The 109,357-nt window shown below is 68.2% G+C and carries 121 protein-coding genes and 1 tRNA gene (2 of these 122 only partly in view); 77 read left to right on the top strand and 45 right to left on the bottom strand.

Features of this window, described 5'->3' with window-relative positions; genetic code table 11:
- From ABD206_RS10700 to ABD206_RS10680, 5 genes are all read left to right on the top strand, one after another.
- A protein-coding gene (locus ABD206_RS10700; protein ID WP_344072363.1) for an amidohydrolase family protein crosses the window boundary here: on the top strand, positions 1 to 835 show its 3' portion. Its footprint begins 20 nt before the window's first position; the window shows 835 of its 855 coding nt (coding positions 21-855); its start codon lies beyond the left edge, outside the window; it ends in the stop codon at positions 833 to 835.
- Between the two features lie 109 nt (positions 836 to 944).
- The gene (locus ABD206_RS10695) at positions 945 to 2,303 is read left to right on the top strand and encodes an ABC transporter substrate-binding protein (RefSeq protein WP_344072361.1); all 1,359 of its coding nucleotides are present in this window, start codon (positions 945 to 947) and stop codon (positions 2,301 to 2,303) included.
- A 246-nt stretch (positions 2,304 to 2,549) separates the two neighbouring features.
- Positions 2,550 to 3,263: a carbohydrate ABC transporter permease gene (locus ABD206_RS10690; RefSeq protein ID WP_344072359.1), complete on the top strand. Its 714-nt coding sequence runs from the start codon at positions 2,550 to 2,552 to the stop codon at positions 3,261 to 3,263.
- Positions 3,250 to 4,206 (top strand): carbohydrate ABC transporter permease, encoded by a 957-nt coding sequence (locus ABD206_RS10685; protein ID WP_344072357.1) that lies wholly within the window; start codon positions 3,250 to 3,252, stop codon positions 4,204 to 4,206. Before ABD206_RS10690 ends, ABD206_RS10685 begins: the two co-directional genes overlap by 14 nt.
- Positions 4,203 to 4,544: an L-rhamnose mutarotase gene (locus ABD206_RS10680; protein WP_344072355.1), complete on the top strand. Its 342-nt coding sequence runs from the start codon at positions 4,203 to 4,205 to the stop codon at positions 4,542 to 4,544. Before ABD206_RS10685 ends, ABD206_RS10680 begins: the two co-directional genes overlap by 4 nt.
- Positions 4,545 to 4,635: 91 nt before the next feature.
- Here ABD206_RS10680 and add read toward each other — a convergent pair whose 3' ends face one another.
- From add to ABD206_RS10635, 9 genes are all read right to left on the bottom strand, one after another.
- On the bottom strand, positions 4,636 to 5,673 hold the full coding sequence (add, locus tag ABD206_RS10675) for an adenosine deaminase (protein ID WP_344072353.1): 1,038 nt from the start codon (positions 5,671 to 5,673) through the stop codon (positions 4,636 to 4,638).
- Between the two features lie 94 nt (positions 5,674 to 5,767).
- Positions 5,768 to 7,276 carry an aldehyde dehydrogenase (NADP(+)) gene (locus tag ABD206_RS10670; RefSeq protein ID WP_344072351.1) on the bottom strand — a complete coding sequence of 503 codons (1,509 nt, stop codon included), beginning with the start codon at positions 7,274 to 7,276 and terminating at the stop codon, positions 5,768 to 5,770.
- Entirely contained in the window at positions 7,276 to 8,466 is a 1,191-nt protein-coding gene (locus ABD206_RS10665) for a fumarylacetoacetate hydrolase family protein (RefSeq protein WP_344072349.1), read from the bottom strand. The genes ABD206_RS10670 and ABD206_RS10665 overlap by 1 nt, the downstream gene beginning before the upstream one ends.
- A 46-nt stretch (positions 8,467 to 8,512) precedes the next feature.
- Positions 8,513 to 9,298, bottom strand: a complete 786-nt coding sequence (locus ABD206_RS10660) for an enoyl-CoA hydratase/isomerase family protein (protein WP_344072348.1) — start codon at positions 9,296 to 9,298, stop codon at positions 8,513 to 8,515.
- Positions 9,295 to 10,431 carry a hypothetical protein gene (locus tag ABD206_RS10655; protein WP_344072346.1) on the bottom strand — a complete coding sequence of 379 codons (1,137 nt, stop codon included), beginning with the start codon at positions 10,429 to 10,431 and terminating at the stop codon, positions 9,295 to 9,297. The genes ABD206_RS10660 and ABD206_RS10655 overlap by 4 nt, the downstream gene beginning before the upstream one ends.
- On the bottom strand, positions 10,428 to 11,648 hold the full coding sequence (locus ABD206_RS10650) for a CaiB/BaiF CoA transferase family protein (protein ID WP_344072344.1): 1,221 nt from the start codon (positions 11,646 to 11,648) through the stop codon (positions 10,428 to 10,430). The genes ABD206_RS10655 and ABD206_RS10650 overlap by 4 nt, the downstream gene beginning before the upstream one ends.
- Before the next feature lie 16 nt (positions 11,649 to 11,664).
- Positions 11,665 to 12,717 (bottom strand): Gfo/Idh/MocA family protein, encoded by a 1,053-nt coding sequence (locus tag ABD206_RS10645; protein WP_344072342.1) that lies wholly within the window; start codon positions 12,715 to 12,717, stop codon positions 11,665 to 11,667.
- Entirely contained in the window at positions 12,714 to 13,673 is a 960-nt protein-coding gene (locus ABD206_RS10640; protein WP_344073540.1) for an MBL fold metallo-hydrolase, read from the bottom strand. Before ABD206_RS10640 ends, ABD206_RS10645 begins: the two co-directional genes overlap by 4 nt.
- Position 13,674: 1 nt before the next feature.
- A complete protein-coding gene (locus tag ABD206_RS10635) occupies positions 13,675 to 14,826 on the bottom strand; it encodes a mandelate racemase/muconate lactonizing enzyme family protein (RefSeq protein WP_344072340.1) in 1,152 nt (383 codons plus the stop codon).
- Positions 14,827 to 14,936: 110 nt separating this feature from the next.
- On the opposite strand from ABD206_RS10635, the gene ABD206_RS10630 reads away from it, so the two are divergent.
- Both ABD206_RS10630 and dnaB read left to right on the top strand, forming a co-directional pair.
- A complete protein-coding gene (locus ABD206_RS10630) occupies positions 14,937 to 15,683 on the top strand; it encodes a FadR/GntR family transcriptional regulator (protein ID WP_344072338.1) in 747 nt (248 codons plus the stop codon).
- 543 nt (positions 15,684 to 16,226) lie between these two features.
- Complete coding sequence (gene dnaB / locus ABD206_RS10625) at positions 16,227 to 17,594, top strand: replicative DNA helicase (protein WP_344072335.1); 1,368 nt, start codon at positions 16,227 to 16,229, stop codon at positions 17,592 to 17,594.
- Between the two features lie 48 nt (positions 17,595 to 17,642).
- On the opposite strand, the gene ABD206_RS10620 is transcribed toward dnaB, so the two are convergent.
- Entirely contained in the window at positions 17,643 to 18,161 is a 519-nt protein-coding gene (locus tag ABD206_RS10620) for a Type 1 glutamine amidotransferase-like domain-containing protein (protein ID WP_344073538.1), read from the bottom strand.
- Here ABD206_RS10620 and ABD206_RS10615 point away from each other — a divergent pair.
- Positions 18,114 to 18,326 carry a hypothetical protein gene (locus tag ABD206_RS10615; RefSeq protein WP_344073569.1) on the top strand — a complete coding sequence of 71 codons (213 nt, stop codon included), beginning with the start codon at positions 18,114 to 18,116 and terminating at the stop codon, positions 18,324 to 18,326. The genes ABD206_RS10620 and ABD206_RS10615 overlap by 48 nt on opposite strands.
- 30 nt (positions 18,327 to 18,356) lie before the next feature.
- Here the strand turns inward: ABD206_RS10615 and ABD206_RS10610 are convergent, their stop codons facing one another.
- From ABD206_RS10610 to ABD206_RS10600, 3 genes are all read right to left on the bottom strand, one after another.
- Positions 18,357 to 19,226 (bottom strand): alpha/beta fold hydrolase, encoded by an 870-nt coding sequence (locus ABD206_RS10610; RefSeq protein ID WP_344072333.1) that lies wholly within the window; start codon positions 19,224 to 19,226, stop codon positions 18,357 to 18,359.
- Between the two features lie 67 nt (positions 19,227 to 19,293).
- Positions 19,294 to 19,689 carry a hypothetical protein gene (locus ABD206_RS10605; protein WP_344072331.1) on the bottom strand — a complete coding sequence of 132 codons (396 nt, stop codon included), beginning with the start codon at positions 19,687 to 19,689 and terminating at the stop codon, positions 19,294 to 19,296.
- Positions 19,690 to 19,728: 39 nt separating this feature from the next.
- Positions 19,729 to 20,118, bottom strand: coding sequence for a pyridoxamine 5'-phosphate oxidase family protein (locus ABD206_RS10600; RefSeq protein WP_344072329.1), 390 nt, complete (start codon positions 20,116 to 20,118; stop codon positions 19,729 to 19,731).
- Between the two features lie 53 nt (positions 20,119 to 20,171).
- Here ABD206_RS10600 and ABD206_RS10595 point away from each other — a divergent pair, with 53 nt between their 5' ends.
- The 5 genes from ABD206_RS10595 (at position 20,172) to ABD206_RS10575 (ending at position 23,067) form a co-directional block, all read left to right on the top strand.
- On the top strand, positions 20,172 to 20,399 hold the full coding sequence (locus ABD206_RS10595) for a hypothetical protein (RefSeq protein WP_344072326.1): 228 nt from the start codon (positions 20,172 to 20,174) through the stop codon (positions 20,397 to 20,399).
- A 37-nt stretch (positions 20,400 to 20,436) separates the two neighbouring features.
- A complete protein-coding gene (locus ABD206_RS10590) occupies positions 20,437 to 20,559 on the top strand; it encodes a hypothetical protein (RefSeq protein WP_344072324.1) in 123 nt (40 codons plus the stop codon).
- A gap of 45 nt (positions 20,560 to 20,604) precedes the next feature.
- Complete coding sequence (locus ABD206_RS10585) at positions 20,605 to 21,078, top strand: acyl-CoA thioesterase (protein ID WP_344072321.1); 474 nt, start codon at positions 20,605 to 20,607, stop codon at positions 21,076 to 21,078.
- A 41-nt stretch (positions 21,079 to 21,119) separates the two neighbouring features.
- The gene (locus ABD206_RS10580) at positions 21,120 to 22,124 is read left to right on the top strand and encodes a tocopherol cyclase family protein (RefSeq protein WP_344072318.1); all 1,005 of its coding nucleotides are present in this window, start codon (positions 21,120 to 21,122) and stop codon (positions 22,122 to 22,124) included.
- A gap of 97 nt (positions 22,125 to 22,221) precedes the next feature.
- Entirely contained in the window at positions 22,222 to 23,067 is an 846-nt protein-coding gene (locus tag ABD206_RS10575; protein WP_344072316.1) for a PhzF family phenazine biosynthesis protein, read from the top strand.
- Between the two features lies 1 nt (position 23,068).
- On the opposite strand, the gene ABD206_RS10570 is transcribed toward ABD206_RS10575, so the two are convergent.
- Complete coding sequence (locus ABD206_RS10570) at positions 23,069 to 23,419, bottom strand: metalloregulator ArsR/SmtB family transcription factor (protein ID WP_344072314.1); 351 nt, start codon at positions 23,417 to 23,419, stop codon at positions 23,069 to 23,071.
- An 84-nt stretch (positions 23,420 to 23,503) separates the two neighbouring features.
- Between ABD206_RS10570 and ABD206_RS10565 the strand changes: the two genes are divergently transcribed.
- The 4 genes from ABD206_RS10565 (at position 23,504) to ABD206_RS10550 (ending at position 26,830) form a co-directional block, all read left to right on the top strand.
- The gene (locus tag ABD206_RS10565) at positions 23,504 to 24,817 is read left to right on the top strand and encodes an FAD-dependent oxidoreductase (protein WP_344072311.1); all 1,314 of its coding nucleotides are present in this window, start codon (positions 23,504 to 23,506) and stop codon (positions 24,815 to 24,817) included.
- A complete protein-coding gene (locus ABD206_RS10560; protein WP_425561200.1) occupies positions 24,814 to 25,326 on the top strand; it encodes a GNAT family N-acetyltransferase in 513 nt (170 codons plus the stop codon). The genes ABD206_RS10565 and ABD206_RS10560 overlap by 4 nt, the downstream gene beginning before the upstream one ends.
- 65 nt (positions 25,327 to 25,391) lie before the next feature.
- Positions 25,392 to 26,135 (top strand): alpha/beta fold hydrolase, encoded by a 744-nt coding sequence (locus ABD206_RS10555; RefSeq protein WP_344072308.1) that lies wholly within the window; start codon positions 25,392 to 25,394, stop codon positions 26,133 to 26,135.
- Between the two features lie 32 nt (positions 26,136 to 26,167).
- Complete coding sequence (locus ABD206_RS10550; RefSeq protein WP_344072306.1) at positions 26,168 to 26,830, top strand: hypothetical protein; 663 nt, start codon at positions 26,168 to 26,170, stop codon at positions 26,828 to 26,830.
- 3 nt (positions 26,831 to 26,833) lie between these two features.
- On the opposite strand, the gene ABD206_RS10545 is transcribed toward ABD206_RS10550, so the two are convergent.
- A complete protein-coding gene (locus ABD206_RS10545; protein ID WP_344072304.1) occupies positions 26,834 to 27,739 on the bottom strand; it encodes a LysR substrate-binding domain-containing protein in 906 nt (301 codons plus the stop codon).
- Between the two features lie 125 nt (positions 27,740 to 27,864).
- Between ABD206_RS10545 and ABD206_RS10540 the strand changes: the two genes are divergently transcribed.
- The 13 genes from ABD206_RS10540 (at position 27,865) to ABD206_RS10480 (ending at position 41,131) form a co-directional block, all read left to right on the top strand.
- A complete protein-coding gene (locus ABD206_RS10540; RefSeq protein WP_344072302.1) occupies positions 27,865 to 28,893 on the top strand; it encodes an amidohydrolase family protein in 1,029 nt (342 codons plus the stop codon).
- An 11-nt stretch (positions 28,894 to 28,904) separates the two neighbouring features.
- Positions 28,905 to 29,597: a 4-carboxy-4-hydroxy-2-oxoadipate aldolase/oxaloacetate decarboxylase gene (gene ligK, locus ABD206_RS10535; protein WP_344072300.1), complete on the top strand. Its 693-nt coding sequence runs from the start codon at positions 28,905 to 28,907 to the stop codon at positions 29,595 to 29,597.
- A gap of 2 nt (positions 29,598 to 29,599) precedes the next feature.
- On the top strand, positions 29,600 to 30,535 hold the full coding sequence (locus ABD206_RS10530) for an amidohydrolase family protein (protein ID WP_344072298.1): 936 nt from the start codon (positions 29,600 to 29,602) through the stop codon (positions 30,533 to 30,535).
- Position 30,536: 1 nt separating this feature from the next.
- A complete protein-coding gene (locus tag ABD206_RS10525) occupies positions 30,537 to 31,892 on the top strand; it encodes a protocatechuate 4,5-dioxygenase subunit alpha/beta (RefSeq protein WP_344072296.1) in 1,356 nt (451 codons plus the stop codon).
- 74 nt (positions 31,893 to 31,966) lie between these two features.
- Positions 31,967 to 32,923 (top strand): Gfo/Idh/MocA family oxidoreductase, encoded by a 957-nt coding sequence (locus ABD206_RS10520; protein ID WP_344072294.1) that lies wholly within the window; start codon positions 31,967 to 31,969, stop codon positions 32,921 to 32,923.
- The gene (locus ABD206_RS10515) at positions 32,920 to 33,894 is read left to right on the top strand and encodes an aldo/keto reductase (RefSeq protein ID WP_344072292.1); all 975 of its coding nucleotides are present in this window, start codon (positions 32,920 to 32,922) and stop codon (positions 33,892 to 33,894) included. Before ABD206_RS10520 ends, ABD206_RS10515 begins: the two co-directional genes overlap by 4 nt.
- The gene (locus ABD206_RS10510) at positions 33,891 to 34,592 is read left to right on the top strand and encodes a substrate-binding domain-containing protein (RefSeq protein ID WP_344072289.1); all 702 of its coding nucleotides are present in this window, start codon (positions 33,891 to 33,893) and stop codon (positions 34,590 to 34,592) included. The genes ABD206_RS10515 and ABD206_RS10510 overlap by 4 nt, the downstream gene beginning before the upstream one ends.
- A 77-nt stretch (positions 34,593 to 34,669) precedes the next feature.
- Complete coding sequence (locus ABD206_RS10505; RefSeq protein WP_344072287.1) at positions 34,670 to 36,079, top strand: MFS transporter; 1,410 nt, start codon at positions 34,670 to 34,672, stop codon at positions 36,077 to 36,079.
- 162 nt (positions 36,080 to 36,241) lie between these two features.
- On the top strand, positions 36,242 to 37,744 hold the full coding sequence (locus ABD206_RS10500) for a nucleobase:cation symporter-2 family protein (protein WP_344072284.1): 1,503 nt from the start codon (positions 36,242 to 36,244) through the stop codon (positions 37,742 to 37,744).
- Between the two features lie 467 nt (positions 37,745 to 38,211).
- Positions 38,212 to 39,021, top strand: a complete 810-nt coding sequence (locus ABD206_RS10495) for an alpha/beta fold hydrolase (protein WP_344072282.1) — start codon at positions 38,212 to 38,214, stop codon at positions 39,019 to 39,021.
- A 4-nt stretch (positions 39,022 to 39,025) separates the two neighbouring features.
- The gene (locus ABD206_RS10490) at positions 39,026 to 40,018 is read left to right on the top strand and encodes an aldo/keto reductase (RefSeq protein WP_344072280.1); all 993 of its coding nucleotides are present in this window, start codon (positions 39,026 to 39,028) and stop codon (positions 40,016 to 40,018) included.
- A 130-nt stretch (positions 40,019 to 40,148) separates the two neighbouring features.
- Positions 40,149 to 40,802, top strand: coding sequence for an acyl-CoA synthetase (locus tag ABD206_RS10485; RefSeq protein ID WP_344072278.1), 654 nt, complete (start codon positions 40,149 to 40,151; stop codon positions 40,800 to 40,802).
- Positions 40,799 to 41,131, top strand: a complete 333-nt coding sequence (locus tag ABD206_RS10480; protein WP_344072277.1) for an amino acid transporter — start codon at positions 40,799 to 40,801, stop codon at positions 41,129 to 41,131. The genes ABD206_RS10485 and ABD206_RS10480 overlap by 4 nt, the downstream gene beginning before the upstream one ends.
- Before the next feature lie 30 nt (positions 41,132 to 41,161).
- Here the strand turns inward: ABD206_RS10480 and purB are convergent, their stop codons facing one another.
- Both purB and ABD206_RS10470 read right to left on the bottom strand, forming a co-directional pair.
- The gene (gene purB, locus ABD206_RS10475; RefSeq protein WP_344072276.1) at positions 41,162 to 42,544 is read right to left on the bottom strand and encodes an adenylosuccinate lyase; all 1,383 of its coding nucleotides are present in this window, start codon (positions 42,542 to 42,544) and stop codon (positions 41,162 to 41,164) included.
- Between the two features lie 121 nt (positions 42,545 to 42,665).
- Entirely contained in the window at positions 42,666 to 43,169 is a 504-nt protein-coding gene (locus tag ABD206_RS10470; protein WP_344072274.1) for a low molecular weight protein-tyrosine-phosphatase, read from the bottom strand.
- A 155-nt stretch (positions 43,170 to 43,324) separates the two neighbouring features.
- Between ABD206_RS10470 and ABD206_RS10465 the strand changes: the two genes are divergently transcribed.
- Positions 43,325 to 43,573 (top strand): hypothetical protein, encoded by a 249-nt coding sequence (locus ABD206_RS10465; protein WP_344072272.1) that lies wholly within the window; start codon positions 43,325 to 43,327, stop codon positions 43,571 to 43,573.
- Positions 43,570 to 44,970 (top strand): alpha/beta hydrolase family protein, encoded by a 1,401-nt coding sequence (locus tag ABD206_RS10460; RefSeq protein WP_344072270.1) that lies wholly within the window; start codon positions 43,570 to 43,572, stop codon positions 44,968 to 44,970. Before ABD206_RS10465 ends, ABD206_RS10460 begins: the two co-directional genes overlap by 4 nt.
- On the opposite strand, the gene ABD206_RS10455 is transcribed toward ABD206_RS10460, so the two are convergent.
- Entirely contained in the window at positions 44,945 to 45,334 is a 390-nt protein-coding gene (locus ABD206_RS10455) for a phage holin family protein (RefSeq protein WP_344072268.1), read from the bottom strand. The genes ABD206_RS10460 and ABD206_RS10455 overlap by 26 nt on opposite strands.
- 77 nt (positions 45,335 to 45,411) lie before the next feature.
- Here ABD206_RS10455 and hisC point away from each other — a divergent pair, with 77 nt between their 5' ends.
- From hisC to ABD206_RS10420, 7 genes are all read left to right on the top strand, one after another.
- A complete protein-coding gene (gene hisC / locus ABD206_RS10450) occupies positions 45,412 to 46,515 on the top strand; it encodes a histidinol-phosphate transaminase (RefSeq protein ID WP_344072266.1) in 1,104 nt (367 codons plus the stop codon).
- Between the two features lie 10 nt (positions 46,516 to 46,525).
- Entirely contained in the window at positions 46,526 to 47,656 is a 1,131-nt protein-coding gene (locus ABD206_RS10445; protein WP_344072263.1) for a thiamine pyrophosphate-dependent enzyme, read from the top strand.
- 62 nt (positions 47,657 to 47,718) lie between these two features.
- Entirely contained in the window at positions 47,719 to 48,684 is a 966-nt protein-coding gene (locus ABD206_RS10440; RefSeq protein ID WP_344073534.1) for an alpha-ketoacid dehydrogenase subunit beta, read from the top strand.
- A 36-nt stretch (positions 48,685 to 48,720) separates the two neighbouring features.
- On the top strand, positions 48,721 to 50,142 hold the full coding sequence (locus ABD206_RS10435; protein ID WP_344072260.1) for a dihydrolipoamide acetyltransferase family protein: 1,422 nt from the start codon (positions 48,721 to 48,723) through the stop codon (positions 50,140 to 50,142).
- An 89-nt stretch (positions 50,143 to 50,231) separates the two neighbouring features.
- Positions 50,232 to 51,218 carry a metal ABC transporter solute-binding protein, Zn/Mn family gene (locus ABD206_RS10430; RefSeq protein ID WP_344072258.1) on the top strand — a complete coding sequence of 329 codons (987 nt, stop codon included), beginning with the start codon at positions 50,232 to 50,234 and terminating at the stop codon, positions 51,216 to 51,218.
- Positions 51,215 to 52,060 (top strand): metal ABC transporter ATP-binding protein, encoded by an 846-nt coding sequence (locus tag ABD206_RS10425; RefSeq protein ID WP_344072256.1) that lies wholly within the window; start codon positions 51,215 to 51,217, stop codon positions 52,058 to 52,060. The genes ABD206_RS10430 and ABD206_RS10425 overlap by 4 nt, the downstream gene beginning before the upstream one ends.
- The gene (locus ABD206_RS10420) at positions 52,057 to 52,929 is read left to right on the top strand and encodes a metal ABC transporter permease (RefSeq protein ID WP_344072254.1); all 873 of its coding nucleotides are present in this window, start codon (positions 52,057 to 52,059) and stop codon (positions 52,927 to 52,929) included. The genes ABD206_RS10425 and ABD206_RS10420 overlap by 4 nt, the downstream gene beginning before the upstream one ends.
- Positions 52,930 to 52,939: 10 nt before the next feature.
- On the opposite strand, the gene ABD206_RS10415 is transcribed toward ABD206_RS10420, so the two are convergent.
- Complete coding sequence (locus tag ABD206_RS10415; RefSeq protein ID WP_344072252.1) at positions 52,940 to 54,007, bottom strand: hypothetical protein; 1,068 nt, start codon at positions 54,005 to 54,007, stop codon at positions 52,940 to 52,942.
- Positions 54,008 to 54,076: 69 nt separating this feature from the next.
- Between ABD206_RS10415 and ABD206_RS10410 the strand changes: the two genes are divergently transcribed.
- The 7 genes from ABD206_RS10410 to rpsN all read left to right on the top strand — a co-directional run bounded on the left by ABD206_RS10410 (position 54,077) and on the right by rpsN (position 58,628).
- On the top strand, positions 54,077 to 54,484 hold the full coding sequence (locus tag ABD206_RS10410; RefSeq protein ID WP_344072250.1) for a Fur family transcriptional regulator: 408 nt from the start codon (positions 54,077 to 54,079) through the stop codon (positions 54,482 to 54,484).
- Entirely contained in the window at positions 54,474 to 55,499 is a 1,026-nt protein-coding gene (locus ABD206_RS10405) for a permease (protein ID WP_344072248.1), read from the top strand. Before ABD206_RS10410 ends, ABD206_RS10405 begins: the two co-directional genes overlap by 11 nt.
- 10 nt (positions 55,500 to 55,509) lie before the next feature.
- Complete coding sequence (locus tag ABD206_RS10400) at positions 55,510 to 56,274, top strand: TIGR03943 family putative permease subunit (RefSeq protein ID WP_344072246.1); 765 nt, start codon at positions 55,510 to 55,512, stop codon at positions 56,272 to 56,274.
- A complete protein-coding gene (locus tag ABD206_RS10395; protein ID WP_344072244.1) occupies positions 56,264 to 57,715 on the top strand; it encodes a hypothetical protein in 1,452 nt (483 codons plus the stop codon). Before ABD206_RS10400 ends, ABD206_RS10395 begins: the two co-directional genes overlap by 11 nt.
- A gap of 198 nt (positions 57,716 to 57,913) precedes the next feature.
- Positions 57,914 to 58,150: a 50S ribosomal protein L28 gene (rpmB, locus tag ABD206_RS10390; RefSeq protein WP_228179498.1), complete on the top strand. Its 237-nt coding sequence runs from the start codon at positions 57,914 to 57,916 to the stop codon at positions 58,148 to 58,150.
- The gene (gene rpmG / locus ABD206_RS10385; protein WP_005051772.1) at positions 58,150 to 58,320 is read left to right on the top strand and encodes a 50S ribosomal protein L33; all 171 of its coding nucleotides are present in this window, start codon (positions 58,150 to 58,152) and stop codon (positions 58,318 to 58,320) included. The genes rpmB and rpmG overlap by 1 nt, the downstream gene beginning before the upstream one ends.
- Before the next feature lie 2 nt (positions 58,321 to 58,322).
- The gene (gene rpsN, locus ABD206_RS10380; protein ID WP_344072240.1) at positions 58,323 to 58,628 is read left to right on the top strand and encodes a 30S ribosomal protein S14; all 306 of its coding nucleotides are present in this window, start codon (positions 58,323 to 58,325) and stop codon (positions 58,626 to 58,628) included.
- 90 nt (positions 58,629 to 58,718) lie between these two features.
- Here the strand turns inward: rpsN and ABD206_RS10375 are convergent, their stop codons facing one another.
- Positions 58,719 to 59,555 carry an alpha/beta hydrolase gene (locus ABD206_RS10375; protein ID WP_344072237.1) on the bottom strand — a complete coding sequence of 279 codons (837 nt, stop codon included), beginning with the start codon at positions 59,553 to 59,555 and terminating at the stop codon, positions 58,719 to 58,721.
- Positions 59,556 to 59,740: 185 nt separating this feature from the next.
- Between ABD206_RS10375 and ABD206_RS10370 the strand changes: the two genes are divergently transcribed.
- From ABD206_RS10370 to ABD206_RS10340, 7 genes are all read left to right on the top strand, one after another.
- Positions 59,741 to 60,334, top strand: coding sequence for a TetR/AcrR family transcriptional regulator (locus tag ABD206_RS10370; protein ID WP_344072235.1), 594 nt, complete (start codon positions 59,741 to 59,743; stop codon positions 60,332 to 60,334).
- A gap of 246 nt (positions 60,335 to 60,580) precedes the next feature.
- Positions 60,581 to 60,868: an HU family DNA-binding protein gene (locus ABD206_RS10365; protein WP_344072233.1), complete on the top strand. Its 288-nt coding sequence runs from the start codon at positions 60,581 to 60,583 to the stop codon at positions 60,866 to 60,868.
- 230 nt (positions 60,869 to 61,098) lie between these two features.
- Positions 61,099 to 62,070: a phosphate/phosphite/phosphonate ABC transporter substrate-binding protein gene (locus ABD206_RS10360; protein ID WP_344072231.1), complete on the top strand. Its 972-nt coding sequence runs from the start codon at positions 61,099 to 61,101 to the stop codon at positions 62,068 to 62,070.
- 76 nt (positions 62,071 to 62,146) lie between these two features.
- Positions 62,147 to 62,923 (top strand): phosphonate ABC transporter ATP-binding protein, encoded by a 777-nt coding sequence (phnC, locus tag ABD206_RS10355; protein WP_344072229.1) that lies wholly within the window; start codon positions 62,147 to 62,149, stop codon positions 62,921 to 62,923.
- A complete protein-coding gene (gene phnE / locus ABD206_RS10350; protein WP_344072227.1) occupies positions 62,920 to 63,726 on the top strand; it encodes a phosphonate ABC transporter, permease protein PhnE in 807 nt (268 codons plus the stop codon). Before phnC ends, phnE (ABD206_RS10350) begins: the two co-directional genes overlap by 4 nt.
- Entirely contained in the window at positions 63,723 to 64,589 is an 867-nt protein-coding gene (gene phnE / locus ABD206_RS10345; protein ID WP_344072225.1) for a phosphonate ABC transporter, permease protein PhnE, read from the top strand. Before phnE (ABD206_RS10350) ends, phnE (ABD206_RS10345) begins: the two co-directional genes overlap by 4 nt.
- A gap of 42 nt (positions 64,590 to 64,631) precedes the next feature.
- Positions 64,632 to 66,608 (top strand): bifunctional copper resistance protein CopD/cytochrome c oxidase assembly protein, encoded by a 1,977-nt coding sequence (locus tag ABD206_RS10340; protein ID WP_344072223.1) that lies wholly within the window; start codon positions 64,632 to 64,634, stop codon positions 66,606 to 66,608.
- 6 nt (positions 66,609 to 66,614) lie between these two features.
- Here ABD206_RS10340 and ABD206_RS10335 read toward each other — a convergent pair whose 3' ends face one another.
- Positions 66,615 to 67,718 carry a hypothetical protein gene (locus ABD206_RS10335; protein WP_344072220.1) on the bottom strand — a complete coding sequence of 368 codons (1,104 nt, stop codon included), beginning with the start codon at positions 67,716 to 67,718 and terminating at the stop codon, positions 66,615 to 66,617.
- 56 nt (positions 67,719 to 67,774) lie between these two features.
- Between ABD206_RS10335 and ABD206_RS10330 the strand changes: the two genes are divergently transcribed.
- Entirely contained in the window at positions 67,775 to 69,148 is a 1,374-nt protein-coding gene (locus tag ABD206_RS10330) for an ATP-dependent DNA helicase (protein ID WP_344072217.1), read from the top strand.
- 14 nt (positions 69,149 to 69,162) lie between these two features.
- Here ABD206_RS10330 and ABD206_RS10325 read toward each other — a convergent pair whose 3' ends face one another.
- Together ABD206_RS10325 and ABD206_RS10320 are read right to left on the bottom strand one after the other, a co-directional pair.
- Entirely contained in the window at positions 69,163 to 69,813 is a 651-nt protein-coding gene (locus ABD206_RS10325) for a biliverdin-producing heme oxygenase (protein ID WP_344072215.1), read from the bottom strand.
- A 143-nt stretch (positions 69,814 to 69,956) separates the two neighbouring features.
- Positions 69,957 to 70,268, bottom strand: coding sequence for a DUF2470 domain-containing protein (locus ABD206_RS10320; RefSeq protein ID WP_344072212.1), 312 nt, complete (start codon positions 70,266 to 70,268; stop codon positions 69,957 to 69,959).
- 77 nt (positions 70,269 to 70,345) lie between these two features.
- On the opposite strand from ABD206_RS10320, the gene ABD206_RS10315 reads away from it, so the two are divergent.
- The gene (locus ABD206_RS10315) at positions 70,346 to 71,641 is read left to right on the top strand and encodes a serine hydrolase domain-containing protein (RefSeq protein ID WP_344072210.1); all 1,296 of its coding nucleotides are present in this window, start codon (positions 70,346 to 70,348) and stop codon (positions 71,639 to 71,641) included.
- Positions 71,638 to 72,540 carry an EamA family transporter gene (locus tag ABD206_RS10310; RefSeq protein WP_344072208.1) on the top strand — a complete coding sequence of 301 codons (903 nt, stop codon included), beginning with the start codon at positions 71,638 to 71,640 and terminating at the stop codon, positions 72,538 to 72,540. Before ABD206_RS10315 ends, ABD206_RS10310 begins: the two co-directional genes overlap by 4 nt.
- Before the next feature lie 4 nt (positions 72,541 to 72,544).
- On the opposite strand, the gene ABD206_RS10305 is transcribed toward ABD206_RS10310, so the two are convergent.
- Positions 72,545 to 73,504 (bottom strand): nucleoside hydrolase, encoded by a 960-nt coding sequence (locus tag ABD206_RS10305; protein WP_344072206.1) that lies wholly within the window; start codon positions 73,502 to 73,504, stop codon positions 72,545 to 72,547.
- 113 nt (positions 73,505 to 73,617) lie between these two features.
- On the opposite strand from ABD206_RS10305, the gene ABD206_RS10300 reads away from it, so the two are divergent.
- Positions 73,618 to 74,454: a ribokinase gene (locus tag ABD206_RS10300; protein WP_344072203.1), complete on the top strand. Its 837-nt coding sequence runs from the start codon at positions 73,618 to 73,620 to the stop codon at positions 74,452 to 74,454.
- 3 nt (positions 74,455 to 74,457) lie between these two features.
- Here the strand turns inward: ABD206_RS10300 and ABD206_RS10295 are convergent, their stop codons facing one another.
- Genes ABD206_RS10295 through ABD206_RS10285 form a run of 3 tightly spaced genes read right to left on the bottom strand, consistent with a single transcriptional unit; the run spans position 74,458 to position 76,827 of the window.
- Positions 74,458 to 75,246 carry an ABC-2 transporter permease gene (locus tag ABD206_RS10295; protein WP_344072198.1) on the bottom strand — a complete coding sequence of 263 codons (789 nt, stop codon included), beginning with the start codon at positions 75,244 to 75,246 and terminating at the stop codon, positions 74,458 to 74,460.
- 10 nt (positions 75,247 to 75,256) lie between these two features.
- Positions 75,257 to 76,183 (bottom strand): ABC transporter ATP-binding protein, encoded by a 927-nt coding sequence (locus tag ABD206_RS10290; RefSeq protein ID WP_344072195.1) that lies wholly within the window; start codon positions 76,181 to 76,183, stop codon positions 75,257 to 75,259.
- On the bottom strand, positions 76,180 to 76,827 hold the full coding sequence (locus ABD206_RS10285; protein ID WP_344072193.1) for a TetR/AcrR family transcriptional regulator: 648 nt from the start codon (positions 76,825 to 76,827) through the stop codon (positions 76,180 to 76,182). The genes ABD206_RS10290 and ABD206_RS10285 overlap by 4 nt, the downstream gene beginning before the upstream one ends.
- Positions 76,828 to 76,938: 111 nt before the next feature.
- On the opposite strand from ABD206_RS10285, the gene ABD206_RS10280 reads away from it, so the two are divergent.
- From ABD206_RS10280 to ABD206_RS10270, 3 genes are read left to right on the top strand one after another with little or no spacing between them, the layout of a single operon-like run.
- Positions 76,939 to 77,493 carry a TetR/AcrR family transcriptional regulator gene (locus ABD206_RS10280; protein WP_344072190.1) on the top strand — a complete coding sequence of 185 codons (555 nt, stop codon included), beginning with the start codon at positions 76,939 to 76,941 and terminating at the stop codon, positions 77,491 to 77,493.
- On the top strand, positions 77,490 to 78,206 hold the full coding sequence (locus ABD206_RS10275) for an ABC transporter ATP-binding protein (protein WP_344072188.1): 717 nt from the start codon (positions 77,490 to 77,492) through the stop codon (positions 78,204 to 78,206). Before ABD206_RS10280 ends, ABD206_RS10275 begins: the two co-directional genes overlap by 4 nt.
- A complete protein-coding gene (locus tag ABD206_RS10270) occupies positions 78,203 to 78,949 on the top strand; it encodes an ABC transporter permease (protein ID WP_344072186.1) in 747 nt (248 codons plus the stop codon). Before ABD206_RS10275 ends, ABD206_RS10270 begins: the two co-directional genes overlap by 4 nt.
- 32 nt (positions 78,950 to 78,981) lie before the next feature.
- Here ABD206_RS10270 and ABD206_RS10265 read toward each other — a convergent pair.
- Positions 78,982 to 79,055, bottom strand: a tRNA-Gly gene (locus ABD206_RS10265).
- A gap of 59 nt (positions 79,056 to 79,114) precedes the next feature.
- On the opposite strand from ABD206_RS10265, the gene dcd reads away from it, so the two are divergent.
- Entirely contained in the window at positions 79,115 to 79,720 is a 606-nt protein-coding gene (dcd, locus tag ABD206_RS10260; RefSeq protein WP_344072184.1) for a dCTP deaminase, read from the top strand.
- A 3-nt stretch (positions 79,721 to 79,723) separates the two neighbouring features.
- On the opposite strand, the gene ABD206_RS10255 is transcribed toward dcd, so the two are convergent.
- Together ABD206_RS10255 and ABD206_RS10250 are read right to left on the bottom strand one after the other, a co-directional pair.
- Positions 79,724 to 80,545 (bottom strand): fumarylacetoacetate hydrolase family protein, encoded by an 822-nt coding sequence (locus ABD206_RS10255; RefSeq protein ID WP_344072181.1) that lies wholly within the window; start codon positions 80,543 to 80,545, stop codon positions 79,724 to 79,726.
- 13 nt (positions 80,546 to 80,558) lie between these two features.
- Positions 80,559 to 81,002: a cupin domain-containing protein gene (locus tag ABD206_RS10250; protein ID WP_344072179.1), complete on the bottom strand. Its 444-nt coding sequence runs from the start codon at positions 81,000 to 81,002 to the stop codon at positions 80,559 to 80,561.
- Between the two features lie 130 nt (positions 81,003 to 81,132).
- On the opposite strand from ABD206_RS10250, the gene ABD206_RS10245 reads away from it, so the two are divergent.
- Positions 81,133 to 81,900, top strand: coding sequence for an IclR family transcriptional regulator (locus tag ABD206_RS10245; RefSeq protein WP_344072177.1), 768 nt, complete (start codon positions 81,133 to 81,135; stop codon positions 81,898 to 81,900).
- A 110-nt stretch (positions 81,901 to 82,010) separates the two neighbouring features.
- Here the strand turns inward: ABD206_RS10245 and ABD206_RS10240 are convergent, their stop codons facing one another.
- Entirely contained in the window at positions 82,011 to 82,346 is a 336-nt protein-coding gene (locus tag ABD206_RS10240) for a hypothetical protein (protein ID WP_344072174.1), read from the bottom strand.
- Between the two features lie 134 nt (positions 82,347 to 82,480).
- On the opposite strand from ABD206_RS10240, the gene ABD206_RS10235 reads away from it, so the two are divergent.
- On the top strand, positions 82,481 to 83,023 hold the full coding sequence (locus ABD206_RS10235) for a MarR family winged helix-turn-helix transcriptional regulator (RefSeq protein WP_344072172.1): 543 nt from the start codon (positions 82,481 to 82,483) through the stop codon (positions 83,021 to 83,023).
- On the opposite strand, the gene ABD206_RS10230 is transcribed toward ABD206_RS10235, so the two are convergent.
- Complete coding sequence (locus ABD206_RS10230) at positions 83,020 to 84,453, bottom strand: MFS transporter (protein WP_344072169.1); 1,434 nt, start codon at positions 84,451 to 84,453, stop codon at positions 83,020 to 83,022. The genes ABD206_RS10235 and ABD206_RS10230 overlap by 4 nt on opposite strands.
- Positions 84,454 to 84,514: 61 nt before the next feature.
- On the opposite strand from ABD206_RS10230, the gene ABD206_RS10225 reads away from it, so the two are divergent.
- Both ABD206_RS10225 and ABD206_RS10220 read left to right on the top strand, forming a co-directional pair.
- The gene (locus ABD206_RS10225; protein ID WP_344072167.1) at positions 84,515 to 85,003 is read left to right on the top strand and encodes a cation:proton antiporter regulatory subunit; all 489 of its coding nucleotides are present in this window, start codon (positions 84,515 to 84,517) and stop codon (positions 85,001 to 85,003) included.
- A gap of 3 nt (positions 85,004 to 85,006) precedes the next feature.
- Complete coding sequence (locus tag ABD206_RS10220; RefSeq protein ID WP_344072165.1) at positions 85,007 to 86,209, top strand: cation:proton antiporter; 1,203 nt, start codon at positions 85,007 to 85,009, stop codon at positions 86,207 to 86,209.
- A gap of 13 nt (positions 86,210 to 86,222) precedes the next feature.
- On the opposite strand, the gene ABD206_RS10215 is transcribed toward ABD206_RS10220, so the two are convergent.
- Positions 86,223 to 87,035 (bottom strand): response regulator transcription factor, encoded by an 813-nt coding sequence (locus ABD206_RS10215; RefSeq protein ID WP_344072163.1) that lies wholly within the window; start codon positions 87,033 to 87,035, stop codon positions 86,223 to 86,225.
- A gap of 278 nt (positions 87,036 to 87,313) precedes the next feature.
- Between ABD206_RS10215 and ABD206_RS10210 the strand changes: the two genes are divergently transcribed.
- From ABD206_RS10210 to ABD206_RS10200, 3 genes are read left to right on the top strand one after another with little or no spacing between them, the layout of a single operon-like run.
- A complete protein-coding gene (locus tag ABD206_RS10210) occupies positions 87,314 to 88,978 on the top strand; it encodes a GspE/PulE family protein (RefSeq protein WP_344072161.1) in 1,665 nt (554 codons plus the stop codon).
- Positions 88,965 to 90,200 (top strand): type IV pilus twitching motility protein PilT, encoded by a 1,236-nt coding sequence (locus ABD206_RS10205; protein ID WP_344072158.1) that lies wholly within the window; start codon positions 88,965 to 88,967, stop codon positions 90,198 to 90,200. The genes ABD206_RS10210 and ABD206_RS10205 overlap by 14 nt, the downstream gene beginning before the upstream one ends.
- A 1-nt stretch (position 90,201) precedes the next feature.
- Positions 90,202 to 91,431 carry a type II secretion system F family protein gene (locus tag ABD206_RS10200; protein ID WP_344072156.1) on the top strand — a complete coding sequence of 410 codons (1,230 nt, stop codon included), beginning with the start codon at positions 90,202 to 90,204 and terminating at the stop codon, positions 91,429 to 91,431.
- A gap of 16 nt (positions 91,432 to 91,447) precedes the next feature.
- On the opposite strand, the gene ABD206_RS10195 is transcribed toward ABD206_RS10200, so the two are convergent.
- From ABD206_RS10195 to ABD206_RS10160, 8 genes are all read right to left on the bottom strand, one after another.
- Complete coding sequence (locus ABD206_RS10195) at positions 91,448 to 92,110, bottom strand: hypothetical protein (RefSeq protein ID WP_344072153.1); 663 nt, start codon at positions 92,108 to 92,110, stop codon at positions 91,448 to 91,450.
- The gene (locus ABD206_RS10190; protein ID WP_344072151.1) at positions 92,107 to 92,760 is read right to left on the bottom strand and encodes a hypothetical protein; all 654 of its coding nucleotides are present in this window, start codon (positions 92,758 to 92,760) and stop codon (positions 92,107 to 92,109) included. The genes ABD206_RS10195 and ABD206_RS10190 overlap by 4 nt, the downstream gene beginning before the upstream one ends.
- Positions 92,757 to 93,815: a type IV pilus biogenesis protein PilM gene (gene pilM, locus ABD206_RS10185; RefSeq protein WP_344072149.1), complete on the bottom strand. Its 1,059-nt coding sequence runs from the start codon at positions 93,813 to 93,815 to the stop codon at positions 92,757 to 92,759. Before pilM ends, ABD206_RS10190 begins: the two co-directional genes overlap by 4 nt.
- Position 93,816: 1 nt before the next feature.
- A complete protein-coding gene (locus tag ABD206_RS10180; protein ID WP_344072147.1) occupies positions 93,817 to 94,635 on the bottom strand; it encodes a prepilin peptidase in 819 nt (272 codons plus the stop codon).
- Positions 94,632 to 96,257: a hypothetical protein gene (locus ABD206_RS10175; RefSeq protein WP_344072145.1), complete on the bottom strand. Its 1,626-nt coding sequence runs from the start codon at positions 96,255 to 96,257 to the stop codon at positions 94,632 to 94,634. The genes ABD206_RS10180 and ABD206_RS10175 overlap by 4 nt, the downstream gene beginning before the upstream one ends.
- On the bottom strand, positions 96,248 to 96,874 hold the full coding sequence (locus ABD206_RS10170) for a type IV pilus modification PilV family protein (RefSeq protein WP_344072144.1): 627 nt from the start codon (positions 96,872 to 96,874) through the stop codon (positions 96,248 to 96,250). The genes ABD206_RS10175 and ABD206_RS10170 overlap by 10 nt, the downstream gene beginning before the upstream one ends.
- Before the next feature lie 20 nt (positions 96,875 to 96,894).
- A complete protein-coding gene (locus tag ABD206_RS10165; RefSeq protein WP_344072142.1) occupies positions 96,895 to 97,338 on the bottom strand; it encodes a type IV pilus modification PilV family protein in 444 nt (147 codons plus the stop codon).
- Positions 97,339 to 97,414: 76 nt separating this feature from the next.
- Complete coding sequence (locus ABD206_RS10160; RefSeq protein WP_344072138.1) at positions 97,415 to 97,801, bottom strand: prepilin-type N-terminal cleavage/methylation domain-containing protein; 387 nt, start codon at positions 97,799 to 97,801, stop codon at positions 97,415 to 97,417.
- Between the two features lie 543 nt (positions 97,802 to 98,344).
- On the opposite strand from ABD206_RS10160, the gene dnaK reads away from it, so the two are divergent.
- The 6 genes from dnaK (at position 98,345) to ABD206_RS10130 (ending at position 104,525) form a co-directional block, all read left to right on the top strand.
- Positions 98,345 to 100,210 carry a molecular chaperone DnaK gene (gene dnaK / locus ABD206_RS10155; RefSeq protein WP_344072136.1) on the top strand — a complete coding sequence of 622 codons (1,866 nt, stop codon included), beginning with the start codon at positions 98,345 to 98,347 and terminating at the stop codon, positions 100,208 to 100,210.
- A gap of 12 nt (positions 100,211 to 100,222) precedes the next feature.
- Positions 100,223 to 100,816 carry a nucleotide exchange factor GrpE gene (locus ABD206_RS10150; protein WP_344072133.1) on the top strand — a complete coding sequence of 198 codons (594 nt, stop codon included), beginning with the start codon at positions 100,223 to 100,225 and terminating at the stop codon, positions 100,814 to 100,816.
- Positions 100,817 to 100,831: 15 nt separating this feature from the next.
- Positions 100,832 to 101,818, top strand: coding sequence for a DnaJ C-terminal domain-containing protein (locus ABD206_RS10145; RefSeq protein ID WP_344072130.1), 987 nt, complete (start codon positions 100,832 to 100,834; stop codon positions 101,816 to 101,818).
- Between the two features lie 35 nt (positions 101,819 to 101,853).
- On the top strand, positions 101,854 to 102,315 hold the full coding sequence (locus ABD206_RS10140) for a heat shock protein transcriptional repressor HspR (protein WP_344072129.1): 462 nt from the start codon (positions 101,854 to 101,856) through the stop codon (positions 102,313 to 102,315).
- A gap of 78 nt (positions 102,316 to 102,393) precedes the next feature.
- Entirely contained in the window at positions 102,394 to 103,488 is a 1,095-nt protein-coding gene (locus tag ABD206_RS10135; protein WP_344072128.1) for a DUF998 domain-containing protein, read from the top strand.
- Complete coding sequence (locus ABD206_RS10130) at positions 103,485 to 104,525, top strand: DUF998 domain-containing protein (RefSeq protein ID WP_344072127.1); 1,041 nt, start codon at positions 103,485 to 103,487, stop codon at positions 104,523 to 104,525. The genes ABD206_RS10135 and ABD206_RS10130 overlap by 4 nt, the downstream gene beginning before the upstream one ends.
- On the opposite strand, the gene ABD206_RS10125 is transcribed toward ABD206_RS10130, so the two are convergent.
- Complete coding sequence (locus tag ABD206_RS10125) at positions 104,512 to 105,807, bottom strand: ion channel protein (RefSeq protein WP_344073532.1); 1,296 nt, start codon at positions 105,805 to 105,807, stop codon at positions 104,512 to 104,514. The two genes, ABD206_RS10130 and ABD206_RS10125, sit on opposite strands and share 14 nt — an antisense overlap.
- Before the next feature lie 32 nt (positions 105,808 to 105,839).
- Here ABD206_RS10125 and ABD206_RS10120 point away from each other — a divergent pair, with 32 nt between their 5' ends.
- On the top strand, positions 105,840 to 106,625 hold the full coding sequence (locus tag ABD206_RS10120) for a potassium channel family protein (RefSeq protein WP_344072126.1): 786 nt from the start codon (positions 105,840 to 105,842) through the stop codon (positions 106,623 to 106,625).
- A complete protein-coding gene (locus ABD206_RS10115; protein ID WP_344072124.1) occupies positions 106,622 to 107,725 on the top strand; it encodes an AI-2E family transporter in 1,104 nt (367 codons plus the stop codon). Before ABD206_RS10120 ends, ABD206_RS10115 begins: the two co-directional genes overlap by 4 nt.
- Here ABD206_RS10115 and ABD206_RS10110 read toward each other — a convergent pair.
- The 3 genes from ABD206_RS10110 to ABD206_RS10100 are packed head-to-tail and all read right to left on the bottom strand — an operon-like array spanning position 107,718 to position 109,204.
- Positions 107,718 to 108,065: an SHOCT domain-containing protein gene (locus tag ABD206_RS10110; RefSeq protein ID WP_344072122.1), complete on the bottom strand. Its 348-nt coding sequence runs from the start codon at positions 108,063 to 108,065 to the stop codon at positions 107,718 to 107,720. The genes ABD206_RS10115 and ABD206_RS10110 overlap by 8 nt on opposite strands.
- A 17-nt stretch (positions 108,066 to 108,082) precedes the next feature.
- Complete coding sequence (locus tag ABD206_RS10105; protein ID WP_344072120.1) at positions 108,083 to 108,511, bottom strand: DUF6325 family protein; 429 nt, start codon at positions 108,509 to 108,511, stop codon at positions 108,083 to 108,085.
- 21 nt (positions 108,512 to 108,532) lie between these two features.
- On the bottom strand, positions 108,533 to 109,204 hold the full coding sequence (locus ABD206_RS10100) for a GAP family protein (protein WP_344072117.1): 672 nt from the start codon (positions 109,202 to 109,204) through the stop codon (positions 108,533 to 108,535).
- 110 nt (positions 109,205 to 109,314) lie between these two features.
- Between ABD206_RS10100 and ABD206_RS10095 the strand changes: the two genes are divergently transcribed.
- On the top strand, positions 109,315 to 109,357 hold the 5' portion of the coding sequence (locus ABD206_RS10095; protein WP_425561191.1) for a glycosyltransferase. Its footprint extends 1,181 nt past the window's final position; the window shows 43 of its 1,224 coding nt (coding positions 1-43); it begins with the start codon at positions 109,315 to 109,317; its stop codon lies off the right edge, out of view.

Below are 109,357 nucleotides of genomic sequence, written 5' to 3'. Positions count from 1 at the left end.
CCACGTCTGGGACCCCTCCCGCAGCCCGTACAGCTGGCTGCGGGGGTCGGATGCCATCGATCGCACCTTCACGCTCGAAGATCTCTCTCCCGACCTGGATGCTTGCGGCATCGGTGACCTGGTCCTCGTTCAGTCCGATGACACCGCCGGCGACACCGATTTCATGCGCGAGCTCGCCGCCGTCGACCCTCGGGTACGCGGCATCGTCGGGTATGCCCCTCTGCACGAACCGCAGATCGCCGCCGCCACCTTCGCCCGGTGGCGGGAGGACCCGCTCATGGTCGGTGTCCGCAATCTCATCCACATGCGACCCGAACCCGACTGGATGACCCGGCCCGCCTATGTGGAGGGGCTGAAGGCCGCCGGCGCCGCCGGGATCGCGGTGGACGTCATCGCGGTGACCGAAGCGCACCTGGAGCAGTTGGTGGCGCTTGCCGGAAAGCTCCCCGACGTGACCTTCGTGCTCGACCACCTCGGTCAGCCGCCCGTGACCGAGCCCAAGGACTACTGGTGGCCGTTGATGCAGCGTCTGGGCGAGCATCCTCGTGTCTTCGCAAAGCTTTCGGGGATGTACATCGGCGGTTCCGTGCTCTCCCCCGTCAGCGTCGACCAGGTGCGGCAGGTGCGCGATCTGGCGCTCGCCGCCTTCGGTGCCGAGCGCCTCATGTACGGCGGGGACTGGCCGATCGCGGTCCTCGCGGGTGGGTACGGGCCGGCCACCGCCGGCATCCGGGCGGCCATCGCAGAGCTCTCCGCGGCAGAGCAGGACGGAATCGGACGGCGGGCGGCCGAGACGGCGTATGCGCTCCCGTTGCGCCGGCAGACAGGTACATGACAGCGCTGTCACAATTTCATTGCTCATAGGTCACATGTATGATCTAATGAGTGTGAGCCGCGACCCGCGCGGCCAGTCGTCAAGGACGTCGACCAGGAAGGCTATGGCAATGGCACCACAGCACCGCAGTCACCTCACCCGAATCGCAGCCGTGGGCTTCACGCTCGCCGGCGTTGTTTCGCTGTCGGCTTGCGCCGGTGGCGGTGGCGAGGTCAACAGCGAATACGGATTCGTCACCGCTGAGCAGGACCCCGAGAGCACCATCACCGTGTGGGTGGATGCCGCCCGCGAGCCCATCGCGACCGCGTTCCAGGAGGAGTTCCCCGACGTCCCGATCTCGATCGAGACCTACGACGGCAACGCCGGCGGCTCCGGATCCTTCCAGACCAAGATGGCGCTGTTCGACCAGTCCGGTGAGGGCTGGCCCGATGTCGTCTTCTCGACGCAGACCAACGACGCGTCGTGGGCCGCCAAGGAGACCAACGGCGTGCAGGCGTTCGCCGCACCGTTGAACCAGGGCTACTTCGACACCGACTTCCTCGACGGATTCACGGACGGCGCGCTCGACCCGATCACGGTCGACGGCACCGTCTACGGTCTGCGCAACGACCTCGCACCCGTCTCGCTCTGGTACAACGAGACCCTCCTCACGGAGTTCGGTTACGACATCCCCACCACCTGGGAGGAGTACGAGGCGCTCGGCGAGAAGCTCGCCGCAGAGCACCCGGGCTACATCCTCGGTTCGGTCGGGGACTCGTTCGTGGGCACCTACGTCTACTACTGGGGCGCCCAGGCACCGATCTTCCAGCTCGATGGCGACACGTTCTCCTCGAACTTCGAGGACGAGCACTCCGTCGCGATGACGACGATGCTCGACAACATGGTCGCCAACGGCACGCTCATCACCGACAGCGTCTTCAGCGCCACCTTCGTCGAGAACTACTCCGACAAGATCGTCGCGATCCCGGGGCCCGCCTGGTACGCCGGTGCGATCTTCCAGAACCCCGACAACGTGAACGCCGACCCGGGCGAGTTCGGCGTCGCCGACCCGCTGTACTGGGAGGGTGAGGACCAGGTCACCGGCAACGTCGGTGGTGGTGTCTGGTATGCCTCGAGCCACTCGACTAACCTCGACGCCGTGAAGACGTTCCTCGAGTACGTCACCGCCTCTGAAACCGCAGCAGCCCTCGCCACGGGACTGCCGGCCTACGACTCGGCCGCGTCGGAGTGGCTCGCCGCCCAAGCGGAGAGCGGATTCTTCGTGGGTGACTTCGAGGGCGCGATCTCGACCGCGGCCGCCAGCATCTGGAGCGGTTGGGGCTTCCCCAACTTCAGCCCCGAGACCGCCTACGCCGAGGTCGTCGTTCCCGCGCTCAGTGAGGGCACCCCGATCGCCGATGTCACCGGCGACTGGCAGCAGAAGTACCTGAACGAGGCTCAGGTCAACGGGTACACCGTCGCACAGTAAGGCAACACCATCACTACGACAGCTGATCTCACGGCTCCCGCCGTCGGCCCTCTCTCCGAGGGTCGGCGGCGGCAGCCGGGGCTGAGGCGGCAGAAGCCCGACCGCAGCCAAGCACGAATCGGATACATCTTCAGCAGCGGCTACACGGTCCTGCTGCTGGCCTTCGGCATCGTTCCGGCGCTGTACGCGATCTTCCTCGCCTTCACCAAGGACGGGCAGTTCGCGGGCTTCGACAACTTCGCGAAGGTGTTCGCCGACTACCGCTTCTGGCCCGCTGTCCAACACGTCGCCCTCTACCTCGTGGTGTGGCTCGTCTCGCTGACGATCCTCGCCGTTCTGCTCGCACTCCTCGTCCACGCCCTGCGCTCGCGGGTGTCGTCTTCGACGGTGCGATTCCTCTACTACATCCCGGGCGCGCTCGCCGGGGCATCCAGCGTCATGCTCTGGCTGTTCCTGCTCGACCCCACCGTGAGCCCCGTCTCCGGCGTGCTGCGGATGTTCGGCTTCGAGACCTTCGTCCAGGTGGTCTCCCTCGACAACCTGCCGATCGTCTTCACCCTGATCGCGTTCTGGGCCGGCGCCGGCGGGTGGATCATCATCCTGTACGGCGCGCTCAACAACATTCCCCAGGAGGTCATGGAGGCCGCCCGCATCGACGGCGCCGGTCCCATCGCCACCGCCTGGCACATCCAGATCCCGCTCATGCGCAAGTGGATCAGCTACATGTTCATCATGGCGCTGGCGGCGGGAACCCAGCTGTTCGTCGAGCCGCGGGTGCTGTCACAGGCATCCAAGGGCGTCGTCCCCCAGGACTACTCCCTGAACCAGCTCGCATATCTGTACGCGTTCAAGCAGAACGACTTCAGCGGCTCGGCGGCCATCTCGCTGCTGCTCCTGTTGGTCGCTGCCGGCCTCTCGGCGCTGTTCGTGTTCCGAGGAGGACTCTTTGAGCGCGACTGAACTCATCGTCCAGCCGTCCGAGGGCCGCAAGTCCCGACGCGGGTACGGACTGCACGATCCCCAGTCTGAGCACCCCAACCCCCGTCGTTGGATGGGCCGGGCGCTCGCCTGGGTCGTGATCGGATTCTTCGTCCTGTTCTTCGTCATCCCCATGGTGTGGCTGGCGCTGGCCCCCACCAAGACGGCGCGAGAGCTGCTGCTGGACAACCCCTTCAGCTTCGGAGGGTTCGACACGCTCGTCTCGAACTGGAACGAGCTCATGGCGTTCCAGGACGGCATTGTCTGGTTGTGGCTGGGTAACGCCAGTCTCTACGTCGGCGTCGCGCTGCTGATCACGCTGGTTGTGAGCATCCCCGCGGGCTACGCGCTCGCGCTCGTGGACTTCAAGGGCCGGCAGCTGCTGCTGATCGTCACCCTCGTGGTCATGCTGATCCCGAACACGGCGCTCGTGCTGCCGATCTTCCTCGAGCTCAGCGCGGTGAAGCTCGTGGGGACGCCGCTGTCGGTGATCCTGCCGTTTTCGTTCTTCCCGTTCGGCGTCTACCTGACCTACATCTACTTCTCCACCGCAGTGTCGAAGGATCTGCTCAACGCGGCCCGCATCGACGGCGCGGGAGAATTCCGGGTGTTCTGGCAGGTGGCGATGCCGCTGGCGACGCCGGTGATCGCCCTGGTCGGGTTCTTCAACCTGGTGACGAACTGGAACAACTACTTCCTGCCCTTCGTCATGGTGCCCGGCCGTAAGGCCCCGATCCAGGTGGGACTCGCCGAGCTATTGTCGAACGTGCCGCTGTTCAACCCGACGTCGGCCGGATCGGTCACGATCGACCTGCCGGTGCTCGCCATGGCGACGATCCTGTCGGTCGCGCCGGTGCTGATCATCTTCCTGTTCTCGCAGCGCTTCCTGGTGTCCGGGCTGACGGCCGGCGGTACCAAGGAGTGACGGCTCCCGAGTCATCCCGTCGCTTCGGGATGATCGCCCGACTGCGGCCGGAGAAGCGTCAGGAGTACCTCGACCTGCACGCCGCGGTATGGCCGCAGGTGGAGCAGACGATCACCGACACCGGCATCCGGAACTTCACGATCTTCGTGACCGGCGATGTCATCGTCGGCTACTTCGAGTACATCGGTGAGGACTACGACGCGGACCAGGTGGTCATGGCCGCCGACGAGGCGACGCAGCGGTGGCGCGAGGCGACCGGTGCCTGCCAGCTGCCGTTCCACGAGGGCTCGACGGCCCCCAACTGGGAAATGCTCGACGAGGTCTGGCACCTGGACTGAGCGCGACCTCCTCTTCCCATCTCGCGGAGGTAGGAGATATCGCCAGAACAGGACCGCGCCGCGGCGTGTCGTCCTCCCTCGGCGATTTCTCCTACGCTCGCGCGGCGGTCAGTGCGAGGACGGCGCCGTCGAAGTCGGCGAGCAGGCGCTGCTTGTGAGCCTCGTCGCACCAGGCGGCCTCGAAGCCGGCGCGGGCGATGCGGACGGCATCCGGGATATCGAACCCCATCTGCGTGAGGGCAACGGTGTATTCGCGCCCGATGTCGGTGTGGAACAGCGTTGCGTCGTCCGTTGCGAGTGTGACGGTGACACCGCCCCGGATCAGCTGGGCGATGCGATGGTTCTCGTCGAAGTCCCAGCCTGAGAGCATCTGCGTCGAGTGGGGCGTGCAAGTGAAGGCCACGCCCGTGGATGCCGCGAGGGCGACCACCTCGGGATCGTCGGCCGCGCGGTACCCGTGGTCGATGCGGTCAACGTGCAGTACCTCGATCGCATCGCGCACGTTGGACGGTGACTCGGGCATCGTCTCCCCGACGTGCGCGCTGCGGCGCAGGCCGTGCGCCTCAGCGAGGGCGTAGGCGTCGCGGAAGCGCAGCGGGTCCTCGGTGAACTCAGGCGTGAGATAGTCCTGACCGATGCCGAGAACGGCAGAGTGCGGGTGCGCGAGCATGGTCTGCACCATTCGCACCGCGGCATCCGGCCCCAGTGAGCGGTTGATCGCGCAGCTCAGACCGTAGCCGACGCCGAAGTCACGCTCGGCTCTGCCGAGGCCGTCCACCAGCGCATCGATGAGTTCGGGGTAGGCGATGCCGAGCTCGGCGAAGTTGTCGGGGTTGACGAAGTACTCGCGGTAACGCAGGTTGCCCTCGCGCACGGCATCCTCGACGCCCTCGTAGGCCACCCGGGCGATGGCCTCCGGCGTCCGCATCACCTGCTGGGCGGCGTGGAAGACGTCCAGGAAGTCCGGGAGCCCTCGGTAGCGCAGCAGCTCGTCCATGTCGCTCGTGCGCAGCGGGACGGCGAACTCGTCGGCCAGCTCCAGCAGCGTTTCCACCCGGACCGTCGCGACGAAGTGGCAGTGCAGCTCAGCCTTGGGTAGCAGCCGCAGGAAATCGGAATCGCTCAGCATGCTCCGATCCTGCCGGGTGCAGGTTTCGGGCATGAAAAACGACGAGATGGGGTGCTCGGTCGCGTCACGCGCAGGGGACGCGACCGAGCAGGGGTCAGGATGCCGCGAGCTGGAAGACCCCGTCGACGCGGCGGGGGATCGACGCGGTGCCGTCGCGCAGCTCCTCGGGCAGGACGTAGTCGGGAGCGTCCTGCCACGCCAGCGGGCGGAGGAAACGGCGGATGGCGGTCACACCCACCGAGGTGTGCTGCGTGTTGGTAGCCGGCCACGGCCCACCGTGGTGCATGCCCCACGAGACACGGACACCGGTCGGGTAGCCGTTGTAGACCACGCGGCCCACGACATCCTGCACCTGAGCGGTCAGCGACGCGGTGAGCTCGACCTCGTCGGCGGCACTGTGGATCGTCGCGGTCAGCGAATCGGGGATCGCGGCCAGGGCGCTGCGGACCTCATCGAGATCACGGTAGCGAGCGATGAGAAGGAGAGGACCGAAGGCTTCCTCGGTGACGGCGGGCGTCACATCGGATGCCGCGATCTCGAGCACCGCGGGCGTCAGCGTGAATCCCTCGGGGCCGGGCTTCGGGGCCACGATGCTGCGGGCACGACCCTCATCGATCAGTCGGGTACGGATCTCGTCGAGCGCCCCGTGGATGCGCGAGTTGAGCAGGGGCTGGGCCGCAGCCGCCTCGGACTTCGCGACGATCTCGGCCACGATGCCCGCCTCGCCCTCGGGCAGGAACGCGATGCCGGGCTTCGTGCACAGCTGACCGGCCGAGCCCGTGAACGACGTGAACAGTCCCTCGGCGATCGCAGCGCCGCGCTCGGCGGCTGCGCCGGGGGTGACCACGAGCGGGTTCACACTCGACAGCTCGCCGAAGAACGGGATCGGACGCTCACGCTTCTCGATGATGTCGAGCAGGATCCTGCCGGTGGACAGTGCCCCCGTGAATCCGACCGCGGCGATCGCCGGATCGGCGACCAGGGCCGCGCCGGCAGCCTGGCCGTAGACGATGCCGAGAGTACCGAGCGGTGCCCCGTAGGCGGTCGCGGAACGCTCGAGTGAGGCGAACGAGAGCTGCGAGGTGACCGGGTGGGAGCTGTGGGCCTTGATGACCACCGGATTTCCGGCCGCGAGCGCCGATGCGGTGTCCCCGCCGACGACGGAAAAGGCGAAGGGGAAGTTGCTGGAGCCGAAGACGGCGACCGGCCCGATGGGCACGAGCATGCGACGCACATCCGGACCGGGACCCATCGGGGTGGGGGCGGCATGGTCGATGATCGCCTCGAGGTAGCCGCCCTCGTCGACGGCTTCTGCGAACAGGCGGAACTGGAAGGCTGAGCGGGTGAGCTCTCCGTTCAGTCGCGCCTCCGGCAGACCGGTTTCGGCCATCGCCGCCGGAACGAGCTCGGCGCGGTCGGCCTCCAGGCCATCAGCGAGGGCACGGAGCAGCCCCGCGCGCCAGAGGCGATCGCGCGTCTTGATGTCGGCGAAGGCCGCGGCGGCCGCCGCGGTCAGGGCGACGACGCCCTCCGGGGAGGTGGGGGTGATGTCGGTGTCGATCGTGACACCGGTGCGGGGATCGGTTGTGGACAGGACGCTCATCAGGATGCCTTTCCCAGGAGGTTGCGAGTGGCGAGATTGGCGAACAGGGCCGCGACCCCGAAGGTCCACGGCGCAACTGTCTCGCTGCGGCGGACGCGGTTGACGAGAGCGCCCAGGTGGGGGCTGGCGATCGTCACGACGTCGTCGATGTGGTGGGTGAAGCCGCGACCGGCCTCATCGCGGTCCTCGATCGGTGCGAACATCGTGCCGAGGTACAGCACGAGCCCGTCGGGGTACTGGTGGTGTGCCCCGAGGGTCTGGGCGACGAGGTCCGCGGGGTCCCGGCTGATGGATGCCATGGGCGAGGTCGCCGACATCTGGAATCCGTCTGCGCCGTCCACGGTGAGGGTCACGGTCTCCTGACGCAGGGTGTCCAGGGTGAAGTGCTCGTCGAAGAGGCGGATGAAGGGACCGATCGAGGCGGACGCGTTGTTGTCCTTCGCCTGACCGAGAAGCAATGCACTGCGACCCTCGATGTCGCGGAGGTTGACGTCGTTGCCGAGCGTCGCGCCCACGATCGTGCCGGTGGAGGAGACGACGAGGACGACCTCGGGCTCGGGGTTGTTCCACTCCGAGTCACCGCGAAGGCCGACATCCACCGCCGAGCCGACGGTCGACATCACGGGGGCCTTCGTGAAGACCTCGGCGTCGGGTCCGATGCCCACTTCCAGATACTGGCTCCACAGACCCTCGCGCAGCAGCACCTCCTTGAGGCGCATCGCCTCGGGGGAGCCGGGCGTGAGGTTCGAGATGTCGGTGCCGAGGGCCTCGAGCACCTGCGCACGAACCCCGTCGGCGGCATCCGCTTCGCCGCGCGCCTTTTCCTCGATGATCCGCTCGAGCATCGAGACGGGGAAGGTGACACCGGCCGCCTTGACCACGTGCAGGTCGATCGGGGACAGCACCCAGGGGCGGGTCTCGTCGCGGGAGTCAGGCGCCGTGTTGGCGAAGATCTCGTCGGCCCGGCCGAGCACCGGGCCCGAGACGGCGGCCACGGCGCGGGCGGGCGCCGCTGTCTCGCTCAGTGCGTGCATCGTCGGGAAGCTCGACGAGACGTCGATGAGATCGTCGCCGCGCAGAGCGACGACGGTGGGACCGCCCACGGCAGGGTCCCACACCCGTCCCACGAGGGTGGCTGTGGCAGCGTCTTCGGGCAGCGCGCGGGCGAGCCCGCCGGTCCAGTCGGTCATGTCTCTCCTGGTGTGGGGTGGTTCGGGGGATGGCCCAGTGGTCTATTCAGCGGCCGGAGAAGACCGCAGGACGCTTCTCGGCGAAGGCCGCGCGCCCTTCTGCGGCGTCCTCCGTGGCGAAGGTGATGCCCTGCATCTCACGCTCGTACGCGATCGCCTGATCCAGTGGCAGGCTGTAGGCGGCGCGCAGATTCGCCTTGGCCGTCTCCGCGGCGATCGGGGGGCGGGAGGCGATCGTGGCGGCGATCTCCTGTGCGCGGGCCAGCAACGCGTCGGGCTCCACGAGCTCGCTGACGATCCCCCAGGCGAGTGCCGTCGGGGCGTCGATCGGGTCGCCGGTCATCAGCATGAGGGCGGCGTTGCTGGCGCCGATGGAGTTGGCCAGCAACACCGACATCCCGCCGCCACCGATCCACCCGAGCTTGATCTCGGGGGCGGCGAAGGTCGCGCCGGTCGACGCGATCCGGATGTCGCAGGTGAGCGCCGTCTCCAGGCCGCCACCGAGAGCGAAGCCGTTGACGGCCGCGACGATGGGCTTGCGCGCCGCGCGCAGGGCGTCGCAGTAGTCGCGGCGGTTGCGGAACTCCCACGGAGTCTCGTACTGATCGAGGGTGCGGATGTCGGAACCGGCGCTGAAGGCGCGCCCCGAGCCCGTGTACACGATCGCCCGCACGGCGGGATCGTCGTTGGTCCGCGCGATGAGTGCTTCGAGGGCGGCCGACATCTCCTGGGTGACCGCGTTGAGCTTCTCGGGGCGGTTGAGGCGGATCGTGAGGACGAATCCGTCGAGGTCGGCGTCGATCAGGTCGATGCCACTGCCATAGTCGGTCATGCGGGGGCCTTCATGTCGTTTGCTGCATGTGAGGGAGTGGGCATATGAGGGAGGGCCGCGAAGCGCTCCTCGATCTCGGCGAGCACGGATGCGGGGCTGCGGCGTCCCGCGATCGCGTCGCGCAGCAGCGCCGACGCCTCGCTCTGGAACGGGATGTAGCCGGGCCGACGCGGGCGAACCCAGGACTGCTCGATCGTGATGCGGGTGCCGCTGTAGAAGCCGTGCGCCGCGGCGTCGACCCGGGGATCCCGCCACGCTGCGCGCGCGCTGGGCTGACCATCGTGGTCCGGGATGAAGGCACGTTGCGTTGTCTCCGACAGCAGCCACGTGAGGTGGGCGAGCAGCTCGGGCGAGGGCACGGAGCGACGGGAGACCGCGATGCCGGTGCCGCCGATCGTCGAGCCGACGCCGGCGGCACCGACCGGGGCATCGGAGAACACGATGTCGCTGGAGGCGTAGTTGACGTAGCCGTAGATCAGCGGGATGTAGCCGATGTCCCCCACGTCACGCATGCGATCCAGCAGCCCGATGGGGTTGAGGTCCGCCGTTCCGGCCGGGGCGCCTGCGCTGAGAGCGGCGAGCTTCTCGTACGCCCGCACCGCGATGTCGGGGGCGAACAGGCCCTGCCCGTTGCCGGGATCGTCTCCCAGTGAGACGGCGATCGAACACATGCTGAGGAAGGCATGTGGCCCCGCCAAACTCATGGCGACGAGGCCCTTCTCCGCGAGTGCGAGCGCCTCGTCCCACGTCGACGGGGGCGAGGCCACACGTGCGGGGTTGCGCACACTCACCTGCGTCGCCGCGTCCAGGGGAAGCGCCCACAGGCGATCACCCACGGTGTAGGAGGCGATGCTCGGGCCCACGGCCGCGTCGCGCCAGGCGGTGACCTGTTCGGCGGGGAACAGGGCGTCGATCGGCTGCAGGCTGTCGGTGGCGATCGCGTCGCCCAAGTGCGGGTGGTCGAGCACGAGCAGGTCGTAGCGGGCGGCGAGCTCATCGATCGGGGCGGATTCGAACCCCTCCAGCGGCTGGACGTCCCATTCGATCAGACCAGGAGCGACCGTGCGGGCCGCCGCCTCGAGGGCGTGGCGTCCGCGCGGGTGATCCCAGGTCAGCCCCCGGAAGACGCTCATGCCGACGCCGTGTCCGTCACACGGGAGGTCACGACGCCCGATGCCGCGAGGGCGTCGACGGCAGTCGTGTCGTAGCCGATCTCGCCGAGGATCTCAGCGGTGTGCTCGCCCGTCAGCGGCGCACCTCGGTCGATACGGGCCGGTGTGCGCGCGAACTTGTAGGGGAATCCGGGCGTCTTCACGAGGCCCTCGGTGGCGTGCTCGTACTCGACGAACGTGCCGTTGTGGATGATCTGGGGATCTTCGACCAGGTCGGCGTAGCCGTACACGGGGCCCGCCCAGATCCCCGCGGCCAGCAGTTCGTCGAGCCACTCGTCGGAGGGGCGGCGCACGAGCGCGGCGGCGGTCTTCGCGTAGAGCTCGTCACGGTGGCTCCAGCCGTGTTCCTCGGCATCCAGCCCGGCGAAGCTCGGCTCGCCGATCACTCGACCGAGGACCTCGAGGTCGGCGAAGCCGAGCGCGATGTAGCCGTCAGCGGTCTCGAAGACGCCGTAGGGTGCGCGGATGTAGACGTGGGCGTTGGGCTCGGTGCCGCGCTCCTGCGGGATGCCGCCGATGGTGTGCACCGACAGTTCCTGCATCTGCAGGGTGGTGAGGGCATCGAGCATGTTGACCGTGACCAGCTGACCCTCGCCGGTGCGCTCGCGATGAAGGAGCGCGGCGAGGACCGCCTCGAACGCGGTGGATGCCGTGACGGCATCCGCGAGGAACTGGCCCGCCGGGCTCGGCGGCTCGCCGGCCCGGCCGGCCGAGAGCATGGCGCCGCTCATCGCCTGCAGCAGCAGGTCTTGGCCGGGGCGATCCCGGTAGGGTCCGTCCTCGCCGTAGCCGGACATCGAGACGTACACGAGCTTCGGGTTGAGCGCGCTGAGGGTCTCGTAGTCCAGGCCCAGACGCGCGGCGACCCCGGGACGGTAGTTCTGCAGGAAGACGTCGGCGGTGGCGACGAGCTCGCGCACGATCTTCTTGCCCTCGGCGGACTTCAGATCCACGGCGACCGAGCGCTTGTTGCGGTTGAGTGAGAGGAACGAGACGTTCACCTCGTTGCCCTGGGCGCCACCCGCCGAGGCATGGCGCTGCCACTCACCCTGGGGCGGCTCGACCTTGATGACGTCGGCGCCGAGGTCTCCCAGGCGCTGCGCGGCGAAGGGGCCCGCCATCGCGATCGAGCAGTCGATCACCCGGTAGCCGGAGAGGATGCTGGGAAGGTCGGTCATGGTGTCCTCGGCAGAGTCAGGCGTGGACGGCGACCTCGGCGCCGTCCTGGGAAGAGGAGCGCAGCAGCGCGTCGACGAGCTCGACGGAGCGGGCCGCGACCTCGACGTCGGAGTTGTTCTCGCTGGAGGCACCGGTGATCAGCTCGATGAAGCGCGCCGGCGGGATCAGGCACTCGTACTCGCCCTCATCGGGGGTGATCTCCAGCTCGGTGCGGGTGCCGTCGTAGCGGCTGAGGGTCACGCGCTCGCGCTCGACGTCGATCATCATGACGCCGTCGGTGCCGAACAGGCGGATGTCGATCTGGTACTTGTCGCCATCGGCGAGCGTCGCAGCGCCCGACAGAGTCCCCAGTGCCCCGTTGTCGAAGCGGATCACCCCGGCGTCGAACAGGTCGACGGGGGCGCCGGCGGTCATGACGCGGCCGGCCACGGATGCCGCACGCAGCCCCGTCAACCAGAACAGCAGCGCCGAGGAGTGGGTCACCTGGCCGTGAGCGTAGCCGCCACCGCGGGCCGGGCTGGACCACGTCGTGGGATTGGGGGCGGTGGCCGAGTTCCAGCGCTCGAGCATGTGCGTGGGGTCGTTGCCGAACAGGCCGCGCGTCGGGGAGGCCATGTGGCAGACCGCGTACTGGATCTCGCCGATCCCGCCCTCATCGAGCATCTTCTTGGCGGCGACGGTGAAGGGCTTGTAGTTCCAGCCATAGGGCACCAGGAAGACCGTGCCGGCCTTCTCGGCCCGCTGCGCCAGGTCCCATGCCTCGTCGGCGTTCAATGTCATCGGCTTCTCGCACAGCACGTGCAGGCCGCGGTCGAGCGCCTTGGCTGCGATCGGGTGGTGCAGGTCGTGCGGAGTGGTGATGACGACCGCGTCGAGTCCGGCATCCAGCAGCTCGTCGGCGTCCTCCGTGGCGAACCCGAACCCGAATTTGTCGCGGATCTCGGTCAGCTCCGGGCCGAGGCCGCAGACGCCGACCAGCTCGACGTCGGGATGGGCGGCGAAGATCGGGAAGTGGTTGCTGGTGGCCCACCATCCCGCGCCGATCGCTCCCAGTCGCACCTTGCTCATCTGTTCCACTCCCATGTGCGGCGCGGCCCCGTGACATCCATCGTCACCCGGCCTCGCGCGACCATTCGCTCGAGGTTCCCCGTCACCGGGAAGATCAGGTATTGCGCCGCGTCCTCACCCCACGGACCGAGGCGCGTGTGGGTGCGCGCGATCAGCTCCAGGGTCGTGAGCGGCGCGGCCGCGGTTCGCAGCTCGGCCTCGACGACCGTGTCGATGAGCTCGACGTACGCGGCCGACTCGTCGAGGAATCCGGTCACGCGGTCGCCCTCGTAGAGCGGGTAGTGCGCGGTGAGCAGCAGTTCGGGCGCCAGCTCTCGTGCGAGCGCGATCGTCGCCAGGTACGGATCGGTGTCTCGGTAGGTCGGGGGGAAAGCCGGCGCGCCGTCGGCGAAGGGCACCGTCTCGCCGAGGATGGCATCCGAGATCACGAGGGCACGGTTGGTCTCATCCCATACCGCCAGATGCCCCGGCGAATGACCGGGCGCCGCGAGGATCCGCACCGTGCGGTCGCCGAGGTCGAACTCCTCGCCGCCGATGACGGCACGGTCGACCGGGCGCAGCCGTGTCGATGCGCGGACCTGGGCGGTCGTCTCGGGCGGGTCGTCGAATCCGTCGGCGTCGGCGAACTCGCCGTAGCGGCCGGCGATCAGCGTCTCGACGTCCTCGGTCATCGCGACGTCGGGACCGCCGGCGAGGAACTGCGCGTTCGGGGCGTGGGCGGCCAGGGCAGCGTTCCCGCCGGTGTGGTCGAAGTCGCAGTGCGAGGAGACGACCCAGGTCAGCTGCGACGGATCGAAGCCGATGCCCTTCAGATAGGGGAGGAGCGTGCCCTCGACACTCTCATCCACGCCGGTGTCGAACAGGAGTGACGCGGCGGGACCCGTGAACAGGTACATCGCGATGAAGCGCTCGCCGAGAGGCGCCTGGATGCGGTGGAGTCCGGGACGAAGCTGCATCTCACTCACCGTCCATGTGCGTGATCATGCGCAGGCCTGCGCGGCTTGAGCGCACGTGCGGCCCTCCGCCGGCGAGCCAGCTCGCATCGCGCTGGTGGGCGAGGATGGCCGACTCGTCGACGCTGACGCCGACACCAGGCAGGTCGCCGAGAAGAACCCCGCCATCGGCGATTTCTTGGTCCACGCTCACACCGAACGGGGCACCGAGATCTTGGATCTCGGCCGAGAGGTGGTTCGGGATGGCGGCGGCAGCGGCGGTGACCGCGTAGTTGGCGGTCAGCCCCACGGGGCTCATCGGCAGGTCGCGGCTGTGTGCGGCCATGGCGACGCGCAGGAAGTGCGTGATGCCCCAGACAGCTCCCGCTTGGACCACGTCGACCGCATTCGCCTCGAAGAGAGGCCGGAACTGCTCGAGCCCGGTGAGGTTCTCACCCGTAGCGACGGCGGCGCGGATCGATCCGGACAGGCGCGCGTGACCGATGGCGTCCCAGCGCCGCAACGGCTCCTCGATCCAGGTGAGGTCCACCTCGCGCTCGATCTTGGCCAGATACCGCACCGCTTGCTTGAGATTCCATGACTCGTTCGCATCGAGCATCACGGCCGGGGCCGGGGCGTTCGCACGCAGCGCGTCGGCGATGATGCCCAGGCGTCGCAGGTCGTGCGAGGCATCCCGACCACCCTTGAGTTTGCCGCTCGCGAAGCCCCGCTCGGCCATGCGCACGTAGAAGGCGTGGAGTTGGGCATCGTCCAGCGCGATGTCCAGGCCCGAGGCGTACCCGGTGACGAAGCGGTCCTTCGCGCCGAGCAGGCGCCACAGCGGCTCGCCGGCGATCTTCGCTTTGAGGTCCCACAGGGCCATGTCCAAAGCTCCGACGCCGCCGAAGGTCGCCCCGGCGTGGCCGCTCTTGAAGACCCGGGCGAGCATGGCGTCGTAGAGGGAGGACACCGCACGGGGGTCTTCGCCCTCGAGCGCGGGGAAGAGGCGCTCGATGTCATGGTGTGAACCCATGCCGACGCCGGTGATGCCTTCGTCGGTCTCGAGCAGGACGAGGGGCACCTCGGTCACTCCTGACGCGACGAATCCGTTCGCGTCGCCGACGGGTCGACCCCAGTCGTGAAAGGTCCGTAGCAGACGGTACCCCGTGATCTTCATATCGTCCTTGACTTTCGATGCCGCGGGTGGTGGAAACAGCATACATCACATGTCTGGTTAGTACAGAGAGTGTGTGCGGCAGCGGTCGCGACAGGCTCTAAGGTGGGCGCATGAGCTCGCAAGGAGGGCGCGACGCTGCGCCGACACCGCGCACGCCGTTCGATCGCATCGGCGTCGCCGTGCTGCGCGAGCTCGTGGAGACGATCGTCTCGGGGCGGATTCCGCAGGGCGGGCTCTTCCCGCCCGAGGCCGTGCTCTCACAGGAGTTCGGCGTCAGCCGCACCGTGATCCGCGAGTCGATGAAGCGCCTCCAGGAGAAGGGCATGGTCACGGTCGCCCAGGGGCGCGGCACGCACGTGAACCCGATGTCGTCGTGGAACCTGCTCGACCCGCTCGTTCTCACCTCCCTCATCGGCCACGACGACGCGCTCGGCATCCTTGACGACCTCAGCGTCGTGCGCGGAGCGCTGGAGGCGGCCATGGCAGCGGGGATGGCGCGGGAGCATGACGAGGACGGTGTCGCACGACTGCGCGCCAGCTTCGAGCTGATGCGCGCCTCGATGGAGGACTCGACAGCTTTCCGCGAGGCGGATGTGCAGTTCCACCTGATCGTGATGGAGCTGTCGGGCAACCTCCTGGCGGAGAACGTCGCGCGCGTACTCTTCGAGCGCGCGCTCGAGAGTACGCGCTACCACGGTGTCGATCGTGCCCGGGCGTTCGAGATGACGATGGCGGAACACGAGCAGATCCTGGCGGCCATCGAAGCAGGCGACCCCGAGGCCGCGAGGGCCGCGATGGATGCCCACATCACCGACTCCTGGGAGCGCCGCCGGCTCCCTACCGCCAAGCGCAGCTGACGCTCACGCGCCCATCCGAACCGCGGACGTGCCGCGCCGGTTCCGCGTGTTCTGCACCCGTGCGCCCGACCCGGTGCGCGAGATTCTGCGGCGCGCCGTGAACGGCCGCTCAACGCTTGCGCACAGCCGTCCATGCTGCTAGGCGGGTCGACGACTTGTACACAGTGACGCCCGTGTTACAGAACCTTCAATGCAAGGTTCAATCACAGCCTTGTCCACAACGTGTGGAACACAGAAATACCTGATCAATTGGCATAAATTCTCCGAATCTCCACGCGTTCGCTCACATTGTCCACAGGCGTTGCTCACAGGCGTCACGGCGTTTCCCGCAAGATGTCCACAGAGTTATCCACAGGCTCCGTTGCGGATGTCGGAGGCCGTCCCTAGCGTGTTCCATGCCCTTCCGGGGGAGGGATCTTCGCCGCCGACGATGACCGCGAAGACACGCAGGCGCCCGTCGCTTTCGCGTGCCCGCGCGAGGCGTGTCGCGCGCCCGCGACACCTGCGGCGGGGTGATGGTGGAGTCAGAGGAAAGGGGAGGGCATGTCGATCGCTGACATTTCGGAGGAGCGACTCGGCGGACCCCGGGAGTCGGAGCGGACACCCCCTCACGACATCCTCGCCGAGCAGAGTGCCCTGGGCGGCATGCTGTTGTCCAAGGACGCCGTCGCCGATGTCATCGAGACCGTGCGCGGGGCCGACTTCTACGTCCCCAAGCACGAGCTGATCTTCGAGGCGATCCTCACCCTCTACTCGCACGGCGAGCCCACTGACGTCATCACCGTCACCGACGAGCTGATCAAGACCGGCGAGCTGCAGCGCGCCGGCGGCGCCGATTACCTGCACACCCTGACATCCATCGTCCCGACCGCCGCGAACGCCGCCTATTACGCGTCGATCGTCGCCGAACGCGCTCTGCTGCGTCGCCTCGTCGAAGCCGGTACCCGCATCGTGCAGATGGGCTACGCCGGGCAGGGTGAGGCGGTCGACCTCGTCAACAACGCCCAGGCCGAGATCTATTCGGTGACCGGCGCCGACCAGGCTGAGGATTACGTGCCGCTGGAGATCGCGGTGGATGCCGCGGTCGAGGAGATCGAGGCCGCTCGAGGGCGCGACGGCAAGATGACCGGCATCCCTACCGGTTTCTCCGGCCTGGACCAGCTCACCAACGGGCTGCACCCCGGCCAGATGATCATCATCGCGGCGCGCCCCGCCATGGGTAAGTCGACGCTCGCGCTCGACTTCGCCCGCGCATCCGCGATCAAGCACAACATGCCGACGATCTTCTTCTCGCTGGAGATGGGGCGTAGCGAGATCGCGATGCGCCTGATGAGCGCCGAGGGCGCCGTGCCCCTGCAGAACATGCGCAAGGGCACGCTGGATTCGCGGGACTGGACGACGATCGCCGCCACCCGGGGGCGCATCAACGATGCGCCGCTCTACATCGACGACTCCCCCAACATGACCCTCGTCGAGATCCGCGCCAAGTGCCGCCGCCTCAAGCAGCGCGCGGGCCTGAAAATGGTCGTGATCGACTACCTGCAGCTGATGACCAGCGGCAAGCGTGTCGAGTCGCGTCAGCAGGAGGTCAGCGAGTTCTCGCGGGCGCTGAAGCTGCTGGCCAAGGAACTGGGCGTGCCGGTCATCGCGCTGTCACAGCTGAACCGTGGTCCCGAGCAGCGCTCGGACAAGAAACCGGCGCTGTCAGACCTGCGTGAGTCGGGCTCGATCGAGCAGGATGCCGACATGGTGGTGCTCCTGCATCGCGAGGCCGCCTACGAGAAGGACAGCCCGCGCGCCGGCGAGGCCGACCTCATCGTCGCCAAGCACCGCAACGGTCCGACCGACACGATCACCGTCGCCTTCCAGGGCCACTACTCCCGCTTCACCGACATGGCGCAGGGGATGTAGTTCGATTCCGTGCGCCGCAGCAGATCGGCGCTGCGGGGAATGCCTCAGTCAGCCGCGCGGAAGGGGCTCGGAATCGACCACTCTTCCCCACCCTGATTGAGTGAGGAACGCCTGGTCGTCACGAAGGGGAAGCAACGCGTATTCGGCACCGTACGTTTCGAGGGTGCGTTCGATAAGTTCCCGAGGATACGGCGGCAGCAGCCCGTCAGCGTGAGGAATGACAACGTGATCGACCAAGCCGAGTGCATCGAAGCTGGTGAGCGTCGGGCCATCGGCGGGATCGTCCATGAGTGACGCCGGAGTAGCGTCGGGACCGGCCACGATAGACCCCGCGCTGGCGCCGATGTATGGCAGACCATTTCGCACGCGCTCACTCACTACCGCTCCGCCGCCTGTCGTCTGCAGCGCTTCAAGTAGCGCGAACGTGCTCCCGCTTGCGACGTACACCGCATCGAGGTCGGCCAACACCCGATCGAGCTCACGCGGGGGCATTGCTCGAACCGTGATGGGGATCAGCTCGTGACCGAGACGTTCCAACGCATCGCGCTCCGCTGTCACGAAAGGCATGTCGGCGAGGGGGATCTGAGCGTCGTCGACATACCCGATATGAAGTGGACGCTGCGCGTCACCAACGGATCTTTCGAGGAACGGTGCGACGGCGCCGATGTGACGAGAAAGCAGAAGGATGTGCACTCCACAAAGCTATGGAGGGCTTCCGACACGCTCGATTGATCGATCGCGTACCAGAACCCCTCCTCTGCATCACTCGGCAACGGGTGCGAGGACTGCGCCCACAGAATCGTCCGCGCTGACGGTGGCCAGCCAGTTCGTGAGCTCAACGGACAATGCTGCTGGTGCGTCGAGCTGAATGAGGTGCCCCGCTTCCGGGATGAGGGTGATCAAGGAGTGCGGAATGAGCTCCTTGAGCCGGTGAGCTCGGTCAGCCGGTATCCAGGCGTCTTCCGTGCCCCAGATGATGTGCACGGGCTCTGTGATGCTGCCCAACCCGGTTTCGATCTCCGTCGTGAATCGCTCGTCCGCTTGCGCAATCTGACGGTAGAAGGCCGATTGGCCTTGCGCGTCCAGCCAAGGTTCGACGAGCATCTGCAGCTCGCTGACACGGAGGCCTTTGTAGCTTGCACTGCCGATGTAGGCCTCAATTGCACCTCGGTGGACTGCTGACGGAAGCTGTTCGAAGACCTCCGAGTGGTTCTGGACAAGTCTGAAGAAGTCCGACCCCCAGGGGGCGAGCGCCACGACATCCACAAGGCACAGTGACGCGAATGTGGCTCCGTGCAAGAGACGCGCTCGCAGCGCAACAGCGCCGCCAAAGTCATGGGCGACGATGTGCGGCCGATCGAGTTTCCAATGCTCAAGGAGCGCTGCGAACAGTGCTCCTTGCACCCCCAGATCGACAGCGTGCGACGGGTCCTTCGATGACGAGCCGTACCCCGGCATGTCCCAGAGGTGGACCGTGAATCGCCGCGCCAGAGCGAGCGCGATGGGACGCCAGAGCGACGATGACCAGGGAGTTCCGTGCAGGAGCACCAGCGCCGGCCCTGATCCGATCCGATCCCACCGGACGGTCCGCCCATGCCAGGCAAATTCTTGAGCCAGCTGCGGACTCTTCATGCCTCTATCGTTTCATGTCACGAGTCTGGGCTCCTGACCGAGCCGCCCCGGCCCGCGGACTGAGCGCTCAGGACAGCACGGGGACCTGCGCCCATCCCATCGCGATGACAAAGGTCAGCACCGACAGCACGATCGAGACCGGAACCATCGTGTAGCGCTCGGCCTTGCTCCGCGAGATCGCGTTCATCAGGATGCCGAGGGTGAGGTACCCGAACACCACCCACATCGCGATATCCGTGAACGCGGTCGGGAAGACGTCGATGAGCCCGACCTTGTCCCAGGCGATGACGACGATCAGCCCGTAGATGAGGATCGACACGACGCTCAGCACCCGCAGTCGTGGGGGGAACACCCGGTGCTGCCCGCCGGCCGAGAAGCGACCGAGCGGTGCGCCCAGTGTCAAGGCCAGTTGGAGCAATGCAAGGACGACCATGATCGCGGTGAGGATGCCGACGAAGATCATGCGGCCACCGTACCGATCGTTTTCGCCGCGGGCGAACCGCTACGGGGCGATCAAGCCCGCCGATCCGAGAACCCGGTCCGGGAAGAGTTCGATCGCGACGCGCTCGGGGTTCGGCTGCGGGGGCCGGTAGCGTCCGGCGTACAGCGCGACCGCCCGTGCGATCGACTCCGGGTCACGGGTGATCCGTGCGCGCCCCGCGAAGCTGATCCACTCGGGGCCGGCGACCTGCGCGACGGTGGCGCGGCCGTCGCGCTCGATGTTGCGCACCTTCTGGCTGCCATCGCGGGTGATCACCCGCACGATGCCGTCGGCCAGGGTGCACCCCACGGCGACCGTGTGGATGAAGCCTGAGGGTCCCAGCGTCGAGAGGGTGGCGAGGTGGTAGTCGGAGACGAATTGGTTTCCGGCGTCGGTGAGCGCGAAGGTCATGCACCGATTCTGCCCGTCCCGTTCGTTGACCCGTGATGCGTGATGCTGGATGCATGCGCACGACACTCACGATCGACGACGACGTCCTCGCCGCGGCCACGCAGTTCGCGGATGCGCGCGGCATCACGCTCGGCGAGGCGATGTCGCAACTCGCGCGTGCGACCCTCACCGAGCGCAAACGCTTCGACACGCGCAACGGCATGGTTCTGCTCCCTGCGCCCCCCGCCGCCGGCCGGGCGAGCATCGACGACGTGAACGCGCTGCGGGACGACCTCCAGTGACAGCATCCACACCGAGCGCCTGCTGGCCAGCACGCAGGTGACGGACACGTATCTGCTGCACCTCGCCGCATCCCATGACGCCCTGCTGGCCGCCTTCGACACACGGCTCGTGACCGCGGCGGTTCCGGGTGGCAAGGCCGTCCTCTTCCCGATCCCGTGACGCGGTCTCATCCGACCCACAGCCGGCACTGGCTACGCTCGAACCATGGCGAGCAGGAGCGACGAGGAGTGGTACTGGTCTGACGAGGGCGTGAACTTCCACACCCGCAAGTGGGTCAGGCCCGAGGACCTCAATGCCAATGGCACGCTCTTCGGCGGGAGCCTGCTGCGCTGGATCGACGAAGAGGCGGCGATCTACGCGATCATCCAGCTCGGCAACTATCGCGTCGTCACCAAACTCATCTCCGAGATCAATTTCGAGGCCTCCGCGCTGCAGGGCGACCTCATCGAGATGGGCCTCACGGCCACCCACTTCGGCACGACGTCTCTGACGATGCGCGCGGTGGTGCGCAACATGATCACGCGCGAGCGCATCCTCACGATCGAGAAGATCGTGTTCGTCAGCCTCGGCGAGGACGGGAAGCCCACGCCCCACGGGTTCCGGGCGATCACCTACGACCGTGATCGGATGCCGCGCGAGCACCCCGGCACCGGAACGATCACCCTCCCCAAGGGCTGACCGACCTTCATCCGCCCGCGCGGCGCCCGTACAGTGGGCGCATGCGATCCCCGGTGGCGTGGCTGAAAGGCGTCCGTCATCCCGAGGCGTTCCACGGCCACGGGGTGCCGCGAGGTTTCTTCGAGGGCTGGTACATCAAGCTCGTCTCCGAAGACCGGAGGCAGCGCTGGGCGGTGATCCCCGGCGTCTTCCGCGGTGAGGCCGAGGGAGGTGCCCTCGACGAGGCGTTCGTGCAGGTGCTGGATGGTCAGACCGGTCGCTCCTGGTACCACCGCTTCGAGCCGGATCAATTCCGCGCGTCTTCGACCGCGTTCCAGGTCGAGGTCGGACCCAACAGGTTCGGACCCGGCGGCGTCGAACTCGACCTCCCACAGCTGCGGGGTCGCCTGCGCTACACGTCTGAGCTGCAGCCGTGGCCGGTCACCCTCCGCGAGCCCGGGATCATGGGCTGGTACGGCCTCGTCCCGTTCATGCAGTGCTTCCACGGCATCGTCTCCTTCGGCCATGGGCTGTCGGGAACGCTCGAGGTGGAGGGCGCACCGCAGAGCTTCGACGGGGGTCGCGGCTACATCGAGAAGGACTGGGGCAAGTCCTTCCCCTCCTCGTACGTGTGGATGGCCAGCAACCACATCGACGCCGAGATCGGTGACGGCACCGATGCCTCGTTCATCGGCTCCGTCGCCGTGATTCCGTGGTTGGGCGGCGCCTTCCGTGGATCGATCCTTGGCCTGCGCCATGGCGGCCGCCTTCACAAGTGGACGACGTATAACGGCTCCGAGGAGCTGCGCCTGACGATCGATGACTCGCACGTCGGGTGGACCGTCACGGGTCCTGACGGCACGCTCGAGCTGGATGCAGAGCGCGTCCGCGGCGGGCTGCTCCACGCCCCGCGGCACGCGTCGATGCATGAGCGCGTGGAGGAGACGCTGGATGCCGACATCCGCCTGCGTCACACCGACGTGTCCGGGAAGGTGCTGCTCGACGGCATCGCCGACTGTGCGGGGATGGAGGTCTTCGGCGACACCGCCCGCATGCTCGCGCTCTGACGCCCAGCCGCGTTTCAGGCGGGCCACCTCGCATCCTGTGGTCTGAATAGCGCCGATATCGCGCTGACTCGCCCGGCGCGCGCCCTAGCGTGTCAGCATGCAGCGTCCTTTCCGCCAGGTCGATGTGTTCGGCCAAGACCCCTACACCGGAAATCCCGTCGCGGTGATCCTCGATGCCGCAGGGCTCGACGACGACGCACTGCGGGCGTTCTCGGTCTGGTCCAACCTGTCCGAGTGCACCTTCGTGCTACCGCCCACCGACCCCGGCGCCGACTACCGGGTGCGCATCTTCAATCTCGCGGTCGAGCTTCCGTTCGCGGGGCATCCGACCCTCGGTACGGCTCGTGCCTGGCTCGACGCCGGCGGCGTGCCGCACACCACCGGCACCGTGATCCAGGAGTGCGGCGTGGGGCTCGTGCCGGTGCGTATCGATGGCGAACTGCTGTCCTTCGCCGCACCGCCGCGCATCCGCTCCGGAGCCGTGGACGCCGAGTTGACGGCGGAGGTGGCAGACATCCTCGGGATCGCGGTCGATGACATCGTGGCCGCCGAGTGGCTCGACAACGGACCGGGATGGATCGGCATCCTGCTCGCCGACGACCAAGCCGTACTGCGGGTCACCCCGGATGCCTCGGGCCACCCGGGCCCGTGGGACATCGGCGTGCTGGGGCCCATCGCGGGCGAGCCCGGAGGCCCGGTCGTCGAGGTGCGCGGATTCTTCACCGACGGGAGGGGACCGCTCATCGAGGATCCGGTGACGGGGAGCCTGAACGCCTCGATCGCACAATGGCTCACCGAGTCGGGCCGCGCATCCGCGCCCTACGCGGCGCGGCAGGGCACGGCGCTTGGACGCAAGGGGCTGATCGAAGTGGTCGCAGCCGACGGCGATCTGTGGATCGGCGGCCGCACCCACGTCGCGCTCAGTGGGATCGCAGACCTGTAGCTCAGGGGAACTGCAGCAGCTCCGCCATGCGGGAGAGCGCTTCGGGGACGAGGCGGTAGTACGCCCAGGTGCCTCGCTTGGAACGGGTGAGAAAGCCCGCTTCGGTGAGCACCTTGAGGTGGTGCGACACGGTGGGCTGGGAGAGGCCGATCGGCTCGATCAGGTCGCACACGCACGCCTCCTGTCCCTCGGATGCGGCGACGATCGACAGCAGTTGCAGGCGCGCCGGATCGGCGAGCCCCTTGAGGAGCGCCGCGAGCGTCTCGGCCTCGGTGCGCTCCAGGGCCGCTTCGGCGAGTGGCGCGCAGCACGCGGCGGCGGAGACATCCGTGAGGGAAAGCGCGGTGGGCATATATCGATGGTAGTCGATATTGACATCCATCGATAGAGCCGTCGATACTGAACATCGACAATCATCGATATCTCGGAGGTCCGCGTGACTCTTCTCACCCTCACCCCGCGCACGGCCGTCTCGGACCGGCTGACCACCCTGCCCGTGGTCGTCATCGGAGCGGGCCCCGTGGGCCTCGCCGCGGCGGCACACCTCGTCGAGCGCGGGATCGATGTCTTCGTCGTGGAGGCGGGCGAGCGTCCTGCGGCCTCCGTGCGACTCTGGGGGCACACGCGCCTCTTCTCCCCCTGGCGGTACCTCATCGACCCGGCCGCACGGCGGCTGCTGGAGGCATCCGGGTGGACCGAGCCCGACCCTGAGACCATGCCGACCGGCGCCGAGCTCGTCGCCGACTACCTCGAGCCCCTTGCGGCACTGCCCGAGATCGGTTCGCGGATTCGATACGGCACGAGGGTCGTCGCGGTCGCCCGCGAGGGCATGGACCGCACCCGCAGCGCAGGGCGGGAGCAGACGCCGTTCCTGCTGCGGCTCGACACCGTCGACAACGCGGTCTCGGAGATCACGGCCCGGGCAGTGATTGATGCGTCCGGCACGTACACGACGCCCAATCCGCTCGCGTCCTCGGGGTGGGAGCCGAGCGGCGCCGGAGTGGTGCAGGACCGCATCACGCACGCGCTGCCGGACGTGAACGGTCTCGAGCGGTCGCGCTTCGCCGGTCGCCATACGACCGTCGTGGGTGCCGGGCACTCGGCGGCGAACACCCTCATCGCGCTGGCCGAGCTCGCCGAGCACGAGCCGGACACCCGCGTGACCTGGCTGATTCGCAACCCGACCGCGGTGCGGGTGTCTTCCTCCCCTGACGACGACCTGCCCGCCCGCGCGGGCCTGGGAGCGCGGATCGACCAGCTGGTGGCATCCGGGGCCATCACGAAGGTCGATGCGTTCGAGATCGGCGCGGTCGAGGCGCTCACCGACGGTGTCCGACTGATCGGCATGCGCCGCGGCGAGCCGGCCGCGCACGACACTGATCTCGTGGTCAGCGCCACCGGATTCCGCCCCGATCTCGGGATGCTGCGCGAGATCCGGCTCGACCTTGACGCGATCGTCGAGGCCCCGCGGCGCCTCGCTCCCCTCATCGACCCGAACGTCCACTCGTGCGGCACCGTCGAACCCCACGGATTCGAAGAGCTGCGCCATCCGGAGCCGGGATTCTTCGTCGTCGGAATGAAGTCGTACGGCCGCGCGCCGACGTTCCTGCTGGCCACCGGCTATGAGCAGGTCAGGTCGGTGGTCGCGTGGCTCGACGGCGACATGCGTGCCGCGACCGCGGTGCAGCTGGAACTCCCGGCCACGGGCGTCTGCTCGACGGGTGACGCATCGGGATCGTGCTGCTCGTGATCTCGATCCGAGCGCTCTGTGCGGGCGACTGGCCTGCTGTCGAGCGGATCTTCGCGGCCGGGATCGCCGCGGGGGAGGCGACGTTCGAGATCTCCACCCCGAGCTGGGAGCAGTTCGATGCGGCGAAGGTCCCCGAGGCCCGTCTGGTGGCGGTTGACGATGCCGGGACCGTGGTGGGCTGGGCCGCGGCATCACCGGTCTCGTCACGTCGCGGGTATCGCGGCGTCGTCGAACACTCGGTGTACGTCGACCCGGGGCATCACGGTCAGGGTGTGGGCACGCAGCTGCTCGCGGCGTTCGTCGAGGTGGCGGATGCGGCCGGGTACTGGATGATCCAGTCCAGCGTTTTCCCCGAGAACACCGCGAGTCTGCGCTTGCACGAGTCCGCGGGATTCCGCGTCGTCGGGCGTCGGGAGCGCATCGCTCGCGCCGAGGTCGGGCCCCGCGCCGGTCAGTGGCGCGACACGGTGCTGATCGAGCGGAGATCGGCGCGCAACGGGCAGGACTGACCGCCCAGAACGCGGTCTTGCGCTGATAGCCTCCACACGTCCACCCGACTCGAAGGAGAGCACCCATGTCCGATACCAAGCCCGCGATCGTCCTCGTGCACGGCGCCTGGGGCGGCGGCTGGATCTGGCGTCGCATCCTCGGCCCACTACGTGAGGCCGGCTACGAGGTCCACGCGGTCACCCTCACGGGAGACGGCGAACGAGCCCACCTGCGTCGGCCCGATATCGACCTGCACACGCACATCGCCGATGTCGTGGGCCTGGTCGAGATGGAAGAACTTGACCGGGTCATCCTTGTCGGTCACAGCTACGGCGGCATGGTAGCCACCGGTGCCGCCGTGAAGCTGCAAGAGACGCACCCGGGCATCCTCGCCGGACTCGCCTACGTCGATGCGATGTTCCCGCACTCCGGAGACGGCTGGGGCATTGCCCACCCGCCGGAGGTCGTCGAGGCGCGCCTGAAGGCCGCCGCCGAGTACGACAACGGACTGCCGGCTCCGGATGCCAGCGAGGGCTTCGCCGTGAGCGCCGAGGATGCCGCGTGGCTCAATCGCCGGCACACCATCCACCCCTTCGGGATGTACCGCCAGACGTTCGACTACGACGAGTCGCTCATCCAGCCCCTGCCGCGTCTGTTCATCGACTGCACCGACCCGGCGTACCCGACGATCGCACCGGTGCGAAAGCTCGTGCGTGAAGAGCCGGGTTGGGAGGTCGTCGAGATCGCGACCGGACACTTCCCGATGATCTCCACCCCCGACGAACTGGTCGCGCACCTGCGTGGCTTCGCTGACCGGCTCTCCGAGTGAGCGCGTCGGCCGACGCGACGGACAATAGACGCATGAGCGATCCAGTTCCCACCGGCGAGACTCCGTGGATGCTGCTGGGGGCGGCATCCACTGCGGACCTTCTCTCCGGCACCGATGTGCGGTGGTGGCTTTCGGGCGGCAGCGCGTACGACCAGTGGCGCGGTGAGCCGCTGCGCGAGCGGGATCGCACGACGATCAGCGTCGTCTACAGCGCACTCCCGACTCTCATCGACGCGCTTCCCGAGGGGATGACCGCGTGGGCGCGGTTCGGCGATGAGTTCACGCCCTGGGCGGATCTCCCCGACGGGGCCGACATCCCCGCGGCGTGGATCTTCGATGCCGACCGCGACGCGTGGGTGCTGCAGGTGAACCTGGAGGACGGCACCGCCGCCCGTTGGGTCTACCGGCGTGATCCGCGTCTGCAGCTGCCGTGGGACAAGGCCGTTCTCGACATCGACGGGATCCCGACCGGCGCCCCCGAGGTGCAGCTGGTCTGGAAGGCGCTGCGGCCGTATCCGGATGACGAGGCCGACAAGGACATCGTGCTGCCCGCGCTGCCCGAAGAGGCGCGGCAGTGGTGGGAGAAGGCGATCCTGTCGATCCACCCGCACTCGACATGGTCGATCCATGTGCGCAGCCCATTTGCGCCGGCCAAGGCGAGCTGGAACCGTACGCGACGAAACCAGGGTCTCTAGGGATCAGACCTCGGTACCCGGTTCGACGACCGCGCCGTGCACCAGTCGACGGAACCAGCGTTGCGCGGGCGTGAGACTCGACTCTCGCCGGGTGAAGATCGCGACGGGCGTGCTCTGCCCCGGCCACGGCAGCTCGGCGATCTGCAGCGTCGGGAACCAGCCGCAGAACACCTCGGCGACGTGCCGGGGCAGCAGCGTCACGAGATCTGTGTCCTTCAAGACGGCGGGGAGGGTTCCGTACTCCTCGACCGTCAGGGCGACCTGAGGCATGAGCCCGTGCTCGAGCAGCAGCTGGAGCGGATGCACGTGACCGCCGCGCGAAGAGACGCGCACGAACCCGCGCCCGTCGAACATGTCGGGACCCGACGGGGGCAGCGGGTGGCGACGGGAGGCGAGCGCCACGTACTCAACGGCGCGCACCGGCGTGCGCCACAGCCGCGATGCATCCATCTGGGCCACCGTGATCGCCAGGTCGAGGTTCCCGCGCACGAGCTCCTCTTCGACCTGGTCGGCATCCAGTCGTCGCACCGCCAGGCGCGCTCGGGAGTGCTCGCGATCGAGAGCGCTCATGATCGGTGGAAGGAAGGTTTGCTCACCGATGGATGTGAGTCCGAGCGAGAGCTCGCCCGTGAACGCCGACGGTTCGAAGGCGATCGAATCGCTGACCGTCGCCTCGATCTGGGCGAGCGCCTCGTGGAGCGGGCCGAAGAGCGCGGTCGCGCGCGGCGTCGGCACCATGACGTGGCCTTCGCGCCGGAACAGGTCGTCGGCGAAACGCTCGCGCAGGCGGGCGAGCGTGTAGCTCACGGTCGGCTGGGTGACGTGGAGGAAGTCAGCGGTCGCGGTCAGCGTGCGCAGCTCGTACAGCACGACGAACGTGCGCAACTGGTTCAGATCGGGGATGGCCATCTATCGAATCCATCTATGAAGAAGTGCTCCAGAATCTATTGGACCACATCGGGACGCCGACCTACAGTCGGAATGTCGGTACAGCACCTCGTTGCCGACAGATCTAGTGACAAGGACGACACTCGGTGATCATCGACATCCACGGCCACTACACGACGGCTCCGGCTCAGCTCGGCGCGTGGCGGGACCTTCAGATCGCGTTCACGAACGGTCAGGGCGAGGCGCCCGACCCTTCGACGCTGCAGATCTCGGACGACGACATCCGGGAGACCATCGAGTCGAACCAGCTGAAGCTCATGAACGAGCGGGGGACGGATGTCACGGTCTTCAGCCCCCGCGCGTCCTTCATGGCGCACCACATCGGCGACTTGGCCGTCAGCCAGACCTGGGCACGGATCTGCAACGACCTCGTCGCCCGCGTGAGCCAGCTGTTCCCCGACCGTTTCATCATGGGTGCGATGCTCCCGCAGTCCCCGGGGGAGGACCCGTCGACCTCGGTCGCGGAGCTCATCCGCGCGGTCGAGGAGCTCGGCGCCGTCGAAATCAACCTCAACCCCGACCCCTCCGGCGGACTGTGGACGGCTCCGGCTCTCACGGACCGCTCGTGGTACCCCATCTACGAGAAGCTCGTCGAGTACGAAATCCCGGCGATGATCCACGTCAGCACCTCGTGCAAGCCGGTGTTCCACACCACGGGTGACCACTACCTCGGCGCCGACACGACCGCGTTCATGCAGCTGCTCAAGGGTGACCTGTTCCGCGACTTCCCGGACCTCAAGTTCGTCATCCCCCACGGCGGCGGCGCTGTGCCGTATCACTGGGGGCGGTTCCGGGGTCTCGCGATGGCCCTCGGCAAGCCCGAGCTCGAAGACCATCTGATGAACAACGTCTTCTTCGACACCTGCGTCTACCACCAGCCGGGCATCGACCTGCTGACCGACGTGATCCCGACCGAGAACATCCTGTTCGCCAGCGAGATGATCGGCGCCGTCCGCGACATCGATCCGCGAACGGGGCACTACTTCGACGACACGAAGCGCTATGTCGAGGCGACGCCCAATCTCACGGATGCCGAGCGCAGCGCAGTCTTCGAGAGCAACGCCCGCCACGTCTATCCGCGACTGGACCGCGCCCTGTCGGCGCGCGGGCTGTGAGAGGAACCACCATGCGTCTGAACAACCTCGGCCTCGTCCGCACGAACATCGAGCGCCCCGATCCCGCCGATGTCGCCCGTCTCTCGCAGTTCGGCGTGGCCACGATCCACGAGGCGATGGGCCGCGTCGGGCTCCTGCGCCCCTACATCCGCCCCGCCTACTCGGGTGCGAAGCTGTGCGGCCCCGCCGTGACGGTGCTGCTGCAGCCCGGCGACAACTGGATGTTCCATGTTGCCGCCGAGCAGGTGCAGGAGGGCGACGTCATCGTCGCCGGGTGCACCACCGAGAGCGAGGACGGCTTCTTCGGAGAGCTGCTGGCGACCTCCCTCACCGCACGCGGATGCAAGGGCTTGGTCATCGACGGCGGCGTCCGCGATGTCGCCGACCTCGAGAAGATGGACTTCCCCGTCTTCTCCCGCGCGATCAACTCCAAGGGCACCGTCAAAGCCACCCTCGGCTCGGTCAACGTCGACGTGGTCGTCGCCAACGCCCTGGTCCACCCCGGCGACGTCGTCGTCGCGGATGTCGACGGTGTCGTCGTCGTGCCCCGCGAGCTCGTGGGCGCAGTCGCCGACGCGAGTCAGAAGCGCGAGGACAACGAAGAGGCCAAGCGTCAGAAGTTCCGCGAGGGCGTCCTCGGTCTCGACATTTACGGCATGCGCGAGCCGCTGGCCGCCGCCGGCCTCGAATATGTGGCGGACTGACGATGGCCCACGGTGACACGAGCGGGGGGTTCGAGAAGACCCCCGGGTGGCTGGACTGGTATGACGGCCCGGCGACGCCGCACTTCCGGATGCCGGCGGGTGCCGTGGACGCGCACTGCCACGTCTTCGGTCCGGGCGCGCAGTTCCCCTATGCGCCCGAGCGCAAGTACACGCCGTGTGATGCCTCCGCCGACCAGCTCTTTGCCCTCCGCGACCAGCTCGGGTTCGAGCGCAACGTCATCGTGCAGGCGACCTGTCACGGTGCCGACAACCGAGCACTCGTCGATGCGCTGCATCGCAGCGGCGGCCGTGCGCGCGGGGTCGCGACGGTGCGCCGCGACGTCACCGAAGAGCAGCTCGCCGAACTGCATGAGGCCGGTGTGCGGGGTGTCAGGTTCAACTTCGTGAAGCGCCTGGTCGACCGCGTGCCGACGGAGTCGCTCGGCGAGATCGTCGAGAAGATCGCACCGCTCGGATGGCACGTCGTCATCTACTTCGAGGCCGAGGACCTGCCCGACCTGTATGACTTCTTCTCCGGTATCCCGACGGACGTCGTCGTCGACCACATGGGTCGACCCGACGTGACGAAGGACCCCGACGGCCCGGAGTTCGGACTGTTCCTGCGCTTCATGCGCGAGAACCCCAACGTGTGGACGAAGGTGTCGTGCCCTGAGCGCCTCAGCGTCACCGGTCCCCGCGCGCTCGATGGCGAGCAGCATGCCTACACGGACGTCGTGCCGTTCGCCCGTCGCGTGGTCGAGGAGTTCCCCGACCGCGTGCTGTGGGGCACCGATTGGCCCCACCCCAACCTGAAGGACCACATGCCCGACGACGGGCTGCTGGTCGACTACATCCCCCAGATCGCGACGTCATCGGACCTGCAGCAGCGGCTGCTGGTCGACAATCCGCGCCGCCTCTACTGGCCCGAAGGAGACTGACATGGCACTCGAAAAGCCCTACAAGAACATCCCCGGCACGACCATCTTCGATGCTGAGCAAGCCCGCAAGGGCTACCACCTCAATCAGTTTGCGATGTCGATGATGAAGCCCGAGAACCGCGAGCGGTATCTCGCCGACCGCGAGGCGTATATCGACGAGTGGCCGCTGACCCCCGCGCAGCGTCAGGCCCTGATCGACATGGACCTGAACGCCATGATGGCCGAGGGCGGGAACATCTACTTCCTCGCCAAGATCGGCGCCGCGCACGGGCTGAGCTTCCAGCAGATGGCCGGGTCCATGACCGGCATGAGCGAGGCCGCTTACCGCGACATGATGATCGGCGGCGGACGCCGCCCCGAGGGCGTGCGCCTGAAGGACCTCGATGGCTGGACCCCGCCGAGCACCGACAAGGCCGAGACGATGCGCGAGGATGCTCCGGCGAAGTTCACCTCCGCGCTCTACACCTCGCACGTGCCCGCGATCGGTGCCGCGATGGACCTCGGCAAGACCGAGGAGCCGTACTGGAAGAAGGTCTTCGACGGCTACGTGTGGACCCGCAAGTGGGCCAAAGAGAACACCCCCGACGTCGTCATCCTGGTCTACAACGACCACGCGACCGCCTTCGACGCCTCGATCGTCCCGACGTTCGTGCTCGGCACCGGTGAGCACTACCCGATCGCCGATGAGGGCTACGGTCCTCGCCCCGTGCCCGACGTCAAGGGCTATCCGGAGTTCGCGTCCCACATCGCGCAGTCGGTGATCCAGGATGACTTCGACCTGACCCTCGTCAACGAGATGGTGGTGGACCACGGACTGACCGTGCCGCTCTCGCTCGTCTACGGCGACGTCGAGGAATGGCCCGTGCGTGTCATCCCTCTCGCGGTGAATGTCGTGCAGTACCCCGTCCCTTCGGGTCGCCGCTGCTACGAGCTCGGCAAGGCCCTGCGCCGCGCGCTCGACAAGTGGGACGGCCCCGAGCTGAACGTGCAGATCTGGGGCACCGGCGGCATGAGCCACCAGCTCCAGGGACCTCGGGCCGGCCTCATCAACGAGGAGTGGGACAACGCCTTCATGGACCACCTCATCGCCGACCCGCTCGGGCTCACCGAGTGGTCGCACATGGAGTACGTCGATGAGGCGGGCTCCGAGGGCATCGAGCTCGTGGACTGGCTGATCGCGCGCGGCGCGATGGACGACCAGTTCGGCGGCGAGGCACCCGAGGTCGAGCACCGCTTCTACCACGTGCCCGCCTCGAACACCGCGGTCGGCCACCTCGTCATCAGCAACCCCGTGGCGCCGTCACTCTCGAAGGCCGTGCCCGCCGACGAGCAGGTTCCGGTCGGCGCCACCGCCTGAGATCCTGAACCCGACACCGCTCCGCGGGGGCCGCTCCCGGTCCCCGCGGAGCGAACCCCTGTGAGGAGACACCCATGAGCAGTGACAAGGTCCGGATCGCCGTGGTCGGCGCCGCCGGCGCATTCGGCATGAAGCATCTGGACGGGCTCGCGAACATCCCCGACGCCGAGGTGACCGTTGTCAGCGGCACCAAGCCGGAGGCGACGCAGGCGGTCGCCGAGAAGTACGGGGTCCCGCACGCGGTCGTCGGCTACGACGCCGTGCTCGATCGTGACGACGTCGACGCCGTGATCCTCGCCACCCCGACCGGGATGCACGCGGCACAGACCCAGGCGGCGCTTGCTGCCGGCAAGCACGTGCAGGTCGAAATCCCGCTGGCGGACTCCCTGGCCGATGCCGAGGCCACCCTCGCCGCAGCCGAGGCGTCAGGCCGGGTCACGATGGTCGGACACACGCGACGCTTCAACCCGTCCCACCAGTGGGTGCACAACAAGATCACGGCCGGTGAATTCGCCATCCAGCAGATGGATGTGCAGACCTACTTCTTCCGCCGCACGAACACCAACGCGAAGGGCGAACCACGGTCGTGGACCGACCACCTGCTGTGGCACCACGCGGCGCACACCGTCGACCTGTTCGCGTACCAGGCGGGCCGCATCGTGCAGGCCAACGCGATCGAAGGTCCGTTGCACCCCGAACTCGGCATCGCGATGGACATGTCGATCCAGCTCAAGGCCGAGTCCGGTGCCATCTGCACGCTGTCGCTCTCGTTCAACAACGACGGTCCGTTCGGCACCTTCTTCCGATACATCGGCGACACCGGCACCTACATCGCCCGCTATGACGACCTGGTCAACGGCAAGGAAGAGCCGATCGATGTCTCGCAGGTCGCCGTGAGCATGAACGGCATCGAGCTGCAGGACCGGGAATTCGTCGCCGCGATCCGCGAGGGTCGTGAGCCCAACTCTTCCGTGCGGCAGGTCTTCGACTGCTACCGCGTCCTCGGGATGCTGCAGGAGCAGCTCGCATGACCTTTCCCCGCTACGGGCTCGGCTGCATGTCCCTCAATCACGCCTATGGCATCGCTCCCTCACCCGAAGACGGACTCCGACTGCTGCGGGAGGCGCTCGACTCCGGTGTTCCGATGTTCGACACCGCCACGCTGTACGGCGGCGGTCGCAACGAAGAACTCGTCGGCAAGGCGATCGCCGGACGACGCGACGAGGTGATGCTGGCCAGCAAGGGCGGCATGGCGATGGTCGACGGCGTCCGCGTGATCGACGGCCGTCCCGAGACGCTGCGTGCGCAGGTGGATGCCTCACTGCAGCGGCTGGGGGTGGATCACATCGACCTGTACTACCTGCACCGCTGGGACAAGTCGGTGCCGATCGGTGAGAGCGTCGCCGCACTCGCAGAGGCCGTCGACGCCGGCAAGATCGGCTCGATCGGTCTCTCCGAGGTGTCGGCGGCGCGCCTGCGCGAAGCGCAGCAGGTCGCCCCGATCGCCGCGGTGCAGAACGAGTACTCCCTCTGGACGCGCAACGCGGAGCTCGGCATCCTCGAGGCGACCCGCGAAGACGGCGTGGCGCTCGTGGCTTTCTCGCCGGTCGGACGCGGCTTCCTCGCCGATGCGGTGCGCGATCCCGACGAGCTGGTCGCGAAGGACATCCGCCGCGCGATGCCGCGCTTCCAGAGCCCGAACTGGGAGGCCAACGCGGCACTTCTGCCGGCCTGGCGCGCACTCGCCGCCGAAGCCGGGATCTCGCCCGCCCAGCTCGCGCTGGTGTGGGTGTCCTCGCGCGGCGAGCACGTGGTGCCCATCCCCGGCACGGCGAACCCGGCGCACCTGCGTGAGATCATCGCCGCCGCGGACATCCTCGTCGACGATGCCCTCCTCGCTCGCGCCGGTGACCTCATCGGAAACGCCACGGTCTCCGGCCCCCGCTACTCGCCGCAGAACAGCGCCGAGGTCGACGCCGAGTCGTTCGAGGATGCGGCGTGAGAGCCATCTCGTCGATGGCGACACGCCTGGTGCTGGCCGATGTCATGGCCGCGGCGGCGGCGCGCGGATTGCCGACGGTGGAGGTGGCGTCGGTCGGTGGCGTCGATGCGGCCGCGCGCGTTGCCGCCGGCGAGCAGTTCGACCTGGTCTTCCTCGCCGAGGGCGCCCTCACGAAGCTCGCCGATGCGGGACATGTCGTCGCGGCATCCGTCACCCCGCTCGCACTTTCGCAGGTGGCGGTCGCGGTGCCCTCGGGTACGGATGAGGGCGCCACCGCTCCGGCTGGACCCGCGTTCACCGACGCCGCCGGCGTCAGGGAGGCGATCCGGGGGGCGGCGAGGGTCGGCTATTCGACCGGACCCAGCGGAACGGCGCTGGTGCGGATGATCGACGAGTGGGGCATGACCCCGGAGATGCACGACCGCCTCGTGCAGTCGCGCCCGGGCGTCCCGGTCGCGAGCGCCCTTGCCGCGGGCGAGGTCGACCTCGGGTTTCAGCAGCTCAGTGAGCTCGTCGGCGCGCCCGGCGTCACGATCCTCGGCACCCTGCCCGCGGACTGCGCGATCGACACCGTCTTCGCCGGGGCCGTCGCGACGACCGCGGCCGACCCGGGCGGGGCGGCAGCGGTTCTCGCGTTCGTGTGCTCAGACGCTGTGCGCGACATCGTGACCGCCCACAGCTTCTCGCCCGCTCGCTAGGTGCTCGCGCGTTCCCGCGCGAGGGATGCATCTTTGTGTGAGGGATCCGACGCGCCGTCTGTGATTGGGTGGGCTCGATGAGCGGGATCGGGTTGCGGTCGGAGCGAGGGCCGATACTTCTCGCGCTCATGCTGGCGATCTTCTTGATCGCCATCGATGCAACGGTTCTGTCGACCGCCGTGCCCACGATCGTCGCCGACCTCGGCGGCTTCGATCAGTTCCCGTGGCTGTTCTCGGTCTACCTGTTGGCGCAGGTCGCCTCGGTGCCGGTCTACGCGAAGCTCAACGACACCATCGGTCGCCGACCGGTGATGTTCACAGGCATCGGGCTCTTTCTCCTCGGTTCGGTGCTGTGCGCGGCAGCGTGGGACATGACGGCATTGATCGCCTTCCGCGGCATCCAGGGTCTCGGGGCCGGCGCGATCCTGCCCACCGCCCTCACGGTCGCCGGTGACATCTACACGGTTCGTGAGCGCGCGAAGGCGCAGGCGTACATCGCGAGCGTCTGGGCCGTCGCCTCCGTCGCCGGACCCACTCTCGGCGGTGTGTTCTCGCAGTTCCTGTCGTGGCGGTGGATCTTCTGGGTCAACCTGCCGCTCGGGATCCTCGCCCTGATCCTCATCTGGCGCCAGTACCGGGTGCCGTTCGAGCGCTCCCGCAAGCGCATCGACATCGCCGGCGCCGCACTTCTCACCGCGGGGCTCGTGCTGCTCGTGCTCGGCGTCCTCGAGGGCGGTGTGTCGTGGGCATGGTGGTCGTGGCAGAGTGCGGCGCTCTTCGGTGGTGCTGCCGTGGTGCTCCTCGCCTTCTCCTTCGTCGAGCGGCGCGCACAGGATCCGGTGCTCGAGCCTTGGGTTCTGCGCAGCAGGGTCGTTCTGACGACAGCCGCCGTGTCCGCGGTCATCGGCGCGGTGCTCATCGGCCTGACCTCCTTCGTCCCGACCTTCGTGCAGACCACCACCGGCGCGACGCCGGTCGTGGCCGGCCTCACCGTCGCGGCGCTGACGATGGGATGGCCGATCACAGGATCCCTCGCGGGGCGGGTGTACCTGCGCATCGGATTCCGGCGTACGGCGATCGTGGGCGCCGGCGGAGCGCTGGTCGGTGCCGGCGTGTTGTCTGCGTCCGCCGCCGTGTCCCCCTCGATCTTGTGGACCGCACTCGGCTGCTTCATCATCGGGCTCGGGATGGGCCTGGTCGCCAACCCGACTCTCATCGCTGCGCAGTCTTCGGTCGAGCTGCGCCGGCGTGGGGTCGTATCCGGGACGAACGCGCTGGCGAGGTCGATCGGAAGCTCGGTGGGTGTGGCCATCTACGGTGCGGTCGCGACGGGAGTCATCGCGTCCGGTGGCGGCCCCGAAGTCGCAGCCGCGGTCCAGGACGGGGCGGTGGCCGTGTTCGTCGGCGTCGCGGTCACGGCGGCTGCGCTGTTGCTGGCGACCATCATGATCCCGCATGTCCCGATCGAGGCGGACGCCGCGGACTGACGTCGGGGACCGGCGGCGGCGGCGCTGGATTGCGCCGATGTTTCCCCGCGTGACGATTGGCGAAAGGATGCCGTCAGGGGGCGCTTTCGCGTGACGCCGACCCCTAATGTCGGCGTCACGGACGGCGCGGAGGGACGGCGCCGCGGAATGGCGGGGGCCACCATGAGTGAGACGACAGCACCGAGCACGGAGTCCAAGGCCGCGAAGCGCGCCGCGCGCGCCACAGCCAACGGTGTGGACACCATCCCGCCCTTGGCCCGCCTCTTCCCACTGGGTCTCCAACACGTCCTCGCCCTCTACGCCGGTGCGGTCGCGGTGCCCCTCATCGTCGGCGGGGCGCTCGACTACAGTGCCGCCGACCTCGCCTTCCTCATCAGCGCGGATCTGTTCATCGCGGGCATTGCGACGATCGTCCAGTCGGTGGGCTTCTGGCGTTTCGGCGTGCGTCTGCCCCTCATGCAGGGGGTCACCTTCGCCGCGGTCGGGCCGATGATCGCGATCGGACTCGAGCACGGCATCACCACGATCTTCGGCTCGGTGATCGCGTGCGGGCTGTTCATGATCCTGATCGCGCCGTTCTTCGCGCAGCTGCTGCGCTTCTTCCCCCCGATCGTCACGGGCACCGTCATCCTCATCATCGGTCTGTCCCTCATGCGTGTCGCCGCCGGGTGGATCATGACCGGATCCACCGCCGAGGAGCCCGGTGCGCCACCGATCAACGTCGCGTTCGCGTTCGGCACCCTGCTGCTGATCGTGCTCATCGAGCGCTTTGCGCCGGCGCCGCTTGCACGCGTCTCGGTGCTGCTGGGGCTTGTCGTGGGAACCCTCGCGGCGCTGTTCGTTCCGGGAATGGTCGACTGGTCGAACGTGGGGGAAGCCGGCTGGTTCGCGATCGTGACGCCTTTCCACTTCGGGCTCCCGACGTTCGAGCTAGCCTCGATCGTCTCGATGATCATCGTCGGCATCGTCATCATGACCGAGACCACCGGCGACATGATCGCGGTCGGCGAGATCGTCGACAAGCCCGTCACGCGGCGTCAACTCGCCGACGGGCTGCGCGCCGACGGGCTCGGCACCGTCCTCGGCGGCATCTTCAACACCTTCCCGTACACCGCATTCGCGCAGAACGTCGGTCTGGTCTCGCTGACCGGGGTCAGGTCGCGCTACGTCGCCACGATGGCGGGCCTCATCCTGGTCGTCCTCGGTGTCATCCCGAAGGTGTCGGCCATCGTCGAGGGCGTGCCCCGCGCCGTCCTCGGCGGGGCGGGCATCGCCCTGTTCGGGATGGTCGCCGCCAGCGGCATCCGGACTCTCACGAAGGTGAAGTTCAACAACCGCAACGTCCTGATCGTCGCGATCTCCGTGGGGGTCGCGCTGCTGCCGACGGTGACGCCGACGATCTACGAACAGTTCCCGTCGTGGTTCCAGCTGATCTTCGACTCGGGCATCTCAGCCGGTGCGATCATCGCCATCCTGCTGAACCTGCTGCTCAACAGCACGGACCTGCGAAAGTCCGCCGAAGGCGATCCCGTTCTCAGCCCGCACGATGCGGTGCGAGGTCCTGCGGCTGCGGCGCTGGCTCATCCGGAGGCGCAGGGGACGGGTCTGATTCCGACGACGGTGCTCGAAGCCGAGAAGGAAAAGCCGCCCACAGACCCAGCGTGAGTGCCACAGCGACGCCGTAGGCCAGCAGCGGCGCGGCCGCGACCGCCTCGAACACCGATCCGGCCGACCCGACCGGCAGGTTCGACCACACGGTCTTCGCCTCGTCATCGGAGTAGTCGTACTGCAGGAGGGCGAGCTGGTCCTCGTCGAGGAGGGCGACGAAGGCCGCGGCGGCCTCCTGGACGGCCTCGGTGAGCGCGGTGCCCGCGTCGCTGGAAGTCGTGGTCGTGGTGGTCGTCGTCGCCGTCGCGGTGGGGGTCGCGGTCTCGGCGGTGCTCACCGTGCCGGCACAGGCTGCCAGAGAGCCGGCCAGGACGAGCGCCGCGGAGGCCCCGGCGATCCAGCGCAGGCGAGGAGAGGAGAGTCTGTTCGTCAGGACATCGATGAAAGGTCACATTCCTATGTGATTTCTATGCGGGGCGTTTCGGGTGGCCCGGAAGATGCCGCGTGAAGAGGAGAATCGAGGCATGGATGCCGCTCCCGCTGTGCTGACGCAGATGCCCGCCCCGCAGTACGTCATGACCGCGGAGGGGTACCGGATCGCGACCTACTCCTGGGGAGATCCGGACGCCGAGACGGTGCTGGCCGTGCACGGATTCTCCTCGAGCTGCCGTGACAACTGGGTGAGCACCGGGTGGGTGCGTGATCTCACCCGCGCCGGCCTCCGCGTGTTGGGCGTGGACCAGCGCGGCCATGGCGCGAGCGACAAGCCCCACGACCGCCGGGCCTACACGATGCGCTCACTCGTCTCGGATCTGTCGACGGTGCTGGACACGTACATGCTCGACACGGTGCAGTACCTCGGATACTCCCTGGGTGCGCGCGTCGGCTGGCAGTTCGCCGTCGACCGCGCGGACCGGGTCACGCAGGCGGTGCTCGGCGGTATCCCGGACGGGACACCGCTGGCCCGGCTGCAGCTGGAGCAGGCGCGCGCCTATGTGACCGAGGGGACCCCGGTGCAAGACAAGGTCACCCACAACTACGTCACCCTGGCCGAGCGCGTCGAGGGCAACGACCTGGGCGCTCTCGTCGCGCTGGCAGAGGGAATGCGGTTCGGGGAGAGCGGCGACCCGGATCCCGCCGACCCGCCGCAGCAGCCGATCCTGTTCGCGACCGGCAGCGAAGACGCGATCATCGAGCGCTCGCGCCGGCTCGCCGAGGCGACACCGAACGGAACTTTCGTCGAGATCCCGGGGCGTCACCACTTCAACACCCCGGGGTCGCGCGACTTCCGCCGGGTGGCGATTCACTTCTTCACCGACGACACGGAAGGCTGAACAGATGCAGCAGCGACCACTGGGACGCACGGGCCGACAGGTCTCGGCGATCGGTCTCGGAACCTGGCAGTTGGGTGCGGACTGGGGAGAGGTCTCCGAGACCGATGCGCTCGCTGTCCTCGAGGCATCCACGGCGGCCGGCGTGACGCTCTTCGACACGGCCGATGTCTACGGCGACGGCCGGTCGGAGACCTTCATCGGGTCTTTCCTGGCGTCCCACCCGGGCATCACCGTGGCCACCAAGATGGGTCGACGCGTCGAGCAGCTCGTCGAGAACTACACCCCCGCGGCCTTCGTGGCGTGGACCGACCGATCCCGCCGCAACCTCGGTGTGGCTGCTCTCGACCTCGTGCAGCTGCACTGCCCTCCGACGGGTGTCATCGAGTCGGATGCCGTCTATGACGCGCTGGACGCGCTGGTCGAGAGCGGAGCGATCCAGGCGTACGGGGTCTCGGTGGAGACCTGCGACCAGGCGCTCGCCGCCATCGCCCGCCCGGGTGTCACCAACGTGCAGATCATTTTCAACCCCTTCCGCCTCAAGCCCCTCGACGAGGTGCTCCCCGCCGCGGCAGCGGCTGAGGTCGCGATCTTCGCCCGGGTGCCGCTGGCCTCAGGGCTGCTGTCGGGGAAGTACACGGCCCAGACGACGTTCGCCGCGAACGACCACCGCACCTACAACCGCCACGGCGAGGCGTTCGACCGTGGCGAGACGTTCTCCGGTGTCGAGTTCGCCGCGGGCCTGGCCGCGGCGCAGGAGCTGGCCGCCGCCCTCCCGGAGTCGGTGCCCCTCCCCGCCGCGACCCTGGCGTGGATCGCCGCGCAGCCGGGAGTCACCACCGTCATCCCCGGTGCCCGCAATGTCGCCCAGGCGGAGGCGAACGCCGCGGCCGCGGCACTCCTCGAGCCGGGATCCGGTTTCGACCTTCCCGGGTTCGACGCCCTCGTCCGAGAGGTTTACGACCGGGACCTGCGCGCCGACATCCACCCGCACTGGTGACGCGGGTGCGAACTCCTCACGAATGAGTGCCGAGCGCTCCGCTGGGCCCCTGATCGCAGGGACCCGCGACGTCCTTGCGGAGTTGCCGACGTAGACTGAGGGGTATCCCCGGCTCTTTCAGGACTTTGTCGTGACCACTGCAACGCCCGCGCGTCCGTTCGAGGTGCGCCACCTTCAGCTCGCCCGCGCGATCTTCGCGGCGCTGGCAGCCGTGATGATCACGTTCTCGACCGATCATTCAGCGGCCGTGGGGCTCTCGGTGTTCAGCGGGTTCGCCATCGCGACCGGGATCATCTGGTTCGCGAGCATCTGGCTGGTCTTCCCCGCGGGGAGCCGATGGCCGTCCGTGCTACTGGGAATCCTCACGATCGTGGCGGGCATGGTGACGGGAATGCCGCCGCTGCGCACGGATGTCATGTTCTTCGTCGTCGTGATCGCCTGGGCGCTCCTCACCGGTCTCGTCGAGATGCTCGCCGGACTGCGCGCCCGCAAAGATGACGACGTCCCGCCCTCGCAGTCCCGGGACGGCATCACGGTCGGCATCCTCACGATGCTGCTGGCGGTCGGCCTTGCGGTTGTGCCGGTGGGCTACTCGCTGCAGTACACGATCGAGGAGGCCGGTCAGACGTTCACCCTGACGGGCATCACGATCGGCGTCGGCGTGTTCGGTGGATACGCCGCGATCGTCGCCGTCTACCTCGCCATTGCGGCGTTCTCTCCTCGGGCGCGGGCCGTCGTCGCCGTCGCCGAGGCTCCAGACCAGGAAGCGGAGGGTCGCTCGTGACCACCACCCCCTCGCGGCGCGAACTGATGCGTCCCGTCCAGCTGCTGGGTCTCGCCTTCGCGGCGGGCCTGTTCGGCGGGATCGTGACGCTCGTGTCGATGGGGTTCTTCCAGCAGGTCACCCCCGCCCAGGCTCAGACGGCCCTCGTGGTGGCCGGCATCGTCGCGGGGATCTCGTTCGTGGCCACCCTCGTGGTGGTCGCGCTGCTGCTTCTGGTCATCGATCCCGCCGACGTGCACAAGACGATCGACCGACCGGTCCTGCTCCCGGACGAGCCCGCAGAACAGCGGGAGTCTGCGGCATCCGACGAAGACAAGCCGTCCGTCTGATCCGCCGCGGATTCGCGGCGAACCGGACGATCAGTCCAGCTGGTCGACGAGCGTCGAGGCGAGCCCGACGTATCCCGCGGGAGTGAGTGCGATCAGGCGCTCTTTCGCGTCCTCGCCGATGTCGAGGGCCCGCACGAACTCCGCCAGCTCGGTCCCGCCGACGCGGTGGCCTCGGGTGAGATCCTTCAGCAGCGCGTACGGGTCGGTGATCTGAGAGCGACCCGCCGCGATCTCCGCGCGGATGACGGTCTGGATCGCCTCGGCCAACACCTCCCAGTTGGTGTCGAGGTCGGCATCCAGCACCGGTTGCGCGAGCGAGATCTCGCCGAGGCCGCGCGTGAGGTTGTCGAGGGCCAGCAGCGAGTGACCCAGACCCACGCCGATGTTGCGCTGGGTCGTCGAGTCGGTGAGATCGCGCTGCAGCCGCGAGGTCACGAGCGTCTGGGCGAGGGTCGAGAGGATGCCGCCGGCGATCTCGAGGTTCGCCTCGGCGTTCTCGAAGCGGATCGGGTTGATCTTGTGCGGCATGGTCGATGATCCGGTCGCCCCTGCCACGGGGATCTGCGAGAAGTACCCGAGTGAGATGTAGGTCCAGATGTCGGTGGCCAGGTTGTGCAGGATGCCGCCGGCGTGACGGATGCGGTCGTAGAGCTCGACCTGCCAGTCGTGCGACTCGATCTGGGTCGTGAAGACGTTGAAATCGATTCCGAGCGATTCGATGAAGGCCCGCGAGAGTTCGGGCCAGTCCACCTCCGGCGCCGCCGCGAGGTGCGCAGACCAGGTTCCGGTCGCGCCCGAGAACTTCGCGAGGTACTCGGATGCCGAGATCTGACGCTCGACACGCTCCAGGCGCCAGACGAAGACACCCAGTTCCTTGCCCATCGTCGTCGGTGTGGCCGGCTGCCCGTGCGTGCGTGCCAGCATCGGCGCATCCCGGTGTTCCTGCGCCAGCTCGCGGAGGCGGGCGATCACGCCCCGGAAGCGTGGCAGCCAGACCTCTGTCACGGCGCGCTGGACGGTGAGCGCGTACGAGGCGGAATTGATGTCCTCGCTGGTGCACGCGAAGTGGGTGAGCTCGGCGATGGCATCCAGCCCGAGGGTGCTCAGGCGATCGCGCACGAGATACTCGACGGCCTTGACGTCGTGGCGGGTGACGGCTTCTTTGGCGGCGAGCCAGTCGATCTCGGCCTGGCCGAAGTCACGGTACAGGCTGCGCAGCTGAGCGCGATGACTCTCGCTCAGGGGGGACGTGCCGAACAAGGATCGGTCGGTGAGGGCGATGAGCCACTCGACCTCGACCTCGACCCGTGCGCGGTTCAGTCCCGCCTCGGAGAGATAGTCGGCAAGTCCTGCCACCGCGGGGCGGTAGCGGCCATCGAGCGGGCTGAGTGGCTGCGGGGGGAGGGAGGTCACGGTTCTCCTGTCGTCACTGCGTCAGTTCTCGGACGCGAGGGGTCGCAACACGCCGCACGATCCCGCTGAAAGGCGACATCTTGTGACCTCTCGCGTGAGGGTGCACGGCGAAATGCGCGTCTCACGGCACGGGGCGAAGGGCGGGTTGAAGCTGCCGGAACAGGCCCCGGCTGGCCCTGTCGATCATACCGAGCACCTCATCGAACATCTGGGCGTCGGCGTAGTAGGGATCAGGCACATCCATCGTCGCCGCGTGGGGGTCGAACGACATGAGCAGTGCGATCTTGTCCGCGTCGGCCTCCGTCCGGGCCCATCCACGCAGGATGCGCTCGTGGCTGCGGTCGAGAGCCAGCACGAGGTCGCTGGCCACGAAGTCGCGGTGCGTGAACTGCCGCGCCCGGTGCTGGTCTCCGGCGTACCCGCGGCGCTGCAGCGCCTCGAGAGTGCGGGTGTCGGCGCGTTCGCCGACGTGCCAGTCGCCGGTGCCGGCGCTGGCGGATGCCACGCGGTCGCCCAGACCCGCCTGGTCGGCCAAAGACCGGAACACGACCTCGGCCATGGGCGAGCGGCAGATGTTCCCCGTGCAGACGAAGACGACGCGAAACGGTGCGACGTTCGTCGTCATGCGCTCGTCCCTACCGTTGTCCGCGCCGGTGCGCATCCGATGCCCCACTCCCCGCTGTCGCATCGCCTCCTCCCCGGTGGGCGGGCTCGCGACGCTGGGAACACGCTACCCCGGTCCGGGCGCGCGAGGGAATGCCGGCAATCCACCCTGTCGTGGTGGATCCTCTCGCCTGCCCGGGACCGCGTGCGGCGCGCACCCTGCTCGCGCAGCTCGAGGTGAGCGCGCGGATCGTCGGCGCGCGTGCGGCAGACCTCGTCGCGGACACCGTGTGGCAGGCGCGGGCGGCGGACGAGTACGTCGCGGCAGCGAGCGCTCTCGCCGAAGATGTGATGGCGCTCGGGCTGTCGGCGGGCTCGCTGTCCGACCAGGTCGGCGCACCCCTTCCGGGATGGTGGGTGCCGTGAGCGATATCGACATCCGCAGCGGCGGCGCGATCTGCGTCGATCCCGCGGCGCTACGAGACGCGGCGGGAAGATGGCGTGGGGTTGCCGTCGAGCTGGACGACCTTGCAGCGCTCGCGTGGCGGGCATCCGCGCTTCTGGTCTCGACGGCGAACACCGCCGCGGAGATCGACACCCTGCGCGCGCGCTGGCTCGGGCTGCGCGGTGAGGATGCCGCGGCCACCGCCCGCCTGCTCGCTGATCGTCTCGACGGTCTGGCGGCGGCCTATGAGCTCATCGAGATCGGCGCTGAGGCCGCGGCGCTGCGAGCGGCCGGGCACCAGGCTGCAGCGGATGTTCTCGAGGCTCGCGCTGCGCTGCTGCGCGCCGAGTTCCCTGATGCGGCCGTCATCGCCGACGACGCACTCGGGCAGTGGCGCTGGGGTGTGCCCGCCGAGATGACCCGGCAGAGCGCGGTCGGTACGGCCTGGATGTCGGCCTTCTGGGCACCGGCGGCGATGATCCCCCTCGCGACCGGCGCACTGTGGCGCGCTGTCGGAGCGAGCGGACTGGGGCGCGTAGCGGCCCCGGCGGCGGAGGCCGGGTCGGGTTCGGCCGGGCCACCGCGCCGCGAGGGTGTGCGTCACGGGTCGACATCCGCGCCCGCACCACCGCGTGGACCGACCGTGGTGCGCCCGCTCGCGCCGCCGGCCGCGGTCGCGGCCGTGTCCTCCCTCGCACAGACCGCGACCCGCATCCCGCGCGACGGCGAGGCGCGGGTGCGCATCGAGCGGTATCGGATGCCGTCGGGCGCGTCCGAGTACGCCGTGTATATCGCCGGCACCCGGACGCTGGTCGGCGGCCCCGACGATCCGTGGGACATGCAGTCCAACCTCGAGCTCTACCGGGGGGAGCGCTCGGCCTCGCTCACGTCGGTCGAACTCGCCCTCGCGGCAGCGGGTGCGCAGCCGGGGGACGTCGTCCATGCGATCGGTCACTCGCAGGGCGGGATGCTCGCCGCTCAGCTGGCGCTGTCGGACCAGTACGACACGCGCACCCTCGTGACGTTCGGCTCTCCGGTCGAGGCCGCCGTCGGGTCCGACGTGCTCAGCGTCGGAGTCCGCCACACCGATGACGCCGTCGCCGCGCTCGCCGGAGCGGGGCATCCCGGTCAGGTGGGAGCCCCCGGCAGCTTCGTCGTCGAACGGGTCGCCGACCCCCGTGCGGGACTCCAGGATGTCGCGCTGGCCGCGCACGGCATCGAGCAGTACGTCGAGACCGGTGCGCTCGTGGATGCCTCGTCCGATCCTCGCGCTCGGGCGCTCGACCAGCTCTGGGAGCACCTCGGCGAGGCCGAGTCGGTCGACGTGACCGAGTACGCGGCCGTCAGGTCGGCTAGTCCTTCTTCGGACGCAGAATGATCCCGAAGATCCAGTTGAGGATCGAGATGATGAGGGCTGCGACGACGCCCCACCAGAAGTCCTCGACACGCAGACCGAACGACCACCATTGTGTGAGCCAGGCCGTCAGCCACAGCAGGAACCCGTTGATCACCAGGGAGATCAGGCCCAGGGTGAGGATGTAGATCGGGAACGCGAGCACCTTGATAACGGTGCCGATGATGGTGTTCACGAGGGCGAAGATCGCGGCCACGAGCAGCAGTGTGAGGATGAACTCCAGCGTCCCGCCGGGTGCGAAGGGAATGACCGTCACGCCGAGCGTGGGCATGAGGGTCACGATCCAGATCGAGAAGGCGTTGACGACGACGCGAACGAGAAAGCCCATGGTGGTGCCAGTCTGACACGCCCCGGGCCCGCCGCCCACCCCGGATTCGGCTGCCCGGCGCGCCGTAGACTCGCAAGATGACACAGCCCGAGCCGATCCCCGTGCGCGTTCGTCCCGAGATCGCCGAGCTCGCGCCGTACCGCCAGGGGCGCCAGGCGGGGGCAGATGCCTTCAAGCTCTCGAGCAATGAGAATCCCTTCGAGCCGCTCCCAGCTGTGCTCGACGCGCTCGCCTCGGCCTCGGCGGTCAACCGCTATCCCGACGCCCTTGCGAACCGGCTGCGTGAGCGCCTCGCGAGCGAGTTCGGTGTTTCGATCGATGAGGTGCACATCGGCGCCGGCAGCGTCGCGCTGCTCTCCCAGCTGATCACCGCGGCCGCGGGGCCCGGTGACGAGGTGCTGTACGCCTGGCGCTCGTTCGAGGCGTACCCCACGCTCGTGACCACGGCGGGCGCGACCTCCGTCACCGTGCCGCTCACCGACGACGCGCGCCACGACCTCCCCGCGCTGGTGGATGCCGTCACCGAGCGCACCCGGGTCGTGCTGCTGTGCTCCCCCAACAACCCGACCGGGACTGTGATCAGCCAGGCCGAGTTCGACGCCGTCATCGACCGATTCCCCGCTGATGTGCTGGTCATCCTCGACGAGGCGTACGCCGAGTTCGTCACCGACCCGGATGCGGTCGACGGCACGCGGGTGCTGGCCGAGCGCCGCCCCAACGTCGTCGTGCTGCGCACGTTCTCGAAGGCCTACGGGCTGGCGGGACTGCGGGTCGGCTACGCGCTGGGTCACGCTCGGGTGCTGGATGCCGCGCGCAGCACCGCGATCCCGCTGTCCGTCACCGCACAGGCCGAGATCGCCGCGCTCGCGAGTATCGATGCCCGGCAGGAGCTGCTGGAACGGGTGGCAGACATCGCCGAGCGTCGGGACGGTCTGGTCGCGGCGCTGCGTGCGCAGGGGTGGCGAGTCCCCGAAGCGCAGGGGAACTTCGTGTGGCTGGCCACCGGCGAAGACACGCTCGCCGTGGCCGACGCATTGCACGAGGCCGGTCTGATCGTGCGTCCGTTCGCGGGCGCCGGCCTTCGCATATCCGTCGGGGAGCATGAGTCTGTGGAAAAACTGCTACGAATCGCGGCTTCCGTTGTGAAAGACCTCCCGGAGGGGCATCCGGCGCGCCGGTAGCGTAGGGATCGTGACCCAGCCAGAAGATCCTGCGCTCGTTCGCGTTCTCGACGTCGACGGGACGTTTGCGCCCTCCGCCGCGGCAGAGCCCTATCTCGACTTGATCGACGCGCTCACCGACGCCCAGCTCGAAACCTTCTACCGCGACATGGTCGTCATCCGCGCGATCGACCAGCAGGCGACCAACCTGCAGCGCCAGGGACAACTTGCGCTGTGGCCGCCGAGCCTGGGGCAGGAGGCGGCGCAGGTCGGATCCGCGCGCGCTGCGCGCACCCAGGATCACATCTTCCCCTCGTACCGCGAGCACGTCGTCACCCGCATCCGTGGCGTCGACCCCGTCGACATCATCAAGATCATGCGGTGTGTCTCGAACGGCGGCTGGGACCCCACCGACCCCGCCAACGGCAACACCCACATCTACACGCTGGTCCTCGGCTCGCAGACGTTGCACGCGACCGGGTACGGCATGGGTCTCGTCTTCGACGAGCGCTGCGGCACGGGCGATCCCGAGAAGGACGAGGCTGTCATCGTCTACTACGGCGACGGTGCCTCGAGCCAAGGGGATGTGCACGAGTCGATGGTGTTCGCCGCGAGCTTCCGCACCCCCGAGGTCTTCTTCCTGCAGAACAACCAGTGGGCCATCTCGGTGCCGGTTGCGACGCAGTCCCCGACCCCGCTCCACCTGCGCGGCGCCGGCTACGGCATGCCGAGCCACGTGGTGGACGGCAACGATGTGCTCGCCAGCTACGCCGTGACCCGTCGTGCCATGGATGAGGCCCGTGCCGGCGCGGGGCCGCAGGCGATCGAAGCGATGACCTACCGCCTGGGTGCCCACACGACCAGCGATGACCCGACCAAGTACCGCACCACCGAAGAGGAGGAGTCGTGGCGACGCCGCGACCCGATCGCGCGCATGCGCGCGTACCTCGTGGGGCGCGGGGCCGCGGCATCCGTGTTCGATGAGATCGACGCCGAAGCCGCCGCTGCCGCGGATGATCTGCGGGTGCGGTCGCGGGACCTCGTCGCTCCGGACCGCGACGTCATCTTCTCCCATGTGTACAGCGACCCGCATCCGCTCATGGATGAGCAGCGGCAGTGGCTCGCCGACTACGAGGCTTCGTTCGAGGAGGGCGCACGATGACATCCGTTGCCAGCACCACCACGTCCTCCGATACCGAGACCGTCGCACCGGCCCCCGGCCCGATGCCGCTGGGCAAGGCGCTGAACGCGGGCCTGCGGGCGGCGCTGGCGGCGAACGACCGTGTCCTGCTGATGGGCGAGGACATCGGCCCGCTCGGTGGTGTCTTCCGCGTCACCGAGGGACTGCAAGCCGAGTTCGGTCCGCGTCGCGTCATCGACACCCCGCTCGCCGAGTCCGGCATCATCGGCACCGCCATCGGGTTGGCGATGACCGGCTTCCGACCGGTCTGCGAGATCCAGTTCGACGGGTTCGTCTTCCCCGGCTTCGACCAGATCACCACGCAGCTGGCCAAGCTCACCTCGCGCACCGAAGGCGCCCTGCAGATGCCCGTCGTGATCCGCATCCCCTACGGCGGTCACATCGGTGCGATCGAGCACCACCAGGAGAGCCCGGAGGCGTACTTCACGCACACGCCGGGACTTCGAGTGGTCAGCCCCTCGACCGCCAACGACGCGTATTGGATGATCCAGGAAGCGATCGCCTCGAACGACCCGGTCGTCTTCCTCGAGCCCAAGAGCACCTACTGGACCAAGGGCGAGGTCGACACCTCGGCGCCCGCGCTTCCCCTGCACGCGAGCCGCATCGTGCGCCGCGGCACCGACGTCACCCTTGTCGGCCACGGTGCCATGGTCGGAACCCTCCTGCAGGCCGCCGCGCTCGCCGAAGCCGAGGGCACCAGCTGCGAGGTTGTCGACGTGCGCTCGCTGTCTCCCATCGACTACGGGCCGATCCTCGATTCGGTCCGCCGCACGGGACGGATGGTCTACGCGCAGGAGGCACCGGGATTCACGAGCCTCGGGAGTGAGGTGGCCGCCACCGTCGCCGAGAAGGCGTTCTTCTCGCTCGAGGCGCCGGTGTTGCGGGTCTCAGGCTTCGACACCCCGTTCCCGCCTGCGAAGCTCGAGGGCCTCTACCTGCCCGACGCCGACCGCATCCTCGAAGCGGTCGACCGGGCACTGACGTACTGACATCGCGACCGGGACATCCGACGAGAGGACTCCTCGATGACGACCCAGACCTTCGCACTCCCCGACGTCGGTGAGGGCCTGACCGAAGCTGAGATCGTGACGTGGCACGTCCGCGCCGGCGACACCGTCGCCGTCAACGACGTGCTCTGCGAGATCGAGACCGCCAAGTCCCTCGTCGAGCTGCCCTCGCCGTATGCCGGCACGATCGGTGAGACCCTCGCCCCCGAAGGCACCACGGTGCTCGTCGGGACCGCCATCGTCACGATCGACACGGTTGCGGCATCGACACCCGAGTCTCCGACCGCTCCGGTGTCGCCCGCGCACGGTGTGAGCGGCGCTGACCGTGCCGACACGACATCGGAGCGGGTCGAGGCAGAGCCCGGAGGGGCCGTGCTCGTCGGGTACGGCACCGGGGGGCACGCCACGTCGCGGCGGCGCAAGCCCGCCGGGCGGCCGGTCGCGGCATCCGTCGGCGTCGTCGCGAAGCCCCCTATTCGCAAGCTTGCGCGCGATCTCGGCGTCGATCTGTCGGCCGTGCACCCCACGGGTGAGGCCGGCGAAGTGACGCGCGATGATGTCGTCAAGCACGCATCGCAGGCCAGCGTCTTCCGCAATATCGAGACACCCGAGTGGGGCTCGGTGCGGGAGGAGACGATCCCGGTCGCGCCCGATGTGGCAGGGGCGGCCGTGGCGCCTCCGGAGCAGGGCCCTGCGCTCTCGGGGCGGCTCCCCCAGATCGCCACGCAGCCCGCGGGCGAGCGCGAAGAGACGATCCCGGTCAAGGGCGTACGCAAAGCGACCTCCTCCGCCATGGTGCGCAGTGCGTACACCGCACCCCACGTATCGGTGTGGACCGACGTGGACGCCACCCGCACAATGGAGCTGGTCAAGCGTCTGAAGTCATCCCCCGACTTCGCCGATACCAAGGTGTCACCGCTGCTGATCATGGCGCGCGCGGTCATCTGGGCCGTGCGGCGGACGCCGATGGTCAACGCGGCGTGGGTCGACACGGAGGACGGGGCGGAGATCCGGGTGCGACACTTCGTGAACCTCGGCATCGCCGCAGCGACCCCGCGCGGCCTGCTGGTGCCGAATATCAAGGATGCCCAGAGTCTGAACACCCGCGACCTCGCGAAGGCGCTGGAAAAGCTCACGCTCACGGCACGCGAGGGCAAGACGCCGATCCCCGACCAGCAGGGCGGCACGATCACCATCACCAACATCGGCGTGTTCGGCATGGATGCGGGCACCCCGATCATCAACCCGGGTGAGTCGGGCATCATCGCGATGGGCGCGATCCGTCAGAAGCCGTGGGTGGTGGACGGCGAGGTGCGTCCCCGGTGGGTCACGACGGTGTCGGGGTCCTTCGATCATCGGGTGATCGACGGTGACGGCATGAGCCGGTTCGTCGCGGACGTCGCCTCGGTGCTGGAGGAGCCCGCGCTGCTGCTCGATTGAGCACCCGCCTTCGGTGCCGCCTCCCCGCTGCAGGAGGGTCCACGCCATCACGATTATGAGAACGATTATCACTCATCTACACTGAGTGCATGTCCACACCGCATCGCCTCCTCACCGTCGCCGCGCTCGGCGCGACATCCGTCCTTGCGCTCGCCGCCTGCTCTGCTACCGCCAGCGACGAGAGCACCGCCAACGCCGACGCAACCATCAACGTCGTCGCCTCGACCAACGTCTACGGCCAGATCGCCGAAGAGATCGGCGCCGACGCGGTGACCGTCACCTCGATCATCGAGTCGGGAGCCCAGGACCCGCACGAGTATGAGTCCACCGCCCAGGACCAACTCGCCGTGTCGGAAGCGGACGTCATCATCGAAAACGGTGGCGGCTACGACAGCTTCATCGACGGCCTGATCGAGTCCACCGGGACGACCGCCCACGTCATCACCGCGGTCGAGTTCAACCATTCCTACGAGGAGCTCGTCGCCGACGGCACCATCGAGGAGGACGAGCATGACCACTCCGAGGAAGAGCACGACCACGTGCACATCGAAGGCTTCAATGAGCACGTCTGGTACGACCCGCACACCATGGAACACCTCGCCGAGGCGATCGCTGCGGAGTTCGCCGAGCTGGACCCCGCGAACGCCGAGGTCTTCGAGGCGAACGCTGCGGAGTTCATCGAGGGCATCGAGGGGCTGGAGGCCAGCCTCGATGAGGTCGCCGCGACGGATGCCGGTGCCGAGGTGTTCGTCACCGAGCCTGTCCCGGTCTACCTCACGGCTGCCGCCGGCCTGGAGAACGTGACGCCTGAGGAGTTCAGCGAGGCAGTCGAAGAGGGGCAGGATGTGCCGGCTGCGACTCTGCTCGAATCGATCGAGTTGCTCGAGTCGGGCAGCGTTCGGGTCGTGATCACCAACGGTCAGGTCGGCGGCGCCGAGACCACGCAGGTCATCGCCACGGCTGAGGAACAGGGAATCCCCGTGATCGAGTTCACCGAAACCCTTCCCGAGGGGGAGACTTACATCTCGTGGATGCAGAACAACATCGCCGAGCTCCAGGCCGCACTGGCCTCGTGAGTTCCGGCACCGACGCCCCGGCGGTCCTCCGGATCGCCGGGGCGTCACTTCGTCGCGGAGACCGGGAGCTCTGGCACGGTCTCGACCTGGAGGTGCAGCCGGGCGAGATGATCGCGGTGATCGGCCCGAGCGGCGTGGGAAAGACCACGCTGCTGCGCACCATTCTGGGGCTGGAGTCGCTGAGTGCGGGCACGATCGAGGTCATGGGCGAGTCCGTGCGCGGCCACGGCAGCCGTCGGGTGGGCTACGTTCCGCAGCATCGTTCCGTCCCCGACGACATCGCCATGCGTGGCCGCGATCTCGTCGCCCTCGGTGTCTCCGGCCATCGTTTCGGGTTGCCCGTGCCTCGTCGCGGCGACAAGGCGCGCGTGGATCGGCTCATCCGTGCCGTGGATGCCACGCCTTTCGCCGATCAACCGCTCGGGCGCTTGTCCGGCGGTGAACTTCAGCGACTGCGCATCGGGCAGGCCATTGCCGACGACCCGCCGCTCCTGCTCTGCGACGAACCTCTCACGAGCCTGGACTTGGCCAACCAGCAGGCGGTCGTACGGCTCATCGACCGCCATCGACACGAGCACAACACCGCCGTCCTCTTCGTGACCCACGACATCAACCCCGTGTTGGAGTCCGTTGATCGGATCCTGTACCTGGCCGGCAAGCGCTTCGCGCTGGGAGCGCCCGCCGAGGTGCTCGACACCGAGGTGCTCAGCGATCTCTACGGTGCGCGGGTGTCGGTCGTCCGCGCCGGCGGGCGGCTCGTCGTTCTGGGGGCACCGGGGATCGACGAGCTCGAGCACGACCACTGCTCGGATCACGAAGCTGAGGGCGGAGGGTTCGCATGAGCTGGTCTGACGTTCTCGATGCGATGTTCGGCGGTCTCCCCGACTACGGCGCCATCCTCGCGCTCGTGAGCAACTCCGTCATCGCCGGTGCGGTGCTCGGATTGGTCGGCGGATTGGTCGGGGTCTTCGTCCTTCAGCGGGATATGCCCTTCGCCGTCCACGGCATCAGCGAGCTCTCGTTCGCCGGGGCCGCGTTCGCGCTGCTGATCGGGTGGGATGTCATCACCGGATCGATCTTCGGATCTGTGATCGCTGCCCTGCTCATGGCGTGGTTCGGGCGGCGTGGGGGCGATCGCAACTCGTTCACGGGGGTGCTGATGCCCTTCGGGCTCGGTCTGGGAATCCTCTTCCTCTCCCTGTACAGCGGGCGAAGCGCGAACCGGTTCAGTCTGCTGACGGGCCAGATCGTGTCGGTGCAGAACTCCCAACTGGGGTGGCTGATCGGCATCAGCGCGATCGTTCTCATCGGCCTGCTACTGATCTGGCGCCCGTTGCGCTACGACTCGCTCGATCCGTATTCGGCGGCCGCACGCGGGGTGCCCGTGCGGGCGCTCTCCTTCGCGTTCATGTTGCTGCTGGGACTCATCGTCGCCGTCGCCGTGCACATCATCGGGGCGCTTCTGGTCATGGCTTTGCTTGTGACGCCGGCGGCGGCCGCGATGCGGGTGGCATCCGGACCACTCAGCGTGCCGCTGCTGGCGGCGACGTTCGGCGTCGTCTCGGCAGTGGGCGGGATCCTGCTCGCGATCGCCGGAGCGCTGCCGGTGAGTCCCTACATCACGACCATTTCGTTCCTGATCTACGTCGTCTGCCGGCTGGTGGGGCGCCGGCGGGGCCGGGTGACGCGCTCCCGCGAGCGCTCCGCATGAGCGACAATCGTCAGCAGGTCCAGATGGCGTACCACCAGACGCCGTACTCGCCGTTGTCGGTCAGCAAAGAGGTCGCTTCCCACGGGTAGTAGATGACGGCATCCCACGCGGCTTCCCGATAGCCGCCCGAGCCCTCGCACGCCATGCCGTAGAGAGGCTGGGGCGCGACGGGCCGAGGGTAGAAGTCGGCGGGCGCGCCGATGAGAACCGGGTTCCCACGGGGTGAGTCCGGTGAGCCGCCCGTGCCCCCAGCGCTCCCGCCGGTTGTCTGCGCGGCCGCTGCCAAGGCTTCCGCTTCGAGGCGTTCCTGTTCGACCGTCGCCTCGTGCGAGAGTCGTGCGTCGACCACGGCGGTGGTGAGCTGCTCGATCGCTGTGCGAGCGTCGCGGACTGCGGCCGCGATGGGGCGTCCGGTGGAGTGGTCAGCATATGTGCCGACCAGGTCCGCTGCCGCAGAGACATTGGCGTGCTCCTCGGGCCCGGCCTTGTCGTAGCCGAGGCTGTTCGGGAGCGATACCGCGGATTCCAGAAACGCGTACCACTGCGCAGTGACCGCTGCGAGCTGGTCGTCCAGGCTTGCGAGTGTGTGTCGGTAGAAGCGCGCCCGCGCCTGCGTTGTTCGGGCGGCAGCATCCAGTGACTCTGCGTGGGCGATGAGGTCATCGATCGTGTCGTCGTGCGGGTCGGCGTACAGGTCGGAGACCGCCGCAAACTGCGTTCCCAGCGAATGGCCTGCATCCACGGCATCGGCGAAATCCCGAACGGCCTGCGTGAACGACGCCTCGACGACCGAAAGCCCGGGTGCCTCCTGCGGTAGCGTGCCCTCGGCGCCGCTGAATGCGGCGAGCATCGAGTCCATTTCGTGGACACGGACCTCCAGTGCCGCATAGGCGGAGAGCTGGCGAAGTCGTTCGTGATCGACGACGCTGCGCGCCGCCTCGACCAGGTCATATGCCTGCTCGACGCGTGCCGTGTGCGCGACCGCGGGGGGAACGAGGATCGCCGTGAGTGCGACAGCGCATGTCGCGCGCACAGCCCACCTCGCGGTGCTGTCACGCCGATTGATCCTCAGTCCCATCCCCCGCATGCTATTCCGTGCGTGCCCCTTCCCATCCGACCCACAGACCGCGCCGCTACACTCCCACCCATGGCTCAACGCAACACCTGGCAGCGCGAGCGCGTCCGTTCCGCGCTCGGCGAGGCGGGAGGCTTCGTCAGCGCCCAAGCGCTGCACGCGACGCTACGTGCGCAAGACACCGGCATCGGCCTTGCCACCGTCTACCGTGCCCTGGCAGGGCTGGCAGAAGACGGTGCGGCCGACTCGCTCCAGAGCCCAGAGGGCGAAGCTCTCTACCGCGCCTGCACCACGGGTGGCCACCATCACCACTTGATCTGTCGAGAGTGCGGTACCGCCGTGGAGATCGCGGCCACCCCGGTTGAGAAGTGGGCGAAGTCGGTCGCCGCCGAACACGGATTCTCCGAGGCTGAGCACGTGATCGACATCTTCGGTAGGTGCTCGTCGTGCACCGCGGCGGCGGAGGCACGTGAGCGCTGATACCCGTCCGAGGACGGTGCGCTCGACCACGGCCGCCTCGCGGACTGCGGTGGCGCTCGGCATCGGCATCCTCGCCATCGGTGCAGTCGTGGCGATCGACCTGTTCGCCCCCACGTTCTTCGAGGATCCGCTGCCGACGCGAGCTCAGGACGGACTCACGCTCGCCCTGAGCGTCCTCATCGAGTCACTCCCCTTCGTGGCCCTCGGCGTCGTGCTCTCGATCGTGGTGCAGGTCTGGGTGCCGCCCGGGGCGCTCGAGCGCTGGATGCCGCGGACGCCGTGGCTGCGGCGGGCGGTGCTGTCACTGCTGGGAATGTTCATCCCGGTATGCGAATGCGGGAATGTTCCCTTCGCGCGCGGCCTGCTCATGCGCGGATTCACCGTTCCCGAGACGTTGACCTTCCTGATCGCGGCGCCGATCGTGAACCCGATCGTCATCATCACCACCCATCAGGCCTTCGGCTTCAGCGACGGCATCCTGGTGGCGCGCCTGCTCGGCGGATTCGCGATCGCCAATCTGCTCGGCTGGCTCTACTCGCGTCATCCGAGCCCGGATGCGCTTCTGACGGAGCGCTTCCGTGACACCTGCGAACTGGTCACGCACGAGCCCGGCGGCAGGATGCGCCGCAGCCTCGCCCAGCTGGTGATCGAACTGCGTGCGGTGATGCCGGCGTTGATCATCGGGTCGGCGATCGCCGGAGCGGTGCAGGTGCTCGTGCCGCGCGATGCGCTCTTGGCGATCGGATCCAACCCCGCGATGTCGCTGGTGGCGATGATCGCCCTCGCGATGGTCGTGTCCATCTGTTCCAACGTCGACTCGTTCTTCGCGCTCTCTTTCGCCTCCACCTTCACGCCGGGGTCGATCGTCGCGTTCCTGCTTGTCGGACCTCTCGTCGATGTGAAGATGCTCGCGCTGTTGCGCACGACGTTCACGACCAGGACGCTCGTCGGCATCGTGGTCGTGGTGGTGCTCTCGGCCTTCGCGATCGGAGCGGGGGTGAACCTCGTTGCGTAGGGCTTCTGCTGTGGGCACCCGTTGGCTCGGGGTCGGGTTGGCATCCGTCCTCGCGATCATCACGATCGTGCTCGCGGTGACGGGTCAGCTCGCGTTGTACATCAATCCAGACTCGGCCTGGTTCGCCGTCGGGATGGCGGTGTTGCTGCTCATCGGCGCCGTGGCGTCGTTCGCGCTACCGCTCGGAGCTGAGGCAGACCACGGACACGATCACGGCGACGGCGCGCACCCCGAGGGGGACATGTCGCACGAACACGCGCCCGCGCAGCGCACCCACCCCGTCGCGGCGGTCGTGAGCGTCACCGGCGGTGTGCTTGCCACCCTGATCGTGGGAGTCTCCCTTGTCGTGCCTGCCGCCACACTGTCGACAGAGCTCGCGGCCTCGCGCGTCAGCGCGGGCGTTCCGCTGTTCGGTGGGACGGATGTCGTCACCCTGGCTTCTTCGGGCGACACCTCCGAATTCGGCGTGGGGGAGTGGGCGACGGTGTTCGCGACCGCGACCAACCCGGCTGCCTTCGACGGCGACCCGATCGTGCTGACGGGCTTCGTCTCGGGCGCCGATGGCGGATTCGACCTGTCCCGCTTCGTCATCACCCACTGCGTGATCGACGCGCAGGCGGCCACCCTTCCCGTGCAGTGGGACGGTGCCGATGCACCCGAGGGCGCGTGGGTCACCGTCACGGGTACGGTGCGGTCGGGCTCCGACGGCGCCCTCACGGTCGTCGCCGACGGGGTTGACGTCATCGACGAGCCCGAGGACCCGTATGAGTACTGACCGCGCGTCCGGCCGCGCACAGGGCCGATCGTCGCGCCGGCAGCGCGCGGTGCGACGACGTCTGCGCGCGTACCTGCTCGGGTTCGGCGCGGTGATCGCGGCCCTAGCGATCGTCGGCGGCCTCGCCGCGGCGGTGAGTGTCGCCGTCGGTCCCCGCGTGACGAACGTGCACGTGGATCCGGCCGCGGCGATCGCCGCGTCGGGAGCGCGCCTGATCATCACGACGTCCCAATCGTTGGCCGAGGTGGATGCCGACCAGGTCACGGTCACCCCCGCCACCCCGTTCCAGGTCGACACCGCCGGGCGCACCCTCGGCATACGGTTCACGGTCCCCCTCGACGACTCCACCGAGTACACGGTTTCGATCGCCGGGGTGACTGGCGTGTCGGGTGATGTGGCGACGACGATCACGGAGACGTTCACCACTCCGGCCAGCGAGATCTTCCTCCTGCAGCGCGGAACGGCCGAGGGCGACACGATCTTCCGCACCGACCTCACCGGCGAGCAGGCCGTGGCTGTGTTCGCCGCCGACCACATCGAGGACTTCCGCGCGACTGCCGAGCACCTGGTCGTGTGGATCGATGACGCCGGAACGAGCAGCCTGATCGTCACCGATCTCGACGGGAACGATCCGCAGGAGCTTCCCCTGCCGGCGGAGGGCTACCTCAGCGGTCTACAGTCGGCCGACCGTGGCGAGCAGATCGGATACCTCTTCACCGACGCCGACCCGAGTGTCGAGGGCGCGCTCGAATCTGCCCTCTTCACCACATCGCTGAACGACCCCGCCGCCGAGCCCACGCGGGTCGCGGTGGCGGGCGTCGACGAGCGCATCGCGCAGTGGTCGTTCGTTCCCGACACCGACAGCATCCTGCTGATGACCTTCGACGGCGCCCTCATGCTGACGCAGGCGGATGGAGCCGACCCCACTGCCTTCGGCTCGGCGCTGGCGATCGACGGCATCGCCGCGGGGACCTCGGAGGCGATCATCGAGCGCCTCGACGGCATCTACGTCCTGGATCTGGCCACCGGCGACGAGTCGGTCCTCGTGCCGGCAGACACCGAGGGGCTCGAAGGTGCGGTGCTGCCGATCCCCGGCGGAGAGACCGTGCGGACGCTGTACCCCGTCACCGCCGAGGGATACCCGACCGGGGCGACCGAGGTCGCCGTCGTCACCGCGGAGGGGACAGCGACCGTCGTGTACTCCGCTCCGGCCACCGACGCGTTGCTGCAGACCTGTGTGTCCCCGAGCGGTCAGTATGTCGCGGTGCTGGTGGCACCGGGCGTGGCGGACAACCCATACGACGGGTATCAGCTACCGCTGCCGGAGACCGTGGAGACGCACATCATCGAGGTCTCACCCGAGGGCGGGGTGGCCCAGGAGGTCGTCGCGCTGACCGGGTTCGCGATCTCGTGGTGCCAGACATCCGTCGCCTGGCGCTGATGCCCGAGATCGGCGCGGCGTGGCATCCATGGTAAAGTCGATCTTTGTCTGCGCGCTCTCCAGCACGCAGTTCGTGTTTCGATTCCCGATCTGATCGCCGACCGGAGCTTCCGGGCGGAGGTTTTTCGCGGGGCGGAACGCAGACAAGGGATCTTGGGTGAGGCCGTCCGGCCTCACGGTATTGAAGGAGTTATCACCATGGCTGCAGTGTGCCAGGTGACCGGAGCGGTTCCCGGCTTCGGTCACAACATCTCGCACTCGCACCGCCGGACGAAGCGCCGCTTCGACCCGAACGTGCAGAAGAAGACCTACTACGTGCCCTCGCTCGGTCGTAAGGTCACCCTGAACGTGTCCGCCAAGGGCATCAAGGTGATCGACGCTCGTGGCATCGAGTCGGTCGTGAAGGACCTGATCGCGAAGGGTGTGAAGCTCTAATGGCGAAGAAGGCTCAGGACGTCCGTCCGATCATCAAGCTGCGTTCGACCGCCGGCACGGGGTACACCTACGTGACGCGCAAGAACCGCCGCAACAACCCCGACCGCATCGTGCTGAAGAAGTATGACCCCGTCATCCGCAAGCACGTCGAATTCCGAGAGGAGCGCTGATCATGGCTAAGAAGAGCAAGATCGCCCGCAACCAGCAGCGCCAGGAGGTCGTGGATCGCTACGCCGCCAAGCGCCTCGAGCTCAAGAAGCAGCTCGTCGACCCGAACGCATCGGACGAAGAGCGCGAAGCCGCTCGCGTCGGCCTGCAGAAGCTGCCGCGCAACGCGTCGCCGGTTCGCCTGCGCAACCGCGACGCGATCGACGGTCGCCCCCGCGGCGTGCTGACGAAGTTCGGCATCTCGCGCGTGCGCTTCCGCGACATGGCGCACCGTGGCGAGCTGCCCGGTGTCACCAAGTCGTCCTGGTAAGCCAGCACTGACGTCCGAGAACGCCCGCCCCCGTCCGGGGGTGGGCGTTCTCGCTTTGTGCCTGCGCGTGTCCGCGCAGTTCAGCTGATTTCAGCCGGCGACCGGGGCCTTCGCATGGGTGGTGGCCCAGTCGAGAGCGAAGTCAGCGACCTCTTCCCAACCGTCTTGGCTGACGATGCGGTGGGTGCGGCCGGCGTACTGCCGGTACTCCACGACGGCAGGGCTGCCGGTGGCGGCATACTTCTTCACGATCGCCGTGGCGATGGCCGGTGGCACGACGTGATCCTTCTCGGCGCCGATGATCAGGAGCGGGGCGCGGTCGGTGCGGCCGAAGTCGACGTGCGACGCGCCCCCCTTCTCGTTGAACGCCGCGCCGACGCCCTGGAAGAACACCTTGTTGTAGGACGGGACCGCGAACTGCGCCCAGAGCTCATCGGATGCCTTGCGGCTCAGGTCGTTGCCGAACGTGAAGTGGAAGTGCGCCTTCGAGAGCTGCTTCGCGCCGTTCTTGCCAAAGGGATTCGACAAGATCGGGGTCCCGGTCCACAGGGTCGTGAGAGGGAGAGTCGTGATGCCCGCGGGCTGAGCGGGGGTGACGGCGACATATGCCGCTCCGAGGTCGCGGTCGGCGAGCATCTGGGTGAAGAGCCCCCCGAAGGAGTGCCCCATGATGATGGGCTTCTCGGGAAGGGCGCGGATGATGCCCTCGTAGTGGTCGACGATCTCGGCGATGCCGATGCCCTTGAGGGCATCGGGGTTGGTGCGGATGTCATCGACCGTGCGGTCATCGATCCCCGGCCAGCCGGGGATGATCACGTCGTGGCCGGCGGCGCGGAAGCGCTCGGCCCAGGTGTCCCAGCTCGTGGGTGTCATCCACAGTCCGTGGATGAGGACGATCGGTGCCTTGTGGGTGGAGGTGGTGTCCATGATGTCTTTCCTTTGTGAGGTGGTGCGTGGGGGAGTGGATGTAAAAACTTCTGTGATCTCGCCCGGTCTGGGCTTCTGTGTGCGATAGTAGACCGAACGTTCTATCTACACAAGATATTCCCGAGAGTCTTTTTCGAGAGTCCCCGGGGCGTCGCTCCGGATGCCACGATGAACAGGGACCCGCCATGAACACCGCCGCACAGCACTCATCCCCCGCCTCGCGCCCCTCATCCGCACGCGCGCGACTACTGGATGCTGCGACCGAACTGTTCTACGGCGAGGGGATCCACGCCGTCGGCGTGGACCGGATCATCGAGACCGCTGGTGTCACCCGCGCCACCATGTACAAGCAGTTCGGCGGCAAGGAGGCGCTCGTCGTCGCCTATCTGGAGGGGGAGGACCGGCGCCTGCGGGAACTGTTCGCCGCGGCCACACACCAGACAGCGCAACCGGCGGCGCTCCTCGAGCTCGCGCTGCAGGGGATCGCCGCCGATATCGCGCTGCGTCACACGCGCGGGTGCCCGTTCATCAATGCGGCTGCCGAGTACCCCGACGAAGGCCCGGTGCGTGACGTCATCGCCGCGCACCGCGAGTGGTTCCGGGGCGGCATGACAGACCTTGCCACCGCGGCCGGCCTGACGGATCCGGATGAGGTAGCGGCATCCCTCGTGCTGCTGCGCGATGCGGCCCTCGTGGGCGGATACCTCGACGGAGTCGCCCAGGTGGAGGAGGCGTTCCTGCGCACCGCCCGGGGCGTCATCGCCGCGCACACCGCATGAGCCCCCTCAGCGAACCATCCCATTTCTGCCGAGGCATCCCGCTATGCGGGCCACGTCGACGAAATCGGGATGCTTCGCAGGAGCAGATACCCCGACACGCCGTCGTATGAGGCCGAATGTGTCCGGAAATCCGCGAAATCACGCGGCTCTCGCGTATATTCGAGCACGGTCGGTCAGACCAGCCGGGTGAATCCACCCGGTCCGTGCACAAGGGCGGAGACTTCACCGCCTTGGAGGACAACCACAATGGCTGAAAAGTCCATCACCAAGACCGAGCTCGTTGCGAGCATCGCCGCCTCGACGGGCCAGAGCCAGGCCGCAGTCTCGGGCGTCATCGACGCGCTGTTCTCGACCGTTGCCGAGGCTGTTGCCAAGGGCAGCAAGGTCTCGATCCCCGGTTGGGTGTCGTTCGAGCAGGTCGAGACCTCGGCTCGCACCGGTCGCAACCCCCAGACCGGCGCCGAGATCCAGATCCCCGCTGGCACGCGCGTGAAGGTCACCGCGGGCGCCAAGCTCAAGGCTGCCGGCAAGTAGTCACCGCAGTTCTCGGAACGGGGCATCGCGTCAGCGATGCCCCGTTTTCTCATGCCCGGAGAGGCCGTGATGTCGCGGCGAAGTCGGCCTGAAGAACAACATGTAAACACGCGCAAGGCGCTCTGATTCACCTCGTAGCCTGGCCGAACGGTTCGGGGGAACGCACCGGTGATCCCGGCCGAACGCATCACATCTGTCGCATCTTCAACACAGCACTAGGAGATATCGTCGTGTTCTCTCGCAAACTCTTCACCGCCGCGGCCGCCGTCGCGGGTCTCGGCCTCGTTCTCGCCGGCTGCGCCGGCACCGATGACGCCGGCGCCGACCCCGAGGCGCTCGTCCTCGGCCTGGTTCCCTCGCAGGATGTCGATCAGCTCGTCACCGACGGCGACGCACTGGCTGACCTCCTCACCGAGCAGCTCGGGATCCCCGTGACCGCCGAAATCACCGACAACTATGCGGGCCTCGTGGTGGCCATGCAGACCGACCAGGCTCAGATCGGCATGTTCGGTCCCATCGGCCTGGTGCAGGCGCAGGACGAGGCGGGCGCCGTTCCGATCCTCCAGTCGGTCCGCTACGGCGACAGCGTCTACGTGACGCAGTGGTTCACGAACGACCCCGACACGTACTGCCTCACCGACATCGTCACCGAGACCGACGACGATGGTGTGGACTACCTCTACTGCAACGGGACCGAAGAGGGCAACGTCGGCCCGCTGGGCGAGGATGCACTGGCTCTCGTCACCCAGGACGAGACGATCGCCTTCGTCGATGAGGGCTCGGCATCGGGCTACTACTACCCTGCGACCCAGCTCGGCCTGCTCGGCCTGGACATCAACGACCTGAGCGGCGCGTTCTTCGCCGGTGGTCACCCCAACGCCGTACGTGCCGTGTACGACGGCGACGCGGTCATCGGGACGAGCTTCAATGACGCACGTACCAGCCTCGCCGAGGAGACCCCCGACATCGGCGAGAAGGTCGTCGTGTTCGCGCACTCGACGCTGATCCCCAACGACGGCGTCGCCGTCAGCGGAACGCTCTCCACAGAGTGGCAGGACAAGATCGCCGACGCCTTCCTCGCGATCGCAGACACCGAGGACGGCGCCGCGGTGCTCGACGCGGTGTACTCGATCGACGGTCTCGTTCCCGCGGACCTCGAGGCACTCGAGAACGCCCGCGCGGTCTACGAGAACTTCGGCTGATCGTTCTTTCTCGCACGGCAGTGATGCCGGGCGGTCGGGATTTCCCCGGCCGCCCGGCATCCGACATGGTGGCACTGTGGTAATTCGCTTCGACAACGTGTCGGTCCGCTACGGCACCGGCACACTCGGTCTCGACGGCATCGACCTGGAGATCCCCGACGGTCAATTCGTGGTGGTGGTCGGGCTCTCGGGTGCCGGAAAGTCGACCCTCGTCCGCACGATCAACGGCCTCGTCCCGGTGACGTCGGGAACCCTCACCGTCGGTGACCAGCAGGTCAGCGGCGCGCGTGCGCGGGACCTCCGGACGCTGCGTGCCAAGGTCGGCATGATCTTCCAGTCTTTCAACCTGGTCTCGCGCACTTCGGTGATGAACAACGTGTTGGTCGGAAGGTTGCACCAGACGTCCACGCTGCGCTCCCTCCTGGGCTGGTGGAAGCCGGAGGACCGCGAGATCGCGTTTCAGGCGCTGGAGCGGGTCGGCATCGTCGAGAAGGCATGGGTGCGTGCCTCGCAGCTGTCCGGGGGGCAGCAGCAGCGTGTGGCCATCGCGCGCGTGCTCGCGCAGGAGCCGTCGGTGATCCTCGCAGACGAGCCGGTCGCCTCCCTCGACCCGCCGACGGCGAACCAGGTGATGCGGGACCTTCGACGCATCAACCGCGAGCTGGGCATCACGACCATCGTGAACCTCCACTTCCTGGACCTTGCGCGCACCTACGGCGACCGCATCATCGGTATGCGCGGCGGCAAGGTGGTGTTCGACGGCACGGGGGCGGATGCCGACGACGCCGTGTTCGAGCAGATCTACGGCCGGTCGCTGAACGCCTCGGACGTCCTGCCCGGCGGCGACGCATGACGACCCTGAGTGCTCCGAGCAGCACGACCGCACGGCCGACGAAGCCGCGGAGGTCATGGAAGACCGCTGCCGTCGTCGTCGTGGTGGTGGGTTTCACGATCTGGGCCGGTGCCGGTATCGGGTTCACGCTGGCGCCGCTGTTCACCGATCTCGGCCGCGGGTGGGTGATCCTCGAGCAGCTGTTGCACCCCAACTGGCTGTTCATCTTCGAGGTCGGCAATGCCTGGCTCGAGACCCTCGCGATCGCGGTCCTCGCGAGCCTGTTCGGCTGCGCGGTCGGGCTCGTCGCCGCAATGCTCGCCTCCAGCGTCACGCTGCCGAACAAGGCGTGGCACCAGGTCATCAAGTGGACCCTGTCGGTGATCCGTTCCATCCCCGACATCGGGTACGCGTTCCTGTTCGTCGCCCTCGTCGGTGTCGGGTCGCTTGCCGGCATCCTCGCCCTGACGATGTTCAACCTCGGTATCGTCGCCAAGCTCACCTCGGAGTCGATCGACGCGGTCGACAGAGGGCCGCTCGAGGCCGCCGCGGCCTCCGGCGCCAATGGCATCCAGCGCGCGCGATGGGCGGTGTACCCGCAGGTGCTGCCGAACTTCCTCAGCTACAGCCTTTACGTCTTCGAGCTCAACATCCGCGCATCGATCGTGATCGGCGCCGCCGGCGCCGGTGGCATCGGAAACGTGTTGCTCGTGCAGCTCGGACGCTTTGAGTGGGAGAACATCTCGGCGCTCGCGATCGCGACATTCGTCGTCGTGCTCGCGATCGACGTCGCCTCACAGGCGATCCGGCGGAGGATCACATGAGCACCGTGCGCCCTCAGCCTCCCAGCAAGACCTGGTCGACGGTCTGGCTGATCGTGACCGCCGCCGTGGTCGTCGTCGCGGTGTGGCTGGTGGACGCGAACTGGGCCCGCCTTCTCGGACTTCCCGGCGCGGTCGGCAACTACGCGGTCCTCATGGGCTCCGGTGTCTTCCAGAACCCGTTCGCCGAGCCCTGGAACGAATACTGGGCCCTGGCGACGAGCCGCATGCTCGAGTCGGTGCAGATGGCGTGGATCGGCACGCTCATCGGCGCGGCTCTCTCGCTGCCGTTGGGCTTCCTCGCGGCCCGCACGATCTCCCCGCCGGGCGTCGTCTTCGTCGTGCGCCAAATCCTCAACGCCATTCGCGCCCTCCCCGAGGTGGTCCTCGCGATCGTGCTGATCATGCCGATCTTCGGTCTGGGACCCCTGACGGGTGCGCTGGCCCTCGGCATCGGATCGATCGGCACGCTCGGCAAGCTCACCGCCGAGGCGATTGAGGCGACGGACCCGGGCCCGGTGGAAGCCGCGATCGCCTCCGGGGCCGGTCCGCTCCAGCGCATCCGCTGGGCGATCGTGCCGCAGGCGCTCCCCGAGATCCTCGCCTTCTGGCTCTACCGCTTCGAAGTCAACATCCGCGCGTCCGCGGTGCTCGGTGTGATCGGCGCGGGCGGCATCGGCTCCCTCCTGTCGCAGCTGTTCAACCGCCGCGAGTGGGCACAAATCGGCGTGACGCTCGTGGTCATCATCGTCGTCACGATCATCGTGGACTCGATCTCGGGAGCAGCGCGAAAGCGCCTCATCGAGGGTTCCGACGTCCGCACGAGCCGCCGCGAGCGGCGAGAGCAGGCCGAAGCGATCGTCTGATCTCCGGATGGGATTCCCGCAACCCGCGCCTAGGCTAGGGGGGTGAATCCCCGCCTTCTGCGAGCCGTCGGTCCCGCGACGCTCGCAGTGGTCGCCCTCGCCGTCATGGTCGTCGCCTTGGCCTACGGCGGCGGCGCGACACCGCTCGTGATCGGCGATGCCGGTCCCGTCGTGCGGTGGGGTCTGCCGGCCATGACGCTCGCGACGAACCTCTCTGCCGCGGGCATGGTGGGTTCGGTGGTGGTTGCGCTCTGGGCTCTCACCCCCGACGAACCCGCGTTCGAGGCGGCGTTGGGTATGACGTCGGCCTCGGCAGCCGTCTTCACGCTCGCCGCCGGTGCGACCGGGTTCCTCACCTTCGTGGATGCCTTCAATGCGGCCATCACGATCGGCCCCGAGTTCGGCGCTCAACTGGGCCGGTTCCTCACCGACACCGACCTCGGTCGCTCGTGGCTGCTGACGACCATCTTCGGCGCCGTCGTCACCGTGCTCTCGTTCGCCGTCCGCGGCTGGACGGGGACCTTCCTCGTCGCGATCGTCGCGGTCACCGCTCTGGTCCCGGTCGCCACCCAGGGGCACTCGGGTGAGGAGGCGAACCACAACGCGGCGGTGATGGCGACGGTCCTCCACGTCGAGGGTGCCGCGCTCTGGCTGGGCGGACTCATCCTCATGGTGGTCGTCCGGCCGCTGCTGGATCGGACCCGTATGGCCAACGCGCTCTCGCGCTATTCGACGATCGCGCTGATCGGATTCGTCGTCGTCGCAGGCTCCGGGCTCGTGCGCGCGGCGATCGGCGTCGTCACTGTGGACGGACTCTTCTCGCCCTACGGCGCGATCCTCATGGTCAAGGTTGTCGCGCTCCTCGCGCTCGGGCTCTTCGGCGCCTGGTACCGCCTGCGCCTCATCGGGCGACTCCGTGAGAGCGGCGCCGCCCGCTCGTTCTGGAGCCTCATCCTCGCCGAGATCGTCTTCATGGGAATCGCGAGCGGCGCCGCTGTGGCCCTGTCACGCACCCCTCCGCCGGTCGACACGACGTTGCCCGAGCTGCGCACTCCCGCCGAGTTCCTCACCGGCGCGGCGCTTCCTGCCGAACTCACTCCGCTGCGCTGGATCACCGAGTGGGAGATCGATGTGCTCTGGGTGTTCGCCTGCGCGTTCGGGGTGTTCTTCTACCTCGCCGGCGTGCGGCGACTGCGAAAGCGTGGCGACAGCTGGCCGCTCTATCGCACGATCCTGTGGGTCGCCGGCATGGCCATGCTCCTCTGGGTCACGAACGGCGCGCACGCCGTCTATCAGGAGTACTTGTTCAGCGTGCACATGCTCGGGCACATGCTCTTGACGATGGCGATACCGCTCATGCTGGTCGCGGGGGCGCCCGTGACGCTTGCGCTGCGGACGATCCGCAAACGCGATGACGGCACGCGGGGTGGGCGCGAATGGATCATGTGGGCGCTCCACACACCGTTCGCGAAGGTCATCACGAACCCGTACTTCGCCGCCGCGAACTTCGTGCTCTCGCTGTGGCTGTTCTATTTCACCGACCTATTCCGGTGGAGCCTGTACGACCACCTCGGTCACGAGTGGATGATCTTCCATTTCCTGGTCACCGGCTACCTTTTCGTCCTGTCCCTCATCGGCATCGACCCCATCCCCTATCGTCTTCCCTACCCGTTCCGCCTGCTCGTTCTCATCGGCGTCATGGCGATGCACGCGTTCTTCGGGATCGCGCTCATGATGAACAGTGGACTCATGGTCGCCGAATGGTTCGGGTCGATGGGGCGCACATGGGGGGCGACACCGCTGGAGGATCAGTACATCGGCGGGGGCATCGCATGGTCGGTGGGTGAGATCCCGACGCTGATCCTCGCGATCACGGTCGCCATCCAGTGGAGTCGCAGTGACGAGCGCCTGCAGCGTCGCGCCGACCGGCACGCGGACCGCACGGCGGATGCCGAGCTCGAGGAGTACAACGCCAAGCTCGCGCGCCTGGCGGAGCGCGACGCGCGAGCGGGCCGCTAGTTCCGCTCAGCCCGAGGCGACCGAGATCGACGCGCTGCCGTCGGGCTGCATCGTGATCGCACCGGTGACCACGAAGGGCACGTCTTGGCTGAGTGTGCTGACAGCGCCGCTATAGATCGAGCGCACGTCCATCTCGATGTGAGCCATGGCTGTCGCTGCGGGGATGTCCCACCCGGCACCGTCGGCGACCAGCGTGACCTCGGGGTAGTCGATGATCGACCATTCCGGGAGCGTGACGATGCGGTCGTTGGTCTCGTAGCCGAACGGGCACGCGGTCGGGAGCAACACCTGCTGGGTGGTGCACTGGTCCAGGAATCCGTCGACCTGATCCTGCACGAGGGAGACGAAGTCCTCGGTGGCTTCGGCGGTGACGGTCACGGGCACGGATGTGAACGCGACATCCGAGAGCATCGCGACGCCGGTCGAGGTCGCGGTCGCGGTATCCACAGTGACCGAATACAGACCGGGGGAGAAGACCAGCAACGACACCGGCGCCGACAGGTCCGCGGCCGAGCCGTCCGCCGACACCTGGCGCTTGTCCACTTCGAAGCCGTTGACGGCGAACGAGGTGGAGCCGTTGACGGTCAGCTCCATGACCGAGATCGGGCTCTGGGCGAACTGCCATCGCGGTGCGATGCCCAGGAAACCTGCCCGTTCGACCTGAAACTGCGACGTCGCCTCATGACCGCCGGCGGTGTAGGAGACGGTCACGGTCACGACCCCGTCGCTCTCCGTGTGAGAGATGGCGTGGATGTCGGTGAGAGAGCCCAATGCGGCGCTGCGCAGCAAGGCATCGGACGCGGAGCTGGGAAGTCCTGCTGCTTCGAGTTCCTCGGAATCGAGTGCGACGCCCGGCAGCGCGAGCGCTTCTGCCGCCCGTCCGTCGGCGAGGAGCGTCAGGTACCGCTCGACGAAGGCCGACGCACTATAGAAGGTCTGAACGATGGTGACGCCGCCTGCGATGAGCGCCAGAACGAGCAGGATCCCGATGCCACCCAGCAACAGCAGGTCGGCGCGGGTGGAGCGCTTGCGGCGTCGACGATCGGCGCGCGAGGGAGTGCGCGGATCGCGCGCCGACGCATCCGAAAGCGTCTCCCCCACGCTGGTCATGACACCCAGCTTAGGAAGCGGTCCTGTGAGAGTGCCTGAGCGTTTACCATGGCTCGGTGGATGCGACCGGGCTGTCGAAGGAGCAGGCCGAGCTGTTCCGTCTGATCGAGGACACCCGAGAGCACGTCTTCGTCACCGGCCGCGCCGGCACCGGCAAGTCGACCTTGCTGCAGTATCTCGCCCACCACACGCAGAAGCAGATCGCCGTATGCGCGCCCACGGGGGTTGCCGCGCTCAACGTCGAAGGGCAGACGATCCACTCGCTGCTGCGCCTTCCCATCGGGTTGATCGCGGATGCCGAACTCGACCATCCTGCCGCGACCCGCAAGCTGCTGAACGCCATCGACACCCTGGTCATCGATGAGATCTCGATGGTCAACGCCGACGTGATGGATGCGATCGACAGATCGCTGCGCCAGGCTCGGGGCCGCCGCTCCGAGCCCTTCGGCGGTGTGCAGATCGTCATGTTCGGCGATCCTTACCAGCTGGCTCCGGTCCCGCCTCGGCGCGGGGACGAACTGCGCTACGTCCACGATCACTACCGCTCGTTCTGGTTCTTCGACGCGCGGGTGTGGGCGGGCTCGGATCCCGAGCTGCCCGGCGCCGAGGGCACCTCCCTGCTCGACCTCGGCCGATACGGCGCTGCGCTGCGCATCCACGAGCTGGTGGACATCCACCGTCAGGCCGACCCTCGCTTCCGTCGCATGCTCAACGCCGTGCGGCACGGTCGGGTGACGTCGGACCTCGCCGAGATCTTGAACGACACCGGCGCGCGTACCCCTCCGGAAGCTGGACCCGGCGAAGTCCCGATCATCACGCTGGCCACACGCAACGACATCGTGTCCTCGATCAACCGACGGCACCTGGATGCGCTGCCCGGGCGCAGCCAGGCGGCGCTCGCGGAGGTCAACGGCGATTTCGGACGCGGAGAGAGCGGCTACCCGGCCGACCCCGAGCTGCACCTGAAGGTCGGCGCGCAGGTCATGTTCTTGCGCAACGACATCTCGAATCCGGGGCAGCCGCCGCGGTGGGTCAACGGCACGATCGGAACCGTCGTGCGGATCGCGGGCGGCAGCGTCCGCGTGGAGATCGACGGGGAAGACGTAGATGTCGAGCCCGCTGTCTGGGAGAAGCTGCGCTACGCCTACGACTCGGTCAACAAGTCGGTGACCCGCGAGGTGGTGGCAGAGTTCACCCAGTTCCCGCTGCGTCTGGCGTGGGCGATCACGATCCACAAGTCGCAGGGAAAGACCTATGACCGCGCGGTGATCGATCTGGGCTCGGGCGCGTTCGCTCCGGGCCAGACCTACGTCGCGCTCAGCCGACTCACCTCGCTCGACGGGCTCTACCTCTCCCGCCCGCTCCGGCCCCGCGACATCCGCGTGGACCCCGACGTCGAGCGATTCATGTCCGCCGCCCAGCGGGGCTGAGGCCAGCGCGTGACTCAGGCCGCGGCGGCCTTGGCTGCGGCGAGATCGACGAACACGTCGGTGTTGAACTGGTACGCGCGCAGCACCTCGTCGATGACGCGCTCCTGCTCGGCCGCGTCCCACGGCGCGGCATCCAGCTGCTCGCGGTAGACGTCCTTGAACGCCGCCGGGTCGGCGATCTCGTCGAAGATGTAGAACCCGATGCCGTTGGTGCCGAACCCGAACCGGCGCGACATGATCTTGCCGATGAACTGTCCGCCCGACAGATCGCCCAGGTAGCGGGTGTAGTGGTGGGCGACGAATCCGCCCGGCCATGACGTGCCGACCTCATCGATGCGGTCGATGTAGCGCTGCGTCGCCGGGAGTGCGGTGATCTGCTCGCGCCAGTCCGGTCCGATGAGGAACTCGAGGTCGGCCTCGATCGCGGGCAGCCGCGTGAGCTTCTCTGTCACGAAGGGGGCGGCGATCGGGTTGTCGCGCATGACCTCGGCGGCGCGCTCGATCGCGTCGTACATGAACCAGTGCTGGGCCACGAGTGCGACGTAGTCCTCGCGCGTGCCCTCCCCCTTCATGAGGTCGGACATGAACCCGGAGTGCTCGCTGCCCGCGTGGGCCTTCTGGGAGCGCTCGCGCAGGAGTGTCGAGAAGGGGATGAGTTCGCTCATACTGCCCAGCATACCTTCAGGTAAGCGGAACCTAACAAGTCCTAGCGCCGTAAATATCCGCCGAAACCAGCTCCTGCGCGCGAAACCAGTGGCTACGTGCGTGCGGAACCACTGGTTTCGTGCGGGACGACTGTTTTCGCTGGTCAGGCATGGGGGCGAGGAGGGATGCCGAGGCGACGGCACGACTCGTCGTACAGGGCGACGATCTCGCGGCGGATCTCGGGGCGCTCGGTGATGGGCCCGCCCGGCCAGGGGACGCGCACCTCGGTCGAGGTGCCGTCTGCGAGGTCGACCTCCCACAGGCCGCCGTCGCCGTCGAAGTCTGTCATCCGCGACGCCGCGACCTCCCCGCCGGCGCCGAAGGCCCGGGCGATGAGGAGGTTGTCGTCGCGGTGATCGTCATTCATGTGTCCGAGCACACCCGCTCGGATGGCGTCGTCGAATCGCAGGGTCATGGTGACAGGCTACGTGCCGTGACCTCGGTGTGATCTTCGTGTGTTTGAATGCAACGGCACAACATCGGGGGTTCGGTATGGCAAGGGCGGTCCGCCGGGCTCGGCACGTCGTGGGGGCGACGGTCGGGATCCTCACCGCGACACTCGCGCTCTCGGCGTGCGCGGGGGCGGATGCGGTTGAGATCGATCTCCCTGCGCAGGTGGAGGCGGCGTTCCCGGCCGACACACAGACCCAGCTCGAGGCCGCCGTCACCGAGGCGATGGCGGCGACGGGCTCTTCCGGGGCGATCGTCGGCGTGTGGGCGCCCTGGAGCGGCGAGTGGATCGCGGGCGTCGGGACTCAGACGGCCACGGGCAGCGAACCGGTCGACGCCGACATGGAGTTCCGCGCGGCGCGCATCACCCGCGCGATGACCTGCGATGTGCTCTACGCGCTCGCAGACGAAGGCGTCGTCAGCCTCGATGATGTGGTCTCGGAGTCAGCACCGGGGGCCGCAGGACTCACGGACATGACCCTCGGCCAGCTCTGCGACAGCACCTCCGGCCTTGGCACCTATGCCGATGTCCTCTGGCCGAAATGGGTCGCCACCCCCGACCGCATCTGGGCGCCCCTTGAGCTGGCTGCCTTTGGAGTCGGCGAGGAGCGCGACACGGTCCCCGGTTCGGGGTTCGTCAATTCGGATGCCGGCTACATCCTGCTCGGGACCGCACTGGAGGCGGCGACCAATCGACCGCTGAGCGATCTCATCGCGAGCTACGTGACCGAGCCGCTCGGTCTGGAATCGACCTGGTTGCCGGGCGATGAGCCGGCGACGCCCGCCGGGGACTCGGAAGCCCTCTCGCTCGTCGGGGGACAGTCGCTTCGCGGCGAGGACGGTCAGTTGCAGTGCACCGAGCCGCGCGATCTCACCGAAGCCTCAGCCAGCATGGGATGGGCCGACAGCGGTGTCGTCTCGACCATTTCTGACCTCGGCCGCTACGTGCAGGCGCTCGCCACGGGGGCTCTCCTCGGCGAGGGGCAGACCCGGTTCGCCAATCCTTTCCCGGTGAGTTCCAGCAGCCCGTCGTGGTACACCTACACCGGCGGGGCGTTCCAGGCGGGTTCGCTCATCGGCCAGCACGGGGCGCTGCCCGGATACATGACCGCCGCGTACGCCGACCCCGAGACGGGGCTCACCGTCGCGGTCGTGCTCAACAACACCGCGGCCAGCAGCCTGGTGGTGCGAGACCTGGCGTGGGAGCTCGCGGCAATCGCCTCGAAGGCGCCTGCGGCCTCCGGTGAGACGGCGCCTGCGGCTGGTCTTCCGTGGACGGCGGAGCAGCAGCAGGAGGCGGTGTTGCAGCGGGCGGTGTGTCCGCTCCCCGCTCCGTGACCCGCGGCGCATCTCCGACAGTCGCGTCGGGCCTGGTCGTCGTCGGTCTCATCTGTCAAGAGGTGGGCGCATCGATTTCGGTGCTGCTGTTTCCTCAGGTGGGTCCGCTCGGGATCGTCTTCCTGCGTCTGGCCTTTTCTGCCATGGTCCTGCTGCTGATCGCGCGCCCCACGCTGCGTGGGCACAGCTGGCCCGCCTGGCGCGGCGTCCTCGTCTTCGGGCTCGTGCTCGCGCTCATGAACGCACTCTTCTATCTGGCGCTCGAGCGCCTGCCGCTCGGAGTCACCGTGACGATCGAGGTGCTCGGACCCCTTGTCCTCTCGGTGGTGGCAGCGCGCCGCGGTGTCGCGTGGCTGTGGGCGCTGCTCGCGCTCGTCGGTGTCGTCGCGCTGGCGGGCGGCGGCTGGGAGCGCCTGGATCCGGTCGGAGTGGCCTTCGCGCTCGGGGCCGCCGCCAGCTGGGCGCTCTATATTCTCTCGTCGGCACGTGTCGGCTCAGACTTCCCGCGGCTCGACGGTCTCGCCCTCGCGATGACGGTCGGCGCGCTCGCGGCAGCGCCGCTGGGAACCTTCGCGGCGGGATCGGCGCTGCTGCGGCTCGACCTGTTGGCGCTGGGTGCGAGTGTGGCCGTGCTGTCGTCGACGATCCCGTACGCGCTGGAGCTGTTCGCATTGCGGCGAGTCGCGGCATCCGCCTTCGCCATCCTGATGAGCCTCGCGCCCGCCACGGCGGCGATCGCCGGGCTCGTGCTGTTGGGTCAGCAGCTCAGCTGGCTCGAGGTGCTGGGCATCGCGCTGGTGATCGCCGCCAGCATCGGGGCGGTGCGCACGGCGCCGGCGCGCCCGCGAAAGGGTGCGGCGGGCGAGCCCGAGCCGCCGACGGCCGCACCCATCGCGTGAGCGCTCAGGCGCCGCGCAGCAGCGTGGCCATGAGATCCTCCGCCAGGGACTCCTCGCCGTCGAAGAGAACGAGCGTGCGCACTCCCGCGTGATCTCGCGGGCCGCGGCGCTGACCGCGCATGTCGACGACGGTCTGTCCGCGCCCCGGGCCCTGCGTGGTGTCGATTTCGACGGGGACGCGCAGGGGGCGCCCGATTCCCGCAGCACCGGCCACGGCCATCGCCGCGAGGGGGTCGTGCAGCGGGCTCAGCCGTTCGCCGAACTCCTCGACGTAGAAGTCGAGGTAGTGGTCGAGGATCTCGCCCACGGCTCGCACGAACGGGTCGTTCGAGGCGAGCAGGCGTTCGCGGTCGCCGTCATGCAGCGTGTGCTGCATGGTGATGTCCAGCGGTACGAGAACGGTGTCCCAGTCCGCGCGCAGCATCACATCCGCCGCCTCCGGGTCGTTGTAGATGTTCGCTTCGGCCACCGGGGTGATGTTCCCCTGTGCGAGCGCGGCGCCGCCCATGGCCGTCACCCCGGCGATGCGGGAGGGAAGCGAGGGGTCGCGCTCGAGCGCGTGCGCGATGTTGGTGACCGGGCCGATCGTCAACACTTGAAGCATTCCCGCATGGGCATGAGATAGGTCGATGAGCAGCTGGACCGCGTCGCGGGCGTCGGGCTCCGCCGCCGCACGCGGCAGTTCGACACCGCCGATGCCGTTCTCGCCGTGCACGTGCTTGGCGCCGCCGCCGTAGGGGTGCGTCACGTGATCGTGCGCGCCGATCGCCACCGGAATGTCAGGGTGACCCGCCAACTCGAGCAGATCGAGGGTGTTGCGCGCGGCCTGCGCGGAGTCGATGTTGCCACTGACGGTGCCGATCCCGACCAGGTCGACGGCATCCGAGCGCAGGAGATAGGCGAGTGCGACGGCGTCGTCGACGCCGGTGTCGCAGTCGAGGTAGACGGGAATGCGGGTGGACATGTCGCTCCAGAAGGTTGCAGGTGGGCGGTCGGGACGGCACTGTCCGGTGCGAAAGCACTCCTTTGGTTATACCCCGTGCCGCGCCGCAGTCGTCGCGTGATGGAATGGTCGCCATGGCACACAGCGCACTCGGGCCCCTCTGCGTGGTCGGCAGCATCAACGTCGACATCAGCGCCACAGTGGCGTCTCTGCCCGTCCCCGGCGAGACCGTCCGCGGCTCTGCGCTTCGCCGCGATGCGGGAGGAAAGGGCGCGAACCAGGCGGTCGCCGCCGCGCGCCTGGGCGCTCAGGTGCGCATGGTGAGTGCCGTGGGCCGTGACGCTGACGGCGAGGCCATGGTCGAGAACCTGCGCGCTGCCGGCGTGGATGTCGCCGCTGTCGCTCCGGTGGATGCGCCGACCGGGACCGCGTTGATCACGATCGACGCCGCCGGCGAGAACTCCATCGTCGTGTGCGCCGGTGCCAACGACAAGGTCACCGGTCGCGTCGACTACGCGGCGAACGAGGTTGTTCTGGCACAGCTGGAGATTCCGGACGCCGCCATCGAGCAGCTGGCTGCGCACGTCGCCGGCTACTTCGTCCTGAACGCGGCGCCCGCCCGCCCGGTGTCGGACGCGGTGCTGCAGCGTGCGGACCTCATCATCGTCAATGACTCGGAGTACGCTGCGCTGCCGTCGCTGGCGCGGGCACGACTGGTCGTGATCACCCACGGCGCGCGCGGCGCGTCCCTCCTGCGAGACGGGGTGGAGGTCGCCTCGGCGCCGTCCCCGCAGGTCGACGCCGTCAGCGCTGTGGGGGCCGGGGATGCCTTCAGCGCCGCGATCACCCTGGCTTTGCACGCCGGTTGGCCGGACGAGGATGCCCTGCGTGTCGCGTGCGCGGTCGGGGCGGATGCCGTCACGCACGAGGGCGCACAGCCTCCGCTGCGCGCCCTCACCGACTACCGCTGACGATCAGCCGGTCACGTCCCGGCTTCGGAGCGCGAGCGCGGCAGCGGCCAGCAGCGCAAGGGACACGCCCCACACGGCGGCGATACCCCAGGTCAGTCCGTTCTCCAGCGGCGCGCCGCTGTAGGCCCAGGCGTACGGGGAGAGTCGCTCGACCCAGGTGAGCTCCTCCGACTGGTTCGCGACCGCCTGCACCGCGTAGCCGTAGACGGCCACACCTGCGCCGGCTGCCACCCCGGCGACGCGCCGACCCGTGAGGGCGCCGGCGAGCAGCCCCGCCGACGCACAGAGCGCGCCGAGCCCGCACAGGGCCACCGTCGCAGCCGCGATGTGCGCGGCATCCAGCTCCAGCTCGGACGGCGCATTGAGCGCACCGATCGTCAAGCCGACGACGAGTCCCAGAAAGAGCAGCCGGATGCCGATCGCGAGCGCCGACTGGAGGGTGTAGGAGACGCGGCCGATGCCGTGGGCCAGGTCGAGCTCGAGGCGCCCACTCTCTTCGGCGCCGCCGATCACCGCGGCGCCCCACGCCGTGGTGGCGATCACGACCAGGGCGAATCCGATCAGACCGAAGAAGGTGGCTTGCGCGTATCCCGCGCCCGTGCCGATCTGGTCATAGCCGAGGGTATCGATCAGCTCCGGCGGGAGGCTGGCCATGATGTCTTGGAGCGAGCCGTTCGTGCCGAAGCTCGGGTACAACGGCAGATAGAGCGAGAGCGCGGCGACGAGGCCGACCGCCCAGGCGAGTGTGCCGCGCCAGCCGTCGCGGAGACCACGCAGTGTCACGGGGAGCATGCGTCGCATCTCAGTCCACCTCCTTCGCGGTCGTACCGTAGAGCCGCAGCACCGACTCCTCGAGATCGGGCTCCTCGATCACGAGCTCGGCGACGTGGAAACGCGCGAGGGTCTTCACGAGCCCGTCGATGTCGCCCTCGATGTCGACGTGTGCCACGACGCGGCCGTCGCGTGCATCGACCTGCGGCGGGGATGCCGGAGCGAGTGGAGCAAGCGCCACACGAACCTCGTCCGCGTTGGTTCCGGCCAGCACCGCCCGCACGCGTCTCAGGGCGCTCAGACGCAGCGCATCGACCGGGCCGGATGCCACGATCGAACCGGCGCTGAGCACCGCGACCTTGTCGGCGGCCTGCTGGATCTCGCTCAGGACGTGTGAGCTGAGCAGAACGGTCTGACCGTTCGCACGAGCTTCCCGCACGAGGCCGAGGAACTCGCGTTGCATGAGGGGGTCGAGTCCGCTCGTCGGCTCGTCGAGCACCAGCAGCGGTGGATCGTGCATGAAGGCCTGGATGAGGCCGAGCTTCTGTTTGTTCCCCTTGGAGAGCGTCCTGACGGGGCGGGACAGATCGCAGCCGAGCCGGTCAGCGAGGCCCGAGATGCGACCGGGTGCGACCGGACCGGAGACGCGCGCGTAGAACTCGAGCAGGCGCGCGCCGGTCACGCGTCCCTCCATCCGCAGCTCGCCGGGGACGTACCCGATGCGTCGGCGGAGGGCCGCTCCGCCCACGCGGGGATCTTCGCCGAGGACGCGCGCCGAGCCGCCGCTGGGACGGATGATGTCCAACAGCATGCGGAGGGTCGTGGTCTTTCCGGCGCCGTTGGGCCCGATGAGGCCGAACACCGTGCCGGGCTCGACCGCCAGGGAGATCGAGTCGACGGCGACGTTGCGCCCGTAGCGCTTGTGCAGATTGGTGAGTTCGAGGGCCGGGCTGTTCATTGCCCGCTCCTTTCGGGGGACGAGGTGTCGAGGGCTTCGCGCGCGGCATCCAGGAGTCGGTCGTCGGCGTAGAGCCCGTGGGTGTAGAGCTCGAGCAGGGGCAGGGTGAGGCGGCGCAGCAGCGTCTCGGTGAACCCGTCTTCACCGAGGGCGCGCGCCAGCTGGTGGCGCAGCAGCAGTGGGGCGAGGCCGTACATCGTCACGACGGCAACAGTGACCTCGGCATCCGACTGCGGCGCGAGCATCCCGGCCGCACTCTGCTGGTCGAGGACGGCTCGCGTCGCGGCGAGCAGCTGGTCGAAGAGCGCGTCCGCTGCCGGGCCGCCCGAGGTGAGCATCCGCGCCATGTAGTCCATGAGGGGCAGGTAGCGCTCGCGGTCGGCGAGGGCGGCGCGCATCATCCCCGATGCGCCGGCGCCCGCGGTCTGTGATTTGTCCGTCACGAGCACCTGGATGACGTGCGCATCGCACGCCGCGCGTAGACCGTCCTTCGAACCGAAGTGGTGGACGATGAGCGCCGCGCTCACGCCCGCGCGCCTCGCGATGTCGCGCAGGCTCGCGCCATCGAATCCCGCCTCGGCGAACGTCGAGATCGCGACGTCGCGGATGCGATCCGGAGTGGGGGCATCGTGTGCTGAACGCATGTTCACCATGCTAAACACTTGTTCAGTCCGTCGCAAGGGGTCCGCCACGGACTCGGCGGAAGGCGGGATGACCCTCTTGCCCAACAGAATGTTAGTTACTAACATTCCACCATGACAAAGCGTGAGAGGACCCGTCGCGCAATCCGTGCGTCCGCACTCGAGCTGTTCCGCGCGCGTGGGTTCGACGACGTCACGGTGGCCGATGTCGCGCGCCGCGCCGGGGTGACAGAGATGACGGTCTACCGGCACTTCGCGACAAAGGCCGCCCTGGTCATCGACGATCCGTACGACCCGCTCATCGCCGACGCCGTCGCGGCTCGGCCTGCCGAAGAGCCGGCGATTGTCGCGGTGGCACGTGGCGTGAAGGACGCGTGGCGAGCGGTGCCGGAACCCGATGCTTCCGCAGTCCGCGAGACGCTGCAGCTCGTCGCCTCCCATCCGGCGCTTCGGTCGTCTCTCGACACGGGAACACGGGCCACCGAGGCCGCGATCATCGCCGCACTCGCCGCCCGTGGGGTCGTCGCCAGCGCAGCCGCGGTCGTCGCTGCCGCCGTCGTCGCGGGGCTCAACGCCGCGCTGCTCGCATGGGCGGTCGAACCTGTGGAACGTCCGCTCGACGATGCGATCGTCGGTGCACTGGGTGCGCTCATCGGCGGTGAGGCATGAGTGTGATGGAGCTGCGACGAGCGACGCGCCGGTTCCGCACCGGCGCCGGTGTCGCCGATCTTTCACTCGTGGTCGACGCGGGACAGATCGTCGCGTTGGTCGGGCTGAACGGTGCCGGTAAGACCACCCTGCAGCGGATGCTGTTGGGGATGCTCCGCCCCGACGCGGGCGACGTGCTGTGGGATGGCATACCTCGGGCGCGCACCACCACGGCATCCTGGCGCACCGTCGGCCACGTCATCGAGACACCGCTGGCCTACGGAGAGCTCACGGTCACACAGAACCTGCGATTGGCGGCGCGGTTGCGCGGTGCACCGGTCGAGGTGGTCGAGACGGCGTTGGAGCGATTCCGGCTTCGTCCGCTCGCCGGGAGGCGAGTGCGTCAGCTCTCGCTCGGAAATCGGCAGCGCGTGGGGCTCGCAGCCGCGCTGATGCATGCGCCCAACCACGTCATTCTCGATGAACCAACCAACGCGCTCGATCCGGCCGGCGTTCTCCTCTTGCGGGACGTGCTTCTCGAGCGCCGCGCCGCCGGCGCGGCGATCCTCGTGAGCAGTCATCACCTGGACGAGGTCGCGCGGATCGCCGACCGTGTGGTCCTCATGAACGCGGGGCGTCTCATCGGGGAGCTCGATCCGCAGGTCACCGACATCGAGCACGTGTTCTTCGAGCGGATACGTCTCGACGACGAAGCGCGCGAGGAGCCGGCATGAATGCGGCGGTGTGGGCCGAGGCGATGAAGCTGCGCCGATCGACCGTCGGGCTGGTCGCATCCGCCGCGATCGTGGGCGGCATCCTTGCGATCTGCGGCGGGATGCTGGTGGCCGCAGGATCCGGGAGTGATGTCGTCGCCGCGAAACTCGGGCCCTACGCCGACGCCTCGTGGTGGGGACTTCTCGGCACCTGCGCGCAGGTGACAGGTGCTGCGGCATTCGTTGGATTCGGGGTCGTTCTGTCATGGATGTTCGGCCGAGAATTCGCCGAAGGCACCATCACCGGGCTGTTCGGACTGCCCGTCACGCTGACCCACACCGCGATGGCGAAGGTGACCGTCTACCTTGCGTGGGCCGGACTCGTGGCGGTCGCGCTGACGGCGGGCGAGGTGGTGCTCGGACTCGCGCTCGGTCTCGGTGCTCCCGATGAGGCGGCGTGGTTGGGCGTCGCGCGCCAATTCGCGCTGGTGCTGCTCACTGCGGTCATCGCGCTTCCGGTCGCGTGGGTGACCACGCTGACACGTTCGTTGCTGGCCGGTGTCGGCACGGTCATCGGACTGGTCGCGGTTGCCCAGATCGTCGTCATCGGCGGTGCGGGCGGGTGGGTTCCCCTGGCCGCGCCCACGCTGTGGGCGCTCGAGATGGATGTCACTCCGGCGCAGCTGCTGCTGTCGGTTGTGTGGGGCGCGCTCGGGATCCTCGCGACGCTGATCGCCTGGAAGCGGCTGCAGCTCGATCGCTGAGCGGACGGTGGCCACCCGCACGCGGAGGTATGTGGAGGGGCTGACGGGAATCGAACCCGCGCTGTCTGCTTGGGAAGCAGAAGTTCTGCCATTGAACTACAGCCCCATGCGCTCGGAAGCGCCCCCACAGCATAGCAAGCGGTGGCTGAGCACTAGGCTGATCGCGTGTTGCTCTCGGACCGCGATATCCGCCAGGAAGTCTCCCAGGGACGGGTCGGACTCGAACCGTGGGACCCCGCGATGGTGCAGCCCTCGAGCGTCGATGTGCGCCTCGACCGGTACTTCCGATTGTTCGACAACCACAAGTACCCCTTCATCGATCCCGCCGAAGACCAGCCCGAGCTCACCCGGATGATCGAGGTCGACCCGACCGAGCCGTTCATCCTGCATCCGGGGGAGTTCGCGCTCGGCTCGACCTACGAGCAGATCACCCTGCCCGACGACGTCGCCGCCCGCCTGGAAGGCAAGTCCTCGCTGGGGCGGCTCGGCCTGCTGACCCACTCGACCGCGGGCTTCATCGACCCGGGATTCTCGGGGCATGTGACCCTCGAGCTCTCGAACGTCGCGACCCTGCCGATCAAGCTCTGGCCCGGGATGAAGATCGGCCAGCTCTGCTTCTTCCGCCTGAGTTCGCCGGCAGAGAACCCGTACGGCTCGGGTCCGTACGGCAACCGCTACCAGGGGCAGCGCGGCCCGACGGCATCCCGGTCGTTCCAGAACTTCCACCGCACCGACGTCGGCGTCACCGACGCGGGAGCCACCGGCGCTTGAGGGTTACCGGTCGTCGGCGACGCACCGGTTGACGAGCTCGCCGATGCCTTCGATGCGGGTCACGACCGTGTCGCCGGGAACGAGCGCGATCGGCGGCGTGCGGCTGAACCCGACACCCGCGGGCGTCCCGGTGGCGATGACGTCTCCGGGTTCCAGGGTGAGGAACTGGGAAATGTAGCGGACGATGTCGATGGGGCTGAAGATCATGTTGGCGGTTGTGCCGGCCTGCATGACCTCGCCGTTGACGATGCACTCGACGGCGACGCCGCCGGTGACATCCACCCCATCGGCGCTCACCACCACCGGGCCCACCGGGGTCGAGTCATCGAAGTTCTTGCCCTGGAACCATTCGCTCGTGCGGTTCTGCCAGTCGCGCATGCTGATGTCGTTGACGACGGTGTAGCCGAGGATGGCGGCGGTGGCGGCATCCTCGTCGGCCTTGCGCACCGTGGTACCGATGACGATTCCGAGCTCAGCCTCCCAGTCGACCCGGTTCGTGATCGGCGGGATGCGGATGTCATCGGCAGCGCCGATGAGCGCGGTGGGCACCTTCGAGAACAGCGTGGGAACGGCCGGTGCTTCCTTGCCGACCTCTCTCGCGTGGTCGACGTAGTTCAGCCCGACGCAGATGAACTTCCGCGGCGACAGCACCGGAGGAAGCAGATCCACAATGGCCGGTGCGGGTCCGGTCTCGCCATCCAGGTGGGTCCACTTCCCGGATTCGAGGAGTTCCCGCACATCGGCAGCGCGGTGGTAGCGGGTCTCGTCGCCGACCTGGGTGAAGGCCGCGGACGAGAGTGCCGTGCGGACGGTACCGAGTTTCATGGATGCGCGGGGGTCAGTCGACGAACGGGATGTCGATGTCGGCGACGTCCTGGTTTCGGAGGTTCACGATGATGTTGTCGGGCGTGCGCGTGGTCATCCAGATGAGCTCTTCGGTGTGGCTGAGGTTGCCTTCGATGTGCGGCACGAACGGCGGCACGTAGACGAAGTCGCCCTCCTCGAAGGTGAGGATGTTCTCGTAGCGCTCGCCGAAGCGGATGAACGCGCGACCCTTGAAGACGTAGCCGCCGGTCTCGGCCTCGCCGTGGTGATGGGGGTCCGAGACCTCGCCGGGGCCGGTGTAGACCTTGCCGAACCAGAGGCCCTCGACCTCGGAGTTCTCCTTGCTGACGCCCGAGATGCGGCGCGCGAACGCGGTCTGCCCGGGCGCTGCCTCGAGGGTGTCCTTGCGAAGCACCTTCAGGGTCTTCAGAGCTGTCGTCGGAGTCGTGTCGGTCACGGGTCACCTCGTTGTGGGATGCGGTACGGATGTCACTGCGCGGCAAGCGCGTTCTTCAGTGTTCGATCCGTGAGGGAACACAGGGAGCTGTGTCGCATGCTTATGTCGCTGAGCGGCATAAAATGTGCGAATGGCTCCCGTCGTCGGCATCCCGCTCGCTCTCCGCGCCGTCGAGCTGCTGGGAGCCCGGGGTCGGATTGGCACGGGGGACCTGATGGCCGCGTGCGAGGTGAGTCGTTCTGCCGCCTTCCGGTGTCTGCGCGCCCTCGAGCGCGAGGGATACGCGCTGCTCTCGCCGACGGGACGGGGGTACGGCCCGGGCCCGGCGCTCCTGGCGCTGCAGGCGATCCCCGCGATCGATCCCGACGTGCGGGCCCGGCGTGGCCAGGCTCTTGCCGCGGTGCGCGACGTCGTCGGCGAGTCAGTGCACTCCACGATCCTCGTCGGCCTCGATGTGCTGGTCACCGACGGCCGACGATCCGTGCACGACGAAGACATGGGTTCTCGCATCGGCATGACGGCGGCCGCGCATGCCATGGCCGCCGGCAAGCTGCTCTTGGCCGCCTTGGATGCGCGACTTGTCGAGCGGATGCTGCCGCCGGACCCTCTCGCGCAGCGGACGCCGTTCACCGCGCATGATCGGGAAACGTTTCTGCGCGAGCTTGACGTCGTGCGCGAGGAGGGTGCCGCCTACACCTCGCACGAGTCCGAATTGGGGATCGAGTCGATCGCCGTGCCCCTGGATGGCCTGTCCCATCGCGACCGCGTCGCACTCGTGGTGTCGGTGCCGCGGAGCAGAGGTGGACAGCCGCGTCTGCGCGATCTCGGTGCACGCGCGCGGGCGGTGATCTCCGCTCGGCCCGAGGTCGAGCCCTGGAAGATGCCGCCCGCGCGGTGAGATGACGCCGCGCTCCGTGAGCGCACCGTGTCCCGGTTTTCGTCAGTCCATGTCCCACTTTCGACCCCACGGGGCGCCTCTATCGGCAGAGAGTGAGACATGGGGCGGGGTCAGGCGTCGGTGCGGTGAGCAGCGGTGAAGCCGGAGGCAAAGCCGGCTTCGAAGCCGCGCTCGTAGGCGCGCTGGGCGATCTCGCCGAGGCGGTGCTCGCCAGCATCCGGCACCCCGTTGCGACCGTGGTCGGGTCGGGCGCCGTGATGCATCCCGTGGCCGTGGCGACCCCGGTGGCCATCGCGACCCTTCCCGCGGCCGTGGCCCTTGCCGCCGCGGCGACCTTCGTGAGGTCCGCGGGCGCCGCGGCCATGGTCGACGCAACGGCAACCGCCGGTCGCCTCGGGGGTGTCGGTTGTGTTCGTGTCGTCAGTGGTGGTGTCTTCGGTGTTCATGATGGGTATTCCTTACGTGAATTGAGGTGTGAGGGCCGGGCGGAGAGGCCCGGCGATGTCCATGCAATACGGCATGTATATGTAGTGTGACATTGATCTGCTATGCATGTCAACTCGCATGTAAAATGATCGGCATGACCACCCAGCCCGGCACCGACCCCGTCGACCAGATCGCCGCAGCGCTCCTACGTCTGCGCGGGCGCGGGGGTCCGCGCCGGTCGATGCCGGAGGGCGCCGACCGCCGTGGACACGGATCCCATCACGGCCGCGACGAGCATCACCGCGGGATGGGTCCGATGGGACCCGGTGGCCCGCGCGGAGGGGCGCGGCTGGCGGGACCGGCGAAGATGCGCGTGCTCGACGTGCTGGCCTCCCGGCCCGAGCCGCTCACGGTCAGCGAGCTCGGCGAGGCCATCGGCGTGGATCAGCCGCGCGCTTCCCGGCTGGTGCAACAGGGGGTGGAACAGGGGCTGCTGCGACGCGAGGCCGACCCCGACGACGCGCGACGCACCCGCATTGCGCTGACCGACGAGGGGCTCGCGCTCGTGCAAGGATTCCGCGACCAGCGTCGGGAGGCGATCTCCACCGCGCTCACGTCGTTCACCGACTCCGAGCGCTCCGACCTCGCCCGCCTGCTCGGCAAGCTCGCCGACGCCTGGCCGTCCGGCCGGGATTAGGCCGTCGGCTGCTTCGGCGTGCGCACGAACAGCAACAGGATGAGCCCGACCAGCAGGACGAGCGCGATTCCGAGCACGCCGTAGATCGTCGCGCCGAAGATCGCGATCGACAGGGTCCACATCGCCGGCGAGAGGAAGCTCGCCACGCGACCGGTCGTCGCATAGAGGCCGAAGATCTCGCCCTGCATGCCGGTGGGGGTGACGCGGGCGAGCAGCGAGCGGCTCGAGGCCTGCGCGGGCCCGACGCACCCCGACAGGATGAGGCCACCGGCCCAGAAGATCGCCGACCCGGCGTCATGGAAGGCGAACACCACGACGGCGACCCCGACGAGGATGCTCAGCGTGGTGATGATCACCGAGCGGGCGCCGAATCTGTCATCGAAGCGACCCGCGAGAATGGTCGATGCGCCCGCGACGACGTTGGCGGCGATCGCGAACAGGATCACCTCCGTGCTCGTGAAGCCGAAGGCGACCGCGGCCAGCACGCCGCCGAAGGCGAAGACGCCGGCAAGACCATCGCGGTAGATCGCGCTGGCGAGCAGGAACCAGAACGTCGAACGGTGCTCCCGGTACAGCGCCACGATGTCTTTGAGGAGCACAACGTAACTGCGGAAGAACCCGACCGAGTCTCCCTGCGCCATCGATGCGGCGGGCTCCGGCACGTTGAGGAAGAGGGGGATCGAGAAGAGGATGGTCCACACGGCGCACCCCACGGCGATGAGGCGGTACGCCAGTCCGTCCGAGGTGTCCATCCCGAACCAGTCCGCGAAGGTGAGGACGACCACCAGGGTGAGTGCGACGATGCCGCCGATGTAGCCCATGCCCCAGCCGAACCCGCTGACTTTGCCGATCGTCTTGGGGGTCGAGACCTGTACGAGCATCGCGTTGTAGTTGACGCCCGCGATCTCTGAGACGACGGCGCCGACGGCCAGGATCGCCGCTCCGAACCAGAAGAACGCGGGGTCTGCCTGCACGAAGAAGAGGGCGAACTGCAGCAGCGCGAGCAGCACAGTGAACACGAACAGCCAGCGCTTCTTGCTGCCGCGGCGATCGGCCTGCTGGCCGAGCACCGGCGCGAGGGCCAGGATGAGGAAGCCGGCAATCGTGGTGACCAGGCCGTACCCGCTCGACAGGTCCGCCAATGCGGACTCTTTGGCCGGGTCGCTGGCAGGCAGCGCGGCGATGTCGGCGGGCAGGAACGAGTCCGAGACGAGGTAGAGCGCGGCGAAGACGAAGGTCAGGATGACGGAGTTGAACGGCTGCGTCGCCCAGTCCCAGAAGACCCACGACACGACCTGCTTGCGCGGGATGACTCGGTCCTCGGTCGAGTCCTGAAACAGTTCGGCCATCCCGACCAGGGCATCGGTGTCCAGCGTCGGCTCTGATGCTTCGGCGGAGATTCGGCGTGCGTTCGGGTCGCTGTCGCTCATTTCGCCCACGCTAGGGCCAGTTGGTGAACGGGTGGTAGCGGAAAGTGCCAAGATGGGTCGCATGCCCGTGCATGTGGAGCGCGCCGAACTTCCCGGAATCGGCATCCGCCATGACATCCTCACCGACAACGGTCGCCGTCTGTCGGTGATCAACTTCCGCGACGGCGGACGCGAGATCGCGATCTCCGATGAGGACGACCCCGATCGCTGTGGCGACACCCTCTCCCTCACCGACGATGAGGCGACGGCGCTGTCCGAGGTGCTGGGCGGGTCCGTGATCCTCACGCAGCTGGCCGGACTTCAGGAGCAGGTGGCGGGTCTGAACATGGAGAAGGTGCCTGTGCGCGCCGACTCCCCGTATGTCGGCCGACCGCTCGGCGACACGAAGGCCCGCACGCTCACGCGGTGCTCGATCGTCGCCATCGTGCGGGAGTCGGGGGTCGTCGCCGCCCCTGAGCCCGCAGACGTCCTGCTCAGCGGTGACACACTCGTCGTGGTGGGCACCCGCGAAGGCATCGAGAAGCTCGTCCGGATCCTGAACGGCGCCTGATCCATGGATCACGGCGCGCTGCTCTTTCTGGAGATCGGCGCGCTTCTTTTCGGAATCGCGCTGCTGGGTCGCCTGGCCGGCCGCATCGGGATCTCCCCGATCCCGCTGATCCTGCTCGGCGGCCTCGCTTTCGGGGAGGGCGGAATTCTGCCGATCTCCCAGGGTGAGGAGTTCATCGAGGTCGGTGCCGAGATCGGCGTCATCCTGCTGTTGGTGATGCTCGGGTTGGAGTACAACGCCGGGGAGCTCATGGGGAGCCTCAAACAGTCGCGGGTCGCCGGTGGCGTGGACATGCTCCTGAACGCGATCCCCGGAGCGATCGCCGGGTTCCTGCTGGGATGGGGTGTCACCGGCGCTCTCGTGCTGGCCGGAATCACCTGGATCTCGTCCTCCGGCGTGATCGCGAAGGTGTTGCAAGACCTGGGACGCCTCTCGAACCGCGAGACACCGACCGTGCTGTCGATCCTGGTGATAGAAGACCTCGCAATGGCCTTCTATCTGCCGATCCTGTCGGCGGTCCTCATCGGCATGGACCTGGGTGCCGGGATCATCAGCGTCGTGATCGCGCTCGCGGCCGTGCTGGTGATCCTCTATGTGGCGCTCCGACACGGCGTACTGGTCTCGAAGCTCGTCTGGTCGAAGCGCGCCGATGTGCTGTTGCTGTCGGTGCTCGGACTGACGCTCATCATCGCAGGTCTGGCGGCCGAGGCGAACGTGTCGGCCGCGGTCGGCGCGTTCCTTGTCGGCATCGCGATCTCGGGACCGGTCGCCGAGCACGCCACGCGCGTTCTCACGCCGCTTCGCGACCTGTTCTCTGCGGTCTTCTTCCTGTTCTTCGGCCTGTCGACCAACCCGGCTGACCTCGTGCCGGTGCTCGTGCCGGCGCTGCTGCTGGCGATCGCGACGATGGTGACGAAGGTTGCGACCGGGTATTTCGCAGCCCGCCGCGCCGGCATCGCCGAGCCCGGCCGTTGGCGCGCCGGCTTGGTGCTGACTCCGCGCGGCGAGTTCTCGATCGTGATCGCCGGGCTTGCGGTCTCGGCGGGTGCCGACAGGTCGCTGGCCGCCCTCGCGACGGCGTACGTGCTCATCACGATCGTCGCGGGACCGCTGTTGGCGCGCATCCCTGACTCGAAGCGGTTCGGCACCTGGGCCAAGGGCGTCGAGAAGAAGCGCCGGACGAAGCTGAAGGCCGCCCAGGCCTGAGGTCGACGTCCGATCAGCCGACAGCGCCCAGGAGCCCGAATCCCGTGTCGAACCGCGCCTGCTGGTGCGCCTCCTCGGGCGCGAGGCGGTAGCCGAGCCCGCGGACCGTCTCGATCCACAGCGGCGCGTGAGGGTCGTCATCGAGCTTGCGTCGCAGATTCATCACGTGGACTTCCACCGCGTGGCGATCGTGCGCGGTGACGTGGTCACCGGGGATGCCCGTCGCCTCGCGCACCAGCAGTGACAGTGCGGACTTGCTGAAGACACGATTGCGCGATTTCAGTAGCGCGTGCAGGATGGCGAACTCCGATCGGGTCAGATCGCAGTCACGACCCTCCACCTCGACCCGGCGCGATGCCGGGTGCAACCGCAGCGGGCCGTGCTCGAGCCACTCGGGGATCTCATCGGCAACCGTCCGGCGCAGCGCGTGTGAGCGGCGCAGCAGCGCCTCGATGCGCGCGCGCATGGCGTGCTGGCCGTAGGGGTGGGCGACATGATCGTCAGCGCCGCACCGGAAGCCTTCGACCACGGCGGACTCGGAGTCATCGGCTGAGATCATCATGATGAAGCAGTCCGAGACCCGACGGATGCGCCGCACGGTCTCGAATTCGTCGAGGCCCGAGAGCTGCGTTCCCACGATCACGAGATCGGGCTGAAAGCGGGTGACGGCGCTGACGGCGTCGAAACCCGTCGTCGCCGAGCGCACGGTGAATCCGCGCTGCGAGAGCGAGAGCGTGAGGCGCTCCGCGTGTTCGTGGTCGCCTTCCACGATGACCGCGGTCTGGGCGTGTTGATCGAAGAGCGGATGCTCGGCGATAGGTCGCATGACGTTGTGACTCCCCCGGTTCAGATCACTTCCGTGCGCATGTTGACAAGTTCCCCCGATGTGGAGTCTGCCAGGTTTTCCGTTGGCTGGGAGAACGCTGAGGGCTGTTTGCATGCAATCACGGCCTCGGTTCCCTCAGTTTTTCTTCAGGACGGTGAGGATCGGATCAGCTTTCCCGAATTCACTCTCGATACCCACAGGGGTTTCCCTAGGATCGTCCCCGTTGATCGGCCGTCGTCGTCCGCGCAAGTTGGTCGAGTTCGACGTCAGGAGGCCTGATGCGGGGGATCGCACAGACGCTCGTCCTGACCGGGGCGGTGAGCGCATCCGATGTCAGTGCGCTGCTGAGTGAGCACGGCGAGAACGAGGAGTTCACCCGTCAGCTCGTGCAGCGCGGCCTTGTGACATCCACTCAGATCGCGCAGGCGATCGCCCGACAGACCGGCCATCGGTTCGTCGACATCGGCACCGCGCAGCTGGATGCCGCGGTGGTGGCCCTGCTGCCGGCGGGCCTGTGCCGCAAGTACCGCGTGCTCCCCATCGAACGCGGCACCGACAGGCTGGTGCTGGCCATGGTCGACCCCGCCGACATCATCGCCCTCGATGACGTGACCACGATCACCGACCTGCGCGTTGAGCCGGTCGTCGTGGCGGCCGAGGCGCTGCAGCTGGCCTTCCAGCGGTACGTGCGCTCGGACGAGGAGCTCTCCGACCTGTCGGCGACGCTCCAGGAGAACGCGTCCACCCAGCTCGCGGCGACCGAGAGCATTGATGAGCAGGACAGCGATGCGCCGATCGTGCGCTTCGTGAACCTCCTGATCACCCAGGCCATCGACGACCGCGCGAGCGATATCCATGTCGAACCGGGCGAGACACACCTGACCGTGCGCTATCGCATCGACGGAGTGCTCCACGAGGTGCAGCGCGCGGACCGCAAGATCCAGGACGGCGTCATCTCGCGCCTGAAGATCATGGCCTCGATCGACATCGCCGAGCGTCGACGCCCGCAGGACGGTCGCCTTTCGGTGACGCACAACAGCCGCAAGATCGACCTCCGGGTGGCCACGCTCCCCACCGTGTGGGGCGAGAAGATCGTCATGCGCATTCTCGACAACACCGGGGTGAGCCTCTCGCTGGCAGACCTCCGGATGGGGCGTGCGAACCTCGGCCGGTTCCGGGATGCCATCAGCCGACCGCACGGCATGGTGCTGGTGACCGGGCCCACAGGCTCCGGCAAGTCCACGACGCTCTACACGGCCCTGCGCGAGGTCTCCAGCCCGCAGGTGAACGTCATCACCGTCGAGGATCCCGTCGAGTACCGGATCCCCGGCATCAATCAGGTGCAGGTCAACGCCAAGGCCGGTCTCACCTTTCAGGCGGCGCTGCGCAGCATCCTGCGCAGCGACCCCGACATCGTCTTGGTGGGCGAGATCCGTGATGCCGAGACCGCGATCATCTCCATCGAGGCGGCACTCACGGGCCACCTCGTGCTCTCGACTCTGCACACCAACGACGCTCCGAGCACGGTGGCGCGCCTGACCGAGATCGGCGCCGAGCCCTACCTCGTCGCCACGGCCCTCTCGGCGGTGGTCGCCCAGCGCCTGGCGCGACGCCTGTGCACGACATGCCGTCAGCCGTATCAGGAGCAGCCCGACGTGCTGCGAAGTCTCGGCCTGGACCACGATCCGAGCGATCCGCCCGTGCTCTACCGCGCCGTCGGCTGCCCCGCCTGTTCCGGGACCGGATATCGAGGACGCGTGGGCGTGCACGAGGTCATGCCGATGACGCCCGAGCTCGAAGCGCTTGTGGTCACCGATGCGAGCGGTGCCGACATGCGCGACCTGGCGCTCGCGCAGGGGATGACGACCCTCCGCGGCGACGGCTGGGCCAAGGTGCTGGAAGGTCTCACCACGATCGAGGAGGTCCTGCGTGTCACGGTCTGAGATGCGGATGCGGGCGGCGGCCGAAGCCGCCCTGACGGCGGAGGCGAGAGGCGGGGGCCATGATGTCGTCACCGGCTCCCTGTTGGATGCCGTGCTGCGCGCCGCCGCGGAGTCGAAGGCCTCCGACATCCATTTCTCCGCCGATGCGCCGGCTCTCCAGCGGTTGGACGGCGACCTGGAACCTGTGCCGGGCTTTCCCGAGCCGATCCCTGCGGCGCTCCTGCTCGACGAGCTGCTGGCGACGATGGGCCCCTCGCATCGCGAGGACTACCGGGCCACGGGGGAGGTGGACCTCTCGCACACCGTTCCCGGTGTCGGACGGTTCCGTGTCAACGTCTTCCGCCAGTTGGGGGAGGTCGCGGCGGCCTTCCGTCTCATCGCCTCGCGCGCATTCACCCTCGAAGAGCTCGGCGCGCCGGCGGTGGCGCGCGATCTTGCCCTCCGCCCGCGTGGCCTGGTGTTGGTGACCGGTCCCACCGGATCGGGCAAGTCGACCACGCTCACGGCGATGATCGACGAGATCAACCGCACCCTGCCCGCGCACGTGGTCACGGTGGAGGATCCGATCGAGTTCGTGCACACCAGCCGTCGCTCGCTCATCCACCAGCGGGAGGTCGGCTCCGACACCCGCTCCTTCGCCGAGGCGCTGCGCCGCGTGCTGCGTCAGGACCCCGACGTGATCCTGATCGGCGAGCTCCGCGACCCCGAATCGATCTCCACGGCCCTGACGGCGGCCGAGACCGGACATCTCGTGCTCTCGACCCTGCACACCCAGGGCGCCGCCAAGAGCATCAACCGCATCGTGGATGCCTTCCCCGCCCACCAGCAGAACCAGGTGCGCAGCCAGCTCGGCGACACCCTGCAAGGCGTCATCAGCCAGACGCTGCTGCCCCGGGCAGGACGGTCCGGACGGGTGGCGGCGACCGAGGTGATGGTCTCGACGCCCGCCGTGGGCAATCTCATCCGCGAAAACCAGATCTCGCAGCTCTACAACGCGATGCAGGCGGGCGAGGCCCACGGCATGCACACCCTGGACCAGTCGCTGAAGTCGCTGGTCGAGCGCGGCGAGATCGCGGCATCCACTGCCCGTCACTACCTCACCGACGACCATGTGCTCGACGGCGTGCGGGTGCAGACGCGCGATCTGGATGCCGAGGCGTGGGATGCCGCGGTGACGACGCCCGCCGCGGCGCACCTCCCCGAGGACGACTGGAACCTCTGACATGCCGCTCGAGGAATATCAGTGGCGCGCGGTCAGCGTTGCGGGCGCCGAGACAAAGGGATCGATGGAGGCGGCCAGCGAGAGCGCGGTGCTCGCGAAGCTTCGCGCACAGGGACTGACACCGCTCAGCGTCATCGCCCAGTCCAAGACCGGCCTCAATCGCGACATCGAGATTCCCGGGTTCAGCAAAGGCGTGCCGATCAAGGACCTCGCCGTGTTCACGAAGCAGTTCGCGGGCCTCATCCACGCCGGACTCCCCCTCATGCGGGCCCTCGCGATCATCGCGGACCAGACCGAGAACAAGAAGCTGAGCTCTGCCCTCGTGGCGGTCCAGGCTGACATCGAGAGCGGATCGTCGTTCTCGACGGCGCTTGCCGCACAGCCCGACGTCTTCCCACCGCTCATGGTGAGTCTCGTGAACGTGGGGGAGACCGGCGGATTCCTCGCCGACTCGCTGGATGCGATCGCCCGGTCCTATCGGTCGGACGTCGATCTGCAGCAGAAGATCAGGTCGGCGATGACCTACCCGATCATCGTGCTGGTGATCGCCGTGGTCGGTGTCATCGCGATGATCACCTTCGTCGTGCCGGTGTTCACCGAGATGTTCGCGAGCATGGGCGGCGAGTTGCCCCTGCCGACCCAGATCCTGGTCACCCTCTCCGGGAACATGTGGTGGATCCTGCCCATCCTGATCGTGCTGACCGTGGCCGGCGTCATCTGGCACAGCCGGGTGAAGAACAGCGACCGGTTCCGCGGCGTCGTTGACCCGTTCACGCTCAAGATGCCGATCTTCGGGTCGCTGGCCACCAAGATCGCCGTCGCGCGGTTCGCGAGGAACCTGTCGATGATGCTCAAGGCCGGGGTGCCGCTCATGCAGGGGCTGGACCTGGTCGGAAAAGCGTCCGGCAACAAAGCGATCGAGGATGCGCTCTCGAGCGTGCGCGAATCGGTGCGGCTGGGACGCTCCTTCGCGCTGCCACTCGCGAAGGCGGGCGTCTTCCCGCCGATGGTGTCGCAGATGGTGTCGGTCGGCGAGGAATCGGGGTCCCTCCCCGACATGCTCGAGAGCATCGCCGACTTCTACGAGACCGAGGTCAACACCGCGACCGAGCAGCTGACGAGCCTCATCGAACCGCTCATGATGACGCTGCTCGGCATCCTCATCGGCGGCATGGTCATCGCCCTCTACATGCCGATGTTCACGATGTACGAGCAGCTGGGCGCACAGTAGAGCCGGCCGGATCAGCTCAGGGGCGGTCGAACGCCAGCAGGGTGACGACCAGGCTGACGCCGTCATCGTCCGACGTCACCGTCGCCTGCACGACCGCGACGAGGCGGGGGCCCTCACGCAGCGCATCGATCATCGCCGTGGCATCCTCGACGCTCGGCGCATCGATGGTGATGGTCACCGATGTCTGATGGGCATCGGCCGTCTGCGTCGCCGTATCGGTCGCGGCGGCTGAGCTGGAGGAGGCGGATGCCGCCCCGCTTTCGGTGGTGGTGTCATCCGCGGGGTCTGTGCCGGTGGTGTAGGCCGGAGCCGTCGTGTCAGCCTCATCGACGCGCACCGCGAACGGCTCGGACTCGGTCGTCGACAGCGCCACGATCCGACCGCCGTGCGTGCTCGTGGCAGTCACGGCGAGCACGAGCACGTCATCGAGGTGACGGGCCGCCGGGATCTCATCACGCAGCGCTGCGACCTCGTCCTCGAGGGCGTCCATGTCCGCCGCCTGCGCGCGCAGCCCATCGAGGACGAGCTGCTGGGTGTCGTTCTGGTCTTGCACGGTGTCGGCCGAGGCGTTGGTGGTACCCGCCGCGCCGAACAACGGCAGCGCCACCACCACCACACCCAGCACGAGGATGATCACCGCAGCGAGCCCGCCGATGAGGTTGACGAGAGTCTTGGTCATTGGCCCGCCTCCGTGCTCGGAGCGTAGCTGCCGTTGTAGATCGTCTGGTCAAAGGTCACCGTCATCGTGTAGGTGTAGCCCTCGTCACCGGATGCCAACGTCTGGGGCTCCGCAGTTGTGAGCGCGTCGAGCGCGCGGAACGCCCGGGTGAGTTCAGTGAAGTCCAGCGGTGCCGCGCTGATCAGGGTGACCGTTCCGGTAAGTCCCACCGTGTCCTGGGCCTCGCCGCTGGTCGGGGCGGGCCCGGCGGCGAGCACGTAGCCGTCCATTTCTACGCCGGCGGGGAGGACGGTGGCGAGGGAAGCGATCACCGGATCCCAGTCGAAATCGCCCGCCATCGCGTCCTGGCGCATCGACTGCAGCTCGGTGCGCAGGGCGAGCGCCGCGCGCACGTCTGAGAGCGCCGCGACGTCGACCGCCAGTTGCTGGGTGCGGGCCTGCTCGGAGGCCAGCCGGAGCGATGCGGCGGCATTCGCTGCGAAGGCGCCACCGACCGCCAGCACGGCCACGGCCAGCGCTCCGATGCCGACGGAGACCCACGCGCGGATGCGGGCGCGCACCTCGCGGCGGCGCTTTTCGGACGGCGGCAGCAGGTCGACCCGGGGGAGCGCCGCAACGGGCCCGGTCGCACTCCGGCGCTCAGGGGTCACCGCGCTCCTCCGACGACGAGCGCGGCGGTTCCGACCAGCCGTGCCCCGACATCGCCGGGGATCGGCAGATTCGGGGTCACGGGCACGAGATCGCCGAGCGCGACGGGCAGGGCTTCGGCCTCGGCGATACGTGAGATCGACTCGAGAAGCCGCGGATGCCAGGCGTGTTCGCCGACGACCCACACGGCATCGATGGCGGCGGCGTCGGGCCGGTCGCGATAGAACGACACCGTCGAGCGCAGTCGCCCGATGAGATCGATGAGCGCGGCCTGGACGTCGGCGTGCAGCGCGCGCGGGGCAGCCGGGTCGTCACCGACGGCCATGCGCACACGGCGCAGCGGCGCCGTCGGGGTGGAGGGCGCGGTCCGTTCCGGCGCGACATCAGGGCCGTCCGTCTCGGCGCCGGCGACGATATCGATGGGCAGCACGCGCACGAATCGGGGGATGCCGCCGGTGGCGATGACGATGTGTGTCGTGTGCTCGCCCATGCCGATGAGCATCGCCGTGTCGCTCTCGCCCGAGAGCTGACGCAGCGCCCGGGCGTAGCCGAAGGCCGTGAGATCGATCGAGGTCGGCCGAAGCCTGGCCTGGGTGAGCGCGTCGACGAGCTCCTCCATGTGTTCGGCGACAGCGGCGACCAGCAGGCCCCGCACGCCGTCGGCATCCTGGGAGGTCGGGATGAAGTCGAGCACCGCCTGATCGACCGGCACGGGCAGGCGATCCTGCACCTCGAGGGGGAGGGCCTCGCGGATGTGGGCGGGGTTGGTGAGCGTCGTCGCGTGCTCGCGCACCAGGATGCGCCGGTTGCCGACCCCGAGGACGACATCCCGTCCCGTGAGCTTGGCGTCGGCCCACAGCCGCTGCAGGGCCAGGGCGACGGCGTCGCGGTCGAGGATCTCGGAGTCCTTGGCCGCGCCTTCGGGGAGGGGGACTTCGCCGGCGGCGATCAGTTTCGGCGTGCGACCGGTCGTCACCTCGACGGCGCGCACACTCTCCTCGGTGATCTCGAGCGCAACGAGTGTTTTCGACCTCAGGGTCCTTCCCCGTGCGGGCATGTCAGCTCACTCCGATCATGGCGAGGTACACGGTCGCCGTCGGCTCTCCGACGACGGCACCGACCCAGGCGCCGACGATGATCCAGGGGCCGAAGGGGAGGGCGGTGCGCCGATGGGCGCGCTGCCCCAGCATGAGGCCGATGCCCGTCAAGCCCCCGAGCAGGAAGGCCGCGAAAGCGCCGACCAGCAGCGGCGCCCACCCCAGCCACCCGAGCATGAGGCCGACGGATGCCGCGAGCCGCACATCGCCGCCGCCCATCCCGTCGGGGCGGATGAGTCGCAGCACGGCGTAGAACCCCCACAGCACCGCCATGCCGACGAGCGCGCGGACCATGGCCCAGACGTCGGGCATCAACAGGCTCGCCGCCATCAGCAGGCCGCCGCACGCCAGCAGCGTCGTCGTCGTGATCGTGTGCGGTAGGCGCCGGACGTCGAGGTCGATGAGGGTGAGCGCGATCCCGGCAGCGGCGAACCAGAGGTAGGCGCCCAGCACGCACAGTCGTGCGACGAGGGGACCGGTGAGATCGGTCAACCACCAGGCCGTCACGCCGATGTAGACGAGTGCCGTCCCCAGTTCGACGGCGGGATAGCGCCACGAGATCGGGGCGCGGCATCCGGCGCATCGTCCCCGCAAGACCAGCCACGAGAGCACCGGCACGTTCTGCCACCACCGGATCGGCGCGTCGCACCGCGGGCAGCGGCTCTCGCGGGTGAGCGGGACACCGGCGGGCACGCGGGCGATCACGACGTTCAGGAACGAGCCGATGACGAGTCCGAGGATGCCGGCTCCGCCCAGGACCAGCGCGATGGCCGCGCTCACGTGTCGCGCCGGGACATCAGGGCGCCGAGCGTGTACTCGCCGGTTTCGACCTCGACGGCGCCGGCGTTGCCGAAGCCGCCGTCGGGGGAGGGCATGCCGGGCAGGCTCATGAGCTCGCCCTTGATCGTGATCTGTCCACCCGAGTTGAAGCCGTTCGTGTAGAGGGAGCCGAGGATGATGCCGCCGCCGGCGACCGAGATGCGGCAGGGCGTGTAGATGAGTGAGCGCACCCCGTCGAGGTTCGCGCCGTTGGTCGTGAAGCTGGTCTCGTCGCCGTCGCCGAGCGGGCATGTCGGTTCGGCGTCGTCGACCGTGTCTTCGGTGATGAACCACACTTTCGGCGAGATACCGTCGGCCGAGGTCATCGTGAGGGCCGTCGTGTTGAACTCTTCGGCGAGCAGCACGACGTTGGACGCCTTGATCTCGGGCGAGGGGTTTCCTCCGGCGTTCGAGGTGAGGATGTCGCAGGCACGTCCGTCGATCACGACGGTGCCGGTGTAGTTGGCAAGGTCCTTCCAGCCCTGGTTGGGCCAGCGGTTGAAGTATCGGCAGGTACCTGGTCCCGTGCCCGAGGCGGCGAGCGTCACGACGGCAGCGCCCGGCCAGTCATCGAGGTCGTAGGCGTAGTCGTACCAGCCCGGGAGTGAGGGGGCGGCCAGCTCCGGGATGGTGTCGCTGTTGACGACGCTGCCCACCACGCTGCCGCCGTTGATCGACGGGGTGAGACCCGTCGGCAGGGTGATGGTGCCCTCCACGGTGCGGTCGTTCACGGTCACGTCGCCGTTCGCGATGATGTCGGCGCGCATCTGCGTGTCACCCATCCATTTCAGATCGACGGAGCCGTTGGTCTGGATCAGCGAGAAGGGTTCGCTCGCATCGGTGGGTCCGACAGCGGAGTTGATTTCGCTGAGGCCCGTGCCTGCCGCGAGGATGTCGCCTTGCACCGAGGTGTCGCCGCCCGAGAAGTCGATGTCACCCGCGCTGTAGATGTCGCCGGACACATTGCAGCCGTCGGTCGAGACGATGTCGCCACCGCTGATGAGGTTGCCGGGGATCGTCAGGCGGCAGCCGAAAGTTCCCGAGATCGACACGATCTGAGGCTCGTTGTCGCCGGACGCCAGCAGCGTGACCTGTCCCATGGTCGACCCCTCGTAGAGCACGAGACCCACGGGCGTGAGGGAGGGATCGGCGACCTCTTCGGTCTGCGCGACCAGTCCATAGACGGCCTCGACGGTCGTCGAGGAGTCGCCGTCGACGCCTGTCGAGGTGATCGTGATGGTGCTGCCGGTGTCGTCACAGGCGACGGTGGTCGTGTAGGTCGCGTCTGCGCCGGAGGCCGGCACCGATCCGGTCGGGGCCGTCGCGCTGCAGGCATCCACGGATTTGATCGCGGCGATCGCGGCAGCCATGCCGGCATCCGCCGCCGCCTGCGACTGCAGGCTGCCGCGCACCGCGCTGGTGGTGCGGGTGGTGTTCACCACGACGCCCGAGACGGTGACGGTGACAAGACCCAGCACCATGACGACGATGAGGACCGGGGTGAGGATCGACCCGTCGTCGTTGCTCGGAGCGAGCCGGCGACGGAGGCGCTTCAGGGTCACCTGTAGCCGTGTCACCAGCATCGCGCCGCCTCCTCACTCGCGGTGGTTTCGCTGACACCGCGCGCCACGGCGGAGCCGGAGACTTGGGCGGTTGCGCCGTCGCTGAGGTTCTCGTCTTCGGTGGCGACGACCGCGAGGTGCCAGGTGAGGCGCTCGCCGTCGAGGGAGAAGTACGGCTGGGGCACGTCGGCATCGTTGGTGGCCTGGTCGACGCGGTCGGTGAGGGCGCCCCAGGTGAGGTCGGGTTGGGGGGTGGCATCCGAGGGATCGGTGAGCGGCGCATACGTGAGGGTGCGCAGCTCCGCGTCGCCGTCGGCGGCCTCGGTGGCACCCGAGCCGATGCCGGTCGTGAGGTCCACGACGGCCCAGGCGTGGCATTCCCAGGAGTCGGTGCCGGTGGGGATGCGCACGCGGGCGATGGTGGAGCTCGCCGACACGGCGTCGGCGGTACGGACGGCGGTGGACAGTGATGTCGAGATCGCCTGCACGCGGCCGGTGGCGAAGTCGCGGTCGCGGGTGGTCGCGGCGCTCTGGAGGGTCGTGATGAACACGCTCGCGACGACGGTCAGGATGACGGAGCCGACCAGGGCGGTGATCACGACCTCGATGAGACCCACCCCGCGGTCGTCGGTGGGCATCGCGCGAGTGGTGTGGCCCGTCATGGCGCGGTCACCACGATCTTGGTCGACATCGTCACGAGCGCATCCGTCGGGTTGCCGTCGTCATCGAGTGAGGGGGTGGCCTCGTCACGGATGTCGACCGTGACGGTGAGGGCGGCGGGGTAGACGCCCGGGCAGCTCTCAACGCTGGTGTCGACGACCAGCCCCGTGTCGGCGGTGTCGGCGACCCGGGTGGCCTCGATACCTGTCACGGCCGTGCACGAGTTCGCACCCTCATCCGGGAACGTGCCGCGGATCTCGGCGAGGGTGCCCGAGGCGAGGGCGTTCGCACCGACGGCGTCGCGGTTCTCGCCGCTGAGCAGGGTCGCGCGCAGCGCCAGGGGCAGAATCGCCATGGCGAGGATCGCGAACAGCATCATCGACACGACGACCTCGACGAGGCCGAAGCCCTCGTCGAGGTCGGAGGTGCGGGAGCTGTTCATGCGATGGCCTTAGGTGGAGAAGGCCGGGTCGAGGAGCGCAGCGCGCCTCGACCCGGCCATGTCGCGGTGGAGGCTGTTAGCAGCCGGGGCCCGAAGTCGAGTCCTCCGCTGCGTCGCCGCTGACAGTCACGCAGTAGTTCGAGAGGGTGACGCCTGTCGCGGGCGTAAGAGTCACGGTGACGCCGTCTGCGAATGTTGACAGGTCAATGTCCGTCGCTGCCGGCGTTCCGTCGAAGAGCGCGATTTGCGACGCAGCCTCGGATGCTGCGCTTCCGGCGATCGAGTCCTGTGCGCTCTGCTCCGCCTGGCCCTGGAGGCCCAGGAATACCGGGACGGCGATGGCGGCGAGGACGCCGAGGATGACGACGACGACGATGAGCTCGATGAGCGAGAAGCCCGACTCGTCGTTCTCGGAACGGCGACGCCGGAGGGCGTCGGTGTAGTGCTTCAGTGAAGCGCGCATGTGATTCTCCTGATGTTCGTGGTGGCTAGTGGGAGCTTGAAAGCCACACCCCCGTGTCCAGCCCACTTTTCTGTGCGCCGTTCAGTTTTCGAACGCCCCAGCGTCAGTGCTTGCTCAGGCTTTGCTCAGCCCGGCGCGTCGCCCCCGCAAGGCGCAACTCGCCCCCACAAGGTGCAACTCGCCCCCTCGACGTGCACCTCGCCCACACAAGGTGCAACTCGCCCCCTCGACGTGCACCTCGCCCCCACAAGGTGCAACTCGCCCCATCGACGTGCAACTCGCCGAGTTGCACCCCCTCTCGCCGAGTTGCACCCCCTCCCGTCGAGTTGCACTTCGCTTCGCCGAGTTGCACGTCCTCCCGTCGAGTTGGACCTCGATGCGGGGAGTCGCAAAGTTGAGCCAACTCATATCAAGTTCATTTGACACATTCGACACCCCCGAGTACAGTTGAGCCATCGCGACTCAACCTGTCGCGCCCACGACTTCAGACATCGGAACACCGGGACTCGGCATCCGCCGGGCCCCACGGCAAAGGAGAAACACATGCCACGTGCAGTAGGTATCGACCTCGGAACCACCAACTCCGTCGTCAGCGTCCTCGAAGGCGGCGAGCCCAAGGTCATCGCCAACGCCGAGGGCTTCCGCACCACCCCCTCGGTGGTCGCGTTCACCAAGGACGGCGAGGTGCTGGTCGGCGAGACCGCCAAGCGCCAGGCTGTCACCAACGTCGACCGCACCGTCTCGTCGGTCAAGCGCCACATGGGCACCGACTGGACCTTCGACGTCGACGGCAAGAAGTACACGCCGCAGGAAGTGTCTGCGCGCATCCTCGCCAAGCTCAAGAACGACGCCGAGTCCTACCTCGGCGACGCGGTGACCGACGCCGTCATCACCGTTCCCGCCTACTTCAACGACGCTGAGCGTCAGGCGACCAAGGAGGCCGGTGAGGTCGCGGGTCTGAACGTCCTGCGCATCATCAACGAGCCCACCGCCGCCGCCCTCGCCTATGGCCTGGACCGTGGCAAGGAGGACGAACTCATCCTCGTCTTCGACCTCGGTGGCGGAACCTTCGACGTGTCGCTGCTCGAAGTGGGCAAGGACGACGACTTCTCCACGATCCAGGTGCGCGCCACCGCAGGCGACAACCGCCTCGGCGGTGACGACTGGGACCAGCGGATCGTCGACCACCTGATCAAGCAGTTCAAGGACACCACCGGTGTCGACGTCTCGGGCGACAAGATCGCCCTGCAGCGCCTCAAGGAGGCCGCGGAGCAGGCGAAGAAGGAGCTGTCGAGCTCGGCATCCACGAGCGTCAACCTGCCCTACCTGTCGCTGACCGACTCGGGCCCCGTCTCGCTGAGCGAGACGATCTCGCGCGCCAAGTTCGAAGACATCACCAAGGACCTGCTCGACCGCACCAAGAAGCCGTTCGAGGACGTCATCCGCGAGGCCGGCATCAAGGTCGCCGACATCGACCACGTCGTGCTCGTCGGTGGCTCGACCCGTATGCCCGCCGTTGCCGAACTGGTCAAGAAGGAGACCGGCAAGGATGCCAACAAGGGCGTGAACCCGGACGAGGTCGTCGCCGTCGGCGCTGCCCTCCAGGCCGGTGTCCTCAAGGGTGAGCGCAAGGACGTGCTGCTCATCGACGTCACTCCCCTGAGCCTCGGCATCGAGACCAAGGGCGGCATCATGACCAAGCTCATCGAGCGCAACACGGCCATCCCGACCAAGCGGAGCGAGACCTTCACGACCGCCGACGACAACCAGCCGTCGGTCGCCATCCAGGTCTTCCAGGGCGAGCGCGAGTTCACCCGCGACAACAAGCCGCTGGGCACGTTCGAGCTGACCGGCATCGCGCCGGCACCGCGCGGCATCCCGCAGGTCGAGGTCACCTTCGACATCGACGCCAACGGCATCGTCCACGTGTCCGCCAAGGACAAGGGCACCGGCAAGGAGCAGTCGATGACCATCACGGGCGGCTCGTCGCTGCCCAAGGAGGACATCGACCGCATGGTGCGCGAGGCCGAGGAGCACGCCGCCGAAGACAAGAAGCGTCGTGAGTCGGCCGAAGTGCGCAACCAGGCCGAGACGCTCTCGTACTCGATCGAGAAGCTCATCTCAGAGAACGAAGACAAGCTGCCCGAAGAGGTCAAGACCTCGGTGCAGGCAGACGTCGACGCGCTCAAGACCGCGCTCGCCGGAGACGACGACGAGGCCGTGAAGACGGCCTTCGACAAGCTCAACCAGAGCCAGTCGCAGCTCGGTGAGGCGATCTACCAGGCCTCGCAGGCCGCGGGTGAGGATGCCGACCCCGCCGCCAACGAGCCGGGCAGCGGCTCGATGCCGAACCCCGACGAGGACGTCATCGACGCCGAGGTCGTCGACGACGAAGACGACAAGAAGTAAGCGGACCCGCACATGGCACACAAGGACGAAGAGCCGCAGGGCGATGCGGAGAACACGTCCGGTCCGGAGTCGGAGTCGGAAGCGCCCGCTTCCGGCTCCGGCTCTGCCGAGGAGCTGACCGTCGACGACATCCTCGGGGCGGCGCAGTCCGCCGAGGCCGCCGCGGCGCAGGAAGGCGTGCTCGCCGACCTCGAGTCGGCGCTGCTGAACGATCTCAAGCGCCTGCAGGCCGAGTACGCGAACTACCGTCGCCGTACCGAGGAGCAGCGTGAGATCGAGATCGAGCGGGCGAAGGGATCCGCGGCCAAGGGCCTGATCCCCGTGCTCGACGACCTCGACCGTGCGGCCAAGCACGGCGACCTCGAAGACGGCACCGCGTTCTCGGCCATCGCCGAGAAGATCCGTGCCGTCGCCGAGCGTATGGGCGTCACCTCGTACGGCGCGGCGGGCGAGCTCTTCGACCCGCAGCAGCACGAGGCGATCTTCCAGCAGCCGACGCCGGGGGTGACCGAGACCACGATCCTCGAGGTCGTCGAGCTCGGCTACCGCCTGGGTTCGATCGAGCTGCGACCCGCGAAGGTGGTCGTCGCGGTGCCGGCCGAGTAACCGAAAGGAGGGACCATGGCCAGTCAGGACTGGTTCGACAAGGACTTCTACAAGGTCCTCGGTGTCTCCAAGGACGTCTCTGCGGCTGATCTGAAGAAGACCTACCGCAAGCTCGCCCGCAAATATCACCCGGACTCCAACCCGGGCGATGCCCAGGCCGAGGCGAAGTTCAAGGAGATCAGCGAGGCGTACGCCGTGCTCTCGGACACCGAGCAGCGCGAGGAGTACGACCAGATCCGAGCGATGGGGTCAGGGGCTCGCTTCACCGCGGGAGGCCAGGGCGCCGGCGGCTTCGAGGACGTGTTCAGCGGCTTCGGCCAGGGACGCGGCGGCTACCAGCAGGCAGACTTCGAGGACATCTTCTCGATGTTCGGCCAGGGCGGTGGCGGCGGCTTCGGCTCGGGCCGGTTCGGGCAGGCATCCGGTGGGTTCCGGGGCTACGGCGGACCGACCCGCGGGGCCGACGTCACCGCGCGCACGACGATCGACTTCGTCACCGCGACAAAGGGCGAGACGATCACGCTGCAGTCCGAGGACGGTCACCCATTCAAGGTCAAGATCCCCGCCGGCGTCTCGGACGGTCAAAAGATCCGGCTGCGCGGTCGCGGTCGGCCCTCCCCGGACGGCGGTGAGAACGGCGACATCGTCGTGCAGGTCACCGTGCGTCCGCACCCGGTGTTCACCCGCGACGGACTGAACCTGCGCGTCGTGGTGCCCGTCACCTACACCGAGGCGGTCTTCGGCGCGACGATCGAGGTCCCCACGCTCGGTGGCGACCCGGTCAAGCTCCGGGTGGCTCCCGGTACCCCCTCGGGCCGGGTGCTGCGTGTCAAGGGCCGGGGCGTGCAGAGCCAGAAGGGCAGCGGCGACCTGCTCGCCGAGGTGCAGATCGCGGTCCCCACACACATCGAGGGCGCCGCCAAAGAGGCACTCGAGAAGTACCGCGAGACGGAGCCGAGCGAGAACCCGCGTGCCGAGCTGCTGGCCAAGGCTCGCGGCTGAGACGCTGAGAGCCTGACGAGGGACGGATAACGAGGATGCGGCGCGACGACATCGACGAGGACACCCCGATCCTCGCCGTCGCGGCCGCCGCCGAGCTGGCGGGGATGCATCCGCAGACCCTGCGCCAGTACGACCGTCTCGGTCTCGTCGTCCCCGCCCGCACCCGGGGAGGCTCGCGCCGCTACTCGCTGCGGCACGTCGCACAGCTGACCGAGGTCGCCCGCATGTCGAGCGAGGGCATGGGTCTTCCCGCCATCGCCCGGATCCTCGAGCTGGAGAATCAGGTGCGCGATCTCCGCTCCCGCGTCCGGGACCTCGAGGGACAGGTCGAGAACGAGCGGGCCAACCGTCCCGGCGCCCGCGTCTTCGCCGCCGGCGCCAGCGGCTCGGTCGTCACGCTGCGGCAGGGACGGCGCGTCCGGCGCGCGACCGAGGTCGTGCTGTGGCGTCCGCACGGCAGCGCGGGCGCGCTTCCCGCGGCCGATGCCGAGGACTGACCGCGCGTCGCGAACGTTCACCTCGCCGTCCCCGACCGGCTCTCGCCCCGCGGCACCCGCGGGGACTACTGTCGTGCCGTGACGGAGAATCCGCGTGCATCAGCCCGGGCGATGACGGCGTCCGTCCGCAGCGCCGGGCAGCGCACCCTCGAATCCCTGGCGCTGGCCCTCGGCGCGATCGCCTTCGTGGTGGTCGGTCTCATTGCGATCCCGGTCTTCGGACTGGACGATGCTCCGATCGCCGGCGAAGGGTCGGTCGGGCAATTCGCGGCGATCTCGTCGGGCGCGACGGCGCTGGTGGCCTTCGGAGCCGGCCGCGGCGTCGCGTTCCTCCGCTCGGGTGAGAAGCGATTCGGTCTGTTCGACTACGTGGATGCCGCGGCCCTGGCCCTCGCCCATGGCATCATCGCCGTGCTCTCGTGGACGCTGTTGGCTGTCATCCTCGATCGCGCCTTCATCGACGCGCAGGTCTTCGCGCTTCCTGTGCTGGTGCTCTCAGGGACGGCGGCGGCTGTCACCGCCTATCTCGTGTTCGCATCGGCGACCCACCTCGACGCCTCGCTGCTGGCGCTCATCCTCGCCGCGTTCCTCGGCGAAGGCATCCTCGCCGCGATGCTCACCGCGAACGACCCGCACTGGTGGCGCGACAACCTCTCGGCGCTCGGGATGACCGAGGACATGTCGGGGATGACGTTCAACATCACGCTGATCCTGGGCGGCTTCCTCGTGACCACCCTCGCCCGGTACGCCACCCGCGGCATCCCGACGACGCATGTGCGCGGCATCCTCGCGGTACGGATCTGCCTCATCGTGATCGGGGTGTTCCTCGCGTGCGTCGGCATCTTCCCGGTCAACCAGTTCTGGGCGTTGCACACCGGATCCGCCGCCGGCATGGCTGTCACCTTCGGCGTGCTCGTTGTGATGCTGCGTCACTGGGTGCCCGGTATCCCGGCGACCTTCGCGTTGCTGGGGTGGATCTTCTTCGGCGTCCTCGTGGTGCTCGGCATCGAGTACGCGATCGGCTACTACACCCTGACCGCCGTGGAGCTGGTCGGAGCCGTGCTGCTGTTCGCGTGGATCGTCATGTTCATCCGCAACATCGCGGCCCTGCAGTCCGACGCAGCGCCCGGCCTGCGTGAGGGCGCTCCCCCTGCGCTAGCCTCGGTGCCGTGAGTCAGACCACCGCGTCCCCCACCACCGCGTCCCCTTCGCACGCCCGCGATCTCGAGTCGCTGGGGCTCGCCGCGGGATCGGTCGCTTTCATCGTGGCCGGCATCCTTTCGGTCTTGGTCTTCCAGCTCGACGACGCGCCGATCTCGGGCGAAGGATCGGTCGGACAGTTCGCCGCGATCACCTCTGCCGTGACCGCGGCGATCGTCTTCGTCGCCGGCCGCATCATCCTCGGCGTCCGCGAGGGATCCCGGCGCTTGCGGGTCGTGGATGTGATCGACATCGCGGCACTCGCCTTCGCCCACGCCGTGATCGCCCTCCTGTCCTGGACGCTCATCGCCGTCATCATGCAGGACGCCTTCCTGGATGCGCAGGTCTACACGATCTTCGTGATCGTGCTCCCGGCGGCCGCGGCAGCTGTCACCGCATACCTCGTCTTCGCCTCGGCGACGAACCTTGATCTGCTGCTGCTGGCCGTGATCCTGGCCGGCTTCCTCATCGAGGGGGTCGTCGCGAGCATGCTCACCGCAAGCGACCCGCACTGGTGGAAGGACAACCTCTCGGCGCTCGGAATGACGAACGACCTGTCGGCGATGACCTTCAATCTGACGCTCATCGTCGCCGGCGTCATCGTCACGACGCTCTCGCGGTATACGACCGCGCAGATCCCGTCGCCGCACGTGCGCGGGCTCCGGCTCGTGCGGCTGTGTCTGATCCTGGTGGGTCTGTTCCTGGCCTGTGTCGGGATCTTTCCCGTCGATCAGTTCTTCTGGGTGCACACCGGCTTCGCCTCGGGCATGGCCGTCGTGTTCGGTGTGCTGGTCATGCGCCTGGCGCACTGGATTCCCGGGATGCCGCGACCGTTCATTGCGCTCGGCTGGCTGTTCATCGCCGTGATCGTCGTGCTCGCGATCTTCTTCGCCGTCGGCTACTACACGCTCACCGCGGTCGAGCTGGTCGCCGGTGTCCTCGTCTTCAGCTGGATCATCCTGTTCATCCGCAACGCCGCCGCTCTCCAGTCCGACACTACGTCGTCGTAGCTGCAGGCGCCGGAGCGGGCGACGGGGAGGGATCCTCGATGACCATCTCGGGGGCGCGGGCGACGACGAGCCAGGCCGGCAGGATCGCGATGCACATCACGATCAGCACGCCGATGTCGCCCACGATCGCCACCGCGATGAACAGGGCGATCCACCCGTCCCGAGCGACCGCGAGCGTGAAGCCGAGGACGCCGCTGGCGAGAGCCAGCCCGAGCGGAATCGCGGGAACGAGGGTGTTCGCGAGCAGCCCGAACGCGATGCCCAAGAAGATCGCCGGGAAGATGCGCCCACCGCGAAAGCCGAAGGATGCCGCCACCACGAGGGCCGCCAGCTTGATCGCCACGATGACTATGAGGGAGGAGACGCCGATCGTGCCGGCCATCGAGATCAGCTCTGCGCCCTGCTCCAGCCCTTTGAACAGTGTCAGCGGCCCGCCCAGCGCACCCAGCGCACCCAGGATGACGCCGCCGGCCAGCGACAGGACGAACGGGTTCGGCATCCGGCGCAGCAGCGGGTGCAGCGCACGGAACGCGAAGACGCCGACGAGCGCGACGGCAGCACCGAGACACGCGATGACGGCTGCCGAGACGACGTCGATGAGTTGCGGGTTCGTGTAGGGGGCGATGCGGGCGACCGCCCCGATGCCGCCTCCGAGAAGAATGCTGGTGGCCGCGCCCGCCGTGGCCGCCACCAGGGGCAGGAACAGCTTGTCCCACAGGGCACCGGCACCGGCGGCCAGCGCGCCGGTGAACACGAGCGCCGCCGCGACGGGGGTGCCGAACAGGGCGCCGATCGTGCCGGCGGCGGTGAGGATGACCGTCAGCGGCGTCGGGATGGCGGGCCACAGCTTCGCGACCATCCACACCGCGAGCGCGGTGTTGATCGCGATGATGGGGCTCTCGGGGCCGAGGCTCACGCCGCCGATGAGTGTCAGCAGGATGACGACGATGATGCTCGGCACCGCGCGGATCGACTGGGGCGGGGCGATCAGCTCGACGGTCGCCGAGTCCTGTCCACCGTGGCCGGGCATTTTCCACACCGTGAGACCGACGAGCGCCCCGGTGAGGGTGAGGACGCCGAAGATCCACCAGGGGGAGTCGCCGTCGAGCCCGAACAGCCCAGGCAGACTCGTCCACACGAGGTGGGTGCCGAGATGCGCGACCTGATCGATGCCCCACAGCAGCAGACCCGAGAGCAGACCGATGAGCGCCGCGGGGATGCTGAGGGCGATCAGAGTTCGCCTGCTGCGGGCGAAACTCCAGGCATCCGGGTTGTCGGACATACGGGTCACGATAGTTCAGTAGCCTCTGTTGCATGAACGAAGAGCGTTGGGAGAAGCTCACCTATTGGCCGCTCGTGGTCGCTTCTGCGGCGTTCATCATCGCCTACTCCTGGCAGGTGATCGCCGACCTGCGAGGGCCGCTCAGCGCGCTCATGGGCTCGGTCATGGGCATCACGTGGATCATTTTCGCCGCGGACTATGTGATCTGCCTGCTCATCGCCCGACACAAGCTCACCTGGTTCCGCACCCACATCTTCGATCTGCTCGTCGTCCTGCTGCCCTTCCTGCGACCGCTGCGCCTGCTCAAGGCGCTGACGGTCGTGCAGACGCGGGTCTCGAAGGGGCAGGCGCTGCGCACCCGCGTCATCTGGTACGCCGGGGGAACCGTCGCGGTGCTCGTCTGGGTCTGCTCGCTCGCCGTGCTCGCTGCGGAGCGCGGCGCACCCGGCGCGAACATCCAGGACTTCAGCGAATCGCTGTGGTGGTCGTTCGTGACGATCACCACGGTCGGCTACGGCGACTACTACCCGGTGACGGGCATGGGGCGGCTGGTGGCGATCTTCCTCATGGCCGGCGGTATCGGCATCGTCGGCGTCGTGACGGCGACCACCGCCTCCTGGATCGTCGAGAAGGCCGCTGCGGGGGACGATGACGCCGAGACGGCGACCCGCGGGCAGATCCGCAGTCTCGCCGCCCAGATCAGCGACATCGTCCAGAATCTGCCACAGCCGACTCAGGGTGGCGCGGAGACAGGCGCGGGTTCGAACGCTCCGGCGGCGGCCGCTGATGTCGGCGCAGGAGAGTCGGCGAAGCAATGACCTTATCCCCGATGCTGCGGGTTCTCGGCGGCTTGGCCGCTGCCGTCGTCGTCCTCGTCGGCCTGTCGTGGGCGAGCGAGATCGTCGGGCCGATAGCCCTGGCCGCCGTGCTCGTGATCATCTGTCATCCGCTGCATCGACCGCTCCAGCGCTGGGGCTGGCCGCGATGGGCAGCGACCACCGCCGTCATCATCGTGGCGTACGTGATCCTCGCGGTCATGGCGCTGCTGCTCTACTTCGCCGGCGTCCAGTTCGCCCACCTCGTGGTCGACTACCTGCCCGAGTTGCAGGCCACCGCAGACGAGGTCATCGCGTGGCTCGCCTCGACGGGGCTGTCGGAGCAGGCGACGCGGGCGGCGGCATCCGTTCTCGCCCCCGAGAAGCTCGTGACGGTCGCCACATCGCTGACCGGCACGATCGTCGGCGTGGTGATCAGCCTCTTCTTCGTCGTGTCGTACGTCATCTTCATGGCGGCGGATGCCGCGCGATACAGCCACGTGCGGGAGGTCTTCGGATCCGCGGTCGACAGCACCCTCGCACGCATGCGCGCGTTCACGGTCGGCACCCGGCGGTACTACATCGTCAACGCGATCTTCGGTGCGATCGTGGCGATCATCGACGGCATCGCGCTCGCCGCGGTCGGGGTGCCCGCGCCCGTCGTCTGGGCGATCCTCGCGTTCGTGACCAACTTCGTCCCGAACATCGGGTTCATCCTCGGGCTCATCCCGCCCGCGGTGCTGGCACTGGTGGTCGGCGGATGGCCGCTGTTCCTCGTCGTGATCGCGATTTACTGCGTCGCCAACGTCGTGCTCCAGGTCCTGATCCAGCCGAAGTTCGTCGCCGATGCGGTGGATCTCAGCCTCACGCTGAGCTTCTTCTCGGTGATCTTCTGGACCTTCATCATCGGACCGCTCGGCGCCATCCTCTCGATTCCGCTCACCCTGCTCGTGCGCGCACTCGTCCTCGAGGCCGATCCGAACGCGCATCTGCTGCGCTGGCTGACCGGAAAGTCGGCCGCGCCACCGCCGTCGGCCGAGGCGGACCCGAATGCGGGCGGCCCCGACGATGCCGGTGGCCAGACCGAGCCCGAGGTCAGCTGAGCAGCTTCGCCTTCGCGGCCGCGAACTCTGCGTCATCCAGCAGGCCCGCGTCCTTGAGAGCAGCGAGCTTCTGGAGCTCGGCCACGACGTCGACCGCCGGGGCTGCCGCGGGGGCAGGGGCGGCGGGCTCGGCAGGCATCTGCTGGGCGACCGCCTGCTGAGCGGCGGCCTGCATCTGGGCCTGCTGCTGGGCCGCCTGGTACTGCTCCTGCTCGTACTGGGCCTGCGCCTTGCGCTGGCGGTTGGCGGCCATGCCGCCCGAGACCGCACTGGCGGTTCCGGCCACGACGGCCGTGCGGGCGGCGAGGCCGATCAGGCCGGGGCGTCCCATTCTGCGCATCTGCTTCTTCCTTCTTCTCAGGCCTCGTCGGCCAGGTCCATGATCGCGTTGACGACCGGTGCGGGGATCCGCTCGGTGCTGAGGACGACGCCGCCCGAGGCGGCGAGCTTCGCAGCGAGGTTGCGTGCGAACACCAGCTCGAGTGCCACGACCGCGGCCGAGGTGCCCGGCTCGATGAGCTCGGCGAGCTCTGCGATGTCCTCGTCGCCGGCGATGCCGATCTCCGCCAGTTCGATGCCGCCGAATCCATACTCGTCGGTCTCATCTTCGATTTCGGTGACCGTCACCTCACCGAGCGCTGACTTCGAGACGATCACGAAGTCGAGCAGGCGGAAAAGCCCGCCCTCGAGCAGGTCGGCCAGCGCCGCGATCGTCGCCGGCGAGGGACGGTCGCCCTCGAGCCCGACGAGGTAGAGCTCGACCGGGCCGTAGCGGAAGTCAGCCATGAGTGTCCTTTCGAGAGGGAATCAGAGTGCCGCGATGCCCTTGCCGATGACCACGACGCCGAGCACGAGCAGCACCACGCCCATGATGACGGCGTTCTCCCGCTCGAGCCACCCCCGCAGGGCATCTAACGGGTGACGCAAAGGTTTCTCAGCGACCAGGAACGCCACGACCGGCACCAGGATCGTGGATGCCGCCACGAGCGTGTACAGCAGGATCGCCCAGATCCCGCCGGCGACCGACATCGAACCCAGACCGAACTGGATGCCCGACTCGGCCCCGAGGATGAGGTTCTTCGGGTTGACCGCCGCCAGCAGCACGCCGAGGCCCAGCGCATCCCAGAACCCGAGCCGATCGAGTGCCTGCATCCACGTGGGCAGTGTCGGTGGTCCGCCGGCGCGGGCGTGCGCGCGGAACTGACGAACCGCCAGTAGCACCAGCAGCGCACCGAGCGCCAGGTGGATGATCGCCTGCACGGGCCGTGTTCCCCCGACCGACGGGGTGGGAAGCACCGTCGCGATGATCATGAAGACGATGACGGCGGTGAGGATGCCGATGATCCAGCCGATCAAGAACCCGACGCTCGCGCTGCGGGCCTTCGGTGCCAGCAGCAGCAGGATCGCGGCGATGATCGGGAGCGGGCTCAGCGCGATGCCCAAGGCCAGGGGCAGGACATGCCCGAGCGCGGCTTCCATTCGGTCCTCCCGGCGCGTGCGACCCTCTGAGGGTACAGTGGAGTCCGCGCGGACCCCGGTGCGCCATACCTTCCGCATATGACCACCGAGACAGGGAGAAGACCGCACTCGTGACCGACTCGGCCGATATCCCCGGCTCGCCGGAGGGCACTC

It is taken from the genome of Microbacterium sediminicola, assembly GCF_039531125.1.
In the GTDB taxonomy this organism is placed as follows: Bacteria; Actinomycetota; Actinomycetes; order Actinomycetales; family Microbacteriaceae; genus Microbacterium; species Microbacterium sediminicola.
The sequence above is the reverse complement of the archived record's forward strand: the minus strand, read 5'-3'. Positions and strand labels throughout refer to the sequence as shown.

What these genes read in the sequence shown, in the direction of transcription:
- ABD206_RS10435 (WP_344072260.1), top strand. Translation starts at nt 48,721, where the DNA reads ATGACGACCCAGACCTTCGCACTCCCCGACGTCGGTGAGGGCCTGACC.
- ABD206_RS10210 (WP_344072161.1), top strand. Translation starts at nt 87,314, where the DNA reads ATGCGGGGGATCGCACAGACGCTCGTCCTGACCGGGGCGGTGAGCGCA.
- ABD206_RS10110 (WP_344072122.1), bottom strand. Translation starts at nt 108,065, where the DNA reads ATGCGCAGAATGGGACGCCCCGGCCTGATCGGCCTCGCCGCCCGCACG.
- ABD206_RS10125 (WP_344073532.1), bottom strand. Translation starts at nt 105,807, where the DNA reads ATGTCCGACAACCCGGATGCCTGGAGTTTCGCCCGCAGCAGGCGAACT.
- ABD206_RS10300 (WP_344072203.1), top strand. Translation starts at nt 73,618, where the DNA reads ATGGCACACAGCGCACTCGGGCCCCTCTGCGTGGTCGGCAGCATCAAC.
- ABD206_RS10545 (WP_344072304.1), bottom strand. Translation starts at nt 27,739, where the DNA reads ATGGCCATCCCCGATCTGAACCAGTTGCGCACGTTCGTCGTGCTGTAC.
- ABD206_RS10255 (WP_344072181.1), bottom strand. Translation starts at nt 80,545, where the DNA reads ATGAAACTCGGTACCGTCCGCACGGCACTCTCGTCCGCGGCCTTCACC.
- ABD206_RS10410 (WP_344072250.1), top strand. Translation starts at nt 54,077, where the DNA reads ATGGCTCAACGCAACACCTGGCAGCGCGAGCGCGTCCGTTCCGCGCTC.
- ABD206_RS10665 (WP_344072349.1), bottom strand. Translation starts at nt 8,466, where the DNA reads ATGACCGACTGGACCGGCGGGCTCGCCCGCGCGCTGCCCGAAGACGCT.
- ABD206_RS10115 (WP_344072124.1), top strand. Translation starts at nt 106,622, where the DNA reads ATGACCTTATCCCCGATGCTGCGGGTTCTCGGCGGCTTGGCCGCTGCC.
- ABD206_RS10170 (WP_344072144.1), bottom strand. Translation starts at nt 96,874, where the DNA reads ATGCCCACCGACGACCGCGGGGTGGGTCTCATCGAGGTCGTGATCACC.
- rpsN (WP_344072240.1), top strand. Translation starts at nt 58,323, where the DNA reads ATGGCTAAGAAGAGCAAGATCGCCCGCAACCAGCAGCGCCAGGAGGTC.
- ABD206_RS10640 (WP_344073540.1), bottom strand. Translation starts at nt 13,673, where the DNA reads ATGCAGCTTCGTCCCGGACTCCACCGCATCCAGGCGCCTCTCGGCGAG.
- ABD206_RS10555 (WP_344072308.1), top strand. Translation starts at nt 25,392, where the DNA reads ATGTCCGATACCAAGCCCGCGATCGTCCTCGTGCACGGCGCCTGGGGC.
- ligK (WP_344072300.1), top strand. Translation starts at nt 28,905, where the DNA reads ATGCGTCTGAACAACCTCGGCCTCGTCCGCACGAACATCGAGCGCCCC.
- ABD206_RS10415 (WP_344072252.1), bottom strand. Translation starts at nt 54,007, where the DNA reads ATGGGACTGAGGATCAATCGGCGTGACAGCACCGCGAGGTGGGCTGTG.
- ABD206_RS10440 (WP_344073534.1), top strand. Translation starts at nt 47,719, where the DNA reads ATGCCGCTGGGCAAGGCGCTGAACGCGGGCCTGCGGGCGGCGCTGGCG.
- ABD206_RS10230 (WP_344072169.1), bottom strand. Translation starts at nt 84,453, where the DNA reads ATGAGCGACAGCGACCCGAACGCACGCCGAATCTCCGCCGAAGCATCA.
- rpmG (WP_005051772.1), top strand. Translation starts at nt 58,150, where the DNA reads ATGGCGAAGAAGGCTCAGGACGTCCGTCCGATCATCAAGCTGCGTTCG.
- ABD206_RS10320 (WP_344072212.1), bottom strand. Translation starts at nt 70,268, where the DNA reads ATGACCCTGCGATTCGACGACGCCATCCGAGCGGGTGTGCTCGGACAC.
- pilM (WP_344072149.1), bottom strand. Translation starts at nt 93,815, where the DNA reads ATGCCCGCACGGGGAAGGACCCTGAGGTCGAAAACACTCGTTGCGCTC.
- ABD206_RS10505 (WP_344072287.1), top strand. Translation starts at nt 34,670, where the DNA reads ATGAGCGGGATCGGGTTGCGGTCGGAGCGAGGGCCGATACTTCTCGCG.
- ABD206_RS10645 (WP_344072342.1), bottom strand. Translation starts at nt 12,717, where the DNA reads ATGAGCAAGGTGCGACTGGGAGCGATCGGCGCGGGATGGTGGGCCACC.
- ABD206_RS10245 (WP_344072177.1), top strand. Translation starts at nt 81,133, where the DNA reads ATGGCTCCCGTCGTCGGCATCCCGCTCGCTCTCCGCGCCGTCGAGCTG.
- ABD206_RS10620 (WP_344073538.1), bottom strand. Translation starts at nt 18,161, where the DNA reads ATGCCTTTCGTGACAGCGGAGCGCGATGCGTTGGAACGTCTCGGTCAC.
- ABD206_RS10270 (WP_344072186.1), top strand. Translation starts at nt 78,203, where the DNA reads ATGAATGCGGCGGTGTGGGCCGAGGCGATGAAGCTGCGCCGATCGACC.
- ABD206_RS10305 (WP_344072206.1), bottom strand. Translation starts at nt 73,504, where the DNA reads ATGTCCACCCGCATTCCCGTCTACCTCGACTGCGACACCGGCGTCGAC.
- ABD206_RS10325 (WP_344072215.1), bottom strand. Translation starts at nt 69,813, where the DNA reads ATGAGCGAACTCATCCCCTTCTCGACACTCCTGCGCGAGCGCTCCCAG.
- ABD206_RS10655 (WP_344072346.1), bottom strand. Translation starts at nt 10,431, where the DNA reads ATGAGCGTCTTCCGGGGGCTGACCTGGGATCACCCGCGCGGACGCCAC.
- ABD206_RS10650 (WP_344072344.1), bottom strand. Translation starts at nt 11,648, where the DNA reads ATGACCGACCTTCCCAGCATCCTCTCCGGCTACCGGGTGATCGACTGC.
- ABD206_RS10610 (WP_344072333.1), bottom strand. Translation starts at nt 19,226, where the DNA reads ATGAAGAGTCCGCAGCTGGCTCAAGAATTTGCCTGGCATGGGCGGACC.
- ABD206_RS10225 (WP_344072167.1), top strand. Translation starts at nt 84,515, where the DNA reads ATGCCCGTGCATGTGGAGCGCGCCGAACTTCCCGGAATCGGCATCCGC.
- ABD206_RS10140 (WP_344072129.1), top strand. Translation starts at nt 101,854, where the DNA reads ATGCGGCGCGACGACATCGACGAGGACACCCCGATCCTCGCCGTCGCG.
- ABD206_RS10580 (WP_344072318.1), top strand. Translation starts at nt 21,120, where the DNA reads ATGCGATCCCCGGTGGCGTGGCTGAAAGGCGTCCGTCATCCCGAGGCG.
- ABD206_RS10220 (WP_344072165.1), top strand. Translation starts at nt 85,007, where the DNA reads ATGGATCACGGCGCGCTGCTCTTTCTGGAGATCGGCGCGCTTCTTTTC.
- phnE (WP_344072225.1), top strand. Translation starts at nt 63,723, where the DNA reads ATGAGCACCGTGCGCCCTCAGCCTCCCAGCAAGACCTGGTCGACGGTC.
- add (WP_344072353.1), bottom strand. Translation starts at nt 5,673, where the DNA reads ATGCTGAGCGATTCCGATTTCCTGCGGCTGCTACCCAAGGCTGAGCTG.
- ABD206_RS10695 (WP_344072361.1), top strand. Translation starts at nt 945, where the DNA reads ATGGCACCACAGCACCGCAGTCACCTCACCCGAATCGCAGCCGTGGGC.
- ABD206_RS10375 (WP_344072237.1), bottom strand. Translation starts at nt 59,555, where the DNA reads ATGGACACCACCTCCACCCACAAGGCACCGATCGTCCTCATCCACGGA.
- ABD206_RS10120 (WP_344072126.1), top strand. Translation starts at nt 105,840, where the DNA reads ATGAACGAAGAGCGTTGGGAGAAGCTCACCTATTGGCCGCTCGTGGTC.
- ABD206_RS10630 (WP_344072338.1), top strand. Translation starts at nt 14,937, where the DNA reads ATGAGCTCGCAAGGAGGGCGCGACGCTGCGCCGACACCGCGCACGCCG.
- ABD206_RS10495 (WP_344072282.1), top strand. Translation starts at nt 38,212, where the DNA reads ATGGATGCCGCTCCCGCTGTGCTGACGCAGATGCCCGCCCCGCAGTAC.
- ABD206_RS10235 (WP_344072172.1), top strand. Translation starts at nt 82,481, where the DNA reads ATGACCACCCAGCCCGGCACCGACCCCGTCGACCAGATCGCCGCAGCG.
- ABD206_RS10195 (WP_344072153.1), bottom strand. Translation starts at nt 92,110, where the DNA reads ATGACCAAGACTCTCGTCAACCTCATCGGCGGGCTCGCTGCGGTGATC.
- ABD206_RS10370 (WP_344072235.1), top strand. Translation starts at nt 59,741, where the DNA reads ATGAACACCGCCGCACAGCACTCATCCCCCGCCTCGCGCCCCTCATCC.
- ABD206_RS10525 (WP_344072296.1), top strand. Translation starts at nt 30,537, where the DNA reads ATGGCACTCGAAAAGCCCTACAAGAACATCCCCGGCACGACCATCTTC.
- ABD206_RS10285 (WP_344072193.1), bottom strand. Translation starts at nt 76,827, where the DNA reads ATGCGTTCAGCACACGATGCCCCCACTCCGGATCGCATCCGCGACGTC.
- hisC (WP_344072266.1), top strand. Translation starts at nt 45,412, where the DNA reads ATGACACAGCCCGAGCCGATCCCCGTGCGCGTTCGTCCCGAGATCGCC.
- ABD206_RS10365 (WP_344072233.1), top strand. Translation starts at nt 60,581, where the DNA reads ATGGCTGAAAAGTCCATCACCAAGACCGAGCTCGTTGCGAGCATCGCC.
- ABD206_RS10315 (WP_344072210.1), top strand. Translation starts at nt 70,346, where the DNA reads ATGGCAAGGGCGGTCCGCCGGGCTCGGCACGTCGTGGGGGCGACGGTC.
- ABD206_RS10175 (WP_344072145.1), bottom strand. Translation starts at nt 96,257, where the DNA reads ATGCTGGTGACACGGCTACAGGTGACCCTGAAGCGCCTCCGTCGCCGG.
- ABD206_RS10585 (WP_344072321.1), top strand. Translation starts at nt 20,605, where the DNA reads ATGGCGAGCAGGAGCGACGAGGAGTGGTACTGGTCTGACGAGGGCGTG.
- ABD206_RS10100 (WP_344072117.1), bottom strand. Translation starts at nt 109,204, where the DNA reads ATGGAAGCCGCGCTCGGGCATGTCCTGCCCCTGGCCTTGGGCATCGCG.
- ABD206_RS10430 (WP_344072258.1), top strand. Translation starts at nt 50,232, where the DNA reads ATGTCCACACCGCATCGCCTCCTCACCGTCGCCGCGCTCGGCGCGACA.
- ABD206_RS10295 (WP_344072198.1), bottom strand. Translation starts at nt 75,246, where the DNA reads ATGCTCCCCGTGACACTGCGTGGTCTCCGCGACGGCTGGCGCGGCACA.
- ABD206_RS10530 (WP_344072298.1), top strand. Translation starts at nt 29,600, where the DNA reads ATGGCCCACGGTGACACGAGCGGGGGGTTCGAGAAGACCCCCGGGTGG.
- dnaB (WP_344072335.1), top strand. Translation starts at nt 16,227, where the DNA reads ATGTCGATCGCTGACATTTCGGAGGAGCGACTCGGCGGACCCCGGGAG.
- ABD206_RS10660 (WP_344072348.1), bottom strand. Translation starts at nt 9,298, where the DNA reads ATGACCGACTATGGCAGTGGCATCGACCTGATCGACGCCGACCTCGAC.
- rpmB (WP_228179498.1), top strand. Translation starts at nt 57,914, where the DNA reads ATGGCTGCAGTGTGCCAGGTGACCGGAGCGGTTCCCGGCTTCGGTCAC.
- ABD206_RS10105 (WP_344072120.1), bottom strand. Translation starts at nt 108,511, where the DNA reads ATGGCTGACTTCCGCTACGGCCCGGTCGAGCTCTACCTCGTCGGGCTC.
- ABD206_RS10670 (WP_344072351.1), bottom strand. Translation starts at nt 7,276, where the DNA reads ATGAGCGTCCTGTCCACAACCGATCCCCGCACCGGTGTCACGATCGAC.
- ABD206_RS10160 (WP_344072138.1), bottom strand. Translation starts at nt 97,801, where the DNA reads ATGCGCGCTTCACTGAAGCACTACACCGACGCCCTCCGGCGTCGCCGT.
- ABD206_RS10145 (WP_344072130.1), top strand. Translation starts at nt 100,832, where the DNA reads ATGGCCAGTCAGGACTGGTTCGACAAGGACTTCTACAAGGTCCTCGGT.
- ABD206_RS10290 (WP_344072195.1), bottom strand. Translation starts at nt 76,183, where the DNA reads ATGAACAGCCCGGCCCTCGAACTCACCAATCTGCACAAGCGCTACGGG.
- ABD206_RS10550 (WP_344072306.1), top strand. Translation starts at nt 26,168, where the DNA reads ATGAGCGATCCAGTTCCCACCGGCGAGACTCCGTGGATGCTGCTGGGG.
- ABD206_RS10395 (WP_344072244.1), top strand. Translation starts at nt 56,264, where the DNA reads ATGAGTACTGACCGCGCGTCCGGCCGCGCACAGGGCCGATCGTCGCGC.
- ABD206_RS10575 (WP_344072316.1), top strand. Translation starts at nt 22,222, where the DNA reads ATGCAGCGTCCTTTCCGCCAGGTCGATGTGTTCGGCCAAGACCCCTAC.
- ABD206_RS10420 (WP_344072254.1), top strand. Translation starts at nt 52,057, where the DNA reads ATGAGCTGGTCTGACGTTCTCGATGCGATGTTCGGCGGTCTCCCCGAC.
- ABD206_RS10240 (WP_344072174.1), bottom strand. Translation starts at nt 82,346, where the DNA reads ATGAACACCGAAGACACCACCACTGACGACACGAACACAACCGACACC.
- ABD206_RS10215 (WP_344072163.1), bottom strand. Translation starts at nt 87,035, where the DNA reads ATGCGACCTATCGCCGAGCATCCGCTCTTCGATCAACACGCCCAGACC.
- ABD206_RS10165 (WP_344072142.1), bottom strand. Translation starts at nt 97,338, where the DNA reads ATGAACAGCTCCCGCACCTCCGACCTCGACGAGGGCTTCGGCCTCGTC.
- ABD206_RS10150 (WP_344072133.1), top strand. Translation starts at nt 100,223, where the DNA reads ATGGCACACAAGGACGAAGAGCCGCAGGGCGATGCGGAGAACACGTCC.
- ABD206_RS10605 (WP_344072331.1), bottom strand. Translation starts at nt 19,689, where the DNA reads ATGATCTTCGTCGGCATCCTCACCGCGATCATGGTCGTCCTTGCATTG.
- ABD206_RS10570 (WP_344072314.1), bottom strand. Translation starts at nt 23,419, where the DNA reads ATGCCCACCGCGCTTTCCCTCACGGATGTCTCCGCCGCCGCGTGCTGC.
- ABD206_RS10520 (WP_344072294.1), top strand. Translation starts at nt 31,967, where the DNA reads ATGAGCAGTGACAAGGTCCGGATCGCCGTGGTCGGCGCCGCCGGCGCA.
- ABD206_RS10200 (WP_344072156.1), top strand. Translation starts at nt 90,202, where the DNA reads ATGCCGCTCGAGGAATATCAGTGGCGCGCGGTCAGCGTTGCGGGCGCC.
- ABD206_RS10600 (WP_344072329.1), bottom strand. Translation starts at nt 20,118, where the DNA reads ATGACCTTCGCGCTCACCGACGCCGGAAACCAATTCGTCTCCGACTAC.
- ABD206_RS10455 (WP_344072268.1), bottom strand. Translation starts at nt 45,334, where the DNA reads ATGGGCTTTCTCGTTCGCGTCGTCGTCAACGCCTTCTCGATCTGGATC.
- ABD206_RS10470 (WP_344072274.1), bottom strand. Translation starts at nt 43,169, where the DNA reads ATGACGACGAACGTCGCACCGTTTCGCGTCGTCTTCGTCTGCACGGGG.
- dnaK (WP_344072136.1), top strand. Translation starts at nt 98,345, where the DNA reads ATGCCACGTGCAGTAGGTATCGACCTCGGAACCACCAACTCCGTCGTC.
- ABD206_RS10280 (WP_344072190.1), top strand. Translation starts at nt 76,939, where the DNA reads ATGACAAAGCGTGAGAGGACCCGTCGCGCAATCCGTGCGTCCGCACTC.
- ABD206_RS10500 (WP_344072284.1), top strand. Translation starts at nt 36,242, where the DNA reads ATGAGTGAGACGACAGCACCGAGCACGGAGTCCAAGGCCGCGAAGCGC.
- ABD206_RS10635 (WP_344072340.1), bottom strand. Translation starts at nt 14,826, where the DNA reads ATGAAGATCACGGGGTACCGTCTGCTACGGACCTTTCACGACTGGGGT.
- ABD206_RS10490 (WP_344072280.1), top strand. Translation starts at nt 39,026, where the DNA reads ATGCAGCAGCGACCACTGGGACGCACGGGCCGACAGGTCTCGGCGATC.
- phnE (WP_344072227.1), top strand. Translation starts at nt 62,920, where the DNA reads ATGACGACCCTGAGTGCTCCGAGCAGCACGACCGCACGGCCGACGAAG.
- ABD206_RS10515 (WP_344072292.1), top strand. Translation starts at nt 32,920, where the DNA reads ATGACCTTTCCCCGCTACGGGCTCGGCTGCATGTCCCTCAATCACGCC.
- ABD206_RS10595 (WP_344072326.1), top strand. Translation starts at nt 20,172, where the DNA reads ATGCGCACGACACTCACGATCGACGACGACGTCCTCGCCGCGGCCACG.
- ABD206_RS10275 (WP_344072188.1), top strand. Translation starts at nt 77,490, where the DNA reads ATGAGTGTGATGGAGCTGCGACGAGCGACGCGCCGGTTCCGCACCGGC.
- ABD206_RS10335 (WP_344072220.1), bottom strand. Translation starts at nt 67,718, where the DNA reads ATGACCAGCGTGGGGGAGACGCTTTCGGATGCGTCGGCGCGCGATCCG.